This is a genomic window from Nocardioides sp. NPDC058538 (genome assembly GCF_042719275.1).
Taxonomy (GTDB): domain Bacteria; phylum Actinomycetota; class Actinomycetes; order Propionibacteriales; family Nocardioidaceae; genus Nocardioides.
The window spans coordinates 57,300-145,166 of the sequence record NZ_JBHXNY010000013.1 but is presented as its reverse complement, the minus strand read 5'-3'; the positions used below and the strand labels follow the sequence as shown (position 1 = coordinate 145,166).

Annotated in this window: 84 protein-coding genes, 1 tRNA gene, 1 other RNA gene and 1 pseudogene (1 of these 87 cut by a window edge); 31 read left to right on the top strand and 56 right to left on the bottom strand. The window is 68.1% G+C overall.

Annotation, left to right across the window (positions count from 1 at the left end; genetic code table 11):
• Positions 1–89: 89 nt before the first annotated feature.
• The 7 genes and pseudogenes from ACFWQC_RS14465 to ACFWQC_RS14435 all read right to left on the bottom strand — a co-directional run bounded on the left by ACFWQC_RS14465 (position 90) and on the right by ACFWQC_RS14435 (position 6,804).
• Positions 90–1,133, bottom strand: a complete 1,044-nt coding sequence (locus ACFWQC_RS14465; protein ID WP_378678838.1) for an aspartate-semialdehyde dehydrogenase — start codon at positions 1,131–1,133, stop codon at positions 90–92.
• Positions 1,130–1,687 (bottom strand): ACT domain-containing protein, encoded by a 558-nt coding sequence (locus ACFWQC_RS14460; RefSeq protein WP_378678850.1) that lies wholly within the window; start codon positions 1,685–1,687, stop codon positions 1,130–1,132. Before ACFWQC_RS14460 ends, ACFWQC_RS14465 begins: the two co-directional genes overlap by 4 nt.
• A pseudogene (locus ACFWQC_RS14455) lies at positions 1,664–2,965 on the bottom strand (aspartate kinase); the annotation flags it as partial. The pseudogene ACFWQC_RS14455 and the gene ACFWQC_RS14460, both read right to left, overlap by 24 nt.
• 11 nt (positions 2,966–2,976) lie before the next feature.
• The gene (locus tag ACFWQC_RS14450; protein ID WP_378678836.1) at positions 2,977–3,564 is read right to left on the bottom strand and encodes a DUF5063 domain-containing protein; all 588 of its coding nucleotides are present in this window, start codon (positions 3,562–3,564) and stop codon (positions 2,977–2,979) included.
• 101 nt (positions 3,565–3,665) lie between these two features.
• Entirely contained in the window at positions 3,666–4,262 is a 597-nt protein-coding gene (gene recR, locus ACFWQC_RS14445) for a recombination mediator RecR (protein ID WP_008356228.1), read from the bottom strand.
• Between the two features lie 48 nt (positions 4,263–4,310).
• Positions 4,311–4,694, bottom strand: coding sequence for a YbaB/EbfC family nucleoid-associated protein (locus ACFWQC_RS14440; protein WP_378678832.1), 384 nt, complete (start codon positions 4,692–4,694; stop codon positions 4,311–4,313).
• 10 nt (positions 4,695–4,704) lie between these two features.
• Positions 4,705–6,804, bottom strand: a complete 2,100-nt coding sequence (locus tag ACFWQC_RS14435; RefSeq protein ID WP_378678830.1) for a DNA polymerase III subunit gamma and tau — start codon at positions 6,802–6,804, stop codon at positions 4,705–4,707.
• Between the two features lie 243 nt (positions 6,805–7,047).
• On the opposite strand from ACFWQC_RS14435, the gene ACFWQC_RS14430 reads away from it, so the two are divergent.
• A complete protein-coding gene (locus ACFWQC_RS14430) occupies positions 7,048–7,767 on the top strand; it encodes a DUF4328 domain-containing protein (RefSeq protein ID WP_378678828.1) in 720 nt (239 codons plus the stop codon).
• Between the two features lie 14 nt (positions 7,768–7,781).
• On the opposite strand, the gene ffs is transcribed toward ACFWQC_RS14430, so the two are convergent.
• Positions 7,782–7,872, bottom strand: an RNA gene (gene ffs / locus ACFWQC_RS14425) — signal recognition particle sRNA small type.
• 100 nt (positions 7,873–7,972) lie between these two features.
• Here ffs and ACFWQC_RS14420 point away from each other — a divergent pair.
• Positions 7,973–8,060: transfer RNA gene (locus ACFWQC_RS14420), tRNA-Ser, on the top strand.
• 83 nt (positions 8,061–8,143) lie between these two features.
• On the opposite strand, the gene ACFWQC_RS14415 is transcribed toward ACFWQC_RS14420, so the two are convergent.
• Complete coding sequence (locus ACFWQC_RS14415) at positions 8,144–8,554, bottom strand: RidA family protein (RefSeq protein WP_378678825.1); 411 nt, start codon at positions 8,552–8,554, stop codon at positions 8,144–8,146.
• Between the two features lie 77 nt (positions 8,555–8,631).
• Between ACFWQC_RS14415 and ACFWQC_RS14410 the strand changes: the two genes are divergently transcribed.
• Positions 8,632–8,997, top strand: coding sequence for a winged helix-turn-helix transcriptional regulator (locus tag ACFWQC_RS14410; RefSeq protein ID WP_378678822.1), 366 nt, complete (start codon positions 8,632–8,634; stop codon positions 8,995–8,997).
• 4 nt (positions 8,998–9,001) lie between these two features.
• On the opposite strand, the gene ACFWQC_RS14405 is transcribed toward ACFWQC_RS14410, so the two are convergent.
• From ACFWQC_RS14405 to ACFWQC_RS14380, 6 genes are all read right to left on the bottom strand, one after another.
• Positions 9,002–10,147, bottom strand: coding sequence for a S8/S53 family peptidase (locus ACFWQC_RS14405; protein WP_378678820.1), 1,146 nt, complete (start codon positions 10,145–10,147; stop codon positions 9,002–9,004).
• Positions 10,129–11,544, bottom strand: coding sequence for a type VII secretion protein EccB (locus ACFWQC_RS14400; protein ID WP_378678817.1), 1,416 nt, complete (start codon positions 11,542–11,544; stop codon positions 10,129–10,131). Before ACFWQC_RS14400 ends, ACFWQC_RS14405 begins: the two co-directional genes overlap by 19 nt.
• Positions 11,544–12,908 carry a type VII secretion integral membrane protein EccD gene (gene eccD / locus ACFWQC_RS14395; RefSeq protein ID WP_378678814.1) on the bottom strand — a complete coding sequence of 455 codons (1,365 nt, stop codon included), beginning with the start codon at positions 12,906–12,908 and terminating at the stop codon, positions 11,544–11,546. Before eccD ends, ACFWQC_RS14400 begins: the two co-directional genes overlap by 1 nt.
• 183 nt (positions 12,909–13,091) lie before the next feature.
• Entirely contained in the window at positions 13,092–13,385 is a 294-nt protein-coding gene (locus ACFWQC_RS14390) for a WXG100 family type VII secretion target (RefSeq protein ID WP_355020545.1), read from the bottom strand.
• Between the two features lie 47 nt (positions 13,386–13,432).
• On the bottom strand, positions 13,433–13,768 hold the full coding sequence (locus ACFWQC_RS14385) for a WXG100 family type VII secretion target (RefSeq protein WP_355020546.1): 336 nt from the start codon (positions 13,766–13,768) through the stop codon (positions 13,433–13,435).
• Between the two features lie 154 nt (positions 13,769–13,922).
• Positions 13,923–15,296, bottom strand: coding sequence for a hypothetical protein (locus ACFWQC_RS14380; RefSeq protein ID WP_378678809.1), 1,374 nt, complete (start codon positions 15,294–15,296; stop codon positions 13,923–13,925).
• 174 nt (positions 15,297–15,470) lie between these two features.
• Here ACFWQC_RS14380 and eccCa point away from each other — a divergent pair, with 174 nt between their 5' ends.
• Entirely contained in the window at positions 15,471–19,502 is a 4,032-nt protein-coding gene (gene eccCa / locus ACFWQC_RS14375; RefSeq protein ID WP_378678806.1) for a type VII secretion protein EccCa, read from the top strand.
• Between the two features lie 72 nt (positions 19,503–19,574).
• Here eccCa and ACFWQC_RS14370 read toward each other — a convergent pair whose 3' ends face one another.
• The 6 genes from ACFWQC_RS14370 to ACFWQC_RS14345 form a co-directional block, all read right to left on the bottom strand.
• Positions 19,575–21,638, bottom strand: coding sequence for a protein kinase (locus ACFWQC_RS14370; RefSeq protein WP_378678803.1), 2,064 nt, complete (start codon positions 21,636–21,638; stop codon positions 19,575–19,577).
• 266 nt (positions 21,639–21,904) lie between these two features.
• The gene (locus tag ACFWQC_RS14365) at positions 21,905–24,115 is read right to left on the bottom strand and encodes a protein kinase (RefSeq protein WP_378678801.1); all 2,211 of its coding nucleotides are present in this window, start codon (positions 24,113–24,115) and stop codon (positions 21,905–21,907) included.
• 57 nt (positions 24,116–24,172) lie between these two features.
• Complete coding sequence (locus ACFWQC_RS14360) at positions 24,173–25,891, bottom strand: ABC transporter substrate-binding protein (protein ID WP_378678848.1); 1,719 nt, start codon at positions 25,889–25,891, stop codon at positions 24,173–24,175.
• Between the two features lie 104 nt (positions 25,892–25,995).
• Positions 25,996–26,631 (bottom strand): transcriptional regulator, encoded by a 636-nt coding sequence (locus ACFWQC_RS14355; protein WP_378678798.1) that lies wholly within the window; start codon positions 26,629–26,631, stop codon positions 25,996–25,998.
• 197 nt (positions 26,632–26,828) lie between these two features.
• Positions 26,829–27,224 (bottom strand): DUF3592 domain-containing protein, encoded by a 396-nt coding sequence (locus ACFWQC_RS14350; protein WP_378678795.1) that lies wholly within the window; start codon positions 27,222–27,224, stop codon positions 26,829–26,831.
• A 21-nt stretch (positions 27,225–27,245) separates the two neighbouring features.
• Positions 27,246–28,445 carry a hypothetical protein gene (locus tag ACFWQC_RS14345; protein ID WP_378678793.1) on the bottom strand — a complete coding sequence of 400 codons (1,200 nt, stop codon included), beginning with the start codon at positions 28,443–28,445 and terminating at the stop codon, positions 27,246–27,248.
• Between the two features lie 44 nt (positions 28,446–28,489).
• Here ACFWQC_RS14345 and ACFWQC_RS14340 point away from each other — a divergent pair, with 44 nt between their 5' ends.
• Complete coding sequence (locus ACFWQC_RS14340) at positions 28,490–29,068, top strand: DUF3592 domain-containing protein (protein WP_378678790.1); 579 nt, start codon at positions 28,490–28,492, stop codon at positions 29,066–29,068.
• 197 nt (positions 29,069–29,265) lie between these two features.
• Here the strand turns inward: ACFWQC_RS14340 and ACFWQC_RS14335 are convergent, their stop codons facing one another.
• From ACFWQC_RS14335 to ACFWQC_RS14250, 18 genes are all read right to left on the bottom strand, one after another.
• Positions 29,266–29,823, bottom strand: coding sequence for a hypothetical protein (locus ACFWQC_RS14335; protein WP_378678787.1), 558 nt, complete (start codon positions 29,821–29,823; stop codon positions 29,266–29,268).
• Between the two features lie 36 nt (positions 29,824–29,859).
• Positions 29,860–30,489 carry a protein TPRXL gene (locus ACFWQC_RS14330; protein WP_378678845.1) on the bottom strand — a complete coding sequence of 210 codons (630 nt, stop codon included), beginning with the start codon at positions 30,487–30,489 and terminating at the stop codon, positions 29,860–29,862.
• 24 nt (positions 30,490–30,513) lie between these two features.
• Positions 30,514–31,212 (bottom strand): hypothetical protein, encoded by a 699-nt coding sequence (locus tag ACFWQC_RS14325; protein ID WP_378678784.1) that lies wholly within the window; start codon positions 31,210–31,212, stop codon positions 30,514–30,516.
• The gene (locus tag ACFWQC_RS14320; RefSeq protein ID WP_378678781.1) at positions 31,205–31,867 is read right to left on the bottom strand and encodes a hypothetical protein; all 663 of its coding nucleotides are present in this window, start codon (positions 31,865–31,867) and stop codon (positions 31,205–31,207) included. Before ACFWQC_RS14320 ends, ACFWQC_RS14325 begins: the two co-directional genes overlap by 8 nt.
• 30 nt (positions 31,868–31,897) lie before the next feature.
• On the bottom strand, positions 31,898–32,998 hold the full coding sequence (locus ACFWQC_RS14315; RefSeq protein ID WP_378678779.1) for a hypothetical protein: 1,101 nt from the start codon (positions 32,996–32,998) through the stop codon (positions 31,898–31,900).
• A 48-nt stretch (positions 32,999–33,046) separates the two neighbouring features.
• A complete protein-coding gene (locus ACFWQC_RS14310) occupies positions 33,047–33,403 on the bottom strand; it encodes a flagellar protein FlgN (RefSeq protein WP_378678777.1) in 357 nt (118 codons plus the stop codon).
• Between the two features lie 101 nt (positions 33,404–33,504).
• Positions 33,505–33,792, bottom strand: a complete 288-nt coding sequence (locus tag ACFWQC_RS14305) for a WXG100 family type VII secretion target (RefSeq protein ID WP_008356172.1) — start codon at positions 33,790–33,792, stop codon at positions 33,505–33,507.
• Between the two features lie 333 nt (positions 33,793–34,125).
• Positions 34,126–34,413 (bottom strand): WXG100 family type VII secretion target, encoded by a 288-nt coding sequence (locus ACFWQC_RS14300; protein ID WP_008356172.1) that lies wholly within the window; start codon positions 34,411–34,413, stop codon positions 34,126–34,128.
• A gap of 320 nt (positions 34,414–34,733) precedes the next feature.
• Entirely contained in the window at positions 34,734–35,159 is a 426-nt protein-coding gene (locus tag ACFWQC_RS14295) for a hypothetical protein (protein ID WP_378678774.1), read from the bottom strand.
• Positions 35,160–35,198: 39 nt separating this feature from the next.
• Positions 35,199–35,903, bottom strand: coding sequence for a hypothetical protein (locus ACFWQC_RS14290; RefSeq protein ID WP_378678771.1), 705 nt, complete (start codon positions 35,901–35,903; stop codon positions 35,199–35,201).
• 39 nt (positions 35,904–35,942) lie between these two features.
• Positions 35,943–36,530 carry a protein TPRXL gene (locus tag ACFWQC_RS14285; RefSeq protein WP_378678768.1) on the bottom strand — a complete coding sequence of 196 codons (588 nt, stop codon included), beginning with the start codon at positions 36,528–36,530 and terminating at the stop codon, positions 35,943–35,945.
• Positions 36,531–36,550: 20 nt separating this feature from the next.
• On the bottom strand, positions 36,551–37,081 hold the full coding sequence (locus ACFWQC_RS14280; RefSeq protein ID WP_378678766.1) for a hypothetical protein: 531 nt from the start codon (positions 37,079–37,081) through the stop codon (positions 36,551–36,553).
• A 150-nt stretch (positions 37,082–37,231) separates the two neighbouring features.
• Positions 37,232–38,464 (bottom strand): hypothetical protein, encoded by a 1,233-nt coding sequence (locus tag ACFWQC_RS14275; protein ID WP_378678763.1) that lies wholly within the window; start codon positions 38,462–38,464, stop codon positions 37,232–37,234.
• Positions 38,465–38,521: 57 nt separating this feature from the next.
• Positions 38,522–38,824 (bottom strand): flagellar protein FlgN, encoded by a 303-nt coding sequence (locus ACFWQC_RS14270; RefSeq protein WP_091043302.1) that lies wholly within the window; start codon positions 38,822–38,824, stop codon positions 38,522–38,524.
• A gap of 127 nt (positions 38,825–38,951) precedes the next feature.
• A complete protein-coding gene (locus tag ACFWQC_RS14265; RefSeq protein WP_141791345.1) occupies positions 38,952–39,239 on the bottom strand; it encodes a WXG100 family type VII secretion target in 288 nt (95 codons plus the stop codon).
• A 334-nt stretch (positions 39,240–39,573) separates the two neighbouring features.
• Positions 39,574–39,861, bottom strand: a complete 288-nt coding sequence (locus tag ACFWQC_RS14260; RefSeq protein ID WP_008356172.1) for a WXG100 family type VII secretion target — start codon at positions 39,859–39,861, stop codon at positions 39,574–39,576.
• Positions 39,862–39,975: 114 nt separating this feature from the next.
• Positions 39,976–44,433 carry an FtsK/SpoIIIE domain-containing protein gene (locus ACFWQC_RS14255; protein ID WP_378678758.1) on the bottom strand — a complete coding sequence of 1,486 codons (4,458 nt, stop codon included), beginning with the start codon at positions 44,431–44,433 and terminating at the stop codon, positions 39,976–39,978.
• Positions 44,434–44,545: 112 nt separating this feature from the next.
• On the bottom strand, positions 44,546–45,886 hold the full coding sequence (locus ACFWQC_RS14250) for an RDD family protein (protein ID WP_378678756.1): 1,341 nt from the start codon (positions 45,884–45,886) through the stop codon (positions 44,546–44,548).
• Between the two features lie 126 nt (positions 45,887–46,012).
• On the opposite strand from ACFWQC_RS14250, the gene ACFWQC_RS14245 reads away from it, so the two are divergent.
• Both ACFWQC_RS14245 and ACFWQC_RS14240 read left to right on the top strand, forming a co-directional pair.
• Complete coding sequence (locus ACFWQC_RS14245; RefSeq protein ID WP_378678753.1) at positions 46,013–46,900, top strand: spermidine synthase; 888 nt, start codon at positions 46,013–46,015, stop codon at positions 46,898–46,900.
• Between the two features lie 193 nt (positions 46,901–47,093).
• Positions 47,094–47,264, top strand: a complete 171-nt coding sequence (locus tag ACFWQC_RS14240) for a hypothetical protein (RefSeq protein ID WP_168381080.1) — start codon at positions 47,094–47,096, stop codon at positions 47,262–47,264.
• A 68-nt stretch (positions 47,265–47,332) separates the two neighbouring features.
• On the opposite strand, the gene ACFWQC_RS14235 is transcribed toward ACFWQC_RS14240, so the two are convergent.
• Entirely contained in the window at positions 47,333–48,823 is a 1,491-nt protein-coding gene (locus tag ACFWQC_RS14235) for an amidohydrolase (protein WP_378678749.1), read from the bottom strand.
• Between the two features lie 54 nt (positions 48,824–48,877).
• Complete coding sequence (locus tag ACFWQC_RS14230) at positions 48,878–50,428, bottom strand: helicase HerA-like domain-containing protein (RefSeq protein WP_378678746.1); 1,551 nt, start codon at positions 50,426–50,428, stop codon at positions 48,878–48,880.
• Positions 50,429–50,477: 49 nt separating this feature from the next.
• On the opposite strand from ACFWQC_RS14230, the gene ACFWQC_RS14225 reads away from it, so the two are divergent.
• Positions 50,478–50,771: a type II toxin-antitoxin system VapB family antitoxin gene (locus ACFWQC_RS14225; RefSeq protein ID WP_045551249.1), complete on the top strand. Its 294-nt coding sequence runs from the start codon at positions 50,478–50,480 to the stop codon at positions 50,769–50,771.
• Positions 50,772–50,961: 190 nt separating this feature from the next.
• A complete protein-coding gene (locus tag ACFWQC_RS14220) occupies positions 50,962–51,477 on the top strand; it encodes a LytR C-terminal domain-containing protein (protein WP_378678743.1) in 516 nt (171 codons plus the stop codon).
• 14 nt (positions 51,478–51,491) lie between these two features.
• On the opposite strand, the gene ACFWQC_RS14215 is transcribed toward ACFWQC_RS14220, so the two are convergent.
• Positions 51,492–52,982: a potassium/proton antiporter gene (locus ACFWQC_RS14215; RefSeq protein WP_378678741.1), complete on the bottom strand. Its 1,491-nt coding sequence runs from the start codon at positions 52,980–52,982 to the stop codon at positions 51,492–51,494.
• A gap of 52 nt (positions 52,983–53,034) precedes the next feature.
• On the opposite strand from ACFWQC_RS14215, the gene ACFWQC_RS14210 reads away from it, so the two are divergent.
• The 5 genes from ACFWQC_RS14210 (at position 53,035) to ACFWQC_RS14190 (ending at position 58,109) form a co-directional block, all read left to right on the top strand.
• A complete protein-coding gene (locus ACFWQC_RS14210) occupies positions 53,035–54,210 on the top strand; it encodes a pyridoxal phosphate-dependent aminotransferase (RefSeq protein ID WP_378678739.1) in 1,176 nt (391 codons plus the stop codon).
• Between the two features lie 94 nt (positions 54,211–54,304).
• Positions 54,305–54,667: a hypothetical protein gene (locus ACFWQC_RS14205; protein WP_378678736.1), complete on the top strand. Its 363-nt coding sequence runs from the start codon at positions 54,305–54,307 to the stop codon at positions 54,665–54,667.
• A complete protein-coding gene (locus tag ACFWQC_RS14200; RefSeq protein WP_378678733.1) occupies positions 54,664–55,545 on the top strand; it encodes a hypothetical protein in 882 nt (293 codons plus the stop codon). Before ACFWQC_RS14205 ends, ACFWQC_RS14200 begins: the two co-directional genes overlap by 4 nt.
• Positions 55,542–56,870 carry a hypothetical protein gene (locus ACFWQC_RS14195; RefSeq protein WP_378678730.1) on the top strand — a complete coding sequence of 443 codons (1,329 nt, stop codon included), beginning with the start codon at positions 55,542–55,544 and terminating at the stop codon, positions 56,868–56,870. Before ACFWQC_RS14200 ends, ACFWQC_RS14195 begins: the two co-directional genes overlap by 4 nt.
• A gap of 132 nt (positions 56,871–57,002) precedes the next feature.
• Positions 57,003–58,109 (top strand): hypothetical protein, encoded by a 1,107-nt coding sequence (locus tag ACFWQC_RS14190; protein WP_378678727.1) that lies wholly within the window; start codon positions 57,003–57,005, stop codon positions 58,107–58,109.
• Between the two features lie 30 nt (positions 58,110–58,139).
• Here the strand turns inward: ACFWQC_RS14190 and ACFWQC_RS14185 are convergent, their stop codons facing one another.
• Positions 58,140–59,135, bottom strand: coding sequence for a MerR family transcriptional regulator (locus tag ACFWQC_RS14185; RefSeq protein WP_378678724.1), 996 nt, complete (start codon positions 59,133–59,135; stop codon positions 58,140–58,142).
• A gap of 91 nt (positions 59,136–59,226) precedes the next feature.
• The gene (locus ACFWQC_RS14180) at positions 59,227–59,715 is read right to left on the bottom strand and encodes a MarR family winged helix-turn-helix transcriptional regulator (protein ID WP_378678722.1); all 489 of its coding nucleotides are present in this window, start codon (positions 59,713–59,715) and stop codon (positions 59,227–59,229) included.
• Positions 59,716–59,756: 41 nt separating this feature from the next.
• On the opposite strand from ACFWQC_RS14180, the gene ACFWQC_RS14175 reads away from it, so the two are divergent.
• The 3 genes from ACFWQC_RS14175 to ACFWQC_RS14165 all read left to right on the top strand — a co-directional run bounded on the left by ACFWQC_RS14175 (position 59,757) and on the right by ACFWQC_RS14165 (position 63,524).
• Positions 59,757–60,668 carry a DMT family transporter gene (locus ACFWQC_RS14175; protein WP_378678719.1) on the top strand — a complete coding sequence of 304 codons (912 nt, stop codon included), beginning with the start codon at positions 59,757–59,759 and terminating at the stop codon, positions 60,666–60,668.
• A 9-nt stretch (positions 60,669–60,677) separates the two neighbouring features.
• Positions 60,678–62,186 (top strand): spermidine synthase, encoded by a 1,509-nt coding sequence (locus tag ACFWQC_RS14170; RefSeq protein ID WP_378678717.1) that lies wholly within the window; start codon positions 60,678–60,680, stop codon positions 62,184–62,186.
• Between the two features lie 558 nt (positions 62,187–62,744).
• On the top strand, positions 62,745–63,524 hold the full coding sequence (locus tag ACFWQC_RS14165; protein WP_378678714.1) for a GntR family transcriptional regulator: 780 nt from the start codon (positions 62,745–62,747) through the stop codon (positions 63,522–63,524).
• A gap of 75 nt (positions 63,525–63,599) precedes the next feature.
• Here ACFWQC_RS14165 and ACFWQC_RS14160 read toward each other — a convergent pair whose 3' ends face one another.
• Positions 63,600–64,961: a VWA domain-containing protein gene (locus ACFWQC_RS14160; RefSeq protein WP_378678711.1), complete on the bottom strand. Its 1,362-nt coding sequence runs from the start codon at positions 64,959–64,961 to the stop codon at positions 63,600–63,602.
• Positions 64,958–65,836 (bottom strand): MoxR family ATPase, encoded by an 879-nt coding sequence (locus ACFWQC_RS14155; RefSeq protein ID WP_355230888.1) that lies wholly within the window; start codon positions 65,834–65,836, stop codon positions 64,958–64,960. The genes ACFWQC_RS14160 and ACFWQC_RS14155 overlap by 4 nt, the downstream gene beginning before the upstream one ends.
• Before the next feature lie 112 nt (positions 65,837–65,948).
• Between ACFWQC_RS14155 and ACFWQC_RS14150 the strand changes: the two genes are divergently transcribed.
• A complete protein-coding gene (locus ACFWQC_RS14150) occupies positions 65,949–66,281 on the top strand; it encodes a hypothetical protein (RefSeq protein ID WP_378678708.1) in 333 nt (110 codons plus the stop codon).
• Positions 66,282–66,284: 3 nt separating this feature from the next.
• Here ACFWQC_RS14150 and ACFWQC_RS14145 read toward each other — a convergent pair whose 3' ends face one another.
• From ACFWQC_RS14145 to ACFWQC_RS14135, 3 genes are all read right to left on the bottom strand, one after another.
• The gene (locus ACFWQC_RS14145; RefSeq protein WP_378678705.1) at positions 66,285–66,989 is read right to left on the bottom strand and encodes a winged helix-turn-helix transcriptional regulator; all 705 of its coding nucleotides are present in this window, start codon (positions 66,987–66,989) and stop codon (positions 66,285–66,287) included.
• Positions 66,990–67,056: 67 nt separating this feature from the next.
• Complete coding sequence (locus ACFWQC_RS14140; RefSeq protein ID WP_378678702.1) at positions 67,057–67,758, bottom strand: winged helix-turn-helix transcriptional regulator; 702 nt, start codon at positions 67,756–67,758, stop codon at positions 67,057–67,059.
• Between the two features lie 115 nt (positions 67,759–67,873).
• On the bottom strand, positions 67,874–68,548 hold the full coding sequence (locus tag ACFWQC_RS14135) for a winged helix-turn-helix transcriptional regulator (RefSeq protein ID WP_378678700.1): 675 nt from the start codon (positions 68,546–68,548) through the stop codon (positions 67,874–67,876).
• Between the two features lie 53 nt (positions 68,549–68,601).
• Here ACFWQC_RS14135 and ACFWQC_RS14130 point away from each other — a divergent pair, with 53 nt between their 5' ends.
• From ACFWQC_RS14130 to ACFWQC_RS14095, 8 genes are all read left to right on the top strand, one after another.
• The gene (locus tag ACFWQC_RS14130; protein WP_378678697.1) at positions 68,602–69,393 is read left to right on the top strand and encodes a DUF899 family protein; all 792 of its coding nucleotides are present in this window, start codon (positions 68,602–68,604) and stop codon (positions 69,391–69,393) included.
• 10 nt (positions 69,394–69,403) lie between these two features.
• On the top strand, positions 69,404–69,820 hold the full coding sequence (locus ACFWQC_RS14125) for a VOC family protein (RefSeq protein WP_378678694.1): 417 nt from the start codon (positions 69,404–69,406) through the stop codon (positions 69,818–69,820).
• Between the two features lie 31 nt (positions 69,821–69,851).
• The gene (locus tag ACFWQC_RS14120) at positions 69,852–70,493 is read left to right on the top strand and encodes a PadR family transcriptional regulator (RefSeq protein WP_378678691.1); all 642 of its coding nucleotides are present in this window, start codon (positions 69,852–69,854) and stop codon (positions 70,491–70,493) included.
• A gap of 150 nt (positions 70,494–70,643) precedes the next feature.
• Positions 70,644–71,657: an ATP-binding cassette domain-containing protein gene (locus tag ACFWQC_RS14115; protein WP_378678688.1), complete on the top strand. Its 1,014-nt coding sequence runs from the start codon at positions 70,644–70,646 to the stop codon at positions 71,655–71,657.
• 76 nt (positions 71,658–71,733) lie between these two features.
• A complete protein-coding gene (locus ACFWQC_RS14110) occupies positions 71,734–72,516 on the top strand; it encodes an ABC transporter permease (RefSeq protein ID WP_355230901.1) in 783 nt (260 codons plus the stop codon).
• Positions 72,517–72,632: 116 nt separating this feature from the next.
• The gene (locus ACFWQC_RS14105) at positions 72,633–73,307 is read left to right on the top strand and encodes a response regulator transcription factor (protein WP_378678843.1); all 675 of its coding nucleotides are present in this window, start codon (positions 72,633–72,635) and stop codon (positions 73,305–73,307) included.
• Positions 73,304–74,725: a sensor histidine kinase gene (locus ACFWQC_RS14100; protein ID WP_378678685.1), complete on the top strand. Its 1,422-nt coding sequence runs from the start codon at positions 73,304–73,306 to the stop codon at positions 74,723–74,725. Before ACFWQC_RS14105 ends, ACFWQC_RS14100 begins: the two co-directional genes overlap by 4 nt.
• An 11-nt stretch (positions 74,726–74,736) precedes the next feature.
• Entirely contained in the window at positions 74,737–75,273 is a 537-nt protein-coding gene (locus ACFWQC_RS14095) for a hypothetical protein (RefSeq protein WP_378678682.1), read from the top strand.
• A 133-nt stretch (positions 75,274–75,406) separates the two neighbouring features.
• On the opposite strand, the gene zwf is transcribed toward ACFWQC_RS14095, so the two are convergent.
• The 4 genes from zwf to ACFWQC_RS14075 all read right to left on the bottom strand — a co-directional run bounded on the left by zwf (position 75,407) and on the right by ACFWQC_RS14075 (position 80,703).
• The gene (gene zwf / locus ACFWQC_RS14090) at positions 75,407–76,864 is read right to left on the bottom strand and encodes a glucose-6-phosphate dehydrogenase (protein ID WP_378678680.1); all 1,458 of its coding nucleotides are present in this window, start codon (positions 76,862–76,864) and stop codon (positions 75,407–75,409) included.
• Between the two features lie 88 nt (positions 76,865–76,952).
• Entirely contained in the window at positions 76,953–78,197 is a 1,245-nt protein-coding gene (locus ACFWQC_RS14085; RefSeq protein WP_378678677.1) for an anthranilate synthase component I family protein, read from the bottom strand.
• Entirely contained in the window at positions 78,194–78,763 is a 570-nt protein-coding gene (locus ACFWQC_RS14080; RefSeq protein WP_378678674.1) for an anthranilate synthase component II, read from the bottom strand. The genes ACFWQC_RS14085 and ACFWQC_RS14080 overlap by 4 nt, the downstream gene beginning before the upstream one ends.
• Positions 78,763–80,703 (bottom strand): anthranilate synthase family protein, encoded by a 1,941-nt coding sequence (locus ACFWQC_RS14075; protein WP_378678671.1) that lies wholly within the window; start codon positions 80,701–80,703, stop codon positions 78,763–78,765. Before ACFWQC_RS14075 ends, ACFWQC_RS14080 begins: the two co-directional genes overlap by 1 nt.
• A 102-nt stretch (positions 80,704–80,805) precedes the next feature.
• On the opposite strand from ACFWQC_RS14075, the gene ACFWQC_RS14070 reads away from it, so the two are divergent.
• From ACFWQC_RS14070 to ACFWQC_RS14060, 3 genes are all read left to right on the top strand, one after another.
• Positions 80,806–81,306: a SigE family RNA polymerase sigma factor gene (locus ACFWQC_RS14070; RefSeq protein WP_378678668.1), complete on the top strand. Its 501-nt coding sequence runs from the start codon at positions 80,806–80,808 to the stop codon at positions 81,304–81,306.
• Positions 81,303–81,917, top strand: coding sequence for a hypothetical protein (locus ACFWQC_RS14065; protein ID WP_378678666.1), 615 nt, complete (start codon positions 81,303–81,305; stop codon positions 81,915–81,917). Before ACFWQC_RS14070 ends, ACFWQC_RS14065 begins: the two co-directional genes overlap by 4 nt.
• A gap of 113 nt (positions 81,918–82,030) precedes the next feature.
• Entirely contained in the window at positions 82,031–82,675 is a 645-nt protein-coding gene (locus tag ACFWQC_RS14060; protein WP_378678663.1) for a nucleotidyltransferase domain-containing protein, read from the top strand.
• A gap of 87 nt (positions 82,676–82,762) precedes the next feature.
• Here the strand turns inward: ACFWQC_RS14060 and ACFWQC_RS14055 are convergent, their stop codons facing one another.
• Entirely contained in the window at positions 82,763–84,952 is a 2,190-nt protein-coding gene (locus tag ACFWQC_RS14055) for a HelD family protein (RefSeq protein ID WP_378678660.1), read from the bottom strand.
• Between the two features lie 115 nt (positions 84,953–85,067).
• Entirely contained in the window at positions 85,068–85,835 is a 768-nt protein-coding gene (locus ACFWQC_RS14050; protein WP_378678657.1) for an enoyl-CoA hydratase family protein, read from the bottom strand.
• A gap of 19 nt (positions 85,836–85,854) precedes the next feature.
• Between ACFWQC_RS14050 and ACFWQC_RS14045 the strand changes: the two genes are divergently transcribed.
• Positions 85,855–86,436: a protein-L-isoaspartate O-methyltransferase gene (locus ACFWQC_RS14045; protein ID WP_378678654.1), complete on the top strand. Its 582-nt coding sequence runs from the start codon at positions 85,855–85,857 to the stop codon at positions 86,434–86,436.
• On the opposite strand, the gene ACFWQC_RS14040 is transcribed toward ACFWQC_RS14045, so the two are convergent.
• Positions 86,433–87,569 (bottom strand): YihY/virulence factor BrkB family protein, encoded by a 1,137-nt coding sequence (locus tag ACFWQC_RS14040; RefSeq protein ID WP_378678651.1) that lies wholly within the window; start codon positions 87,567–87,569, stop codon positions 86,433–86,435. The two genes, ACFWQC_RS14045 and ACFWQC_RS14040, sit on opposite strands and share 4 nt — an antisense overlap.
• A 96-nt stretch (positions 87,570–87,665) precedes the next feature.
• On the opposite strand from ACFWQC_RS14040, the gene ACFWQC_RS14035 reads away from it, so the two are divergent.
• On the top strand, positions 87,666–87,867 hold the 5' portion of the coding sequence (locus ACFWQC_RS14035) for an RDD family protein (RefSeq protein ID WP_378678649.1). The gene runs 365 nt beyond the window's last position; the window shows 202 of its 567 coding nt (coding positions 1–202); the start codon lies at positions 87,666–87,668; the stop codon falls past the right edge of the window.

Below are 87,867 nucleotides of genomic sequence, written 5' to 3'. Positions count from 1 at the left end.
CGAAGCGTCACCCCCGTCGGCCGAGTTGGCACCACGGTGACGTCTCGGCCGACGGGATTGACGTCTCGACCGACGTCGCTGACGTCTCGTCAGAGGGCAGCGGCGACCAGCTCGGCGAGCTGGACGGTGTTCAGCGCGGCGCCCTTACGGAGGTTGTCGTTGGAGATGAACAGGGCGAGGCCGCGGTTGTCGGGCACGCCCTCGTCCTGGCGGATGCGGCCCACGTAGGAGGGGTCCTTGCCGGCGGCGTACAGAGGCGTGGGTACGTCGCGGAGCTCGACGCCCGGGGCGTCCGAGAGGATCTCGGTGGCGCGCTCGGGGGTCAGCGACGAGGAGAACTCGGCGTTGACCGCGAGCGAGTGACCGGTGACGACCGGGACGCGGACGCAGATGCCGGAGACACGCAGGTCGGGCAGGTCGAGGATCTTGCGGGACTCGTTGCGGAGCTTCTGCTCCTCGTCGGTCTCGTTGAGCCCGTCCTCGACCAGCGAACCGGCGTAGGGAAGGACATTGTAGGCGATCGTCTCGACGTACTTGTCCGGCTCCGGGAACGTGATGGCGGACCCGTCGTAGGCCAGCTCACGGGCCTTGTCGCCGGCAGCCGCAACCTCGCTGACCAGCTCCTCGACGCCGGCGACGCCGGAGCCCGAGACCGCCTGGTAGGTCGATACGACGAGCCGCTCGAGTCCGGCTTCGTCGTGGAGCGCCTTGAGGACCGGCATCGCGGCCATCGTGGTGCAGTTGGGGTTGGCGATGATGCCCTGGCGGGCCTCGATGACTCCGTCCATCGCCGAGGGGTTGACCTCGGAGACGACCAGCGGGATCGACGGGTCCTTGCGCCAGGCCGAGGAGTTGTCGATGACGATCACGCCGGCCTCGGCGAACTTCGGCGCCAGCGCCTTCGACGTGGCGCCACCGGCGGAGAAGATCGCGATGTCGAGGCCCGACGGGTCAGCGGTGGCGGCGTCCTCGACGACGACCGAACGGCCACCGAACTCGATGGTCTTGCCCGCCGATCGCGCCGAGGCGAAGAAACGGACCTCGCCGAGCGGGAAGCCGCGCTCGAGCAGGATCTGGCGTACGGCGACGCCCACCTGTCCGGTCGCTCCCACGATTCCCAGGTTGACGCTCATCGGCCGGTCCCTCCATAGACGATGGCCTCTACGTCGCTGTCGAGGCCGAATGCTTTGTGTGTGGCGCGCACGGCGCGGTCGAGGTCGTCGGCGCTGACGAGCACCGAGACCCTGATCTCCGAGGTCGACACCATCCGGATGAAGACTCCCTCAGCGGCCAGCGCGGCGAAGAATCGCGAGGTGATCCCCGGATGCGTACGCATCCCCGCGCCGACGATGGAGAGCTTGCCGATCTGCTCGTCGGCGATCGGGTCGGCGAAGCCGATCTCGCTCTGGATGTCGCCGAGAGCCGCGCGCGCGAGCTTGACGTCGCTGCGCGGGAGTGTGAACGAGATGTCCGTACGCCGCGTCTCCTCGGCCGACACGTTCTGGACGATCATGTCGATGTTGATGCCGGCATCGGCGAGGGTGTCGAAGACGCGGGCAGCCTCGCCCGGCTCGTCGGTGACCCCGACCAGAGTGATCTTGGCTTCGCTGCGGTCGTGAGCGATCCCGACGATCTCGGGGACGTCCCCGTTGGGCTCGGCACCGTAGGAGACCTTCTCGACCTCCACGTCGCTGAACTTCTCCGCCGCGGCCTCCACGGCCCGGTCGACCTCGTCGTCGGCGACGACGACCGAGACCCGCACCTCGGAGGTGGAGATCATCTGGATGTTGACCCCGGCCTGTGCGATCGCGGAGAAGAAGTCGGCGATCTTCTTCGGCTGTGTGCGCAGCCCGGCACCGATCAACGAGACCTTGCCCATCAGCGGCTCGCTGCTGACTCGCTCGAAGCCGAGCTCGGCCTGCGCCGGCTCCAGCGCCTTCACGGCACGCTCGACGTCGTCGCGGGGCAGGGTGAAGGTGATGTCCGTGCGCTCCGTCCCCGACGGTGACGCGTCCTGCACCACCATGTCGACGTTGATCCCGACGCCGGCGATGATCTCGAAGACCTTCGCGGCCGCGCCGATCTTGTCGGGCGCGTTGACGACGGTGATCTTGGCCTGGCTGCGGTCGGAGGCGATGGCGGCGACGATCGGCGCCTCCATGCCGACGCCCTCACCAGGCTCGTCGACCGTCGGCGAGACCGGGTCGATGCTGCCCTTGACCACGGTGCCGGTGAGGGTGGAGAAGGAGGAGCGTACGTGGATCGGGAGGCTGTGACGCCGGGCGAACTCCACCGAGCGCAGGTGGAGCACCTTCGCCCCGGAGGCCGCCAGCTCGAGCATCTCCTCGAAGGCGACCGAGCTCAGCTTGCGGGCGGTCGGCACGATCCGCGGGTCGGCGGTGAAGACGCCGTCGACGTCGGTGTAGATCTCGCAGACGTCGGCGTCCAGCGCCACCGCCAGCGCGACCGCGGTGGTGTCGGTGCCGCCACGGCCCAGCGTGGTGATGTCCTTGGTGTCCCTGGAGACGCCCTGGAACCCGGCCACGATCGCGATCGCACCGTCGCCGAGCGCTGCCTGGATCCGCTCCGGGGTGATACTGAGGATCTTGGCGCGCCCATGCTGCGCGTCGGTGATCAGGCCGGCCTGCGACCCGGTGAAGGACCGAGCCTCGTACGCCAGCCCGCGCTCGTTCGCGACATCGTTGATCGCCATCGCGAGCAGCGCCATCGACTGCCGCTCGCCGGAGGTGAGGAGCATGTCGAACTCACGCGCGTGCGCGGTCGCGTCGGGCGAGACCTTGTTGGCCAGGTCGATCAGCTCATCGGTGGTGTCGCCCATGGCAGAGACGGCCACGACCACGTCGTGGCCCTGCTCTTTGGTCGCGACCACTCGCTGAGCGACGCGCTTGATGCCTGCAGCGTCCGCGACCGAGCTGCCACCGTACTTCTGAACGACGATTCCCACGCCGGGAGAGTCTACGTTGCCGGTGCGGCCGTCTTCTCCAGCATCTCATCAGCGGCAGCCAGGTCCTCGTCCTCACCGGTGAACGGCTCGGAGTCGAGGCGGTCGTGAGCGACCACGGTGAGCAGTGCGTTGAGCACGGCACCGGCCAGGTTGCCCCAGTTGTTGACGTAGCTGAACTGCCACCACCACAGCGCCTCGTCGACGTCGCCGAGACGGTAGTGACGCAAGCCGTACTCCAGGTCGGTCACGAGGCTGGCGACGTCGTCGGAGATCTGGCTGTCGACCACATCCGGGCTGTACGGATCGAAGACGAAGCTGTAGGTGTCGATGTCCCCGAACATCTCGGCGAGCCCCATCCGGAGCTCGTCGACGTCGGCTTCCATGCCGACGTCGGGCTGGAACTCCTCACGAGGCTCGAAGTCCTGCTGGGCGCCCAGTCGCGCGCCCGCCAGCAGGATCTGGCTCACCTCCAGCAGCAGCATCGGGACAGCGCTGCCACCATCGCCGTCCGCAGCGATCGCACGCACCGAGAGCAGAAAGCTCTCCACCGAGTCGGCGATGCTGGTGGCGAAGTCCTTGCCGGTCAAGTCGTTCGTCATGACGGCCCCCTTCCCGAGGTCCCTTGAATCGTCAGGCTACCGCCGAAGTGGCGGCCTGACGAGGGTGAAAAGTTGGCTCTTAGGGATCGCACAGGTAACGGCTACTCAGCCGCGCGGCGTCCGGCGAAGGCTCGACCGAGGGTGACCTCGTCGGCGTACTCCAGATCGCCACCGACCGGGAGACCGCTGGCCAGACGGGTGACCTTCAGCCCGAGCGGGCTCAGCTGACGGGTCAGATAGGTCGCCGTCGCCTCGCCCTCGAGGTTGGGGTCCGTGGCGAGGATCACCTCGGTGATCCCGGGGTCGTTGAGCCGCTGGACGAGCTCACGGATGCGCAGCTGGTCGGGACCGATCCCGTCGATCGGGCTGATCGCGCCACCGAGCACGTGATAGCGGCCGCGGAACTCGCGGGTGCGCTCGATCGCGACGACGTCCTTGTACTCCTCGACCACGCACAGCACCGACTGCTCGCGACGCGGGTCGCGACAGATCCGGCAGGTCTCCTCCTCGGAGACGTTGAAGCAGACCGAGCAGAACTTCACCTTGGCCTTGACCTCGTTGAGGATCGAGGCCAGCCGATGTACGTCGGCGGGATCAGCCTGGAGCAGATGGAACGCGATCCGCTGGGCGCTCTTCGGACCTACGCCCGGCAGCCGTCCCAGCTCGTCGATGAGGTCTTGGACCACACCCTCGTACAACTTGGTTATCGCCTGTCTCTAGCTGTGCTGGTTTCAACTGTGTCTGTTTCAGAAGCCGAGCTTGAACGGCGGCTCGCCGCCGCCGGGGGCACCACCGAGGCCGCCCGCGAGCGGGCCCATCGCCTCACCGGCGAGAGCGTCGGCCTTGCCCTTGGCCTCGCGGTAGGCGGCGACGATCACGGCGCCGAGGTCCTCGAGGTCGTCGGGGTTGCTGCCGTCGAACTCGCCCTGCTTGATCTCCACGCCGACCAGTTCGCCGGCGCCGGTGAGCTTGACCGTCACCGCACCGCCCGCGACGGTGCCGTCGACGATCGTCTCGGCGAGCTTCTCCTGGGCGTCGACGATCTGGCTCTGCAGCGCCTGGGCCTGCTGCATGATCGCGTTGAGGTCGAAGCCGCCCTCGCCGCCGAGGCCTTCGAGTGGGTTCGTCATCTGTGCCGTCCTAGTTGTGAGGAATCTCTTCGATCATCGTTGCACCCAGCTCCTGAGCGAGCAGCGCCTCGGCCCCCATCGCGGCCGGCCCGTCGTAGGCCTGGTCATCAGGGTTGACCGCGGCATCCGCCTCCGCCAGGCGAGCCACGGTGTCGTCGACAGGGGGCTCGTAGTCGGCCGCACGCGTCGGACGGATCGCCTCCCGCGCCAGCGCGATGGATCCCGGGTCGGTCTGCTGCGTCCCGGGCGGCTCCGGCGGGGGCGGCGGCTGGTCGGCGGGCGGCGGCTCGGCGGCCCAGTCGGGCGGTGGCGCCTGCTCGTTCCAGGATGCCTCCGGCTGCTGGTGCGGCTGGGCGGGCTCCTGGGGCTGGCTCGGCTGCGGCGTCGGCGGCGCCTGCCGCTGCGGGGCACCTTGCCCACCGCCGGCGACGATCGCCTCGATCTTCGGCTGGATACCGATCACGTTGACCAGCGCCTGCCCGAGGATCGGTTCGTGCCCGCCGGTCGCGAACCGGTCACGGAGCCCCGGTGAGGCGAACCCGAGGGTGAGCACGCCGTCGCGGAAGTCGACCACCTGCGCGTTCTGGCCCACCAGCGACCAGGTCGCCCGGCGCAGGCCCTTGGTCTGGGCGATCACGTCGTCCCACAGACGTCGGACGTCCACGTTGCCCATCCCGCCCGGCGACTGCGCCTGAGGCTGGGTCGGAGGCTGGGTCTGGCTCGGCGGCTCGGGAGCGGCCGGCGCCTGCTGGAGAGGTGCCTCCGCGGCCGGAGCGGGCTCACGGTCCGGCTCGGGGGTCGAGGCGTACGTCTGGACAGGCTCGGGCTGCGGCATCGCGGGCGCGACCGCCTCGTGTCCCGGCGCACCGACGGACGGCTTGAGCACCGGCCGGTCCTGGGCGGGGGCAGCCGCCGCCGGAGGAGCGGTCACGGTCGGCGTACCGCTGATCTCGATCCGCCTCTCCAGACGGTCCAGCCGGGCCGCGAGACCGTCGGCACCGTCGGCCGCGGGCAGCAGCACCCGGGCACAGATCAGCTCGAGCAGAAGTCGGGGGGCGGTGGCGCCGCGCATCTCGGTCAGACCGGTCGCGACCGCATCGGCAGCTCGCGAAAGATCATGTGGCCCGAAGCGTCCGGCCTGGGCGACGAGCCGCTCGCCGCCGTCCTCGGAGACGTCGATGAGCCCGCTCGCGGGCGCGTCCGGGACCGCCTTGACGATGACCAGGTCACGCAGCCGACGCAGCAGGTCCTCGGTGAACCGCCGCGGGTCCTGGCCGGTCTCGATGATCTTGTCGATGACACCGAAGACGGCGGCGCCGTCATGGGCGGCGAAGGCGTCGACGACCTCGTCCAGCAGCGCGTCCGGGGTGTAGCCGAGCAGCCCGGCGGCCAGCTCGTACGTCACGCCCTCAGGCCCTGCGCCACCGAGCAGCTGGTCCATGACCGAGAGGCTGTCGCGCATCGACCCGGCGCCCGCGCGCGCGACGAGCGGCAGCGCGGCCCCCTCGACGCTGATGCCTTCCTTCTCGCACAGCGTCGAGATGTAGTCGGCGACCAGCTTCGGCGGGAAGAGGCGGAACGGATAGTGATGGGTGCGCGACCGGATCGTCGGGATGACCTTCTCCGGCTCGGTCGTCGCGAAGATGAACCGCAGATGCTCCGGCGGCTCCTCGACGAGCTTGAGCAGCGCGTTGAAGCCCTGCGTCGAGACCATGTGGGCCTCGTCGATGATGTAGACCTTGTAGCGGCTCTTCACCGGCGCGAAGAACGCCTTCTCCCGCAGGTCACGGGCATCATCGACACCACCGTGCGACGCCGCGTCGATCTCGATCACGTCGATGCTGCCGGGCCCGCCGCGCGCCAGGTCCCGGCACGAATCGCACTCCCCGCACGGATCCGCGATCGGCGCCTTCTCGCAGTTCAGCGCCCGCGCCAGGATCCGCGCCGAGGTCGTCTTGCCGCAGCCACGTGGCCCGGAGAAGAGGTACGCATGGTTGACCCGGTTGCCCGCCAGCGCATTGCGCAGCGGGCCGGTGACGTGATCTTGGCCGATGACCTCGGCAAACGTCTCCGGCCGGTAGCGGCGGTAGAGAGCTAGCGGTGCGTCCACCCCATGAACCCTAACGATCGCCACCGACAGTCGGTAGCCGCCGGGCGGCCGGGGGTCGGACGAACCAGGCAAAGTGGACACTTTGGGCCCTTCTCGATGTGCCACCTCGGCCCAGATCGACCACTTCTCGTTCAGCCCGCGGGTGTCCGCTCCGATCGTGACGCGTTCGTGATCGCTTCCAACGCATGTCGCCATGAACGGATCTACGTTTCCTCAGCCATCCCAAAGCAGAGAGGACGATTGATGAGCAATCCGTACGGCGCTCCACCGCCGTTCCCCAACCAGCCGTTGCCCGACGTCTACCAGCAGCACGCGCCAGGCATGCCGCAACAGCCCGCCCCGCAACTCCCCGCCACGCCGCGGACACTGGCAACCGCGGCGATCTGGCTGGCAGTGGCACTCACCGTTGCGGAGGTAGCCACCGCTGTCGTGTCCTATCCATCCGGGCAGGCGTCCAACGATGTCGCCACCTCGTCCGTGATCGACGACTCGACGATGCTCTGGCTGATCGCAGGGATGATCGTCTCGCTCGGGACAGTGATCCTGATGATCCCGGTCTACGTCATCGGGTGCCTATGGCTGCAGCACAGCTACGAGTTCGCGCTCGCCCTCCGCCCGACGTACCGGATGAGGCGCAGCGTGGTCTGGGTATGGCTTGGCTGGTGGGTGCCGATCGTCAGCCTCTGGTTTCCGCTTCAGGTCGTCGACGACGTACGCAAGGCAACCGCCCGGGACGAGCCCCGACCCAGCCTCGCGATGTGGTGGCTCGCTTGGCTGGTCGCGCTGTGGGCCGGCCAGATCTCGGGACGTGTGTTCGCGAGCGAGGAGGTCCTGTCCCACGATGCGCTCGTAGTCGTCGCGATACTGGACGCGCTCGTCGCTGTCGCGACGGTGTTCGGCTGCATCAAGTGGATCTCGATCATCCGCGGGATCACCCGCGATCAGGACACCGCTCGCGGGTGACGTCAGGAAATAGAAAAGGCCCCCCACGTACCCAACAGAGCTCGCTTATCCTTGCTGCCTTCCGGCCCTGGGGAGGTTCGACAAGATGTCGCCACATGGGGGGTTGCGGAAGAGTCTAGACGAGTCCGCTCGCCGATCCCAAAGCACACCCGCCTGCCCTCCGCCGATTTCCCCGATGCTCACGGAGCCGCGTAAGATGCCTCACGGATCTGTCGCCTAGTGGCCTATGGCGCACGGCTGGAATCCGTGTTGGGTTAACGCCCTCGGGGGTTCGAATCCCCCCAGATCCGCCAGCAGGAAACCTTGGTTGACCTGCAAGAACGCCGATCCGGACAGCGCAAGCTCCGGATCGGCGTTCTGCATTTTCCCGAGCGGGTCAGTCCAAGATGGCGTACGCCTCGACCTCGACGAGCACGTCGGGCTCGAAGAGGTAGTCCACGCCGATGGCGGACAACGGCGGCAGGGGCTTCGGGATGCCGAGCTCGTCGACGACGCTCTCGAGCCCGGCGACGAACGCGTCGTACTTGTCCGGGGACCAGTCCGTGACGAAGAACCGGAGGCGTACCACGTCGGCGAACGTGGCGCCGGCGCCGGCCAGACCACGGGCGGTGCCGCGGAGGGCGTGGGCGAGCTGGCCGGCGAGGTCGTCCGGGGCGACGCCATGTCCGAGCTCGTCCCGGGCGATCTGTCCGGCGACATGGACGTGGCGGGTGCCGGTGGCCACTGAGACGTGGTGGTAGGGAACGGGCTGGAACATGCCTTCGGGGGTGAGCAGATCGACGGACACGATGAGATTCCTTCCAAGAGTTAAGGTTTCTCATGTGTACTTGGTATCCAGCGGACACTTCAACGAGACTAAGTGTCATGCCGGATACCACTCCTGAACCGCTGCGGCTCACCCAGGAGCATCGCGAGCTCCTCGATCAGCTCCTCGACAAGTGGTCGCTCCAGGTGCTCGACACGTTGTGCGAGCGGCCGCGCCGCTTCAACGAGCTGCGCCAGGCGATCCCGGCGGTCACCCAGAAGTCACTCACCACCGCGCTCCGCCGCCTGGAGCGCAACGGCATGGTCCAGCGCGTGGTGCTGAGCACCCGCCCGGTCGCGGTGGAGTACCGCATCACCGCGCTGGGCAGCACCCTGCAGGACCTCATCGACCGGCTCTACCACTGGACGGCCACGACACTGCCCGAGGTCGAAGCAGCACGCGAGGCCTTCGACCGCTCGGTCTGACTCGCTACAGCGAGCTCTTGCGCCGCGAGAACAGCGGCCTCAGGACCAGCCCGAGACCGAGTGCGCCGCCGCCGGCGATGCCCCACCAGATCGCGTTGTCGCGGACGGTCGCGAGGGGGTCGACCTTGTCTCGGGCCATCGGGGCCTGTTCGACCTCCGGCGCTGCCGCGGCCTCCTCGACCGGCGGCCGGGTGAGCGCGTCGTACGCATTCACGACACCCGCACCCCAGAAGCGGCCGCCCTGGCCCTCACGGCCGGACGTGGTGCTGTAGAGACGGTCGATGACCTGGTCGGCGCTCCAGCTCCGGTTGGTCGACCAGATCAGCGCGAGCACCGCCGAGACCTCGGCGGAGGCGAAGGAGGTCGAGATCGAGTCGACCCAGCACGGCTGGCCGAAGAGGGTCTTCGACGGCGCCCCGTACGTCGGAGCGGCGACGTCAGTGTTGGAGTTCGGCAACACCGTGAAGTCTGGGTCGGAGGCCCAGGTGCCGGAGGCACTGACCGTCACCACGGAGTCGTTGGCGTTCGGGAAGACCTTGGGACCCATGTCCCGGTCGGTGCCGCTGGCGACGCCGGACCAGTCCGCGGCCATCACCACGATGGCCCCCTTCTTGATGAGCGTGTCGACCGCTGTTTCCAGACCCGACGCGCCCTCTGTCGCGGGCAGGCCGATGTCGACGATCAGCCCCTTCGCGTTGCCCTTGGCCAGCGAGTTGAGCTCGGCGACCATCCGCTTGGCGTCGATCGTCGACTTCTCCTGGCCGACCTTGAGGACCGGGTGGTCGCTGAGCGTCACCTTGGGCGCGATGCCGGTGATCAGACCAGATGCGACGGTGCCGCGATAATCCTGCGCCTTGGCGCTGTAACCGGAGTCGACCACCGCGACACGGATCCCCTGACCCTGTTTGCTCACCTTCTGCGCTTCACCGATCCGCATGATCGCGAACGGAGCCACCGTCTCCGGCACCGGCGCCGTCTGGGTCTCCGCCTTCTGCGGGGCGCCGCCTCCGAGGTTCTTCTCGTACGCCTTGCAGAGCGCCCGCTCCTCCGCTGCGTACGCGGGGCTCGGACTGCCGAGCAACGTCAGTCCGCCGACGACCGCCGCGAGCGCGATGCCGCTGCGAACCAGCGTCACTCGGTCGCCACGCACTTGCTCTCCTGGACATCTCCGGTGTTGGGCGGGCACAGCGCAAGCTCCGACGAGAGGGCAGCACCGGCCGGGAGCAGCCGTAGCCAGGTGCCGGGGACGATCGGGCCGGAGTCGGCCGACAGGCCGAGCCGCTCGACCGTGAGCTTGCCGTCGAGGGTGTTGGCGGTGCCGCGAGCATCGATCAGGTACGGCGTCGCACTCTGCTTATCGAGCTTTTCGCCGTTGGCGGCGAAGACGAAAGCCCCCTTGCCGGGGTCGACCCGGGCCGAGGTGAAATCACCGGCAGCAGGAGGTTCCGACGCCGGCCAAGCGTCGTTGCCAGGATCGATGCCGAGACGCACCGTCGTACCGTCCTTCGTGTCCAGCTTCGCGCAAGCACTTGTGACACCAGGCTCGAGCTTGGTTCTGGGCCAGAAGGTCTCCAACGTCTCGCCGTCGATCGTGGGGCCGCTGTCCAGAGACACCGTGTTGACCGACTTACCGGCGGCCTGGAGCGCCGTGTCGTAGATCTCCGCCGCGAACTCGCTGATTGGGGTCCAGCCACTCTCCGTCAGCAGGTAGCTCCTGCTGTCGAAAATGCCCTTGGTGCCGATCGGATGGTCCTCGCCCTCTACCGCCTGGCCGAACTTCGAGTAAGCGGTCCCGAAGGCCTCGGCGCCCAGTGGCGAACCATCGGGGAACAGGTTGACCCATGCCTGTGGAACCTTGGGCGTCGGAGGAGTCGAGATGAAGACGCGGTCGGCGTACGTCTCCTGGTCGCCCTCGATCTTGTAGCTGTATGCCTGGGCGAAGCCCTCGGGGCTGGCGTATTCGGCGATCAGGTAGGTGCCGTCTTCGGTCTGCACCATGAATCCGGTGTCCGCCGCCGACTGCACGTCGGGCTTCGCGGAGATGTTCAGGTACGTCCCGGCGCCGTTGGCGGTGCACGCGGTCCAGCCGGTGTTGATGAAGTCGGACTTGAGCGGCAACTCCTCGGGGACGAGAGGACCGGAGAGGCCGATCGTCCCCTTGGGGAACTCCTTGTCGATCTCCTCCTGGTCGATGACCTTGGACTTCGTCTCCAGGTCGAGACCGAGGATGAGCTGCGCGCTCGCCAGGTTGACGACCGGGTGCAGCTCCTTGGCCTTGTCGGGGCCGGTGACGACGTATCGCGCACCGCCCTTGGTGACGATCAGGCCGTCCACGTCGGCCCAGCCCGTCGCGGGCCGGGGAGCGAGGAAGTGGGCGACCGCGCCGCCGGCGATGAGCAGCACCGCGAGCACGAGGCCGCCGAAGACGGAGCGGCCGGGGCGAGCGGGCTCGACCTCGCGCCCACCCGGGGCACCGGAGAGGAACGCGGAGACCAGTCGGCGACGGCTGAAGGCATGCGCCTCTACGAGGTCCTTCTTGCTCGCCATCAGAAACCAGCCACCGCGGCGCCGAAGAGGCCCGAGGCGAGCACCATCAGCGGCAGCATCGCGAGCAGGCACGCGGTCTCGGCGACATCGGCCAGCCGACCACGCCGGATCGACCCGACATCGGGGACCAGCGTCAGGACCAGGAGTACGCCACCTGCAGCCGCCAGCACGACGGCGGTCGTCGGCCGCCAGGACTCGTGGTAGACCAGCAGCGCGGCGCCGATCGCGAGCAGGCCGGCGATCCCGGAGACCAGCCCGACGAGCACCTCCGAGCCCGTCCGGTACTGCCGGGTGCGCAGCATCAGCACGACGCACGCGGCGAGAGCAAGCAGCGTGCCGAAGAGCCCGAGCCGCACCACGAACGGCGAGGTCAGCACGACCAGGACGCCGACCGAGAGCGCGATCGCGACCAGGATCTCGTGGGCGACCTTCGCGTCGACCCTGACCTGGTCGGCCCGGATCTCGTCCGGGTCGAGGTTGATGTCCTCGTCGGAGTAGAGCTGAGGGACGTCGGTCTTGGTCGTGCTCAGCGCGAGCCACGGGAAGAAGCTGCCGGCCAGCACCACGACGACCAGCACGATCCCGAGCACCACACCGGCCTTCCAGCCGGTCATGCTCAGCAACATGCCGGCCACCAGGAAGACGCCACCGACGAGCGCGCCCGGCATCGCCAGCATCCGGGCCTCGCCCAGACCGAGGAAGCCGATCGCGGCGGCGAGCATCGCGCCCGCGCCGGCGAAGGCCAGCGGCATCCCGACGCCACCATCGAGGGAGGCAGCGCCGATCAGGAAGCCGGCGACCGCGCCGTAGACCTCACCGATCCACACCGCGGCGATCGCGGCGTCGTTCTCGGCCTCGAGCCGGGAGAGCACGATCGCGCCTCCGGCGAGGACCAGGCCGATCACCCCGGCAGCGACGCCGGCGAGCATCGACGGAGCCTGCGTCCACAGCGCACCGGCACCGAGGAGCAGCAGCAGCGCGGCGGCCAGCAGTGACGTACGCCGTCCTGCTTCCGGCTTCCAGGGGGCCATCTCGCTCTCGACGACGTCGGTCATCGCCTCGACCACGTCGTCGTAGACCCGCGGCGGCTTGTCGTCGATCCCGGCGCTCACCGTGAGCACGCCGCCGTCCTCGACGCCCTGCGGGATCAGACCGAGGTCACCGGTGAGCTTGCGGCCGTCGGCGAGCACGACGCGGTAGCCGGCGTACGCCGTCTGCGGGTCGAGCAACCCGACGCTTCGCGCAAGCTCCGGCACGAGCTCCGCCACCGGCACCGAGCCCGGCAGCACCAGATCCATCCGACGTGTGCCGGAGGCGACTGTGACCCGGACCAGCCCAGTGGGCGCCACCTGCGCCTGCGTCATTTCACGAACTCCTCGCGTCGTGCCTGTGCCCGGGACGAACCGACCGAATGTCCCGAGAGTTAGACCTACCTCGCGCCCGCTGAGTCAGACAGCGAACATCAGCGCTGACTTTGCCATAAAACCAGCGACGAGGGGACCGGTGCCCCGCACCGGTCCCCTCGTGTTGCCTGTGTGCTGAAGAACTCAGCCGCCGAAGCCGCCGGCACCGCGACGGTCCGCGTCGTGCATGCTGGCGTTGGCCTCGTTGACGAACTTGCTGCCGCGGTCCAGAGCCATGCCGAGCTCGCGGATGCTCTGGTTCCACTTGGCCTGCGCCCGGTTGTAGGCGTCAGCCGCCTCACCGGTGAAGTTCTCCTGGAGGCCGAGGATGTGACGCTCGAGCTCGTCGAGCTCGCGGTCCATGTCCGCAACGCCCTTGAGCAGGACGTCGGTGATGGAGCCCATCTTCCCGTGGTTTACGACAATCTCTTCACCCATGTCAGTTCCTTCCAGTCCTGTGCTTGAAATGCGGCCTGACCGGGTGGTCAGCCACCCATCTTGTAGGAGATGCTGTCCATGCTGGAGGTGACGGAGCTGGACTGCCCGGCAACATCCTCGTCGGCCTGGCTACCGACCTTGCGGGCGTTCTCGAGACCCGCGGTGAGCTCGTCGAGCGCGTTGGTGATCTCGCGCGACTTCTCGTTGTAGGTGTTCATCAGCTGCTGGAACGAGGTGCCGCCGGAACCCTTCCAGCCCGATGCGCCCTCCGCCTGGGCCTCCGAGACGGTGCGGCTGTTGACGCTCTGCAGCTTGGCCTTGGTCTCGTTGATGAAGTTGACGGCGGTGTTGATCGCCTGGCCTTGCTTGATCTCACTGCTCATGGTGCTGTCCTTCCACCGGCGGAACCGGTTTTCCTAGGTTAGATACCTGTTGGAGCCCGGCTCCCGATGGGCTCCCCCGAGGTCCGGACAATGTGTTCATACCCCGTCCCCGGAGTTCTAAACACAAATCTCTGAACTTTTTCAGCCCTGCTGCCTAGCCATTGAAACCCGATTCCCACAGGTGTCGGAAGAACCCCGAGGAAACCACGAACGAAGCGATGACGGCGGCGCCGCACAGCGACTCGGACCAGTCGGCCCGAGCCGCCCACTTCGCCGAGCGCCAGCCCCGGCCCGTCGCGATCGCCGCGATGATGACGGCGAACCCGATCACCACGACTCCCAGACCGAACCAGGAGACCAGCTCCGGGTCGACCCAGCCTACGAAGGCATGGACACCGACCACCAGCGCAATAACCCCGGCGACCCGGAGTACGCCACGCGGCAGCCAGTAGCGATAGCTGCGCGCCGAGAGCAGGATGACGAACGCACCGGCCAACGTGATCAGCCAGCCACCGATCCGGTCCACGTCGTCCGTCGCGGTCGCCACCAGCGCCGGTCCGCTCACCGCGACCACGGCGAGAACCGCCCAGGAGGCCGCCGCCAGCGTGCGAGCGCCACGCTCGGCCACCTCGGTGACCTCGTCGACCGGGACCGTCGCCTTGCCGGAGGTGGTCTTGGCTCGTGCCGACCAGGCGGTCACCGACAGCTTGGAGACATCGAGGAGATAGGAGTCCGGGACGTCGACGGCGTACGACGGGACGATCCGCGCCGCCAGCGCGGCAGCAGCGAACAGGATCGACCACGGCACCTGCGGCGAGGTGCCGAGCAGGGCGCACAGCGCGGTCACCACGAAGACGACGACGCCCGTCGCGGTCCAGATCTTCAGGGCGGCATCGACGGTGTCGACGAGGGACCGCGAGACGGTTGCGACGACCGCGGCACTCAACCCGGCCACACCGACCGCCATCGGCAGCGTCTCGGGCGCCGGGTCGACGGTGATGACGAAGGCAGCGGCGGCGGCGAAGGCCGGGGCGGCGATCGCCCGGCGTGCTGCGTACGGCCCCGCGGGGATGATGCCGATCAACGCGCCGAGCGCGAGCAGAGCGGCGATGGCCAGTCGCTGCCAGCCGTCTGCCTGGGCGCCGAACCCGGCCGCGGCGACCGCAAGAAGAGTGGCCAGACCGACCCAATAGAACGAGAAGCTGCCCGCCTGGACCGGGGCGGCCGTCTCGACGACCTCACGCCGCGCGTAGGCCTGCGTGGGTGGCGAGTCGGCGGCGAGCAGGGCGCCCGAGGTGATGCCGCGCGAGGCGAGCGATGCGTCCGGCTGGATCACCTCTCCACGGCGGTCCCGAAGCACCGGAGCCGCGGGCAGGCCGACGGCGGTGGCGTACTCCCGAGCCAGGTCCGAGGCGTGCGCATCGGACGGAACGACGATGTCGACCACTCCGGCGGTGCCGTGGACCGTGACCGCCAGGCCGCCTGCTGCGAGCGCCGGCTCAACGGCATCGGCCGTCTGAGTGGGCATGACACCTCCCGGATGCGTGATGACCCTGTGACAGAGTTCCACATCGGAAGCTCCACCGCCCGTTTTACCCGACCGGCACGGTTAAGGGTAGTAGCCGGGTGGCGGGCACTCTAAGATCCTGACCACCTGCGGCATCCGGGACCGTGGGGCACTGAACCAGTCTCAGGGGGACACGTGACCATCGCTGCGACAGCCGGCGGTACCCGCACCGAGGAGCCGGAGGTCCCCGAGGGGGAGCTGGCTCTGAATGCTCCGCCGGCTATCGAAGAGGGCGAGGGCGTCGGGGGCATCCTGATGAACGCCATCCCCATGCTCGGTGGCCTCGGATCGATCGTGCTCATCGCGACCATGCAGTCGGGTGCGGGCGGTTCCCCGCCGATCCAGCGCTACATCGCCGCCGGCATGTTCCTCTTCGCGACCCTCGGCTTCATCTTCGTGCAGATCGATCGTCAGCGGAAGCAGAAGCAGAAGCAGGTCGGCGGGCAGCGCACCGACTACCTGCGCTACCTGGCCGGCGCTCGGCAGTCGGCCCGCAAGGCCGGCGAGCAGCAGCGCAAGGCGCTGACCTGGCACTATCCCGCGCCTTCCTCGCTGCCGGCGATCGCCGAGGAGCGCAGCCGGCTGTGGGAGCGCGCGAACACCCACAAGCGCTATCTCGACGTCCGCTACGGCGTCGCACACCAGCCCTTGGCCCTGACCCTCGTGCCGCCCCAGCAGACCCCGATCGACCAGGTCGACCCGGCGTCGGCGAGCGCTCTGCACCGGCTGCTGACGGTTCACCGGGTCCAGCCCGACCTACCGGCGGCGACCAACCTGCGCGGCTTCGACAAGATGGAGATCTGCGGCAACGAGGACCAGGCCCGGGCCCTCGCCCGCGCTCTGATCTGCGGGATGACGGCCTTCCACTCGCCGGAGCAGCTGATCGTCGCCGTGCTCACCTCCGAGCGCAACCTGGCCGAGTGGGACTGGGTCAAGTGGCTCCCGCACGCGCAGAGCGGCCGCGAGGTCGACGCCGTCGGACCGCGCCGCATGGTGGTCACCAACATCAACGACCTCGGCGCCCTTCTCCCGACCGAGGTCGGCGAGCGTGCCCGCTGGGGCACCGACGACCGGATCCCCTCGCCCCAGGTCGTGGTCATCGTCGACGGCGGCTCCGTCCCGCCGGGCAACCACGTGCTCCCGGACGACGGCATCCAGGGCGTCACCGTCATCGACCTGCCGACCCACTGGGACGAGCTGTTCGACTCCAGCCGGGTGCGGTTCCTCATCGATGACGAGGAGCCCGACGAGAACAACACCGTTTCCGGCTACCAGGTGCGCGTACGCATGGACCCGGTCCGTCTGCGCGTGGACCAGATGAGCATGGCCGACGCCGAGGCCTACGCCCGGCGCCTGACCGCGCTCTACACGGTGGCTCCGGAGGGTTCCGACGCGGCCGCCGAGACCCCTCAGGACACCGAGATCGCGGCGCCGAAGGACTACATGGCGCTGCTCGGTCTGGGCGACGTACGCTCCTTCGATCCGGACGTCGCCTGGCGCCCCCGCGCCAACCGCGACCGGCTGCGCGTGCCGGTCGGCGTCGGTGATGCCGGCCAGCAGATCTACATGGACATCAAGGAGTCGGCCCAGCAGGGCATGGGGCCGCACGGCCTCGTCATCGGCGCGACCGGTTCGGGTAAGTCGGAGTTCCTCCGCACCCTCGTCCTCGGTCTGGTGCTCACCCACCCGCCGGAGGTCCTCAACCTGGTGCTGGTCGACTTCAAGGGTGGTGCGACCTTCGCCGGGATGGCGGGCATGCCGCACGTCTCCGCGGTGATCACCAACCTCGAGGGCGAGCTCACCCTGGTCGACCGTATGCAGGACGCGCTCTCCGGTGAGATGACCCGCCGCCAGGAGCTCCTGCGCGAGGCCGGCAACTTCTCCTCGCTGAAGGACTACGAGAAGGCCCGTACGCAGGACCCCTCGATGGATCCGCTGCCGTCGCTGTTCATCGTGGTCGACGAGTTCTCCGAGATGCTTTCGGCCAAGCCCGAGTTCATCGACCTGTTCGTCGCGATCGGTCGTCTGGGCCGATCCCTCGGCATCCACCTGCTGCTCGCCTCGCAGCGTCTCGAGGAGGGCCGCCTACGCGGTCTCGACTCCCACCTCTCCTACCGCGTCGGTCTGCGTACGTTCTCCGCGCAGGAGTCGCGGACCGTGCTCGGTGTGCCGGACGCCTACGAGCTCCCGGCGATCCCCGGCCTCGGTTACCTGAAGCCCGACCCGACCAACATGCAGCGGTTCCGGGCTGCGTACGTCTCCGGGCCGCCGGCCGCGGGATCACGGGTCCGCCGCGACGAGGGCGGCAAGCTGCAGGGCATCTACCCGTTCTCGATCGCCGAGGTGAAGCAGCTGGCGATGCCGGTGGAGGAGGACGAGCGTCCGGCGACCCCGGTCGTGGGCGCGGACGGCGTCGAGAAGTCGATGCTCGACATCGCCGTAGACCGGATGACCGGCCACGGCACCCCGGCCCACCAGGTCTGGCTGCCGCCGCTCGACATCCCCGACACGCTCGACACGCTGATGCCCGACCTGACCACCTCGCCCGAGCTCGGCCTGCACTCGCCGGCCTGGAAGCGGCTCGGTGGACTGGTCGTGCCGCTCGGCATCGTCGACAAGCCGCGTGAGCAGCTGCGCGACACGCTCACGGTCGACCTGCGCGGGGCCGCCGGTCACGTCGCGGTCATCGGTGCGCCCCGCACCGGTAAGTCGACCACGCTCCGCACCATCGTCACCTCGATGTCACTGACCATGACGCCGCAGGAGGTGCAGTTCTTCGTCCTCGACTTCGGTGGCGGCACGTTCGCACCATTGGCCAAGCTCCCGCACGTCTCCGGTGTCGGCACCCGATCCGAGCCCGACGTCGTACGCCGCGTCCTGGCCGAGATCTCCGGCATCATCGACCGCCGCGAGGCGTACTTCCGGGCGCAGGGCATCGACTCGATCGAGACCTACCGCACCCGTCGTGCTCGCGGCCAGGCCGACGACGGCTGGGGCGACGTCTTCCTCGTCATCGACGGGTGGGGCACGCTGCGCGCCGACTTCGACGACCTCGAGTACGCCATCCAGGAGATCGCTCCGCGCGGCCTGACCTTCGGCGTCCACATCGTCGCGGCGGCCGGTCGCTGGGCCGAGTTCCGCTCCTCGATGCGCGACGTCTTCGGCACCAAGCTCGAGCTCCGTCTGGGTGACCCGATGGACTCCGAGCTCGACCGCAAGCTCGCCGCCCTGGTGCCGACCGGGCGCCCGGGTCGAGGCATCGTGAAGGAGAAGCTCCACTTCCTCAGCGCCCTGCCCCGCATGGACGGCGACGGCTCGGCGGCGACACTGGGCGACGGCGTCGACGACCTGATCTCCCGGGTCTCCGCGGGCTGGCAGGGTCCTGCCGGACCGAAGCTGCGCCTGCTGCCGGAGCGGATCACGATCGAGCGGATCCGCGAGCAGGCCGGGGTCACCACGGAGAAGCCTGGCAAGCGACTGCTTCTGGGCATCAACGAGAAGGAGCTGGCCCCGGTCGGCCTCAACCCCGACACCGAGCCCCACCTGCTCGTCTTCGGCGACGGCCAGTCCGGCAAGTCCTCGATGCTGCGCAGCATCGCCCGCGAGATCATGCGTACGCACACGCCCAAGGAGGCGCAGATCGCGGTGGTCGACTACCGGCGGTCGCTGCTCGGCGAGATCCCGGAGGACTACCTGGTCGGCTACCTCACCTCGGCGACGCAGGCGAACCCGACGCTGAACGACCTGGCGGCGTACCTGACCAAGCGGATCCCGGGCCCGGACGTCACGCCCGAGGAGCTGCGCAGCCGGTCGTGGTGGTCCGGCGCGGAGCTGTTCGTGCTCGTCGACGACTACGACCTCGTCTCGACGCAGCAGGGCTCGCCCCTGGCTCCGTTGCAGCCGCTGATGGCCCAGGCCGGCGACGTCGGTCTGCACGTCATCCTCGCCCGCCGCTCGGGTGGTGCCTCGCGTTCCCTCTACGAGTCGGTCATCCAGTCGATGCGCGACCTGGCGATGCCGGGCCTGCTGCTCTCCGGCAACCCGGACGAGGGCCCGCTCATCGGCAACCTGAAGCCGGTCCCGACCCTCCCGGGTCGTGGGCGCCTCGTCACCCGCGACCGCGGTATCGAGGTCATCCAGCTCGCCTGGAGCGAGTCGACGGTGTAGTCCTCGAGCTCTGAGTGACGAACGGCCCGCGACCTGATCCAGGTCGCGGGCCGTTTCGTCGTTCGTCGGTGATCAGAGCGTCCCAGTGCCGTTGTTGTTGGAGGCCTTGCGCAGCGGCGGGTGGGTCTCGAACTGGTCGGCGCCAGGCATCTCCCACGTCTCGGCAGTGAACCCGTCCTTGCCGGAGATCAGGACCGACGCCTTGTTGAGGTACTCGTAGTCCCCGTCGCCGGCACGCAACGGGTTGACCAGGTCGTCCCGACCGTCACCGTTGACGTCGGCGACCGCGGGGATCTGAGACCCGCTGACGGCGTCGTCGTTCTTGACCGGGTCGTCGATGTCCCACGACGGCTCCGGGACGAACTTCTTGCCCTCGGGGTCGTAGGAGTAGACGCGAATGGCCCACTTCTGGTCCACGATCTCCTGGGTGATGAGCTCGTCCTTGCCGTCGCCATCGACGTCGGCGAAATTGGACGACCCGGCGACCCGATCACCGTCGGGTCCGGGCACCTCGAGGTCGGTCTTGGTGAGCTTCGAGCCCTGGCTCATCAGCAGGACCACCGCGGCCGGCGAGGCCTCCCTGGCGCCCATGATGACGTCGGCTCGCTTGTCGCCGTCGAAGTCGCCGACGTCGAAGTTGACGTCGAACGTGGCGCCCTGCCAGGGGCCGGTGTACCAGTCGGTGCTCTTGCCCCAGGTGTTGTCGGCCATGCTCGGCATGACCGTCACCTGGAACTCGAGGTCCTTGAGCTTTGCCAGGTCGGCGTCCTCCTCGGGCAGCTTGGTCCCGTTGCCGACCGAGATCATGCCGATGTCGTCGCGTCCGTCGCCGTTGAAGTCGGCGCAGAACATCGCCAGGCGCTTGCCGGACGCCGGCACCTGGATGGCGCCGTCGGGTTGGTTCTTGGCGTTGGAGTCGACGTTGAACGAGGATCCGATGCCGGAGACCTGCACCACGTCGACCCGTCCGTCCCCGTCCACGTCGCCGAGCAGATTGCCGAACTTGAGGCCCTTGGTGGTGCCGGCCTCGAAACCCTTACCGGTGGAGGCGAAGAGAGTCGCGGCGTTGCCGTCCCAGTTGTAGTTGACGTCACCGAACGGCGCACCGAGCACCAGGTCGCCCAGCCGGTCCCCGTCGATGTCTCCGCTCACCGCCGGTTTGGGCTTCGCGGGAGTGTTCTCCGTGGTCGCGAGGGTGACACCCACCGCGGTGCCGCCCGCAACGACGACCGCGAGTGCCGCCGCGCCGGCGATCCACCACGTGGCCTTGGCACGTTTGAGCGTGACGGTGGCTCCGGACGCGAAGCCCATCTGTCGCCCCGCCATCGCGGCGAAGCGGTCCCGAACCCGGACCGCCTCGTTCGTACGCTGGGCCGGATCCTTGGTGAGGAGACCACGTTCACCGGAGAGCAGGTCATTGGCCTGCAGGGTGAAGTCATCGCGGCCCGGCAGCGTCGGGATCGGCTGTGATCCGTGGGCCATCGCGGTCTCGACGTCGTTCGCCCCGGTGAAGGGAACGGTCCCGGTGACGAGCTCGTAGAACAGACAGCCCAGCGAGTAGAGGTCGCTCGCCGGAGTGGCCGGCGCGCCCATCGCGCGCTCGGGGGCCAGATAGTTCCACGCACCGGAGTGGATCCCGGGCCGGGCGGTCGCGGAGTCGTCGGCGCGCGCCGCCGCGAAGTCGGCGAGGTAGGCGTACGGCGGGGTGTTGCCGTCGCGCAGCAGGATGTTCGACGGTTTCACGTCGCCGTGCACGACGCCGACCTCGGGCGAGTGGATCGCCGCCAGACCATCGGCGACCTGGGCACAGATGTCGGCGGCGAGCGGGCCGGGGAGACGGCCACGGGCCTTCAGCAGCGAGCCGAGGTCGCCGCCGTCGGCGAACTGGGAGACCAGGTAGGGGGCGCCGTCGTTGGTCCGGCCGTTGGTGTAGACGCCCATGATGTGGGGCGAGTCCAGCTTGGCCATCAGCGTGGCCTGCTTGTCGAACCGGGACACGAACTCGGGGTCCCGGGCACTGTGCCCGAGGAGCACCTTGAGGGCGACCGCTCGGTTGAGGCGGGTGTCGGTGGCACGGTAGACGACCGCCATCTCGTTGGACGCCACCTGCTGCTCGAGCCGGTATGGCCCGATCATGCCCGGCGCATCGGCTCCTAGCACGGTCTCCGGCAAAGGTGCCTGCGCAGGGGGCGGCGGGGGCGGCGGGGCCTGGGTCGGCGGCAGGGTCGTAGGAGGCGGTGGTGGTGTCGGGGCAGGAGGCGGCGGCTGCGGCGTACTGGAAGGTCCGCTGGGCCGAGCGACCCGAGGCCTGATCGTGGTCTTGTCGGGGTCGTCGACCGGAAGACGCTCGAACGACGGCTGCGGGCCGCGTGGGGCGTTGTCAGGGGTTCCGGTGGAATCGCTCATCCGAGGGTTCCTCCCATCAGGTTGTAGCGGCGTACGTCGTCGGGCGACTTCTTCCACGTCGCCATCATGTGACCGGGGAACGTGCCGGTCTTCGAGGCCAGCGCCACGTAGAAGGCGTACGGGCTTTCGCTGGTGTCCTGCGTAGCCGCGACGATGTCGGTCCGTCCGTCGCCGTTGACGTCGGCAACGGTCACGGGATACCTGCTGGTGGTCTTGAGGGTGTTGCGCGGCTTGGGAAGCTTCCCGCGGTTGGCGATCGAGAACTGGGTCAGGTCGTCGCTGAACGTGCCGACGGTGATCGACTGTCCCTCACCACGACCGGATTCCGCGGCGATGACATCGTCACGACCGTCGCCGTCGACGTCACCGGCGACGAACGAGCTGATCGATTGATGCTTGAACGAGAACGGCTTCGCAGCAGCGACAGACGTCCCCTCTCCCTGGTAGAGGTCCAGGTCCGACGTGCCAGACGTGAGGGTCATGTCCTCCGGACTGCGTTCGACCCTATTCAGGACCACCAGATCGGCCTTCTCGTCCCCGGTGAACTCGCCCACCGCCACCTGCTCCACCGGTACGGCCGGATAGGACGCGAAGAGTGTCGGCTCCTCGAACCCTGACCCAGTGCCTCGGTAGACCCAGATCGTGCCGTCCCCGGCCCTTCTCCCCTGCGTGTCGAGATCGGGGTTCGGGTTGCCGAAGTGCGCGCTCATGAACAGATCGGCGACACCGTCACCGTCGAAGTCGTCGGTGCCGAGGTCGTAGTAGAAGTTCGACCCCGTCATCTTCTTGCCCTGCTCGACGACCCCCGCGGGAGCCTTGATGGATCCCTCCAGATCACCGTGGAACTCGAAGCCCTTCTCGCTTCGTACGAAGGTGACGAGCGTGTTCTTACCGTCGCCCGTGAAGTCGCCGCTGAGCGGAAATACCTCACCCCCGTCGTTGTCGGCCGGAAGCGCGGGGTCGTCGTACGTGACGGGTTTCGACGGGGTCAACGTGCGGCCGTCCGACTTCCACGTGACGACATCCACCCCCTCACCGTCGGGGTTCTGGACGTTGGTGATCACGTCGCCGAACTTGTCCCCGTTCACATCCGCGTACGCAGCTCCCTTGACGGTCGGCACGATGGGCTCGGGCCCGTGCTCGACCCAGGGCTGCGTGATCGCCAAGGCCCCACCGACCCCTAGGGCGGCGACACCGACCATCGCGGCACCGACCCGGAGCGGAGTGATCTTGGACGGCCGCTGCGCCTCCTCGATCAGGATGGCTTCGCTCTCGGAGGGCGCCCGGACGGCCGCGACCGGGATGGGCGCCGGGTTCGGGTCGGTCATCGACGGCGCGGGCACGAGCTGAGCGGGCGCGGTGATCTCGCGCAGCTTCAGCAGGTCGTCCTTGAAGACCGCCGCGCTCTGGTAGCGACTCCGTCGGTCCTTCGCCATCGAGAGCTGCAGGATCCGGTTGGCCGCCTTGGTCCAGTCGTCGGAGCCGACGAACTGCGGGATCGGCGCGCTCTGGTGGGCCATCGCCACCTGCACGGCCGCACCCGAGTAGGGGATCTTGCCGGTCAACGTGAACCACAGCATGCAGCCGGCCGCGTAGATGTCTCGTGACGGCTCCGGCGAGATCGGCCGGCCCTGCGCGTCACGCTCGTCGCGGATGTATTCGGGCGCCAGGTAGTTCCAGGTGCCGGTGATCCCGCCGACAGGCGAGTCGGTGGACGAGGTCGCGATCCCGAAGTCGCACAGGTACGCGAACGGGTCGAGGGGGCTCGCCGGGTTGCGTACGAGCACGTTCGACGGCTTGACGTCCTGGTGGATGATCCCCGCCTGGTGGGCGTCGTGAAGCGCCCCCGCCACCTGGGCGTTCACCAGGCAGGCGAGGTGCGGCGCCAACGGTCCGTTGCTGCGTACGAGTCCGGTCACATCACCGCCCTTGATGAACTGGGTGACGATGAACGGGCTGCCCTGCTGCTCGCCGATGTCGTAGATCGCGATGATGTGGGGCGACCTGATCTGCGCCAGGGTCTGCCCCTCGCGGATGAACATGTCGATGAACTGTCGGTCGGCGAGGTGGGCATGCACCATCTTGAGGGCAACTTGCCGTTCGAGCTTGGTGTCGAAGGCGTCATAGACCACGCCCATTCCACCCTCACCAAGAATGCGATCCAGGCGGTAGTGGCCGAACACTGCCCCGGGATGAAGCGTCGTCATGCCCGCACCCTATTCAAGGGTGGAGCAACCCAACCACTCCAATGCGCTAAAAGTCGCCTACTTCTTGGTCGGCGACCATTCGACGATGGTCGAGACCAACGGCGCGACCTGCCCGGAGCGGGGACGTACGCTGTCGACCTTCTTGTCGATCACCGTCACCGTCGGGTTCATCACGATCGGCACGACGATCGAATCCCGGACCAGTGTCTTCTCGATCTGGACGCGTACGTCGCGAGCTTCGTAGGGATCGGCGGTGCGGGCCAGCTCGCTGATGAGGCGGTCGCGCTCACGGTCGCCGCCACCCGTCGCGTTCTGGCTGCCCTTGCCACCCCACTGCGCCGAGATCTCCTCCGGCGTCTGCGGGACCGGGATCCGGACGAGCGCAGCGTCCCACTTGCTGCCGGAGAGCACCTTGTCGGCCGAGGCCACACCACAGTCGGTGGTGCCCCAGCCCTCGTCGTCCACGACGTTCGAGATGGTGTCGTAGGCGCCTGAGGCGAACGCACTCGACTTGTCGTAGGAGATGCACACCTTGGCGCCGCGCGGGGCCGCCGCGTCCTCGGAGGCCTTGAACTTCGTGGAGAACCCGGAGTCCTCGGTCGCGATCTGGTAGCCCTCGCCACCCGGCGGGAAGAGCACGACATCGGTCGCTTCGTACGCCTCGGCCCACTCGCCCGCGCCGCCCTCGGCGATGTCGCCGCGGGGCACCGCCCGCAGATAGGCCGTGCGGGTGTCCTTGCGCTTGAACAGGCCCCGGTCGGTGCGGAGGATCAGTGCCCACATGGTGCCGTCGTTGGCGTTCGCGACGCCGTAGTCGCGGCGCTCGAGGTCACGCACCTGCTTCCGGTTGGCCTTGGTCGGGGTGACCTGGACGACGTCGACCTTCTCCCCCAGGCTGTCCAGCGCGTCGGCGCTGGCCGGGGTGAGGCGTACCTGCTCGTAGGTCGGCCTGGCCTCGCCCGCGTATTCCGGGTTGGCCTCCAGGTCGACCTCCTGGCCGCTCTCGCCGGCCGAGATCTTCGAGACCCGGTAGGGGCCGCTGGAGAGCAGCGCCTCCTCGGATGCCTTGCCGTTCTCGGCGACCACGAAGGACGAGGTCCAGGCCTCAGCGATCTTGGTGAGCTTCGCGGTGTCGGACTCCTCGATCGCGGTCTCGACGACCTCCTTGGCCTCGATCGGGTCCTCGATCTTCAGCGCCTTCTGGCCGACGACGTGCGCCGGCACGGCGACGTCCAGGGCCGTACGCCAGTCGACCACCGGCACCACCAGCGGGACCTCGATGGCGCGGGCGCCCTCGTCGACCTCGGGGATGTAAGCGCTCTTGGTCAGACCGGTCGGCACCGCGCCGAAGTCGACCGTGCCGTCGCTGCCTTCCTGGGCGGTGCCGAAGTAACCCGAGGTCGCGGCCCAGGCGAGCATGAGGTCGGCGGTGTCGATCGGCACCCCGTCGGACCAGGTCGGCTCGGCCAGGTCGTAGCGCACCCTGGCCTGCTTGTCGCCCTCCATCGTGACCTTGCCGAAGGTCTCGTCCATCTCGACGGTGTCGTTGACCAGGGTGCCGAAGGCTCCGCGGGTCAGCGAGGCGATGTCGAGGTTCCCGTCGGTCACGCTCGCCGCGCTCGCCGGGTTGGTGCTCGTCAAGGACTCCGTCCACGCGACGGCGACCTCAGACCCCTCCTCGACCGAGGCGGGAAGATCACCCGAGCAGGCGGTGGCGACCAGCGCCAGACTGGCAACGGAAACGAGTCCCGCGCGACGACGTGCCCCAGGATGCACCTTCAAGTCCCCTCTCCGAGACAACGGACGCCCAGATCCTAACGAGCCTCGGCTGAGACCGGCCACCGACGTAGCCGGTCTCGGCCGAGCAGCTTGTCGAGACCTCAGCCGGCGGGGATCTCCACCTGCTCCGTGAACTCGGCGATCGTCTTGTCCGAGCCGATCACCTTGGCGCCGTCGCGTGTGTACTCGATGAGGTACGTGTCCGCCTTCTCGTCGACCTGGAAGGCGATCCACCCGGTGTGCTCGCCGCCGTCACGCCGCTGCACGTCTTCGAGGGGCGTACGCTTCGCGGCGGTCATCTCCTCGGTCATCAGGCGGGTGTCAGAGCTCTCGAAGTCGGCGCCCTTGTCCCAGGAGATCTCGAAGTTCCCCTCCGAGATCCGGCCGCCGTACTCCTTGCCGGGCTTGATCTTCACCTGGACCAGCACCACCTCGCCACCTTCGGCGATGAGCTCGGCCTCCTCCGCCGACGGGAAGTCACGGACCGCGGAGACGACCTCGATCTTGTCGCCCATCTCGGGGTCCTCGAGGGTCTTGCCGACCTTCACCTCGGCCTCGTCGCCGACAGGAGCCGCGGACGCGGACTCGGAGGCCGGGGCGCTGGACTCGACGTCGACCGCAGCGTCGGCGTCAGCCTTAGTGTCATCGGAGCCACACCCGCTCAACGTCAGCGCGAGGCCGAGGCTGAGGCCGACGGCGGCCGATCGACAGGTCCGGACGGTGGTGCGAGTACGCATGAGGAATCCCTTTCAACAGTGAACGTTCCCGAAAAACGAAAGGTGGGGGCAGGAATGCCTGCCCAAGTGGCGAGGCACCTACTCCCGCGGGCAGCCTACCTGAGGAGAATCGAAGTGCTCGGGTCGAGTGCTCGGTGGATTTTCCTGTCGTTACAGTCCGATTCGTACCGCGATCCCTGCCGCCTGTGCGCCGAGGATCAGGTGCGGAACCCGGCCACGATCAGCCCCGCACCGACGCCGAAGAGAACCATCGAGAAGACCAGCAGAAGGTACAACCACACCATGGACGACGTCTCGCTGACGTCCGGCCTCTCCGGGTCGTACATCACCGCGACGCGCGACTTCCGTTTCGGTTCTCGGAACCAGGGCGTGTCGGTCCCCGATCGTTTCTGGCCCGACGAGTCGACGAACTGATAGCGCACGGTGGTCGTTGTCTCACCATTGTTCTGTCGCTTTGTCTTCACCGACGTGACCGTGGCGTCGACGCGCGTCCACGTACGCCGACGCATCCACGTGCGGACCGTCATGATGAATACGACCGGAAGGATGAGCGCCAGGAGTACACCGGTCCCGATCAGGCTCAACGAATCCATTGCGATACCCGCTCCCTTTGCCTACTCGCTCTGGTCGGCCAGCCACTCTGGGTTGATCGCAAGCGCCGTGACCGAGACGTTCTTGGTTGGGAAATCGACGTCATCGACGTCGAACTCCAGCGCCGCCGACTCTTTCCCAGTGGCCAAGTCCGTGCGCAGCAGCGTCAGCCCGGTCAGCTCTGTCCACACGTCGGAGTCGTACTTGGAGTGTCGCTCACGGAGGTCCGATTCATTGGTGACCGAGTAGGCGGCCTTCGACGAGTACGTCAGTGCCTCCGCGTCGAGCCCGATGTAGCCGCCCACTCGGCCGATCTCGCGAGCCTGTACTTCCCCAGCCGTATGCGAGGGGCGAGACGCACTCCAGATCGTGTTCTCCACGACCCAGACGAGCCGACCATCCTTGACTGCGACCGCCGACGGCCCGCCGATCTGTCCTGCGGCGTCTCCCGGGTAGACGATCTCGTGGTCGATGGCGGCCTCCGCTGCCGACGTCCCCTTGGCCGTGTTCCAGGTGCGCACGATGTGCTGGTCGGCGTCGTTGTTCTCCCACGCCTCGTAGACGATCCCGTCGACGCAGGGCAGCTCACCCATCGGCAGCGACGAAGGCTCCAGCGTGCTCTTCACATCGACCCCGTCACGTGGGTAGATCGAGACCAGCGCAGCGCGATCCCACTCGGCCTCCGGGACCGAATCACTGTCATCTTCAAAGGCCTTGGTGCCGGTCCCTCTCCCCGGCGCGAACACGTGGTCGTCACACACCGCGGCGGCCGTCTTCGGCGCGTACGACTCGACCTCCGTCGTGGCTTTGCTTGTAGCGCCGTCGATGTAGGTGAAGATGCTGTCACTCGATCCGTCGGCACCGCTGAATCCCGCCAACGTCCCTTTCCCGACCTGCACACGGAACCACTCGCCGGTCTGCTCGACTGACTCACCGTCACTCGTCCGTTCCTGCCCCGAGAGACCCTTTCCGTCGATCACATAGTCGTGATCCCGATCAGAGGTCGTGACTCCGTGCTTCGTCCAGGACACCCGATCGTCTTCGTCACCATCGAGCTCGATCGCCCGGCTTCGCCCATCCGCCGAGAACAGCACCAGGTAGCTGGAGTCCTCGCCGCCCTCCTGGACCCGCATCGCCACCACCGCGTCCTCGGTCGCGAAGTCCTTCGGAGGTGGGCCGACCTGGCCACACCCGGAGAGCAGAGCCGCCGAAGCGACCGCCATCGCCGCCAACCGTCGAGTCAACGCACACATCCCGTCGTCAGTAGATGAGTCAGGAGGCGCCACAGCGGAGTCCCCCGAGATTCCGAGCGGGGATACGGTACGCGCACTGCCCCCGCCGCACCCCACCGCCCCGGCCTGGGCTCGGCCTAGCGATCAAGAACGGACGACTCGCAGATGAACGATCTCCTCGGAGCACTCGCCGTGGCACTGATCGGCGCCGTGATCTGTGCCTCGGGCTATCTGAACTTCCGTGGTGCCAAGAAACGAGCACAGGCAGTCGTCGCTGGTCTCGAACCAGTGCCCGCGTCACCAAGGCGTGGAGACAGGATGTCAGCGGCGCCGCGAGCGACATGACGTACCACGTCAACTACACGTTCACGGCGCCCGAGACCGGCGGCAGCTACTACGGCCACAGCGAGCACGGCCCCCAGGGCGTCGAGACGGGTGACGACATCGAGGTGATGTACGACCCCGAGGCTCCCTACAACAACGAACTACCCATGGGCCGTTTCGCGCCGTCGTTCTTCCCGCTGGCGTTCGGATTCCTCGCGGTCTTCGGAGCGGTCCTCTCAATCAGCTGCCTCGCCGCGGCGATCGTGATCATCGCCGACCTGATCGGTTAGCGCACCTGCTTGTCGCTCTCATCGAACTCGCGCCAACCCACGTGGCGATGCTCGAGCACCTTCGTGGATGTAGACCAGACGGCGATGGATGAGGACGTCGAGCAGACGATCCCGCGCGACGCCCACCCGGTGTCGCTTGTCCGATCTTCGCGGCCCACGCCGCGGCGGGTTCCGGCTTTTTGTCCGGCCCTCAGGCCTCACACCGACTCCAGGACCAGATCGGCTAACCCCAAGGCCCCAGCGCAGATGACCAAGATCGACAGCCGCGGCATCGTGGGCAGATCCAAGACCAGCAGCAACACGTACGTCGCCGTTGACGCGATCGCGGTGACCGCGGCCAAGGCAATGCCGACCACGCTGCGCCGTCGCGTCTGCCACCACACGGACAGCCCTGCGCCCGCTACGAGAATCGCAGCGCAGAAGGCGATCCGCGCCAGCCACAACAGTTCCTCCGCGCCCGTCTCCTGACCGCTGGCGAGTGCAACCAGGACCAACCCCACGACGGACGAACCGAGAAGCGGAAGAGCGATGAGCGCGAGCAGCCCCGTGGCCAGCAAGCCGACGGCGTTCAGCAGGAACCGGCCCGGAAGCGGTGGGTAGCTCCGCTCCAACACCGCGGCCTCGGCCTCGCCCCAGCTGAACGGCTGCAAGAACCGCTCCGTACGTGCCCAGCCGTCAACCGCCTCGCGAGCCCACTCCTCGCGGGCTTCATCAGTCCTGCGAGCCCACTCCATCAATGCCTTCGGAGGGGCCATCAGTACTCCAACCCGAGATCGGTCAACGCTTCGCGACTAAGCCGCCGGCGGCGCCCAGCGAAGCGTCGAGACACAGAGATCAAAGGCAGTCTTCCAACCGACGAACTTCGGGTCCTCAGCGGACATCTCCACCGGACGAGCGATTGACGCCGTCAGTTGGAGGCCGCGGCGCCTGTTCGAACCTGGGATCGGCGTGACATAGACGATCGAGGTCATCACGATCGAACCGCCCTCGAACGCCTTCGTCGACTCGCGTTCGAAGCGAATGAAGCGCTTGTCACCGTACAGTGGCATTGCGCCGTACTCGCTGATCGCTTGAGTCACGTACCCATCGAGGGTCTCACCGTTCGGCGTCCGCCGAACGGTCGCGAACATCGTCCCAGGAATGTAAGCCTTGCTCGCCATCTCATTTGTGGCAGAAAAATAGGCGATGACGCTCTGCTGTTTCATCAGGGCAAAGGCCTGATCCATCTGGGCCCGCAGCATCGCATGTAGATCTGGCCTATTGGCGGCAATGAAACGCCGCTTCAGCTCGGCATCGATCGCGTCCCGGCGTGCATCATCCGGGATATGCCTCTCCCACCCGTCCAGCAGCTTCAGATAAAACTCTGGATCCTTCCTAACGCCAAGCATGTCACGCAGCGAACCACCGTCGCTTCCGACCATGTCAGACACCTCGATCCAATCGGGTCATAGTGGACTCTTGTCGAAGTCAGTGAACTCCCCGTAGCCAACGAGCCCCTGCGTCCGGAAGATCCTCAGCGCCTGCCGACGGCTGGCGCGCAAGACTTCGATGTCCTCGTCAGACAGGCCATCGATCGCGACCTCGGGGGGTTTCACATTCGAGTGCAGGCGATAGTCGCCAATCACGGCAGCGATCGCCAAGACGAACGTGATCCAGACGGGGAAAACCATCGGAAAACGCGGATAGACGTCCGCATTGCTCGTGTAGATGAGGACTAGCAGAATCGCCGTCGTCACGGCGACTGCAACCGACATCGCGGCGAGTGTCCCGCTCCATTGCCGATGTGACGCCCTGAGCCAGGGCACAAGGAAGTAAAGGACAGCAACGCTTCCTAGAATGGACCCGATATAGATGCACTGGACCTCGAAGCCTGCAGAAAAGTCTTCAGAGAACTTTCGATATCCGCCACCGCTCACGAACACGCCGGCAGCAAACAGCGGCCCAGCCGTTCCCAGCGCAGCGACCCAGAACATCAACGCTGCGCCAATTCGCATCAAGGGATTCCCACGACGCCGACGGGCCGCCTCCAAGTCGATGTAGGCATGATCCATCACAACCCGGTTCAGCTCGTCAAGGTCGAACGGCTCGTGCCGATCCCTACGATTCGCCCATTCAGCTGGCCGAGGCGCCGCAGCCTTAGGCATCAGTTGCCTTCTCCCACTCGTCCATCGCGTTTCGTGTCATACCCTTCACATCGGAGGCGAAGAATCGCACACCGCCCGGAAGATACAACGTGAGTGTCGACAAGATAGCTGGCATCTTCGCCAACGTGAGATCGAACACCTCACGTGTTCCCGACTCCACGGTGACCATCACGCCACCGTCCTGATTCGCGAATACGTATGCTGCGGTAGAAAGATGCAGGGCGACGCCGTCGATCACCTCCTCGCGCGCGGCGATGCACTTCAGACCGGGACCAAGTGCCGAGCCGCTCCACTCGTCGACGTCAAACCCTGCATCCTGCCATGCCTGGACCGTAACGGGAGATCCAGACGCGAGCTCAACACGAATCCGGCTCGGGAGCGGCAATGGCAGCGGCCAATGCAACATGGCGATCAGGGTCCCTGGCACGTGAGCGGCGTTGTACGCATCCCTCAGCGCCGCACCATTCAAGTCGTTGGCGGCCTCGTCCTGGGCCCATGCCTCGCCCCACCAGTTGCGTAGACGCTTCTCTTCCGTCTCGACCCATTGGTTGATGTCGGTCTCGAGGCCACACGCCGCATAAGTCCGCCCGTCTTCCGGATAAACTCCTTCGATGCGCCAATTCTCGTCCACCGTTACACTCTTTTCGTTGTTCAAGCCACTCATTCGACAGAGTTCGTGACGACATCAATTGACGACGTCGACGAACGAACCCTCAAACATCCCCGTGACAGTCTGGACACTGCTGTAGAAGGAGTTGCCGTACTTTGCCAGCGCACCCTGAACTTCGCCGCCAGCTGCCCACAAATTGGGATTGCTTGCAATTCGCTCGAAGTCTTTGATGTCGAGACCGGTGTGGAGTGCCGTCATCATGTCCGGGAAGGCCTTACGCCCCGCCCATGCCATATCTCCGAATCCCGACCCAGCCTTGAAAGCAGCCGAGAACTTCGCAAACTTTGTAGCATTCGCACCCAGATCGGTCATCGCGTCCGCCATGGCCCCGAATTTTCCGAATGGAACAACATCAAGGGCGGCCAGCCCAAGTTCTAGAAGGGAACACTCACCGGCGCAGTACTGGACCGCGCGCATGGCGAAAACCGCGGCGGAAATTGCGAATGCGATCGCGGCGAACGGACCAGTGAGGAAGATTCCCAGAACAAGGACGACGAGCGCCACGATCTCCAGCACGGCGATGATGTCATCGAGAACTTCCCAGAAGCCGTCCTCGATCTTGCCCGACATCTCGTTGCCGATCCCGCTGACCGCAGCGTCGTACGCGTCTTCCCAGGAGTCGTAGTAGCCGTCCCAGGTCTCGGCGGCGTTCTCCCAGTCCTTGCGGGCCTGGTCCTTCGCCTCCTCGGCGTCCTCCTCCTGCTGCGCCTCCGGGCTGCCCTCCTCCGGACCGGCGCCCGGAAGATGGGTCGGCGCACCTTCCATGCTGTCGAACTTGGCCCACAGGTCCTCGCAGGTGTCGACCTGCGACCGGATCAGAGGCTGCCACTGCTGGAGCTCTTCGCCGTAGGTTGCGATGATCGGACCCACCGGCTTGTACAACTGCGCGGCCTCGCGGAGGGTCTCCCACGAGTCGCCGATCTTGTCCTGAAGCTTCTCGACCGCCTTGCCGTCCATCTCGCCGCTCGCGAGGTCGTGCGTGGCGATCGTCTGCAGCTCCTGGGCGCAGTCCTCCATCATCCCGCCCAGGGTTTCGATCCAGTTGCCGCGCGAGATGACAGCAGAGGGGTCACCCTCGACCGTTCTGATTTCCCTACCCTTGGGAGACGAGTCCATCGCAGATGCGTTCCTTCGTTCGAGACTTGAGTCTGGGGATGCGTGCGCTCAAACCGCGGCGGGTGAGCTCGGGGCCGTCCCGCCTGGGGCGCCCGGTGCCTGCACGGAGGAGTTCGACTGGAACTGGAGAGCGGTCTCGCTGTCCCAGTTCTCGAAGCCTTCGACTACGCCCTTGACGTGGTCATGCAACTCTTTCAGGCCCTCTTTGAGCTCGTCCCGCTTGTCGTCCCAGCGTTCTTCGAAGTCCTGCGCCTTGTCGCGTAGCTCACCGCGGCTGTAGGGGTTGCCGATCGCTGCTTCGAGCGCCTCAGAATTGCCCGTCGCATTCTCGAACTCGTCGACGATCGCGTTTAGCTGCGTCTGGATTCTGGAGAGTGTCTCGATCTTGATCTTGACGTCCGCCATCGCCCGTTTCCCTTCGAACTTCCGTCAAATTGCCCGGTCAAAGTGCCGAATTATCGCCGCGGACAGGGCGAATTTCTTTCCCCCGCCCCGACCGCGAATAATCAGCCGCCGGCGAGCTGCGAGTCCAGGTCCTGAATCGCGGTCGCCATGTCACGCAGAGCCTGAGCCATGTCCTCGACGCCGGCAATGGCGTCCTTGAGGCCGGTGGTCATCTCCGTGTAGCCGTCCTGGAACTTGCCCGACGCCTTCTCCGTCTTGAACCCGTCCTGAACAAGCTCATCAACGTAACCCTGGCACTCGTCCAGCGCCGACTCGATCGTGTCCTTGCCCTGATCGAGCTTGTCGGCAGTGCCGGTCATCTCGTCGTAAGTTGCCCCGAAGTCACTCATCGATCATTACCTTCCCGCGATTTCCATTGCACGACACCCGTTGCGGGGCCGCTCGTCACCATAAGTCGCGCGTCACACGGTCGTGAAGCGCAAACCCGACGAGCCGATGCCGTCATCGCGGACGCGGTCCGAGATCAGGGCGATCGACGTAGTCACGGTAGTCCTACCCGCTACGCCGAGTTCTAAACATCTTCGAAAGTAAAGTTCTGCTTGCCCCCGTAGCAGTGCACTGCACCAGCGGGAGTCGACACACCGCTGCACCTGACCGACGCTCGAGGTGGATAGGTGATGGGCCCGCAGACGCTGACCCACCACCTTGACCAACGCTGTGACTCAGCCGCCGGCGAGCTGCGAGTCCAGGTCCTGGATCGCCGTGGCCATGTCACGCAGAGCCTGAGCCATGTCCTCGACGCCGGCGATGGCGTCCTTGAGGCCCGTGGTCATCTCCGTGTAGCCGTCCTGGAACTTACCGGACGCCTTCTCCGTCTTGAACCCGTCCTGAACAAGCTCATCAACGTAACCCTGGCACTCGTCCAGCGCGGACTCGATCGTGTCCTTGCCCTGGTCGAGCTTGTCGGCGGTGCCGGTCATCTCGTCGTAGGTTGCCCCGAAGTCACTCATCGATCATTGCCTTTCCCGCGATTTCATTACACGGTGCCCCATTGGGCAGCCGCTGGTCACCGTAGGCCACGCTTCACGAATTTGTGAAGCGCAATAACGGATTCGTTGTCATCTTCATACACAGTTCTCGCTCCCGCCCGCCAGCGGCATCCGTCGGGTCCCCGACGAGACCGTCGCGACCCGACCGAGACATCCCGTAAGGCACCCAAGAACACGGGATAAGGGCGACCAGAACCAGCCGCTCACCCTACCCACGCAACCGCACACCGATCGCGCGACAGGCCAATGCATCGCGTCCCGAATCACGGAGTTGGGTGCCCTCAGAACTCGGGGAGTTCGTCCGGGTCACCCCACGGAAGCTCGGAGCCGTCGTCACGGACGTAGTGGGAGGCCACGGGGGTCGCCGGAGCGGTGACGGTTCCGTCCAACGTGCCCTGTATGCCGCCGAGGTACTTCTCAGCGATCTTTCCGTTGAAGACACCGTCGAGCAGGGCAGTCGGTCCGCCCGGGATGTTCTGGACCAAGACGTTGACCGACGACCCCGACCCCTTCTGGTGGACTCGAAGCATGATGACCTTCGGCCACGACAGGGCCTTGGTCTTCTGCCTGATGATCAGGGCCTGGCCCTCATTGTGCACGGCCCGGATCTCGTACTTCTTCTCGTGCTGCGCAACGCCTAGAGCAGCCTGGAAGGCCGCCTCTGGGGTGACGTCGAGGTCAGCACTTCTCGCTCGTTCCGATCCCACGTGAACCCTTTGCTACATAGATGGATGAAAGCCGTGAAGTCAGACGCGTCCCTGAGCGTCGAACTTGTGCCACGTTCCGACGCGCATTCGCTGCATCCGGTGACGCTGGTCCGCGGTCAGTTCGACCAGCCCGCGCTCGCTGAGCACGTCGAGAACTTCCTCGCGCGCGGCACTGTAGCGCCGCTGCGCGCGATCGCTCTTCGGCACGCCCGCACGATGCTCCGACTGCGACACGAACTGGAGGATCGTCAGGGCGAGACCGAGTACACCGGCGACCAATGCCGACCACTCGAGCCAGTCCCCGGGGAGATCGCCGTCGTAGGACTTCCCGACGACGAAGGTGACCACGACCGACACGGTCGCCACAAGGCCGGAGACGATCGCGATCACGGACCGGGAACGCGTCTGCCACCACATGCTGAGCCAGGTCGCCGAGACGACGATCGAGATGACGAACAGGAAGGTCGCGATCAGCGTCAGATCACCTTGGGTGGAAGCGTTCTCCGTCGTGGTTGCCCATGCGACCAGACCGGCCGCGAGCGCCGGCGCCAATAGGAACACACCGAGCGTCATCATCATCGGAACCATGATTACGCCGAGGCTCCAGTTCGGCCCACCGTCTCCGCTCGGGGTCAGCCGCTCCGAGATGATCTGCTTCTCGAGGTCACCCCACTTGATCGGGGTGGCGACGTTGGCGGACCGTGCCCACTCATGTGCCGACGGGCCCTTGTCAAAGGACAGCAAGTTCAGGCCTTCCACAATCGATTAGGAATCAGTCCCGGTTCACGCGCTACCGCGGTTCCACCGAAGCGTAGCGACGCATGCGTCGAGGAGCGCGCGGGTCGCGACCAGCGCGGGTGCGTCAGGTCCTACGTCCGGCGTACGCCCGAAGGCTGCCACCAGCTGCAGCGCCCTACGCCGTTGGGTGCCGGGGATCGGGGTGAAGTAGATCAGGGAGTGGTTGATGATCGGCTCGCCATCGAGGTCGATCGTCCGCTCCCGCTCGAACCGCAGGGTGCGCGGGTCGCCGAACAACGGCTTCGCGCCGTACTTCTGGATGGCGTTGCGGGCCATCTTGTCCAATGACTGACCGGGCTCGCCCGTGCGGATCGAAGCGTTGATCGAGGCCGGCAGGACGACGGCGTCGTCCGGCTGCTCGCCTGCCGGCGCGAAGAATGCGAAGACGTCGTTCTTCCGCATCCCGTCGAACGCCTTGTCGAACATGGCCTTCGCCTCCACGAACAGGTCGGGGCGGTGAGCCTCCATGAACCGCTTCTTCATCCCGCTGAGGAGCTCATCGTGTCCACCATCGATGTCGAAACGAGCCCACCCCCGCGGAAGGTCGATCTCGAAGTCCACGGTCTTACGCACGCCAAGTTGCTCACGTAGGTTCACAGCGTCGCCCCATCCGTCGCGATCGGCCAAGACTCGTCCACCGGCACACCGGGCAGAGGCACCGACTGGAACACCTTCCCGTCCTCGCGGACCATCCGAAGTATGTCCTTGAGCGCCACCAGTCCTCGGACGACCGAGGTCGTCAGCTGCGGAATGCACTCGTCCACGCCGACCAGCAGGAGAGCCTCGCCATCGCTGAACACGAAGTTCACCGACTCGATGATGACCGACCCACCCTCGAAGTTCAGCTCCTTGCGCGAAGACAGCTGGGCGCCGGGCCCGATGTGATCGGCCTCGGCCGAGTGCACGACGCCGTCCCATTGAGACATGTCCGGAACCGACTCGCTCTCCACCACATGCAGGTGGCACATCACCGCAGCAGCCGACATGACCGGCCACACCTGGAACGAGGCGTACGCCTCAGAGGTCTCACACTCGTCGAGGGCCATCTGCAGCAGCCCGCGGATGTCTTCGATCGTCGTCGCCTCACCATCCCAACGCGGCGTACCGACCAGTTCATCAAGCATGCTCGAGGTCTCGTCGACCCACCGTTCACGCTCCGCGGGCGTCAACCCTTCAGGAACAGGGAGCCACCCCGGAACATCCAGGTCGTCAACCAGCTCTACTGCCCACTTCGCCACTCTGCACCTCAGACGTTTGTTGCGTTTGAACCGAACCTAGAAACCAAGCCAGGCAGGCATGCCCGGGACCTTGATCTCAGGGATGTCGATCGGGATGGGGTCGAAGTGATCCGTCCCCTGCGTGAGCTTCCCGGCATTGCCGAGGGTGCCGAGCGTCGCGCCGAAGCGGGCAACCCCGAACTCGATCTTCGTCATGCCTCGGAACGCTCCCAGACCACCCTTGAGGGCGTCGAGGTTGCCCATGTACATCTTCAGGTTGTCGGTCCGGAAGGCCTTGAAGGGCTTACCGATCAAGCCCTCGAGAACCTCGGCGCCGCTCTTCACCTTGAAGGCGTCCTTGAGTCGAGCTGCCTGGGTCAGGTCACCGATCGGACCCTTGCTCATGGCCTTCCAGGTCCTGGACAGTGCGGTCACCTTGCTGCCCTTCGCCATGTTGGCCAGATGGCCGAGCTTGGACAGGTTCGACAGCTTCCCGATCGGAATGATGGCCAAGGCATCTAGGGCCAACTGCCCCAGACTTTGCTGCCCGCAGGCGAACTTGATAGCGGAGACCGCAAAGGCAGCGAGCGCGAGGATGGCTGCCAGCGCACCGAAACCGGTGCAGAAGATCGCGACCACAGCGATGATCAGAGCGGCCCAGGTCAGGACCTCGTAGACCGCGTCGATGAAGTCTCCGTAGTTGTCCCAGAAGCCGTCCTCGATGGATCCGGAAAGGCCGTCGGAGATCCCGCTGACGGCTGCGTCGAAGCCGTCCTCCCATACGTTGTACCAGGTGTCGAAGACTTCGGCTTCGGTCTCCCAGTTCTCGTAGGCTTCCTTCTTGGCCTTGTTGTCGGCGGCCTCTTCCTTGTCGGTGTCGCCGATGCCGAGGAAGCCGCCGTCGTCCTCGGTCGTGCTGTCGTCCTTGTCACCGGGTAGGGCGTCGTAGATGTCCCAGAGGTCACTGCACGAGGCCGCGGTGCGGTCGATCAGCGGCTTGTAGGTCTCCAGCATCTCGCCGTAGGTGACGAGCACCGGACCAACAGGCTTGTAGAGGTCGGCCGCTTCTTCGAGGACCTTGTAGGAGTCTCCGATGGTCTCCTGAAGCTTCTCGATGGCCTTACCCTGCTGCTCTCCACCAGCGAAGGTGTTCTCCTTGATGTCGCGCAGCGTGTCAGCGGAGGCATCCATCATCTTGCCGAGCCGCTCGATAGCGGACCCTCGAGCGATGATCCCCGAGGGCGAACCCTCGACCGACTTGATCTCGCGCCCCTTCGGGGAATCCTGCATGCCACCGAACATGTGGGGGTTGTCCTTTCCGTCAGGAGCGTTTAAAGGCTTGGGGTTCTACTTCTTCTTGGGCTCGAACTGGAGGGCGGTCTCGCTGTCCCACTGCTCGATCCCGTCGATAACGCCCTTGATGTGCTCACTGACCTTCTTCAAGCTGTCTTTGAGGTCGTTGCGCTTGTCGTCCCAGCGCTCCTCGAAGTCACAGGCCTTGTCGCGCAGGTCGCTCATGTCGAACGGATCGCCGATGTCAGACTCGAGATCCTCGGAGCTGTCAGTGGCGTTCTCGAACTCGTCGACGATCGAGTCCAATGACGTCTTGACCTTTTCGAGCTCAGAGATCTTGATCAAGATATCCGCCATGACCGTGCACCTTTCGCGTGGTTACTGAGCACGCCGTCGAGTGTGGTCATCGCAGCGCGTGATCGAGAGAAAATGGAGAGATGGTGGGCCAGCAGACGCCAGCCCACCATCTGGCAAGGGTTGTTGCTCAGCCGCCGGCGAGCTGCGAGTCCAGGTCCTGGATCGCCGTGGCCATGTCACGCAGAGCCTGAGCCATGTCCTCGACACCAGCAATGGCGTCCTTCAGACCCGTGGTCATCTCCGAGTAGCCGTCCTGGAACTTGCCCGACGCCTTCTCCGTCTTGAACCCGTCCTGAACCAGCTCGTCCACGTAACCCTGGCACTCGTCCAGCGCGGACTCGATCGTGTCCTTGCCCTGATCGAGCTTGTCGGCGGTGCCGGTCATCTCGTCGTAGGTTGCCCCGAAGTCACTCATCGATCATCGCCTTTCCCGCGATTTCCATTACCCGACACCAATTGCGGCGCCGTTCGTCAGCGTCGCTCACGCGTCGCATGTCCATGAAGCGTGAACCCGACGAGCCGACACCGTTATCCCGGGCGTGGCCCGAGATCCAGGCGATCAACGTCGTCGCGGTAGTTCTACCCGCTACGTCCGGTTCTAAACATCTCCGAAGGTAAAGGTTTCTCCTCACCTCGGTTAGGGGGTCGCAACAGCGCGCCAGCGGGCGTCGACACCGCGGCAGCTCTGGCCGAGACAGGTGATGGTGGGCCCACTGAAGCAAGCCCACCATCGTGACCAACGTTGACGCTCAGCCGCCGGCGAGCTGCGAGTCCAGGTCCTGAATGGCGGTCGCCATGTCACGCAGAGCCTGAGCCATGTCCTCGACGCCGGCAATGGCGTCCTTGAGGCCCGTGGTCATCTCCGTGTAGCCGTCCTGGAACTTACCCGACGCCTTCTCCGTCTTGAACCCGTCCTGAACAAGCTCATCCACGTAACCCTGGCACTCGTCCAGCGCCGACTCGATCGTGTCCTTGCCCTGATCGAGCTTGTCGGCGGTGCCGGTCATCTCGTCGTATGTTGCGCCGAAGTCACTCATCGATTGTTGCCTTTCCCGGGATCTTCATGAGGTGACGCCCGTACGAACGCCGCTGGCCACCGTAGGCCACCCTTCACGAGGCTGTGAAGGGTAAAAACGGATTCGTTGTCAGATTCACGCAGAGTTCTCGGAGTCGCTGGCCAAGGGCATCTGCATGGTCACCATGCGCCCGGCCTGGACGAAGATTCCGCGGCCCACCGGGAAGTCGGTGCGCTTCAGCTTGCCGAACGGAACCTTGAACAGCGTGTCGCCGTCGTAGGTGTCCGGCTTGAGCACGAGTCCCTGGCGGGCGGCTTTCCACTCACCCATGACGCCCGAGCCGCCGCCGGCTCGAGTGATGTCGGCGTCGCCGACGAAGAGGTGGTCGGAGTTGTTGATCGCCTGCAGCAGGGAACGCATCGGTCGGTCGGCGGGACCGTCGGCCAGGTGGGTCATGTCCTCGGCGACGATCATGATGCGGCCGGGGAAGGACTCGTCGGCGACGATCTCGGCGAGCTCGGTGACGAGCGCCTTCTCGTCGTCGGGGCGGGTGGCGCTGCGTACCCATGGCCGGAAGTCGCCGAGCATGGCGCGACGGCTGCCGAGGTGGAACAGCTTCACCTCGGGGTCGAAGCGCTCGACGGACTCGATGAGCGCCTTGAGGGCGTTCGTCTTACCGGACTGCGGCGGGCCGGTGATGATGAACGAGCCGATCGGGTCGAAGCCACGCGCGGACAGGGTGTCGTCGGCGATACCGAAGACGGGCTGCCCGTTGGCCTGCGCCGGCATGGCCCTGCTGGAGATCTTCGTCGGCAGGGCGCCGATCTCGCCGACCTCGGGAACACCCAGGGCACGCAGCTGGGAGACCAGCTCGTCGAGCGCCTTGGTCTGCTCGGCGACGTTGGTCGTACCGCCCAGAACGGCGAGCTGCACCTCGGCCTTGTCGACGACGGCGCGACCGGGCACCGACTGCTCGTTGAGTACGTCCTTGGGGGCTCCGACCAGCACGTACTGACTCGGGTCGGAGAGCCGCATGACGACACGACGCGGGATGTTCGCGAAGACCGCGGTCGGCACCGAGCCGCTGCGGTCGGCGGTGATCACCGCGTGGATGCCGAGCGGACGGCCCTCACCGAGGACCCGCATGAAGGACTGGTAGAACGGCGCGCGACCGGCCGCGATCTCCCACTCCTTCTTGAACTCGGGGTAGTTGTCGATGAGGAGCAGGATGCGCGGCATCGACTGGTCGGCGATCTCACGGTATTCGGTGAGGTTCGCGGCCGCGGCCTTGGAGAACAGCTCAGAGCGGCGGTCCATCTCCCGCTCGAGCGTGCGCATCAGCCGCTGCAGACGCTCGGCGTCGTCGCCGTCGATGATCGAGCCGACGTGCGGGAGACGCTCGATCGCACCCAGCGCGCCGGAGGCGAAGTCGAGGCCGTAGACCTGGACTCGACCGAGCTCCGGGCGGGCGCCGGCGGCGGTCGCGATCGTCTTCAGCATGGTCGACTTGCCCGAACCGGAGGAACCGAAGATGAGCAGGGATCCGTCGCGGTCGGGAGCGAAGTAGATCGCGTTCTGCTGCTGACGCTCCGGGATGTCGGCAAGGCCCAGCAGGATCTGTCCGTCACCCTCCAGCGGCAGGTCGCGCATGTCGACCACGGACGCCAGGTCATCGAGCCACGGTCGCCGCGGGGTCATCAGACCAGCGGTGGCGGAGGCCTTGATCAGGTTGGCCACGATCCGCTTCTGGTCGTTGGGGCCGAGGTCCTCGTCGTGCGAGTCGCTCTCCGGCGGACGCTCCGGCTCCCACTCCGTGATCGAACCGAACTTCAGCTCGGCCACCTTCACGTCAGCGGTGACGACCTCGTCATCACGCGTCCATCCACCGGCGTACGCGGACTGGAACGGAGTCAGGCGACCCGGTCCCGTCTTCGCGATGCCGCGGCCAGGCAGGGACGGCGGGAAGGTCCCGGCGATCGGGTCGTCGACGACGTCCTTGGAGTCGGTCTCGTCTGCCATCCGCAGCGCGACGCGGAGGTTGGTGTTGGCCCGCAGGTTGTCCTTGATGACACCGGCCGGGCGCTGGGTCGCCATGATCAGGTGGATGCCGAGCGAACGGCCTCGCTGGGCGATGTCGACGACGCCGTCGACGAACTCCGGCACCTCGCCGGCCAATGCGGCGAACTCGTCGATGACCAGCACCAGCGCGGGCGGGCACTCCGGGTCCTGTCGCTTCTCCAGCTCGAGGAGGTCCTTGGCCTTCTTCCGGTTGAACAGGTGCTCGCGGTGGTGCAGCTCGGCCTTGAGGCTGGTCAGCGCACGGCGTACGAGGTGCGGGCTCAGGTCGGTCACCAGACCGACGCAGTGCGGCAGCTCGATGCAGTCGGCGAAGGCCGAGCCGCCCTTGTAGTCGACGAAGAGGAACGTCACCCGGTCGGGCGAGTGGGCCGAGGCGATGCCGAGCACCCACGCCTGCAGGAACTCGGACTTACCGGCACCGGTGGTGCCGCCGACGAGGGCGTGCGGGCCCTGCGTACGCAGATCCAGCGTCATCGCGTCGGAGGCTCCCTGACCGATGATGGCGCGCAGGTTGCCCGCCTTCTTAAGCCGCGGCCGCGGCCGGTCGGAGCGGTCGATGACCGAGTTGTTCTGCCGCCAGCGCTCCACCACGGAGTGCGGGTCCTCGGCGACCTCGTTGCCGACCAACGACAGGAAGCCGACCGAGTTGGGGAGGTCGGAGGAGTCGTGGACGACGGTGCTGGCGTCCACCACCGGCGCGAGCCGCTTGGCGAACATGTCCATGTAGGCGTTGGAGACGCCCTCGACAATGACACCCTCGTAGAGGTCGCCGTTGCGGACGAGCCCGACGGTGGCACGCTCCAGGCCGTCGCTCACGTCCAGGAAGCTGCGGCACACCGCCGGCAACGCCTCGACGGTGGAGGACATGAAGACCGCGTGTACGCCGACATCGGCGCCGCGCTCGAGCACCTGGACCAGCCGGGCCCGGTCGACCGGAGCATCGTTGGTGACGAAGACGACGATCGAGACCTGCACCCGGGCGTTGGTCTCCTCCCCGGCCCGGGCGACGTCGGTGCCGTACTGCATCGGGTTCCACTTCTCGGCGAACGGGCCGCGGTGCTCCGCGGTCCGGCCGGCGCGCATGATGTATTCCTCGAGCGCGCTGAGCAGGGCGTTGGCCGTCGGTGCGGAGTCGGCCAGCGGCATGTCCTTGAACCGGTTGGTCTCCGAGGTGGTGTGCGGCAGCCACTTGAGCCACTCGAACTCCTCGACCCAGTCCGGGTCGGCGAAGGCGACGGTGACGACCTCGTTGGGCGCGTGCAGACCGAAGAGCTGCACCGCGAGCCCACGCATCGCATCGGCGGCCGGGCCGGCCGGGCCGGCGACACCCACGGAACCCACCGCGGGGAGCGACTCCAGCAGCGGTACGTCGTCGACGTACTTGTAGCGCTCCTTGAGGCGGTCGATCCGCTCGATGAACTCGGGCAGGCCGTTCTGGGTGTCACGCTCCGCGATCGAGTTGCGCGACAGGGAACGGGTGGTGCCGAGGCGTACGGCCAGGAAGTTCCAGTGCTCGGGACGCCGGGTCCACAGCCGCGGACCGAGCTGCATCGCCTGCTCGAAGACCTCGGCGACCGCCGGGACTTCCTCGTTGCGAGCGAGCTCCTCCTCGGGCTTGCTGCGGTAGAAGACCTCTTCCAGCTTCTCGAACTGCCGCTCGAAGAGCTCGATCTCGTGGTCCTGCTTCGCGCCGGCCTGGCGGTGCTGGTTGATGTAGTTGCCGACCGCCATCATCGGGGTCATCACGACCAGCAGCAGCGCGCGGGCGCGGCCGGTCATCGCGTAGATCGAGAGCGCCATGATGATCGGCGCGATCAGCACGAACCACGGGAACAGCTTCTTCTGCATCTCCGTGGGCATCCACGGCGGCGGGTGCTCGGTGCCGGGGTAGCGGACGTCGACCCGCGGGCTGCGGTTGAAGAGCAGGCCGCCACCGCGCTCGAGCACCGGGTCCTCGACGGCGGAGAGGAAGTCGGCCGAGAGCTGCATGACCAGCGTGGTGCTGCCGATCACGACGGGTGTGTCCGGCGCCAGACGTACGCGGGAGACCTGGGTGCCGTCGACGACGACGCCGTTGGCCGAGTTGAGGTCGACGAGCTCGACCGAGCGGTCCACCTCGATGCGGGCGTGACGCTTGGAGACCATCGGGTCGGCGAGCACGATCTCGTTCTCGGGACCGCGGCCGATCGAGGCGTGGCCGGTCGTCAGCGGGAACGCCTGTCCCCGCACCGGACCGTCGATCGCCCGCAGCACACCGACGCTCTTGCGCCGCGAGCCGGTCGTCTCGTTGTCCGGGCCCATGTTGACGACCGCGGCCGCGAACCCGGAGCCGATCGGCGCGTCACCGATGGGTACGTCGGGCTCGAGCGGCTCCATCCGGTCGGCGGTCGGCGGGGCGACGGCCAGGGTCAAGATGTCGTGCTCACCCGCGATGATCGACCGCGCCGGGTCCGCGTCGGCGATATGCCGAGCGACGTCACCCGCCGTGGCCGTGGAGTCAGCTGTGACGATCACATCCGCAGGCGCGACACCCGGCCTGTGCAGAGTGAGCTTGACCTTCATCCTTCGTTCCCCTCGTCAACGTGTCTGAAAGACCATGCAGAAAGATCGTGCGGTCGGGCCGCCGTCACCCGCGGCGCACCAGGGCCGAGCGGTCACCGAACCGGATCATCGCGCCAACCGGCGCCAGCACCGGCTCCCAGGCGTTCAGCCGTCGGGTGGCACCCTCGTGGATCACCACGGTGCCGTTGGTCGAGCCGCGGTCGGTGACCTCGACGCCGTCACCGCTGGGGCGCAGCGAGAGGTGGGTCTTCGAGACCGACACGTCGATGATCGAGACCGTACGCGCGCCCAGCGTGTTCTCCGTCAGCGCCGGGTCACGGCCGACCAGTACCAGGCCGGTCACCGGGATCCGCTCGCCGGAGTCGACCTTGAGCATGATGCCCCGTTCGCGCGGCTGCGCCGGAGGCTGCTGGCCGCCGGACGTGGGCAGCGGCGTGGGAGCCGGCGTCGGTGTGGGGGCCGGGCGCGGAGTCGGGTGCGGGGTCGGTGTCGGGTAAGGCGCGGGCGTCGGGGTCGGAGGCGGCGGCACCGTCTGGCCCTGGTTGGGGGTCGTCGCGCGCGAGGGCGGGATCGCCGGGGTCACCGGCTTCGGGGCCACCGGGCCAGACGGCGGGGTCGCGAGCGCGCCACCAGGAGAGGCGCCCGGCTCGTCGTGTCTCGCCTTCGGACGGGAGACGCCGAGTACGCCGGCGCTGACCCGCCCCGAGGGCCGGTAGCTGCCGGCGTCGTGATCGTTGGGGGTGGTGAGCGAGGGCAGCGACTTCCGCTGTGCGACGGGCGCGGCCGCGACCGTCTTCCGGGCGATGCGCATCCGCTTCTCGTCATAAGGGTCGAGGCCCTCGCGGACGTCGACCATCCAGATCTCGGCCACCTTGTCGTGCCAGCCGCGGCTCCGCTTCTCCTTGTCGAACAGCGGCGAAGCGAGGAACGCGATCGGCGCGATCGGGATGATCCCGGAGCCCCAGAGCACCAGCGCGCGGAGGAAGGCGCGGCCGACGCCCGGCCGCTCGAGCGTCTTGACGTTGATCGAGCGGATTCCGACGACGGACTTGCCCAGCGTGACCCCGCGGCGGCCGTGGAAGACGATCTGAACGATGACGAAGATCAGGCTCAGCAGCACGGTGGCGCCGCCCGCGATCGCCGCCAGCATGAAGTCGGGGTGGCTCAGGAACCGGGCGACGCCGAACTTGCCCTGGGCAAGCTTCAGCAGCAGCGGGAGCGTGAAGACCAGGTAGGGCACCTGCAGGAGCAGGTAGCAGACGATGTCGACGGCGGCCGCGGCCGCACGACGGCCCAGCGGCGCGTCCTTCAGACCGAGCGAGGCGGCGTAGGCCGGGTCCGGCTTTCCGTCGGCGGTGAGACCCTCGATCCGGTCGTCATTCTCGGCGACCTCCCATATCTCCACCGCAAGAACTCCCTCACGCCCGATGTCCGAGTCCCGATGTCCGAGTACTGCGGCGCTGACCAACGACGCCAGCAGGTTACCGGAATGTCCCGGCTCGGGCGCGATGGTGTCTGGCAGGATCGAGGTATGTCAACACCCTCCGGGCCATCAGGGAGCCTCGAGCGCATCGTCTTCTCGGACGGCAGCACCGCCGATCTCGTACGCAAGGAGGACGGCTGGGCGATTCAGATCGACGGCGTCGCGCAGTCCCACCTCGGGGAGGACCCGGCGCAGCCGCCGAAGCTCGCCTCGATCCGGTGGATGCTGGCTGCGCTCGGGGACCAGGCGCCCCGCAGCGCCGCCCACCTGGGTGGCGCGCTGCTCGCGCTCCCCCGTGCGGTCGCCCACCGATGGCCGGCGACCACGCAGACGGTCGTGGAGATCGAGCCCGCGCTGGTGGAGCTGACCAGGTCACGGTTCCCGCTTCCTCCGGGGATCACCATGGAGACCGCCGAGGCACGCTCGTGGCTCGAGGCGCACCCGGGTACGGAGCACGATGCCATCGTCATCGACGTCTTCGTCGGCAACCGGATCCCGCCGGCGTTCACCTCGCTGGAGTGCATGACCGCGGCGCGCGGCGCACTGCGCGAGGAGGGTCGGCTCGTGCTGAACTCCGTCGCCGGCCCCGAGCTGCTCTTCACCCGTCGTGAGCTCGCGACATTGCGTACGGTCTTCGGGCATGTCGCGATGATCGTGCAGGGGTCCGCGCTCGCGGGGGCGAGGTTCGGCAACGCCACCCTGATCGCCTCGGCGTCCCCGATCGACGGCGACGTGATCCGCTCCTCGCTCGCCGGCGACCCGTCGAAGGGCGCGCTGGTGACCGACCTCGACCCGATCATCGACGGCGCCGACCCGATCAGCGAGGCCGACCAGCTCTGGTCCCCGGAGCCGAACCTTCCCGACGCGAGCGCGGCGCTGCGGCTCCTCGAGCAGGCCCGCCAGGCCGTCGACACGCTCAGATCCGGTGCGAACTGAGGCTCCATCGCCTTTGTCTAGCGAGATTCGGCCCTATCGCTCGGCAGATACCGCAACAGGCATCGACAGCCATTTCTTTTACCGAAACCGGCTTGTAACGTTCAAACAACCTGCTTGCGACTTGCGGGCGGGATGCTTGATGCGCAGGACAAACCACGATGCACACCATCTATCCGTTGTAGGGGGGACCTCGATGGAAACACTCACCGCCACCCAGCCTGAGGCCAACAGTGCCGCGAAGCAGCACAGCCTCAAGTTCCGTCACGCCAGTGCCCTGACGAAGCTCATGGATGAGCGCCAGGACCTGCGCGGTGTTCACGTGTTCGCCGACTTCGTCGACGACTCGGTGCGCTGGTCCGCCTGACCAGCAGCTCAATGGGGGGATCCACGATCCCATGGCGCAAGGCCCGGCCGGTGAAGGCCGGGCCTTCGCTACGCCCGGTGGACGATCCGGCCGCCGACGGCGGTGAGCACGACCCCGCCATGGGCGATCGCGGCGAGATCCCCGACCGAGGCCCGGAGCGGGTCGATGTCGAGCACGGCCAGGTCGCCGCGTGATCCGGGAGCGACCGTGGGTTGAGCGTCGACCGACGCCGCCAACGCCTCCTGGACGGTGAGTGCCTGCTCCGGGTGCCACGGCTCCTTGCCGTCCCGCGAGCGACCGACGGCGGCCGCGATGGCCAGCCACGGGTCGAGCGGCGCGACCGGAGCATCCGACCCGAGCGCGACCCGCACTCCCTCCTCGAGCATCCAGCGGGTCGCGAAGCAGCGGTCCTCCCGCCCCGGCCAGACATCTTCGGTCATCTCGCGGTCGTCGAGGATGTGCGCCGGCTGCACGGATGCGGTGATCCCGAGCCGAGCCATCAGCGGCAGATCCTCGCGACGTACGAGCTGGGCGTGCTCGATGCTTCCGCGCGCCCCCGTCATCGCGTACGCCGCCAGCGCCTCCGACACCGCCCGGTCGCCGATCGCGTGCGTGGCCACCTCGAGGCCGGCCGAGCGCGCCCTCCCCAGGAGCCCGTGCAGCTCGTCGGGTGACTGGTTCGGCGCGCCGCAGCTGTCCGGGTCGTCGGCGTACGGGTCGCAGCACCACGCCGTCCGCGTGCCCAGCGAGCCGTCGCTGATGATCTTGAGCGGTCCCATGGTCAGCCGGTCCTCGCCCGGGAGCAGCCGGTCCCCCGTACGCAGCCCCTCGGCGATCGCCTCGTCGAGCTGGTCGGCGTACGTCGCGACCCGGATGCGGACCAGGTCGCAGCCGGCCGCCCACCGCGATCGCCAGTCGTCGAGCCGGACGCCGACCTCGAAGTCGGTCACCCCGACCACCCCGAGCGCTGCGGTCCGGGCAAGCATCCGACGGTAGGCCGCCGGCGTGCTCCCGTTGGACTCGAAGAGCTCCGCGACCCGCGGGTACGTCTCGTACCACTCGGTCTCCTGCACCATGTCCTCCCGCCGCGGCAGGTCCACGGCGTCGAGCGCGGCGGTGTTCAGCCAGGCGTGGTGGAAGTCGTGGTTGACCAGGATCGCGGGGATGCCACCGGTGACCGAGTCGAGCTCGGAGACCGTGCCCCAGCGGTCCCAGGTGCCCGCCGAGTGACCCATCCCCACGATCGCCTCACCCGGTCCGACCTCGCGTGCGGCCGCGGCGACCCGCGCCAGCGCCTCGGCGGGCGAACGGGTGCCGTGCAGGTCCAGCCTGCTGGCCCGCAGCGTCCACTGGCCGAGGTGGGTGTGGGCGTCCCACAGACCCGGCACGAGCCAGCGGCCACCGGCGTCGTACGCCTCGACACCATCCGGTCGGGACAGGCCTTCTCCGACCGCCGACACGACACCGTCGGCGACGAGAACGTCAACCACCCCGGCAGGCACGGTCGCCCGGGGTGAGAGCGGAACGATGCGTACGTTCCGGAGGAGAAGGTCGGGCATGAGCAGACGATAAGGAGTCTGCCCATGCTCGAGCCAATCAGATACCGAGGAGCCTCAGCGGCGCTTGAAGATTCCCCTGACGAGCTCCCTCGCGGCGGTGCGCGCGGCCTGCTTGAAGGCGGTCGACTTCACCACCGTCTCGATCATCGAGTCGTCGTCGTCACGCGACCGGGATCGCGACCCGGAGGACTTCTTCGGAGCGGCCTTCTTGGCCGCCTTCTCCTCCGCCTCGGCCGTGCGGGCGGCCTCCGCGGCCTCCGTCTTCGCCTTGAGCTGGTCGACGGCTGACTCGACCTCGACGGACGCGGTGTACTTCGCCGCCAGCGGCGACGCCGCCACGGCGGCTTCCATCGCCGCGGCGTCCGCCGGACCCATCAGCGACTCGGGCGCGCGCAGCCGCGTCCAGGCGACCGGCGTGGGTGCGCCGCGCTCGTTCATGACGGTCACGATGGCCTCGCCGATCCCGAGCGTCTGGATGACCGCGCCGAGGTCGTCGTAGGAGGAGGTCGGGTAGGTGTTGACGCTGGACTTGAGAGCCTTGGCGTCGTTGGGCGTGGCGACCCGCAGCTGGTGCTGGATGCGCGAGCCGAGCTGGCCGAGCACGTCGTCGGGGACGTCGGTCGGCTTCTGGGTGACGAAGAAGACGCCGACACCCTTGGAGCGGATCAGCCGGACCGTGTTGGTGATCTGGTCGAGGAACGCGTCGGAGGCGTCGTTGAAGAGCAGGTGCGCCTCGTCGAAGAAGAAGACCAGCTTGGGCTTGTCGACGTCACCGACCTCGGGCAGCGCCCGGAAGAGCTCAGCGAGCAGCCACATCAGGAAGGTCGAGAAGATCGCCGGCCGGTCCTGCAGGTTGGGCAGCTCGAGCAGCGAGATGATCCCGGCGTCCCCGTCGTTGCGTACGAAATCCGTGACGGCGAAGGCCGGCTCACCGAAGAACTCGTCCGCTCCCTGGTCGGCGAAGGCGATGAGCGTACGCAGGATCACCCCTGTCGTCGCGGACGAGAGGCCGCCCAGGCCCTTGAGATCGGCCTTGCCCTCGTCGGAGACCAGCCACTGCAGCACCGCCCGGAGGTCGTCGAGGCGGACCAGCTCGAGGCCGGCCTTCTCGGCGTAGTGGAAGACGAGACCGAGCGAGGACTCCTGGGTGTCGTTGAGGTCCAGGACCTTGGAGAGGAGCGTAGGTCCGAAGGTGTCGACCGTGACCCGGACCGGGATGCCGGTGCCCTCGCCACCGAGCGCGAAGAACTCGACCGGGAACCCGCGCGCCTGCCAGGCCTGCCCGACGGAGGCCGCCCGTGCGGTCAGCTTCTCGCTCGACTCGCCCGGCGCGGACAGACCGGAGAGGTCGCCCTTGATGTCGGCTGCGAACACCGGGACACCGGCTGCGGAGAGCTGTTCGGCGAGCAACTGCAGGGTCTTCGTCTTTCCCGTGCCGGTCGCGCCGGCGACCAGCCCATGCCGGTTCAACATCCCCAAGGGAATGCGAATCGGCGTCTCCAACAACGTCTCAGCGTCCGCCATCAGGCCCCCGAGCTCGAGGGCGGAACCCTCGAATTGGTAGCCGGGCCCGACCGCTTCTGAGAGAGCAGCAGCATCCGTCATGCGCCGACTCTATGTTGGGTTTTGCCCCGAGGGCGATACAGTCACGAGGGTGATCTTCAAGCGTGTCGGCGACTCTCGCCCCTACCCTGACCATGGTCTGACGACCAAGGGGTGGGCCGCGCTGCCTCCTCGGACGGTCCGCCTCGACGAGCTGGTGACCACGAAGGACACCCTCCAGCTGGTGGCTCTGCTCAACGAGGACTCGACGTTCTTCGGCGACCTCTTCGCCCATGTCGTGGAGTGGAACGGCGAGCTCTACCTCGAGGACGGGCTGCACCGGGCGCTCCGCGCGGCGCTCCAGCAGCGCAACGTGCTGCACGCCCGCGTGCACAGCCTCGGTTAGGGCATGTCTGGTGAAGACACGGCGGCCGCGAGCGGCGTTTCGGGCCGATCTGGCAAGGCGTCCGCTGCGAAGGCATCCTGGTGGCTGTCGAGCGGCGGCAACGCAGCCAGATCGGATGCGAAACGTCGCGTAGCGGGCGTGGATTTGCCAGACATGCCCTAAGGCCTTCCGAGCCGTTAGGCTCGGCGTCATGCTCGATTCGGCCCTCACGGGACTTCGTACGTTCATCCTCCTCGCCGTCCTCGCGGCAGCGGTCGCTCTGGCCGGTGCCTGGGGATGGAAGGCGATGACCGCACCCTTCCCGCAGAAGGTCGATGTCGGTCCGTGTGTGGACGCGCCGGTCAAGAAGGGCTCCGAGGTCTACCCGTCGCAGGTGGTCGTGACCGTGCTCAACGCGAGCACGCGCTCCGGGCTCGCCACCCGGGCGATGACGGACCTCGTCGACGCGGGCTTCGTCAAGGGGTCCACCGGCAACGCCCCCAGCGGCACGAAGCTGAAGACCGTCGAGGTGTGGACGCCCGACAAGAACGCGCCCTCAGCCGCCCTCGTCGCGAGCTGGCTCGGTGACGCGAAGATCATGGAGACCAAGTCCGACATCCCGGGCATCGTGGTCGTCACCGGCGAGAACTTCCCCGAGGTCACCGGCGGCGCCAAGACCGTCACCGCCAAGGCGGACGCCACGATCTGCAGTCCTCCGGTCGAATAAGGCTACGCCGCCGCTCAGCGCAACCAGCCGGCCAGGCGTCCCTTCCGGCTGACCATCTCGAGGCGCCGTTCCGCGAGCTCACGCTGGTGGCGGGGTACAACGACCAGGACGACGTCACGGGCGCGGAGGACGGTCGTGTCCTCCGGAACCATGGTCCGCCCGTCGCGGATCAGCAGCGACACCGACGACCCCATGGGCAACCGGAGCTCGCTGACCTCGACGCCGTGCAGGCGCGACTCGGACGGGATCCGGAGCTGGATCAGGTCAGCCGCGATCTGCTCCAGCGGCGCGACGTCGAGGTCGAGCGAGCGCGGGTCGTTGGGGCGAGCGACCTCGAGCACGCGGGCGACCCACGGCAGCGTCGGGCCGGTCAGCAGCGTATAGACGACGACCATCACGAAAACCAGGTCGAAGAGGTCCTCGGCGCCGTCGACACCCTCGGCCAGCGGGATGGTGGTGAGTACGATCGGGACCGCGCCACGCAACCCTGCCCAGGAGACGAACACGGTCTCGCGCCACGTCATCCGGGAGACCACCGTGCTGACCAGCACGGATGCGGGCCGGGCGATGAAGGTCAGGATCAGACCGGCGGCGAGCGCGAACCCGATCGTCTGGAGGTCGATACGCCCGGGGGACAGCAGCAGCCCGAGCATCACGAAGAGCCCGATCTGGGCCAGCCAGGCGACCCCCTCGGCGAAGGACCTGGTGGCGCCGCGGTGGGGCAGCTCGGAGTTGCCGAGCACGAGCGCGGCCACGTAGATCGCCGCGAACCCGGACCCGTGCAGCCACGCCGCTCCGCCGTACGCCAGGAAGGCCAGCGTCATCACCGCCAGCGGATAGAGACCGGCGGACGGCAGCGCGGCCCGGCGCATCAGCCAGGCACCCCCGTAGCCCACGACCAGACCGACCACGATGCCCAGCAGCAGCTCGCCGACCACGATCCCGGCCACGACGACCGGATGGTGCTCAGCGATCGCCCCGCTGGCGATCAGCGTCACGATCACCACGGTCGGGGCGTCGTTGAGCCCCGACTCCGCCTCGAGGACACCGGTCAGCCTCTTGGGCAGCGGCACCACCCGCAGCACCGAGAACACCGCCGCCGCGTCGGTCGGTGAGGTCACCGCCCCCAACAGGAACGCCAGCTGCCACGGAAGGCCCAGCAGGTAGTGGGCACCCACCGCGACGATCCCGATCGAGACGACGACCCCGACCGTGGCCAGCATCAGCCCGAGACCGAAGGAGGGACGTACGTCCTTCCACGACGTCGTCAGACCACCTTCGGCCAGGATCAGCGCCAGCGCCCCGAAGCCGACCGCATGCGCGAGCGCGGCGTCGTCGAACCGGATCCCGAGCACCGACTCGCCGAGCAGGACCCCCATCAGGAGGTAGATCAGCAGCGATGGGAGCCCGGCCTTCGTCGACATCCGCACGGCGAGGATCGCCAGGAGCGTGACCAGGGAGCCGATCAGCACGAACAGGTCGAACTGATGGACGTCGAAACTCATGTACGCCAGGCCCCCCTCCGACCTATGGACCTGCATCTTAGTGTTTGCTCCCATGGACCGCCTGACTGTCGCGCAACGCGCGAACGTGCCTCCCTTTCACGTGATGGACATGCTCGAGCGGGCGGCGCAGCGGCAGCGGACGTACGCCGATCTCATCTCGCTCACCTCGGGGCAGCCCTCCACGGGGGCACCGCAGGCGGTCAGCGCCGAGGCGGTACGGCTGCTGCAGAGCGGTGACCCGCTGGGCTATACGCCGGCGACCGGGATCCTGGAGCTGCGCCAGGCGATCGCGGGGCACCACCGGGCGTGGCACGGGATCGACGTCTCCCCCGAGGACGTCGTCGTGACCACGGGCGCCAGCGGCGGCTTCCTGGCGACGTTCCTGGCGGCGTTCGACACCGGGGACCGGGTGGCGATGGCCCGGCCGTCCTATCCCTGCTACCGCAACGTACTCGCGGCCCTCGGGTGCGAGGTCGTGGAGATCCCGACCGGTGCGACCGAGCGCTTCCAGCCGACCGTGGAGCAGGTGCGGGAGCTGCACGAGCGCGTCGGGCTGAAGGGGCTCGTGGTGGCCAGTCCGGCCAACCCGACCGGCACGATGCTGCTGCCCGAGGAGCTGGCCGCGCTGGCTCGCTACTGCGAGGAGGCCGGGATCCAGCTGATCTCGGACGAGATCTACCACGGGCTGACCCACGCCGGGGACGGTAGCCGTGGCCGCAGCGCCTGGGAGACCTCGCGCGACGCCGTCGTGTTCGGCTCGTTCTCGAAGTACTTCTCGATGACCGGCTGGCGCATCGGCTGGCTGCTCGCACCCGCCCACCTGCGACGCGCGATCGACGTCCTGGTCGGCAACTTCACCATCTGCCCGCCGACCCTCGCCCAGCATGCCGCCGTGGCGGCATTCACCCCGGACGCGTACGCCGAGCTCGACGGTCACGTGACCCGCTACGCGACCAACCGCGGGGTGCTCCTCGACGGCCTCCGCTCGCTCGGCGTCACCGAGATGGCTCCGGCCGACGGCGCCTTCTACGTCTACGCCGACGTCAGCCGCTGGACCGACGACACCATGGCCTGGTGCCACCAGATCCTCGACCGTACGGGCGTCGCGATGGCTCCCGGGATCGACTTCGACCCGGTCGACGGACACCGCTTCGTACGTCTCTCCTTCGCCGGCTCCGCCGCCGAGATCGAGCAGGGCCTCGACCGCCTCTCCACCGTCTTGCGGTAGGGCGTTCTGGGCGAATTTGAGAAAGTTCACGATTTTACGTTTAGAACCGCTCCAGCGGGGTAGGAGCATCTCAGAGACCTGTCCAAGGAGGGATATGTACGGCGACAGCGACGTGATCCGTCGTCGGGTGAGCCGTCTGCGAGAGCAGGCTGGCGACATCCGCGCGAGTGCCGACAAGCTGGTGGTGCAGGCCGAGGCCGTGCCATGGCACGGTCGGGCCGCCGAGTCCCTCCGTGGGCGGATGAAGGAGCGTGCCACCGCGCTGCGGAGCTCGGCCGAGAAGCATGACCGCGCGGCCGACGCCCTGGCCAAGCACCTCCATCAGGTCGACCTGTTCAAGGAGCAGATCGCCGAGGCCGAGGCACGCGCCGAGGCGCTGATCGCCGAGGACGAGCTCGACGGATTCGAGGCCCCTGAGCCGGGCCACAAGGACTGGCTGGAGGTCACCTTCCGATGACCACGATCGACCTGGGCCCCGCTCCGGCGGCGCCGACAGAGCCGTGGGCGGGTGTGCCCCGCCGCGTCGGCCTGACCCTGCCCGAGCTGACCCATGCCTGCGAGACCATCGGGGCGCCGCTCCCGTTCGAGGTCGCGACGCACCGTGATGACGGGCTCGACGCCCGCTTGGGGCAGACCCGCTCGGCAGCCGAGGCCGAGGCCCTGGCCCGCGCCGTCGCCGGCTTCGGCGAGGGCAGCACCTCGCTGCGGCGCCGCGACCTCCTCGACGCCGACGGGACCCTCGACGCCGGGATCGCCGGCGCGCTGGGCCTGCTGGCTACCCCGGAGGTGGTCATCGACCTCGACGTCGTCGTCGACGGCCTCCGTGGCCGCGCCTGGCACCGGCAGAAGGGTGAGGCGGCCGCCTCGCTGGCCACCGTGGACGGGCTCGTCTTCGAGCTCTCCTGGTATCCCTCGGCGGCCTGGTCGGCCGAGCTCGGCCGCACCGCGACGCTGCCGGGTGACACCGCCCGGCTGGCCTCGGCAGTGCCCGAGCAGCTCGAGGTCCCGTTCGCGACCGCTGACGCCGTCTTCGAGGCGCTGCGCACCGGGCGCGGCGACCTGGTGCCGGTGCTGACCGAGGGCGACGTGGTCGTCTCGAGGGCCCTCGAGGCGCTGTCCACCGAGACCCACGGCCGGCTGCGTGCCGTCGTCGCGACCACCGCCGATCCGGAGAACCCGCTGATCGGCACGGTCTCCTGGACGCTGGTCAACGACGGCTGGCGTTCGATGCGTACGGTGTCGCTCGATGGAGAGCTGACACTGCTGATCACCAGCGTGGAGCCGTCCGAGCTCGCCGCAGACCTTGCCCCTGTTCTCGCGGAGGTGGCCCGATGAGCTCTTCGTCCAACGATCCGATCAACCGCCTGGGACCGCTCCCGAGTGGCGCACCCGACACGGTGCCGCCGCCCGCGGGCCCGGAGGACAAGTACGAGCAGATCCTCGGCCTGGCCGGCTCCATCGGCGACGCCGGCGCGCAGCTGCGCGAGTGGGCCGAGCTCGGTGCCGAGATCCTGGCTGACGACGACGTCACCTCCTCCGCGGAGCTCTCCGCGAAGACCTGGGAGCCGGCCGAGGACGAGATCCGGGCCGCGACCTCCGAGAAGGGTGGCGTCCTCGGGCTCAGCCAGGCGCTCGAGGCCGATGCGCTCTCGGTGCGGGCGACCGTGCAGACCTACCGCTGGATCGACGAGCTCCAGACCGCTGCCCGCAGCACGCTGGGCGCCATCGCGGCCAACGCGCTCGACTACCTCGCCCCCGAGGTCGAGCTCGGCGGGTCACTGCTGTCCGCCGGTCTGATCGAGACCGACGCGCTCGACCGTGAGGGCGTCACCGCCTATCTCGGCGAGCTCGCCCAGGGTCATCCCGAGCTGATGGACCACATCGCCACCGGCGGCGGGCTGCTCGAGTCGCTCGAGCTGCGCTCGCTGCTCACCGCCGGCTTCCCGCGTGGGGACGACGCCGGGGCAGCCACCGCGGGCGCGCTGCGCGCCGCCGGGATCGACTCCTTCGCGACCGACGCCGGGCACGCACTGCGCGACATCGGCGGGGCATTGGCCTCCACCGAGGAGGACACCGCGGCCGGCGACGTCACCGCCGCTACCCCGGCCACCATCGAGGAGCTCATCCGCACTCTCGAGGCGACCAAGACCGGTGTCGCGCTCCAGAAGACGGCGCCCGGCCGCTACATCGCCTATCTGCCGGGCCCGTACGCCGGCAGCCGGCGCCTGCGGCTCGTCTCCGGTGACCTCTCCGACTACATCGCCACAGCTTCGAGGACCATCGAGGAGTCGGTCGAGGCCGGCTCCCACGTGATGCTCGTCGGCGCCGCGGCCGGGGGCACCGCGGCGGCCGTGATCGCGGCGGCAGCCGGGGGTGCGTACGTCGTGGACCAGGTGGTCACCGTGGGTGCTCCTGGCGCGGCAGCGCCGCGCGTTCCCGAGACCACGCGAGTGCTGTCGCTGGAGGACCGCTCCGACCCGGTGGCGCTCCTCGGCGGGCTCATCAACGTAGGTGTCGGACACCGGTTCACGGTCGTCTACGACGGCACCACGGCGAAGGAGAGCCACTACGTCGCCGGCGGGCGGGCTGCGGACAACGCCGCCCACGACGAGCTCCGTGACGAGATCGGCCGGATCCGCAGTCTGGGATACCTCGGCTGAGTTGCGGGCTTGCCTCGATGACGTGAGTCGATACGGTGTAGGTCGCCCTCGGCACCATCCCCGACCTCGCCTGTCCTCGGACACCGGGCAGTCGATCGCGGAGGGCACTCTGACGCCTACTGATCGGTCCCTGTGAAGTCCATCGTCGTCCACGCCGGCCTCCCCAAGACGGGCACCTCCGCGGTCCAGGCGTTCTTCCATGCCAACACGCAGACGCTCGCGAAGGCCGGCATCTTCTACCCTCAGCACAGCGTCGACAAGAACGGCATCAGCGCCGGCAACGCCGGCTCGCTCATGGAGCGCTCGGGCCACCTCTTCGTGGCCTCACCCCACGAGGTCTCCAGGACGCTCGAGGAGTTCGAGGCCAGCGGATGCCACACGCTGCTGCTCTCCTCCGAGGCGTTCCTCCCTGAGCTGCCCGGGATCGCCGAGCTGCTGCCCCCGCAGGCCCGGTTCGTCCTGTACGTCCGTGATCCCCTCGCGTTCCTGGAATCCGACTACAACCAGCGGGTCAAACGGCTCGGGCACGTCGAGCCGTTCGTGGCGTCGCCTGATGCGTACGGCGGATGGCTGGGTCACCAGCATCTCTACAACGCTCTCGACTCCGAGGCGGTGCGCGCCCAGCTCGTCCTCCGGCCCTACCTTCCCGAGCTCTTCGTCGGCGGCAGCCTGCTCACCGACCTGCTCGACACCGCCGCCATCGACACCACCGAGCTCGGCGACCTGTCCTTGAGACAGGTCAACCTCTCCTACTCGCTGCATGCGCTCGAGATCAAGCGCGCGCTCAACGTCCTCCCGATCGGACCGCAGCTGCAGGAGCGCCTCGACGTCCACCTCCAGTCCTGCCCCCTCGGGCCGACGACCTACACCCTGATGCCTCCCGCCGACCACGAGCGGCTCCGGAAGATCGCCGACGACGAGCTGCACGCTCTGGCGCTGCGGTACGACATCGACTCCCTCGAGCCCATGCGGGACCTGCTGCGGGAGAAGCCGCAGAAGCCCTTCCACCCGCAACAGCTCACCGACGACGAGGTCGACGCCGTCGTACGGCACATCGCCAGTGTCGGCAAGCGCCTCACCCGCCGGATCGCCCAGACGCTCCGCGAGCACCCCGAGATCGAGCTCGTCTACCCCTCCCTGCGCGACTCGTTCGCCGCCGCTGCCGCGGAGCTGGGTGAGGAACCCACTGCGCCGAAGCGGCGCTGGCGGTCCCGCTGGTTGAGCCGCCGGAGCCGCTAGGCGGAGGCGCCCTCAACCAGCGGGCGACGGCTAGGAGAGGTCGACGACCACGATGGTGTGATTGTCCGGCTCCCCGGCGGCGACGACAGCAGCCGCGACCGCGGCGGCGACCGACTGCGGGCCGGCCTCGGCGATGATCAGCGGATTCAGGTCGGACACGTAGGAGTGGACGCCGTCGGTGGTCAGCACCATCCGGTCACCGGGCAGCAGCTCGAGCGACATCTCGTCGGCGACGACCCCGGGGACCAGGGCGCGGTTGAGCAGGGCCCGGTGCTCATGGGAGCGAGCCTCGTCGGCCGTCAGCTGGCCGGCCTCGACCATGGCGGCGACGACGGTGTGGTCGTGCGTGACCTGGCGTACGTCTCCGTCCCGCACCAGGAAGACCCTGGCGTCGCCGATGTGGGTGATCCGCGCGGTCGAGCCGTGCAGATCGACGGCGGTCAGGGTGGTGCCGGACTTCGGCACCTCCGCGAACACCTCCTGGATGGCCGACCGCAGCCCGCCGGCGGCGTACGCCGTCAGGGCCGCCCCGGCAAGATCGTCGCGCTCACCGAATCCGTCGGCGACGGCGATCAGCTCCGGGGTGACCAGGACGGCGTCCTGTTGGCTGGATCGGCCACCTGTCTCGTGGCTGAAGCCGAACTCGACGTGCAGGGTCTCGGTTGAAGTAGTCATCTGATGTGCCTCGCTCCTCAATCGGTGGACGAGGACGGAGACCATCTTGCGACGGGTGGCCGTGTCGGCCTCGACCTGGCGCCAGTAGGTCTCGACCTCGACCGCCGCGAGTGCGGCGGGCATGTCGACGACCTCCCGGATCCGGGCCAGTGGCATCCCGACCAAGCGCAGTGAGGCGACCAGGCGTGCGCGTTCCACCTGGTCAGGCCCATAGCGGCGATAGCCGGAGACCGCGTCCACCTCGGCAGGAAGCAGCAGACCGAGGTCGTCGTACAACCTCAGTGCCTTCGGCGTCAGCCCGGTCTCCCGGGCGAAGTCGCCGATGTTCACAAGCCCCTCCAGGCGGCTCATGCGATCGCTCGCTGACGCTCGCTCATGGTCACCATCCTCCCCGGTGAAGGTCACCGGTGGAAGCAGATTGGTGCTTCCCCTTGGGGCAACCTCAAGCCCCGGTCTGCTCGGCCCACTTCTCGAGCAGCCGGGCGAGCGACCGCCGCTCGGCCGCGGTGAAGACGGCGAGCAGGCGGTGCTCGTTGGCGATGTGGTCGGTGAAAGCCGCGTCGATCAGCTCGCGCCCACGCTCGGTGAGCGCGACCCGGCGTCCGCGACCGTCCTCGTCCCGGCGGTCCCGGCTGACCCAGCCCTGAGCCAGGCAGCGGTCGACCCGCTTGGTGACCGCCCCCGAGGAGACCATCGTCTGCTCACCGAGCTCCTTCGGAGTCAGGGCGTACGGAGCGCCTTGCCGTCGCAGCGTCGCCAGGACGTCGAACTCGCCCTCGCCCAGCCCGTGTTCGGCATAGACGCTGACCAGCTCGTCAGTGAGACGCAGCGCGAGACGGTGCAGCCGGGCGATGACGGCCTGCGGGGTGACGTCGAGGTCGGGACGCTCCCGCTCCCACTGCTCCATCACGGTCGAGACGTGGTCTGCCATGACAACGGAATATATCGCACGCGGAAGGTATTATGCCTTCCATGGAAAGTAGATTCGTGACCCTCGCGCTGACCGCGATCGCCCCGGTGGCATGGGGGTCGGGCTACTTCGTCACCGCGACGTTCCTGCCGCCGGACCGGCCACTGTTCGGCGCCGTGGTCCGGGCGCTGCCCTTCGGCCTGCTGCTCCTGGCGCTCCGGCCGGGCCTGCTCCACGGCTCCTGGTGGTGGCGCACAGCAGCGCTCGGGCTGCTCAACTTCGGGGCGTTCTTCGCCCTCGTCTTCGTCGCCGCCTACCGCCTCCCCGGCGGGCTCGCCGCCACCCTGACCGCGGTCTCGCCGATCGTGGTGATGCTGCTGGCCTGGGCCGTCGCCGGCGAGCGGCCACGGGCCGGATCGCTCGCGGCCGGCGTCGTCGGCGCCATCGGCGTCGCCCTGCTGGTGCTCCGTGGCGGCGCGAGCCTCGACCTGATCGGGGTCCTGGCCGCCTTCGCCTCGGTCGCCGTCTTCTCCACAGGCTTCATCCTCGTCAAGGTCTGGCAGCCGCCGGTCGGACTGCTCACCTTCACCGCCTGGCAGCTCGTCCTGGGCGGCCTCATCCTCGCCCCGGTGGCTCTCCTCGTCGAAGGCCCGCCGCCCGCTCTCGACCTGCCGGCGATCGGGGGCTACCTCTACATCGGCATCGCCGGCACCGTCGTCGCCTACGCGGTCTGGTTCCGTGGCGCGCGGCGCCTTCCCGCCGCAGCGGTGTCGCTGGTCGGCCTGCTCAACCCGGTCGCCGGGATCCTCATCGGCGTCGCCTTCGCGGGCGAGCATCTCACTCCGACCAGCGGGCTCGGGATGGCGTTGGTCCTCGGTGGCGTACTCCTCGGACAGCCTGCGGTGCTCGACCGGATCAAGGCCGGACGTCGGCCAGAACCAGCCTCGCGTGCCGACGTTGGAGCAGCCGGATAGGTTCACCCCATGAAACTGCGTGCGCGTGCGCTTGAGCTTCTCGTCTTCACCGTCGGTGCCGGCACCTTGGGGTCAGAGATGGCCGCGGCTCGGCTGCTCGCTCCGTGGTTCGGCGACTCGACCATCGTGTGGGCCAACACGATCGCGACGGTGCTGGTGGCACTGGCGATCGGCTACGCCGTCGGCGGCAGGATCGCCGACCGGAACCCCCACCCCTCCGGCCTGGCCAAGATCGTGCTCGCCGCCGCCGCCCTCCTGGCCGCGGTGCCGTTCATCGCCGACCCGTTCCTCCCGCTCGCGGTCAAGGCAGTCGACCAGCTCAGCATCGCCACCTTCGCCGGCTCGCTGGTCGGGGTCGGCGTGCTGCTCGCGATCCCGCTGTTCCTGCTCGGCATCGTCAGCCCCTACGCCGTCCGGCTGAGCGTCGAAGCCGTCGAGGACGCCGGCCACGCGGCCGGGCGCCTCTACGCGATCTCGACGGTCGGCTCCCTGGTCGGCACCTTCGCCGCCTCGCTGTTCCTCATCCCGGTCGTCGGGACGCGGCGTACGTTCCTGATCTTCGCTCTCCTCATGGCGATCTGCGCGATCCCGCACCTGGTCAAGGGCCGGCTGCCGGCCGCGGTCGTACCGGCGGTGATCCTTGCCCTGATCGCCCTGCCGACCGGGTCGATCAAGACGCTGACCAACAACGGCGGCGAGGTGATCTGGGAGAAGGAGACCGAATACCAGTACGCCCGTGTGGTCGAGTACGACGACGGCAGCCGCTACCTCGAGCTGAACGAGGGCCACGCCGTGCACTCGGTCTACACCGAGGGCGAGTGGCTCACCGGCGCCTATTGGGACGAGATGCTCTCGCTGTCGTACGCCGGCGCGGAGGCGCCGAAGTCGGTGGCGATCCTGGGCTCGGCCGCCGGGACGACCGCGCGCCAGTTCGGACACTTCGCCCCCGAGACCCGGGTGGACGCCGTCGAGATCGACGAGGACGTCACCGAGGTCGGCCAGAAGCTCTTCGACCTCAAGGACCAGCCGAACCTCCACCTCCACACCGCCGACGCCCGCCCGTGGCTGCAGAAGCAGACCCGGAAGTACGACGCGATCATGGTCGACGCCTACCACCAGCCCTACATCCCGTTCTATCTGACCACGAAGGAGTTCTTCGCACTCGCGAAGGACCACCTGAACCCGGGCGGGGTGCTCGTCGTGAACTCAGCCCACCCGGAGGGCTCGACAGCGCTGGAGAAGGTCCTCACCGCAACGCTGCGGACCTCGTTCGGCGAGGCCGTGTGGCGGTCGGACTCCGGCCCGACCAACACCCACCTGATCGCGACCGTCGACCCGGAGGCGGATCCCGCGGCCGACCTCATCGCCACCGCGAAGTCGCAGCCCGCCGACCTGGCCGGCACCCTCACCGACTCCGCCGCCCGGCTCGAGCCAGGCATTCGGGGCGGGACGGTCTACACCGACGACGTCGCGCCGGTCGAGTGGCTCACGGACCTCAGCCTGCTCGAGGTCGCCTGACAGTCGGCAGCGAGCTTGCGAGCTGCCGGCGTCGTCAGGTGAGATCGAGCGAGCGCGCGGCTGAGCTTGCGAAGCCGCGTCCGCGTGTCGAGATCCACTGGGAGGAGAGATGACCTCCCCGATGGGCGTCTTGCGCAGGCACCCGACGCAGACCTGATTGGGCGCGACCTTGCTGAGCCTGCGCGGCGGCAGCACATGCCACGTCCCCAACCGGCGGCCGCACACGGTCATGACGTACCCGTTGCTCCTCTTGCCCGAGCGAAGGTGCCAGAAGCTCCCTCGGTCGGTGCGGTAGACCAGCGGGTCCTTGGCCAGGACCGGCGGCCTCTCGCTGGACCCGACGCTGAGTCTGTCGTCTACGAACACGAATTCCCCCCAAGGAATGTCGATGGTTCTCGTCGTTGAGTGCCCCGAGACGCCGGTGCCACAGCTGGGCCATGCCGCCCAACGCCCCGAGACACGTTCGACCATAAGTCCACTCATTGCAACGGGTCAAGGCGGAAAGGGTGGGGCTATGCGGCTATTCGGGATCTGTACGCCTCAGTAACGTGTTCTCCCATGAGTAACCCCCGTCCGCGCGGCCTACCGAAATACCTTCACGTGGCCGACTATCTGCGGGCCCAGATCGACGACGGCACCTATCTGCCCGGCGAGCGTCTACCGACCGAACCCGAGCTGATGGACACCTTCCCCTACGACCGCGCCACGATCCGGCGAGGCCTGGCGGTGCTGCGCAACGAAGGCCTGATCACCAGCGAGCAGGGCCGTGGTGTCTTCGTACGCGACGCCACCAAGACCCGCTACGACCTGATGAGCATGCTGATCACCGACCGCAGTCACCCGGCGAAGCCGGACGCGGCTTACAACCAGCCCCCGCGCGGCCCGGACGACGGTCTCTCGGTCGAGCACACCTACGAGGTGATCCCCGCCGGCGAGAAGCTGGGGGCGGCCTTCGAGATCGACCCGCGCAGCGAGCTGCTCAGCACCACCTTCACCTTCTACATCAGCGGCGACGACACCGCCGAATACCGCACCACGGCCTACATCCCGTATCCGCTGGTCGTCGACACCCCGCTGGCCACGCCGACCGCCGACTGGCCGCAGCCGCCGATCAAGGACCTGCTGGCCACCGTCGGCGTCAAGGTCACCACGGTCGCCATGGACATCGAGTCCCGGATGCCTACACCGCAGGAGACATACGACCTGCAGATCCCCGACGGCACCCCGGTCCTCTCCGACCGACGCCGCTTCCTCGCCGACGACCGGGTCGTGTGCGTCACCGACTCCGTCGGGGTCGCCGACCGGATCGTCTACGGGCTGGACCTGAAGCTGCAGTGACGCCCCGCTGGTCGAAGGCCACTTCGTTCAGACCTCGGAGCCTCTAGGCGTAGGCGTGTCGACCAGCGGGTGCGATCAGGCCAGATCGTGGACGAACTCGGAGAGCTGGGTGAGGTTGCGGCACTCCCGCATCTCGATGATCGAGCCGTAGCGCGTCGCCTCGGAGTCGCCGGTGTCCCACTGCGTACGGACCTCGGGGTTGAGCCAGTGGGCGTGCCTGCTCGCCTCGGCCATCGCCCGCAGCGAGTCGACGGCGAGGTCGGAGTAGTTGGACCGGGCGTCGCCGAGGATCAGCAGCGACGACTTCGGGCCGAGGGCGTCGGCGTGGCGCTCCTGGAAGAGGGAGAAGGCGCGGCCGTAGTTGGTGCGCCCCATCCGGGCCGCGTGCTCGGTCGCCTTCGTCAGCTCGGTCATCGTGTCGACCAGGTCGGCGCCGGGCTTGAAGTAGGACGTGACCTCGTGGATCTCGTCGACGAAGGTGAACGCGCGCACCTTGCCGAACTGCTCGCGCAGAGCGAAGACGAGCATCAGCGTGAAGGTCGCGAAGTTGGACACCGAGCCCGACACGTCGCACAGGATCACCAGCTCGGTGCGGTGCGGCCGCTTCGGCCTGAAACGCAGGTCGACAGGGACGCCGCCGGTGGACATCGAGGACCGGAGCGTACGCCGCAGGTCCACCGCGCCTCGCCGGCGCGCGTGGTGCTCCTGGGTGAGCCGGGTCGCCAGGCGGCGCGCCAACGGGTAGATCTCGCGCCGCAGCGCCTCCAGGTCGGCCCGCCGCGCGTGCAGGAAGTCGAGCTTCTCGATGGTGGGGCGTACGGCGATCTTGGCGATCTGCTCGGGGCCCTTCTCCTCCGCGATCCGGCGGCGGGCGTCGGCCTCGACGAGACCGCTGAACCGACCCACGCGGCGGTTCCCGACCCGCACCGCCTCCTCCTCGGTCCAGCCGCCCTGCTGGAGCCCCTCGATGAGCCGCGAGGTGAGCTCGTCGGTCGAGAGCCGGCGTAGCGCGGTATAGGACGACCACGAGCTCAACCCCGGGCCGCGACCGGGCATCGCGCCGAAGCGCGCCACCGCCTCGGCGGCCAGCTGACGGAGCATCTCGACGTCGTCGGCCTCGAGCGCCTCGCTCAGTCGCGCGGTGAACTCGGAGAGCGCCTCGGGCCCGTCCTTCGCCACCCCGGCGGCCTCGGCATCGGCGTCCGCGCCCGAGCCGACCATCCGCGGGAAGTAGAGCTCGAAGAGCCCGTCGAAGGTGGCCCGTTGGTTGGCCCGCTTGACCAGGGTCGCGGCGTACGCCTCCTTGACCTGGGTGCGGTCGTTCCAGCCGATCAGGCCGAGGGCGGTCACCGCGTCGAGGCCTTCGGATAGCGACACCGGCAGCCCGGCTCCCCGAAGCGCTTCGAGGAACTCGATGTGCCGGTCGAGGAGAGTCACCTCTTCAACCGCAGCTCTCGGACCGCGCGGTCGACGTCGGAGGAGTGCTTGAGAACGACGCCGAGGGTGTCGGCGACGGCCTTGTCGGAGAGGTCGGTGATCTCCAGCGCGATCAGGGTGCGCGCCCAGTCGACCGACTCGGCGATCGAGGGCGACTTCTTGAGCTCCAGCTCACGCAGCCGGCCGACCACGGAGACGAGCTGACGCGCCACCTTGCCGTCGAGGCCGGGCACCTGGGAAAGCACGATCTCGCGCTCCCGGTCGGCGTCGGGGTAGTCGAGGTGGAGGTAGAGGCAGCGTCGCTTGAGCGCCTCGGAGAGCTCGCGGGTGGCGTTGGAGGTGAGCACGACGAGCGGACGGCGGGTCGAGGTCATCGTGCCGAGCTCGGGGATGGTCACCTGGAAGTCGGAGAGGACCTCGAGCAGCAGCCCCTCGACCTCGACGTCGGTCTTGTCGACCTCATCGATGAGCAGCACCGTCGGCTCCTCACGGCGGATCGCGGTCAGCAGCGGCCTGGTCAGCAGGAACTCTTCGGAGAAGATGTCGTCGTGGGTCTCCTCCCACGCCTGGCCGTCGTTGGCGGCCTGGATGCGGAGCAGCTGCTTCTTGTAGTTCCACTCGTACAGCGCCCGGGCCTCGTCGAGGCCCTCGTAGCACTGCAGCCTGACCAGCTCGGCCCCGGTCGCGCGGGTGATCGCCTTGGCCAGCTCGGTCTTGCCCACACCGGCCGGTCCTTCGACGAGCACCGGCTTCTCCAACGCCCCCGCGAGGTAGGTCGTCAGCGCGGTCGAGTCGTCCGCGAGGTAGCCGACGTCTCCCATACGGGTGACGGCCTCGGCGGGCGAGGAGAACCAGGAAGACGTACGCGAAGGCATGACGCGACACTAGCGAGTCTGCTCCTGGTCTGCTCCCGGTGTCCGGGTAGGACGTTCGTCATAATGACGATCGGAGCCGTTACCGTCGGGCCCATCCGTCGTTGTGGTAGACGTGCACTCGGACACTCCGCGACATCTGACGCTGGTCGTCGTCGCCATGAAGGTATGCGCGCTGACCGCGCTGGCGGCCTTCTGTCTGGTTGCTCTCACCACGCCGTCCGAGCCTCGGTCGCTGGCGAAGCGGGAGCAGCCCGAGCTCGCCGCGATGCTCGAGCAGCACCACTGCGTGGCTCCTCCGACGATCGCGCCCTGGCGCCGTCAGAGCGCCATCATCCGCTCCCCGCTCGGCGAGCTGAAGCACGTCTCGCTCGACGTCGGCCAGCTGATCGAGCAGGGCAAGGCCCGCGGCGAGCTGATCGCCTTCTGCGCCGACCCTGCCTCCTAGACCTCAGCCCACCGCGGCCATCGCGTCGGCGAAGACCCGGAGTACGCGCGCGAGCACCGCTTGGTCGCCCTCGACGCGGAGATCGCCCATCGCCAGTGCCTCGTCCAGGGACTGCCCGAGGAGCGCGACGCCCGCCCAGGCCGTCGAGTCGCCGGTGACCGCGACGTCGACTCGGGGAAGGTCGCCGACGTCCAGGTCGAAGCCGTACTCGTTCCAGTCGAGACGGAACTCCTGGGCCTCCACGTCGGGACACCTGGCGTCGGTCAGCTTCCAGCTGGCCCGGATCGGGGCCTGGGTGGGCAGGCTCTGGGGCGGGACCATCGTGCGCATCGCCACCATCACCCCGCTGGGCGTCATCCCGGTCGACGGGACCGGGAAGTGCGCCGACCCTTCCAAAGCCCACAGAGACAAGGCACTGAGGACCTTCTCCAGCTCCCTGCCCCAGTCGGTCAGGGCGTACGCCGTCGTCTTGGTGAGGTAGCCGAGCTCGGTCTCGACCACGACGCCCGCGCGCTCCAGGAACTGCAGCCGGTCGTTGAGCTCCTCGGTGCTGATCCCGATCAGGGACGATCTCAGATCAGGAGACGTACGCGGTCCGAACATCAGCTCGCGCACGACGATCAGACTCCACCGATCGCCGATCAGGTCCAGTGCGTGTGCCGCCGCGCACGCATCTCCCAGGCGCCCGTAGGACAGGTTCAGGGTCACGTCGATCCTCTCCGAGCAACTGGATCCGGTCGCGTCCAGTGAACCACGTCGGGCCGAGCGGAGAGCCTCAGCTGGCCTCTGCGAGCGTGTCCGCGAACAGTCCGAGCACGCGATCCAGCGCGGCGCGGTCACCCTCGACCTTCAGCCCGGCCTCGGCGATCGCGGCATCCACGGGGAAGCCCATGAACACGACACCGGTCCAGGCCGTCGAGTCGCCCGCGATGGTCACGTCGACGTCCTCGAGCGTGCCTTCGGCGAGGTCGAACTGGTTGCCCTTCCACACGAGCCGGAACTGCTGCGGGTCGACGTCCGGACGGCGGGCGTCGGTCAGCTCCCAGGCGACGCTGATCGGCTCGGGGGTCGTCGCGCTGCCGGCGGGCACCATCGTGCGCATCGCCACCATCACGCCGCTGGGTGTCATCCCGGCGGACATGATCGGGAAGCGGGTCGAGCCGTGGGCCCAGCGACCGAGCGCTCCGAGGATCGTCTCGAGCTCGCGGCCCCACGGGGTGAGGGCGTAGGCCGTCGTCTTGGTGATGTAGCCGAGCTCTGTCTCGACCACGACGCCGGCGTGCTCGAGGAACTGCAGCCGGTCCTTGAGCTCATCGGTGCTGACCCCGATCACGGAGGATTCCAGGTCACGCGCCGTACGCGGCCCGAACATCAGCTCACGCACCACGATCAGGCTCCACCGGTCGCCGATCAGGTCCAGGGCGTGCGCGGCAGCGCACGCGTCTCCCAGGTCCCCGTAAGTCAGGTTCAGGGTCACGTCGATCCTCTCCGAGTCATTCGATCCCATCGAGCGTAGTGAGCCCGAACTACGGGTCGTCAGTGCCAGAGGTCCCGGCGTGCCGGTGAATTGCGGCGTCTTGTCGAAGGCGGCCTCACGCGATCGCGGCGTACGCGGCAGCCACCCGCTCCACGGCCCGCTGGTCGCCCTCGACGGCCATCGAGCCGATCGGGCTCCCGGCGAAGACGACGTCCGCCCAGGCCGACGAGTCGCCGGAGACGGTCGCCGCGGGCGCTTCGTCCGCACCCTCGCTCAGCTCGAAACGGTCCTCGTCCCAGTACAGCCGGTAGCGGCGTACGCCTGCGGCGGGACGCCGCTCGTCGTGCAGCTCGATCGCGATCCGGACCGGGCCGTCGCCCCAGTCGGCCATCGTGGCGTAGGGGGCCATGGTGCGCATCGCGACGATTGCGCCGTCGGGGGTCATGCTCCCGTCCACCGGGAAGCCGGGCGAGCGCTGCGCCCAGTGACCGAGCGACCGCATCACGTCCTCCAGGCCCTGCCCCCACTCGGTGAGCCGGTAGACACGGGTCCGCCCGAGGTCGTCGAGCTGGACCTGCTCGACGACGCCGCTGTCCCGCAGCGCCTTCAGCCTGGAGGTGAGCACAGCGGGCGTGATCCCGACGACGGCCGAGGCCAGGTCGGCGAACCGGCGCGGCCCGAGCAGAAGCTCGCGCGCGATCACCATGCTCCACCGGTCACCGATGACGTCCATGGCGTGCGCGGTCGCGCAGGCATCACCCAGGTCGGCGTACGTCTGCTTCTTCGGCATCGATCCTCCAAACTCTCTTCACAAGAGTATCAACTATGTTTAACGTAGTCGGTATGACCACGACCTCATTCCCGCCCGTCGTCGACCGGACGACGTATCTGCACGAGCGCGACGCGCTCCTCGACCGCGAGAAGGAGCACACCCGCGCGGGTGACGCTCTCGCCGCGGCCCGCCGAAGGCTCCCGATGACCGAGGTCGACGCGGCCGCGCCGCTCCTCGGCGGCGCCGGGCGGGTCAGCCTGCTGGATGCCTTCGAAGGGCGCACGCAGCTCTTCGCGAGCTACCACATGTGGCACACCGGCCATGCCGCCGCCGACCAGTGCGAGGGGTGCACGTTCTTCAGCGGCGGCGTGAGCGAGCTCGGCTACCTGCACTCGCGCGGGGTGACGTACGCCGTCTTCTGCCAGGGGCCCTACCCGGAGAGCTCCCGCTACCGGGACTTCATGGGGTGGGAGATGCCGTGGTACTCCGTGCCCGAGGAGTCGTGGGACGTCCTCGACGCCCGAGGGTTCTTCGGCGGCAAGGTCTGCTACGTGCGCGACGGCGACCGGGTCTTCGAGACCTACCGCACCACCGGACGTGGCGTGGAGCCGATGTCGGCGTCGTACGGGATCCTGGACATGACCGTCTACGGACGGCAGGAGACCTGGGAGGACTCACCTGAGGACTGGCCGCGGCGCACAGGCATCGACGGCAGCCAGTTCCGCAGCGAGGAGGCGTCGACGACCAACCACCGCCCCGGCGTGAGCGGCCGCCCGACAGCGCAGTGGTCGCGGCTCGCCGCCGGACGCGACGACGATCTCGGATCAGAAATCGCCCCCACCGCCGACCACTGCTGCCACTGAGGAGGTCCGGATGCGTACGACGATCGCCCTGCCCACCCGGGACCGCACCCGGTCCCATGTCTTCCTCCGTGACGGCCTCGGCCTCGAGACCCCCGGCGACCTCGCCGACGACGGAGTCCCTGAACCGCTTCGTGCGACCCTGTCGGACTCCTGCGAGGTGATGATGATCCCCACCGGCGGGTTCAAGTGGGTCACCGGCCAGCTCGCGGACGAGCCGATGGACGCGGCGACCCTGCCCCCGCCGGAGGGCCCGAAGCAGTGCCTGGTCACCATCGATCTCGGCTCGCGCGACGATGTCGACGCGCGCTATGCGGCCGCCATGGCTCTCGGCCGGGGCATGATCGAGCCGGAGTCGGCGCCGTGGGGTGAATACCGCGCGGTCGTCGCCGACCCCGACGGACACCTGTGGCAGCTGACGTCCCGCTGAGGCCCGGTCGTGCCGCCCCTAGAATCTCCCTATGGCCGGAGACGACACACGGATGCTGCTGCTGGGAGCAGTGGCGCTGTTCGAGCCCGTCAACGGCTACCAGATCCGGCGCGAACTGATGTCGTGGCAGGTCGACCAGTGGGCCAACATCAACCCGGGCTCGATCTACCACGCGCTGACCTCGCTGACCGAGAAGGGCCATCTGACCAGGCACGATCTGGTCGACAACGGGCGTACGGTCGCGGTCTACGAGATCAGCGCCGGCGGCCGGGCAGAGCTCGAACGCCTCGTCACCCGCTCACTGCAGGCCGTCGACGTCTACAACGGCGTCTCCTTCTACGCCGCGTTCTCGCTGGTGCCGCTGCTGGAGCGGCCGGCCGTGATCCAGCACCTGAGCGTCCGGCTGAAGACCCTGGAGCGCACAATCAAGGAGCTCGACGCCGCGGTCCGCGTGAACGCCCGCATGGTGCCGCCCCATACCGTCGCCGCGCTCCACCTCCAGCTCGACAAGCTCCGCTCCGAGCGGGCATGGCTGGTGGAGGTCCTGGACGACGTACGCAGCGGCAAGCTCTTCTTCGCCGGCGACGCTCCCGGCTGGGCGCCTGCCGAGGACGACCCGGGCTGGCAGATGGACGCCGACCGGAAGCGCTACCGGGAGATGCTGCGCGGCTGAGCCGACTCGGGTCACGCTCGAACTGGTTTGACAACTCGGGATCAAAATTGAACACTCACGGTATTCAAGTTTGAACATCTGGGTAAAATCGGGTGATTGTTGTCGGTGGTCCGTGCTTGTCTGGGACTTGCACGCACAAGGGAGTGACACATGATTCACGCACGCGGCTTGAGGCACACCTTCGCCTCTGGCCATGGCAAGCAGCGGAAAGAAGTCGTCGCGGTCGACGGAGTCGACCTCGACGTCGAAGAGGGCGAGGTGGTCGGCTTCCTGGGCCCGAACGGCGCCGGCAAGACCACCACCCTGCGCATCCTCACCACCCTCCTCAAGCCCACGGCAGGCACCGCCACGGTGGCGGGCTTCGACGTGGCCAAGCAGTCCGTCGAGGTCCGACGGAGCATCGGCTACTGCTCCCAGGTCGGATCGACCTTCTCGGGCGCCTACGCGGGCGATGAGGTCGTCGACCACGGAATGCTCTACGGGATGTCCAAGAAGGACGCGGTCGCCCACGGACAGGCGCTCTTCGAGAGGCTTCAGCTCGAGGGGCTGTGGCGCCGCAAGCCCCGCAACATGTCCGGCGGGCAGAAGCGCCGCCTCGACATCGCGATGGCGTTGATCCACGCCCCCAAGCTGGTCTTCCTGGACGAGCCGACCACCGGCCTCGACCCGCAGGCGCGGGCCAACCTGTGGGACCACATCGCCTCGCTGCGTACCGATCACGGGGCGACGGTCTTCCTGACCACCCACTACCTCGACGAGGCCGACACCCTCGCCGACCGGGTGATGGTCATCGACCAGGGCCGCATCGTCGCCAACGACACCCCGGAGAACCTCAAGGCCGCCGTCTCCGGCGACCTCGTCTCCCTGGAGGTCGCCACCGACGAGCAGGTCGCGATCGCGCGCGACAAGCTCGGCTCGATCTCGGAGAGCGTCGAGGTCGACGAGCGACTGGTCAGCGGCCGGGTGCCGCGGGCAGGGAAGGCAGTCCCCGGCCTGCTGCGCGACCTGGAGTCCAACGGTGTCTCGCTGGAGTCGATCGAGGTCGCCCGCCCCACGCTGGACGACGTCTTCCTGACGCTGACCGGACGTTCGCTACGCGATGCCGACTCAGGCACTCCTGAGGCCGACGAGGCCACCGAGCAGACCCAGGAGGCCCGGTCATGAGCGAGCGCAAGCGAGCGACAATGAGCGTCAGGCCGCCGCGTCCGTATTCTTCGCACTGCCCTACGGAGGTGGCGGCATGACCGAGTTCCAGCAGCCCGTCCTCAAGTCCGGCTTCTTCCGCGAGTCGATGGTCGTCTTCAACCGCCAGCTGCGGATGAACCTCCGCAACCCGGCCTGGGTGCTGATCGGCGTGATGCAGCCGATCCTCTACCTGCTGCTCTTCGGCCCGCTGCTCGAGCCTCTCATCGAAGAGCTCGGTGGGAACGCCTACAACTGGTTCGTCCCCGGCATGCTCGTCCAGCTCGGCATCTTCGGCGCGATGTTCGCCGGCTTCTCGCTGATCGGCGAGTGGCGCGAGGGCGTCATCGAGGCGGAACGGGTCACCCCGGCCTCGCGCGGCGCTCTGCTCTTCGGGCGTCTCTACCGCGACCTGCTGCAGATCCTGGTACAGGCAATCATCCTGGTCGCCCTCGGCCTCGTGATGGGCATGGACTTCAAGCCGGTGGGGATCCTCGTCGGGATCGCGATCACGGTGATGATCGGTGGTGCCGGTGCCGCCGCCTCCAACGCGTTCGCGCTGCTCGTGAAGAGCGAGGACGTGATGGCGCCGGTGACCAACATGCTGCTGATGCCGATCCTGCTGCTGTCGGGCATCTTCCTGCCGATGAGCTTCGGCGCCGGGTGGCTCGAGGCGCTGGCCGACGTCATCCCGACCAAGCACATCGTCGACGCGGTGCGAGCCTCGTTCTTCGGTGACCTCGGGGTGGCCGATATCGGCTGGGGAGTCGGCTGGACCCTCGGCCTGTTCGCACTCGCGGTCTGGTGGGGCATCTCCACGTTCCGCAAGGAGAACGCTTAGCAAAACACCGGGGCCGTTCTCAGTAGCGACTCAGCGAGGGGTGGCAAGGTAGGGGTGTGAACAGCCCTGCCACCCCCCGTGATGGGTCCGGCGACAGCACCGGCGACAAGCCGCACGTGCTGGTCGTCGACGACGACAAGGCCGTGCGTGAGTCGCTGCGCCGGTCGTTGGAGTTCAACGGCTACGTGGTCGCCCTGGCCGGCGACGGCGCCGAGGCGCTTGCCGGCATCGCCAACCACGACCCCGATGTGGTCGTGATGGACGTGATGATGCCCCGCCTCGACGGCATCGAGGCAACCAAGGCGCTCCGCGCCGCCGGCAACGACGTACCGATCCTGGTGCTGACCGCCCGCGACGCCGTCGGCGACCGGGTCGACGGTCTGGACGCCGGGGCCGACGACTACCTCACCAAGCCGTTCGCGCTCGAGGAGCTGCTGGCCCGCCTGCGCGCGCTGCTGCGCCGGGCGGCTCCGGTCGGCGAGGACGACGAGGAGACGCTGCACTTCGCCGACCTGTCCATGAACACCACCACCCGCGAGGTGACCCGGGGCGAGCGCGCCATCGAGCTCACCCGCACCGAGTTCACGCTTTTGGAGATGTTCCTGCGCCGGCCCCGCCGCGTACTCGATCGGTCCTTCATCCTCGAAGAGGTCTGGGGCTACGACTTCCCGACGACCGCCAACTCGCTCGAGGTCTACGTCGGCTACCTGCGCCGCAAGACCGAGGCCGAGGGCGAGACCCGGCTGATCCACACCGTACGCGGCATCGGCTACGTCCTGAAGGAGTCGTGAGCAGCGCCGTGACCACGCCGGCAGCCAGCTCGCGCTACCGCGGCTCTCTGGCGGGCCGGGTCACCCTGCTGACGACCCTTGCGGTCGCCGGCTCGATCACGCTGATCGCGATCGGGCTCTACTTCGTCGTACGCATCCAGCTGCAGGCCAACATGGACGAGTCGCTGCTCAAGCGGGCCACCTCCGCTGCGGCCAACACCGCGTCGATCCAGGACGCACGAACAGGCGCGGCCTTCCCGACCTGGGTGCTCAACGCCGGCGACATCCAGGTCGCCGAGGTCGACGACTCGCACAACTACTGGTCACCGACGCTCGGCACGTTTCCACGGCCCGGCATTCCGGAAGAAGCGGTGGCCAAGCGCGAGGCCAAGCAGTCGGTCCGTACGGTCTCCACCAAGGCGGGCGTCTTCCGGGTCGTCACCGTCCCGATCCCCGACAGCAACTCGGCGCTGATGCTGGCGCAGTCGCTGGGGCCACAGCAGGAGATGTACAAACGGCTCGGGCTCGTCGTGCTCTTCTTCGGTGCGGCCGGGGTCGTCGCCGCGGCGTTCGCCGGATGGGTCGTCGCAGCGGGCGGGCTGCGGCCGGTGAGGCGGCTGACCGCCTCGGTCGACCGGATCGCGACCACCGAGGACCTCACCCCGCTCCCGGTCGAGGGCGACGACGAGATCGCCCGGCTGGCCACGTCGTTCAACCGGATGCTGTCCGCCGTCTCCGCCTCCCGGGACCGGCAGCGACAGCTGGTGGCCGACGCCTCGCACGAACTGCGTACGCCGCTGACATCGCTCCGCACCAACGTCGAGCTCCTCACCCAGGCCGACGCCTCGATCTCCGGCGAGCAGCGGGCCGAGCTCCTCGGAGACATCCGCGCCCAGATCGAGGAGCTCACCAACCTGATCGGCGACCTCGTCGAGCTGGCCCGCGATGCGCCGGCCGAGCCGACGCTGGAGACGGTGGACATGTCCGAGGTGGTGGACCGGGCACTCTCCCGGGTGCGTCTGCGTGCCCCGTCGGTGACCTTCACCGAGGAGACGGCCCCGTGGTGGGTCATGGGCGACGCCAGCTCACTGGAACGTGCGGTCACCAATCTCCTCGACAACGCCGCCAAGTGGTCGCCGGAGTCGGGCACGGTCCACGTCTCGCTCCGCGACGGCGTGCTCAACGTCGACGACGAGGGTCCGGGCATCGCCGAGGACGACATCCCCTACGTCTTCGACCGGTTCTACCGATCCACCGAGGCCCGCTCGATGCCTGGGTCGGGGCTCGGCCTCGCTATCGTCCGGCAGGTCGCCGAGCGCACCGGCGGATCGGTCTCCGCGGCCCGATCCCCGCACGGTGGCGCACGGATGACCATGCACCTGCCCGGCTCGACCTCACCCCGGCCGACCGAACCGCCCACCGCGGTGTTGAACAATTGAGGGTTGAAGCATTGAGATACGCCGTACTGGCGCCCGCTGTGGTGGCGCTGCTCTCCGTCGCTGCCTGTGGAGCCGAGGAGCCCGCCGATTCGTCGGCGTCCGCCTCCGCATCATCCCCGGAGCATGCCTCCAAGGAGACGTTCAACCCGTGTGACGGGCTCGACATCTCCCCCGTGGAGAAGGCCCTCGGCACCCAGCTCCGCATCGAGAAGGGCACCTCGGCGGCACCCCGCTGCGCATTGCTTCCCGAGGAGTCGGGTGGGACTGCGTACGAACTGAACTACCTGCCCTTCAAGGGCACCCTCGCGGACGCGTGGAAGACCATGGACGTGAAGTCCGGGGATGTCAGCGAGCCCGGGATCGAGGGTGCTGAGGACGCCCGGCTCGTCAAGCAACAGGGCGTGAACTCGTACGCCGTCACCGGCTTCGTCCAGAACGGCACCCTGATCCAGAGCTTCAACTCCGTCGACCTGGAGCCCTACGACGGCGACGCCATGGACCGTGCCGCCCAGGCCCTCCTCGAGCAGCTGAGCGCCAACGCGCCGTAGCCGAGACGTCACGCGCGTCGGTCGAGACGTCACGCGCGTCGGTCGAGACGTCACGCGCGTCGGTCGAGATGGCGTACGCATGCCAACTCGGCCGACCGGAGCGACGCTTCGGCCGACGCTGGCGACTTCTCGGCTAGTGCTTCTTCGTCTCGCGCCAGGAGCGCTCGAAGGGGAGGCGCCAGGCGTGGGGGGCGATCAGCTGGTGGATCGAGTTGGGACCCCAGGAGCCGGGGGCGTAGAGGCGCACGGGCGGAGGGTTGTCGATGAGCGGCTGGGAGATCTCCCAGAGCGTCTCGATGCCCTCTGCGGTGGTGAAGAGCGTGTGGTCGCCACGCATGGCGTCGTGGATGAGGCGTTCGTACGCCTCGAGGACGCCGGTCGAGGAGCTCGTCTCCTGGGTGGCGAACTGCATGGAGAGCTTCTCCAGCTTCATGCCCGGCCCGGGGCGCTTGCCGTAGAACGACAGCGACATCTTCGACTGGTCGGCGAGGTCGAAGGTGAGGTGGTCGGGACCTTGGGTGCCGGCACCGGAGTTGGCCGGGAACATCGTCAGCGGCGGCTCCTTGAACGCGATCGAGATGATCCGCGCACCCTCGGCCAGCTTCTTGCCGGTGCGCAGGAAGAACGGCACACCCGCCCATCGCCAGTTGTCGATGATCACCTTCATCGCGATGAAGGTCTCGGTGTCGGAGTCGTCGGCGACCTCGTTCTTGCCGCGGTAGCCGGAGTATTGACCACGCACCACGTTGCGCGGGTCCAGCGGCTGGATCGACCGGAAGACCTTGTTCTTCTCCTCGCCGATCGGGTCGGGGGCAAGCGAGGTCGGCGGCTCCATCGCCATGAACGCCAGCACCTGCATCAGGTGGGTCACGACCATGTCGCGGTAGGCGCCGGTGCTCTCGTAGAACGCGGTGCGTCCCTCCAGACCCAGCGTCTCGGGGATGTCGATCTGGACGTGGTCGATGAAGTTGCGGTTCCAGATCGGCTCGAAGAGTCCGTTGGCGAAGCGGAAGGCCAGGATGTTCTGCGCGGCCTCCTTGCCGAGGAAGTGGTCGATCCGGAAGATCTGCTCCTCGGAGAAGACCTCGTGGATCTTCGCGTTGAGATCCTTGGCCGACTCGAGGTCGGTGCCGAAGGGCTTCTCCATGATGATCCGGGCGCGCTCGACGAGGTCGGCCTCCTCGAGCTGGCGGATCACGTCCTGCGCGGCCTTGGGCGGGACGCTGAGGTAGTGGAGGCGGCGTACGTCGCTGCCGAGCCCCTGGAGCTTCTTCTCGGCGAGCTTGACCGCGTCGGCGAGCGCGTGCGGGCCCTCCTTGGTCGAGACGTAGGAGAGCATCCCTCCGAACGCCTCCCAGCGCTCGTCGGTGATGTCGCCCTTGCCGAACTCCTCGCACGCCTCGCGAGCGAACTCGGTGAACTGCTCGTCGGACATGTCCTCCAGTGACGTACCGACGATCTGGGCGTCCGTCATCAGCCCGGCCTCGTTGAGTCTGAGCAGGCCAGGAAGGAGTTTGCGGCGCGCCAGATCACCCGTCGCACCGAAGAGCACGATCACATGTGGCAGGGCTTTGTCATCGATGGTGGCCATGATGAGTCCACGGTAGTCCTCGTTTTATGAACGATCCAATAGACAACGGCCGCCGTCTCAACGTGTCGCCGTCTTTTCACCCGTTTGATCATCTGCCGAGGGAGGCACGCACCCGATCGGCCTTCAGACGTGCCTCGGCAGCCTCCTCGGCGACATCGGATCTGACCGTGATCCCGCCACCCGTGCCGATCCGCCAGGTGTGGGTGTCGTGGGTCGTCAGGGTCCGGATGATGACGCCCAGATCGGCCCGCCCGTCGCCGGAGATCCAGCCGAAAGCACCGGCGTACGCCGCCCTCGGCCCGCCCAGATCACGCTCGGCCCGCTCGATGACCTCCATCGTGCGCAGCTTGGGCGCGCCGGTCATCGACCCGGCTGGGAAGAGCCTGCGGAGCGCCTCGATCGTGGTGATCTCGTCCCGCAGGCGGCCTCTGACCGTACTGACCAGCTGATGCACGCTCGGATAGGACTCGACTCGCATCAGGTGGGGCACCTCCACCGTCCCGGGCTCGCAGACCATCGCCAGGTCGTTGCGGAGCAGGTCGGTGATCATCAGGTTCTCGCTGCGGAGCTTGGGATTGGTACGCAGCAGGTCGGCGTTGGCCGCGTCCTCCGCGGCGTCTGCGCCGCGCGGGGTCGTGCCCTTGATCGGTCTCGTCTCGATCACTCGGTCGGCGTCGATCAGGGCGTACCTCTCCGGGCTCGAGCTCAGCAGCCACGCCGCGTGGCCGGCCACGTCGTGCTGGAGGAACCCTGCGTACGGGGCGGGGTTGATGCTCCTCAGCCGCAGGTAGGTCTCCACCGGGTCGGCCTCGACCTCGTCCGTGGTGCGGTAGGTCAGGTTGGCCTCGTAGGTGTCGCCGGCCCGAAGAGCTTCCTGAACCTGGTCGAAGGCGGCGCGGTAGGCGGATAGTCGGGGATCAAACGGTCGGTTACCCGCGGGTAGAGCGACCGTTCGATCCCCGACTACCCCGAGCGGATGTTCAAAGAGACGGACGTGGGACGGGCGCATCCACACCGCGTCCGGGATGTCCACCGAGGGGGCGGCGGGGAGATCAGTACGGCAGGCGTAGCCGAGGTAGCCGAACCACTGCTCCCCGGGCCCGATCTCACCTTCCAGGACCTGCCAGATGTCGTCGCCGACCACCTCGGAGCGACCGCCGGCATGACGCAGCACCTCGCGACGAGCAGCGGAGTAGGTCAGCGAGACGTCGTCGTCCTCCAGCCAGCCGATCAGCGACCGCGTGCCGGACCACTCGCGCGCGCCGCCGCCGTCCAGCCAGACGCAGCGCGGGTGTGCGGCGGCGACCTCGGCGAAGAGGTCCTCGACGCTCATCGTGCCCCCGGCCGGCCCAAGAAGTTCGCGACCATCGCCGCACCGTGCTCCGAAAGCACCGACTCCGGGTGGAACTGGACGCCCTCCAGCGGCAGCAGCCGATGACGTACGCCCATCACGACCCCGTCCTCGGAACGGGCAGTCACCTCCAGGACATCGGGGATCGAGACGGCCGCCAGGGAGTGGTAGCGGACGGCCTCGAGCGGTGACGGGATGCCTGCGAAGACCCCGCGACCGTCATGAGCCACCTGAGCCACCTCACCGTGCGCAGGCTCGATCCGGTCGACGACGCCACCGTAGGCGGTCACCAGCCCCTGCATCCCCAGGCAGACGCCGAGGACTGGCCGCCCCGCGTCCAGGAGTACGTTCCGCCCGACCGCGAAGTCCGCCGGATCGGCCGGGTGGCCGGGCCCGGGCGAGAGGACCACATGGCTGTAGCCGGAGAGGTCCCCGAGCTTCACCTCGTCGTGCTCCACGACATCCGGAAGGGCCCCGGTGACCTGCGCAATCATGTGGACGAGGCTCCACACGTAGGAGTCGTGGTGGTCGACCACGACGATCTTCATCACTGGGCCAAAAGATCGCTGATGACGTCGTGGATGAGGTCGTAGCCGCGCTCGGTGAGGACCGACTCCGCGTGGAACTGGATGCCGGCGTAGTGCGGACCGGAGATGGCGTGGATGTCACCCGACTCGGGATCGGCATCCACCGACACCCCCGCGGGCAGCTCCGTGGAGCCCACTCGCCCGACGAAGGTGTTGTAGAAGCCGACCCGCTCACGACGTGGCCGCCCGCCGAACCCAAGACCCACGCGGGTCTGGGTGCCCTGGAAGACGATGTCCTTGTAGTGCAGCCCGATCCCGAGCTGGTGGCACAGCGCCTGGTGGCCGAGGCAGACCGCCAGGAACGGCTGCTCGGTCTCGAGCAGCGACGCGACCGCGGCGCGCAGCTTGGCCATCTTCGGATCAGTTCCGTCGCGCGGGTCGCCCGGTCCGGGCCCGACGATGACGAGATCAGCACCCGCGAAGGCGCCGTCCTCGTAGTCCTCGTGCCGCACGACCGACGAGGTCATGCCGAGCACCCGGAGGACGTGGCGCAGCATGCGTACGAAGTCGTCCTCGCCATCGAGGATCACCGCGTGCTTGCCGGCGAGGTGGGCCGAGGGTTCCTCGTCGCCCTGGTCGGTGAGCCAGAACGATGACAGCCGGCGGTTGCGGGCGGCCAGGGTCAGCAGCAGGTCCTCGTCGTTGACCAGCTCGGAGACGTCCTGGGCGAGCGCGGGCGCGGCCGGCACCAGTCCGAAGGCCGACAGGATCCCGCCGGCCTTGGCGTGCGTCTCGGCGACCTCGTACGTGGGATCGGAGTCGCGCACCAATGTCGCGCCGGCGCTCACCTTCAGGCGGCCGTCGACAGACACGTCCGCCGTGCGGATCACGATCGGCGAATCGACCGTCGGCGCACCGGACTCGTCACGGCCGAGCAGCGCGAGGGCGGCGCCGTAGTAGCCACGGCCCTCCGGCTCGTACTTCTTGATCAGCCTGCACGCGTTCTCCACCGGCGAGCCGGTGACGGTGGCGGCGTACATCGTGTCGCGCAGAATCTCGCGCGGGTCGCGGGCCGAGCGGCCGGCGAGGAGATACTCGGTGTGGATCAGCCGCGACATCGGCTTCAGGAACGGCCCGAGCACCTGGCCGCCCTGGTCGCAGATGTCGCACATCATCTTGAGCTCCTCGTCGACCACCATGAAGAGCTCGTAGACCTCCTTCTGATCGGTCAGGAAGTCGGTCAGCTGCCCCTTGAGATCGTGCGCGATCTTCTCCGGCGTTCCCTCGAGATCGCGCGGCAGCCGGAACGTGCCGGAGATCGGGTTCATCCGGACGTCGCCGCCGTGGACGCTCACGTGCCGCTCCGGCGAGGCGCCGATGAGGTAGCGGTCGCCGGTGAAGAAGCAGTAGGTCCAGTACGCCCCGCGCTCGCGCTCCAGAAGACGACGCAGCACGGTGAGCGCGCGGTCGTGGTTCCAGTCGTCGAGCTGGGCACGATAGTGGCGGCCGATCACGAAGTTGGCGCCCTCGCCCTGGCCGATCTCGTCCTCGATGACGGTCTTGACCAGGTCGGCGTAGGTGTCGTCGTCCACGTCGAACCCGCCGCGGTCCACGAACTCCACGGGGACGTCGGGAAGCGCCTCGATCACCTCGGCGACGGAGAACTCCCACTCGCGCTCCACGTCGACGACCACCAGCGGGGTGCCGTCGTCGTGGGCCTCGAAGCCCCGTTCGCTCACCTGTCGGAACGGCACCGCGAGCAGTCGGTCGGCCACCTTTCCCGGCTCCGGGGCGCCCTCCTCGAGAGGTACGTCGAGCAGCGACTCGACCACGGACCGCGTGCCCGCCAGCATGCCGACCGTGTCGCGGTCACCCGCTCGCGACGAGCGCCGGATGATCGCCCACGCCTCGTGCCCCGTGATCTCCTCGATCGCGGTCTTGGCAGGCGTCTGGGTCGTCATGGGATGAGCCTAATCCGCACGCTCGCGCCTGACCCATTCGATTCGGATGGTGAAAGCGAGTCCCCATGCAACCCCGCGCCACCCCTGAGCCGTTGACAGTGCGTGAGACGTTCCCAAGACGCCGAATTCGAGGCCTTCGTACGCCGCCACCGAGCACCGCTCGTCGGCACTGCCCGGCTGCTGACCGCCGGCGACGCCCACCTGGCCGAGGACCTGGTCCAGACGACCTTGGTCAAGGTCTATCTGGCCTGGGGACGGGCGTCGCAGCACCCCGCTGCGTACGCTCGCCGGACCCTGGTCAACTGCCTGATCGACCACCGCAGGCGCCCGTTCTTCCGGCGGGAGCAGGGGGCGGTCTCGCTGCCCGAGGCGCCGGTCGAGGATCCGGCGATGGTCGATCCCGAGCTGGTCTCGGCGCTGGCCCAGATCCCACCCCGGCAGCGCGCGGCCGTCGTGCTCCGGCACGTCCACGACCTCTCGGTCGAGGAGGTCGCCGATGCGCTCAGCTGCTCGACCGGAACCGTGAAGTCCCAGACCGCACGCGGCCTGGACAAGCTCCGGGCGCTGCTCACCCCCACCCAACTGACAGGAGACTCCCGATGAACGACGTGATCGACCGCCTCGCCCGCCTGACCCCGCCCTCGGCGACCACGGGGGATGCCGCCCCCGACCTCCGCCGTGGCCAGAGGGCGCTCTCCCGGCGCCGGATCAAGCGCGCCGTCCTCGGCGGCGCCGCCCTGACCCTCGCGGTCGGCGGCGCCTTCGGCGGCATCGCGCTGACCTCCGACAACGGGGGCGCGCCGACGGTCCAGGCCGCCGACAACGTACGCCTCGTCGACTACAACGGGACCCAGATGCCTGGCTACACCGTGGCGAAGGTACCCGAGGGGTTCGTGCTGCAGGGATCCGACCAGTTCGTCCTCGCCGTCGCCCGCCCCGACGACAAGTCCTCCATCAGCGACTTCCAAGAGAAGATCGTGGTCACCCTCGAGGCGAGCACGTCCGGCGCCGACGACTCGGCGAACACCACCGTAAACGGCTGGCCCGCCACCCTCATCACGACGCCCGACGGCGCCACGATGCTCAAGTACGCCTACCGCGACTTCACCGTCGTCATCCAGATGTGGAACACCATCCACCTCACCGACGAGCAGCTCGTCGAGTTCGCGGAGGGCGTCGAGGTCACCCCCGACGCCAGGCCCTCCGTCGGCTGACCACTGCCGCGGCCCGCTACGTCAGTTGACGGCACCTTGTGAACGATTCACAAGGTGCCGTCAACTGGTGTAGCAAACGACGTACGGCCCGGGCCCGTCGCTAGGCTCCGCACGTGGGTGTCAACGATCTGAGCAACGACGACTTCGAGCGGCTCTATGGCCCGTGGGCAAGCCGCACCCCGGCCGACGTCGCTGCGCTCTTCGCGGGTTATCCAGGCACCTGGTGGATCGCGGGCGGTTGGGCGATCGAGGCATTCACCGGCGTGCGTCGTGACCACGAGGACATCGACACCTGTGTGCTCCGCAGCGAGCTCGCCGTGCTGCGCAAGCAGCTGGCGGGGCGCTTCGACGTATGGGCGGCCGGCACCACGGCGCTGCGTCCGCTACTCCCGGACGACGATCCCGACGGCGCTGCGGACGATGTCCTCTGGGAGACCGAGGGCCAGATCTGGACGCGGCGGAGCGCTCAGGATCCATGGGAGCACGACCTGCTGCTCAACCCGGGCACGGCCGATGCGTGGGTCTATCGGCGTGAGGATTCGATCCGGATGCCGATGTCCGAGGCGGTCTGGGAGCGCGACGGGATCCGTTATCTCCAGCCCGAGATCCAGCTCCTCTACAAGGCCCCAGGGCTTCGCGCCAAGGACCAGCTCGACTTCGACAACACCGTGCCGCTGCTCGACGACCGGCGACGCCGCTGGCTGCGGCGCGCGCTCGAGCAGACCTTGCCCGACCACCCCTGGATCACAGCCCTCTAGCCCCGCCAGCCATCGCCGAGTCGGCGATGGCTGACGCGCCGACTCGACCTTCGATCGGTCAGTTTGCGCCGACTCGGCGATCGGTCGTCAGGAGACGGTGGTCAGCAGCTGGGTCGCTCGGGTCAGGACGACGTAGAGCGTGGCGCGGCCGGTCGCCGACTCGCGTTCGATCTCGTCGGGGCTGACCACGACGATGCCGTCGAACTCGAGGCCCTTGGTGTCCAGGCCGGTGAGGACGACGATGCGGTCCTCGCCGGAGGGCACCGAGGTCGGATCGGCGGCAGCGGCAGCAGCCGAAGGAGCGCCGTCCGCGAACTCCGACCAGGACGCGAGCCACGAGTTGACCTCGGAGCGGCGCGCGACCGGGACCACGACGCCGACGGTGCCGCTGACCTGCGACGCGATCTCGCCGACCGCCTCCCGGGTGGCCTTCTCCAGGTCGACCGCGTGCTCGATGACCCGCGGCTCGACGCCGGTCGAGCGGACCGCGGTGGGCAGGTCGGCGTTGAGCCCGACCCGCTCGGCATAGGCGGCCGCGAAGTCGTAGATCTCGGCCGAGTTGCGGTAGTTCGTGGACAGGTGGAACGCGTGGACGGGCTTGCCCTCGAGCGCCTTGGCCCGGGCGGCCTCGGCCTCCTCCGCCACCGGCCACGAGGACTGGGCGGGGTCGCCGACGATGGTCCACGAGGCCGTACGTCCCCGGCGACCGACCATCCGCCACTGCATCGGCGTCAGGTCCTGGGCCTCGTCGATGAGGATGTGGGCGAACGGGTCGTCGTCGATCCGGTACGTCGGCGGGCGCCAGCCACGACCCGAGGAGAACTCGCGGTCGGAGGCGGTCATCAGCTCGGCGATGTCGATGCCGCTCTGGTCGGCGTCGCGCTCGTCGGCGACCTGCTCGGGGATGTCGCCGATCGCGTAGCGGAGCTCATCGAGCAGCGGAATGTCCTCGATGGCCAGGTCGGCGTCGGTCAGGCCGCGGCCGGCCCACGACTTGAGGAGCAGCTGCTGCTCGTCGTGAGTCAGGACACCCTCGGAGACGCGGGCGAGGAACTCCGGCTCGCGGAGCCAGCCGAGCACCTCGCGCGCCTCCAGCGCCGGCCACCAGGCAGCGGCGAACTCGAGGAAGGCGGGGTTGTCGAGCATCTCGTCGTTGAAGACCTCGCGACCGCGCTCGCGGCCGCGCTCACCGCGTACCTGCCGCCAGAGGATGTCGAGAAGCATCTGAGGTACGCGACGCAGCTGCTGGTTGCGCCGGCCCTGGCTCATCAGCTGACGCCGCAGCTCACCGAGCCGCTTGCCATCCAGGCGCAGCGAGTCGTCGCGGTAGAAGACCTTGAACTCGCGCGGGGATCCCGGCGCCTGCTGGCGCGACGCGCGACGCAGCACCTCGGCCATCCGGACCGAGCCCTTCACGTCGGCGACCGCGGGGTCGTTGTGCCAGGTCGCGCGTACGCCGTCCACGACCTCACCCAGCGAACGCAGCGCCACCGCGGTCTCGCCGAGGCTCGGCAGGACACGCTCGATGTAGCGCATGAAGACGCCCGACGGGCCGACGATCAGCACGCCGCCGGACTCGTAGCGGCGACGCTCGGTGTAGAGCAGGTAGGCGGCGCGGTGGAGTGCCACCACGGTCTTGCCGACGCCGGGACCACCGGAGATCGTCGTGACGCCCTTGCCCGGCGCACGGATGGCCTTGTCCTGCTCGGCCTGGATGGTCGCGACGATGGAGTGCATCGTGCGGTCGCGGGCACGGCTGAGCTGGGCGATCAGCGCGCCCTCGCCGACGATCGGCAGGTCGGCACCGGAGCGCTCCAGAGCCTCGGCGTCGAGCAGCTCGTCCTCGACACCGATGACGCTCTGCCCCTCGGACCGGAGCACCCGCCGGCGGATCACCGACCGCGGCTCCACAGCCGTGGCCTGGTAGAACACCGCGGCCGCCGGCGCCCGCCAGTCGATCAGCAGCGAGTCACGCTGCGCGTCGCGCAGACCGATGCGGCCGACGTAGCGCGGCTCGGTGTCGACCGACGGGTCGAGGTCGAGGCGGCCGAAGACCAGCCCCTCGTGAGCGGCATCGAGCTGTGCGATGCGGCGCGCCGCCTGGAAGGCGAACGCGTCGCGCTCGACCAGACCGCCCTCATGCCCCAGGGCCCCACGTTCGCGGCCCTCGTTGGCCAGCTCGTGCGCAGCGCGCGCCGACTCTCCCAGCTGGAGGTAGACACGATCTACGAACCCCTGCTCCTGAGCGATCTCGCGCTCAGCCAGCTTGTCGTTCAACTGGATGTTCCCCCGTCACAAAGATCCACACCCGCCGTGCGCCCCCCATGGCGCACGGCAAGGAGGTAACTCTACCCCGACGTGGTGTTATGCGAGCACGGGTGCCACCAATCGGCTACCGCTTGCGGGACAGGAACGCGGTCATCGCCTCGCGGGCCTCGTCGGAGCCGAAGAGGCGGGCGGAGAGGGCGGCCATCTCCTCGCCGCCGGCGTCGATGTGCTCGACCAGGCCGCGGACCATGAGGCGCTTGGTCTCGCGCAGGCCCTGGGGGGAGCCCTCGAGCAGGGAGGACGTGATAGCGGCGACCTCGTCGTCGAGCGAGGCGGCGGGGACGGCTGCGGTCAGGATGCCGATCCGGGCCGCCTCGGCGGCGTCGAACTTGTCGCCGGTGAGGAAGTAGCGGGAGGCGGCGCGGGCGTCGATCCGGGGCAGGATCGAGAGGGAGATCGCGGCAGGGGCCAGGCCGAGCCGGACCTCGGTGAGCGCGAACGAGACGGTGTCGGCGGCGATCGCGATGTCGGCGGCGGCGACGAGCCCGAGACCGCCTGCGCGCACCGGTCCCTGGACCTTCGCCACGACGGGCTTGGTCAGGGCGACGATGGTGCGCTGGAGACGTACGATCCCGCGGGTGCCCTCCTCCATCGGCACCGTCGCGGCCTCGGAGAGGTCGGCGCCGGAGCAGAAGACGGTGCCCGTGGCCTGGAGCACGACGGCCTTGACGGAGGTGTCCTTGTCGGCGGCGTGCAGCGCCTCGAACAGCTCGGTGACCAGCTGGCGGGAGAGCGCGTTGCGGTTGGCCGGCGAGTCGAGGGTGATGGTGGCGACACCCTCGGCGACGTCGAGGTGGACGAGTTCAGCAGTGGTTTCAGGCGACTCAGTCATGGGCTAGACATTACGGTGCTTGACTGGAGGGGTGGACGCGGTCCTCGATGCGTTTTCCGCCATCCCCCGGGAGGGCTTCCTTCCTCCCGAGGAGCGCGGCTTCGCGACGTTCGACGAGCCGCTTCCGATCGGCCACGGGCAGACCAACTCGCAGCCGCGGACGGTGGCCGACATGCTCCATCTTCTCGAGGTCGCGCCGGGCGACAAGGTGCTCGACGTCGGCTCCGGGTCGGGCTGGACCACCGCGCTGCTCGCCCATCTGACGGGTCCCGAGGGCAGCGTCATCGGCGTCGAGCTGGAACCGTCCCTGGTCAGGTTCGGTCGCCGCAACCTGGCAGCGACCGACCAGCCGTGGGCCCGCATCGAGAAGGCGAAGCCCGGGGTCCTCGGGTGGCCCCGGGAGGCTGCGTACGATCGCATCCTCGTCTCCGCAGAGGCCGAGGCCCTGCCGCGCGAACTGATGGACCAGCTCGCCTCGCCCGGGCGGATGGTGGTCCCGGTCGCCGGCCTGATGATGCTGGTGGAGCGGAACGAGACGGGCACGGCGCGACTCAGCGGCCACGGCTGGTATCGCTTCGTGCCGTTGCGGACGAAGCCCTAAGAGCTCGTACGCCGCTCCGGCTGATCCTCGTCGGGATGCGGCACCGCGCGCAGCTGACCGGGCGGCACCGGGGGCGGTGGCTTGGTCGGCGGCAGCGGCCGGCTGAACTCGTCGTGGCGACGGATCCGCCTCGCGGTCTTGCGGAGCCAGGAGGGGTCCATGACGATCTCGTGAGTGTCACCGTCCGGACCGTCGAACGTGACCGCGACCGTCTCGAAGCCCTTGTGACGCTGCATGAGGGCATAGCTCGCGTAGGCGCGGCGGTCGGCCTCGGTCAGCTCGACCTCGTCGGTGAAGAGGGTGAGCAACGCTCGCGGCCACAGGTGACGCGCGTAGACGACATTGACCTCGATCGAGATCACCACCATCAGCGCCGCGATGTAGAGGAAGGCGACCAGACCGAGGACCAGCGCGAAGGTCTGGTTCATGCCACGGGTGGCGGCGAGCACATGCTGGACGAACTCCGCGCCGAAGTACTGCAGCACCTGCCACAGCAGCGCGAACGTGAGCGCTCCCGGAAGGGCGTGGCCGAGGGCGTGATCGCGCGTGGTGGCCATCCGGAAGACGACGCAGAGCATGCCCGTGACGATCACGACCGTGCCGAGGATCACCAGCCAGTAGCCGACGTCGACCGCCTTGAACCCGAGGAAGTCGGTGCGGCTCAGCACCAGCGACAGCGCGGTCACCGAGAGGATGGCCAGTCCACCGGCGGCGAGCATGAGCAGCGCCCGCACCCTCAGCAGGATCGGGTTGGGACGGCTGTTGCGCGGCACGGACCAGGCGGTGTTCACCGCGTTCTGCAACGAGAGGCCCAGGCCGAGCGCACCGTAGAGGGCGGTGAGACCACCGATGATGATCGCGCCGGACGAGCCGGTGAGCTCCTTGCGGCCGAGCTGGTCGCCGATGATCGGGAACTGCGCCAGCGCCGTGTCGAGGACCGCCTCCTGCAGGCTCGGGTTGCCCTCCAGCACGAAACCGAGGATCGAGGAGGCGAGCAGCAGGAGCGGGAAGACCGCCACGAAGGCGTAGTAGGTGATGATCGCGGCGAGGTTGTTGCCCTGGTCGTCCCAGAACTTGTAGAGGACAGCCAGCGGGAACGCGACCGGCGGAAACCGGCGCTGAGCCCGATCCATTGCCGTCGCCGCTCCAGCCATAAGGGTCAGGCTAACCCCTGTGCGACCCGATAGATTGAACGTCGGTCAGGTCAGCAGGCCAGCACACTCGAGGAGATGACCCACCAGATGTCGAACTTCGGCCCGCCACCCGGGCCGCCGCCAGGCGCACCGCAGGACCCCGCTCGTGGACCCGGGGAGCAGCCCCAGGCCCCGCCGTGGGCACAGCAGTCGTACGTCCCCACCGGCCCACCGCTGGCGACCTGGGGTCGCCGAGCCGGGGGTGCGCTGATCGACGCAGCGCTGCTGGTGCCGTTCT

What these genes read in the sequence shown, in the direction of transcription:
- ACFWQC_RS14355 (WP_378678798.1), bottom strand. Translation starts at nt 26,631, where the DNA reads ATGCGTACTCGCACCACCGTCCGGACCTGTCGATCGGCCGCCGTCGGC.
- ACFWQC_RS14120 (WP_378678691.1), top strand. Translation starts at nt 69,852, where the DNA reads ATGGCCGGAGACGACACACGGATGCTGCTGCTGGGAGCAGTGGCGCTG.
- ACFWQC_RS14050 (WP_378678657.1), bottom strand. Translation starts at nt 85,835, where the DNA reads ATGACTGAGTCGCCTGAAACCACTGCTGAACTCGTCCACCTCGACGTC.
- ACFWQC_RS14155 (WP_355230888.1), bottom strand. Translation starts at nt 65,836, where the DNA reads ATGCCTTCGCGTACGTCTTCCTGGTTCTCCTCGCCCGCCGAGGCCGTC.
- ACFWQC_RS14085 (WP_378678677.1), bottom strand. Translation starts at nt 78,197, where the DNA reads ATGAGCGTCGAGGACCTCTTCGCCGAGGTCGCCGCCGCACACCCGCGC.
- ACFWQC_RS14170 (WP_378678717.1), top strand. Translation starts at nt 60,678, where the DNA reads ATGAAACTGCGTGCGCGTGCGCTTGAGCTTCTCGTCTTCACCGTCGGT.
- ACFWQC_RS14220 (WP_378678743.1), top strand. Translation starts at nt 50,962, where the DNA reads ATGCTCGATTCGGCCCTCACGGGACTTCGTACGTTCATCCTCCTCGCC.
- ACFWQC_RS14240 (WP_168381080.1), top strand. Translation starts at nt 47,094, where the DNA reads ATGGAAACACTCACCGCCACCCAGCCTGAGGCCAACAGTGCCGCGAAG.
- ACFWQC_RS14325 (WP_378678784.1), bottom strand. Translation starts at nt 31,212, where the DNA reads ATGCCTAAGGCTGCGGCGCCTCGGCCAGCTGAATGGGCGAATCGTAGG.
- ACFWQC_RS14365 (WP_378678801.1), bottom strand. Translation starts at nt 24,115, where the DNA reads ATGACGACGCTTCATCCCGGGGCAGTGTTCGGCCACTACCGCCTGGAT.
- ACFWQC_RS14350 (WP_378678795.1), bottom strand. Translation starts at nt 27,224, where the DNA reads ATGGATTCGTTGAGCCTGATCGGGACCGGTGTACTCCTGGCGCTCATC.
- ACFWQC_RS14230 (WP_378678746.1), bottom strand. Translation starts at nt 50,428, where the DNA reads ATGACGGATGCTGCTGCTCTCTCAGAAGCGGTCGGGCCCGGCTACCAA.
- ACFWQC_RS14370 (WP_378678803.1), bottom strand. Translation starts at nt 21,638, where the DNA reads ATGATCGGGCCATACCGGCTCGAGCAGCAGGTGGCGTCCAACGAGATG.
- eccD (WP_378678814.1), bottom strand. Translation starts at nt 12,908, where the DNA reads ATGACGCAGGCGCAGGTGGCGCCCACTGGGCTGGTCCGGGTCACAGTC.
- ACFWQC_RS14065 (WP_378678666.1), top strand. Translation starts at nt 81,303, where the DNA reads ATGAACGACGTGATCGACCGCCTCGCCCGCCTGACCCCGCCCTCGGCG.
- ACFWQC_RS14390 (WP_355020545.1), bottom strand. Translation starts at nt 13,385, where the DNA reads ATGGGTGAAGAGATTGTCGTAAACCACGGGAAGATGGGCTCCATCACC.
- ACFWQC_RS14410 (WP_378678822.1), top strand. Translation starts at nt 8,632, where the DNA reads ATGCCGGATACCACTCCTGAACCGCTGCGGCTCACCCAGGAGCATCGC.
- ACFWQC_RS14400 (WP_378678817.1), bottom strand. Translation starts at nt 11,544, where the DNA reads ATGGCGAGCAAGAAGGACCTCGTAGAGGCGCATGCCTTCAGCCGTCGC.
- ACFWQC_RS14440 (WP_378678832.1), bottom strand. Translation starts at nt 4,694, where the DNA reads ATGACGAACCCACTCGAAGGCCTCGGCGGCGAGGGCGGCTTCGACCTC.
- ACFWQC_RS14245 (WP_378678753.1), top strand. Translation starts at nt 46,013, where the DNA reads ATGTCAACACCCTCCGGGCCATCAGGGAGCCTCGAGCGCATCGTCTTC.
- ACFWQC_RS14075 (WP_378678671.1), bottom strand. Translation starts at nt 80,703, where the DNA reads ATGACGACCCAGACGCCTGCCAAGACCGCGATCGAGGAGATCACGGGG.
- ACFWQC_RS14265 (WP_141791345.1), bottom strand. Translation starts at nt 39,239, where the DNA reads ATGAGTGACTTCGGGGCAACCTACGACGAGATGACCGGCACCGCCGAC.
- ACFWQC_RS14380 (WP_378678809.1), bottom strand. Translation starts at nt 15,296, where the DNA reads ATGCCCACTCAGACGGCCGATGCCGTTGAGCCGGCGCTCGCAGCAGGC.
- zwf (WP_378678680.1), bottom strand. Translation starts at nt 76,864, where the DNA reads ATGGCCACCATCGATGACAAAGCCCTGCCACATGTGATCGTGCTCTTC.
- ACFWQC_RS14195 (WP_378678730.1), top strand. Translation starts at nt 55,542, where the DNA reads ATGAGCTCTTCGTCCAACGATCCGATCAACCGCCTGGGACCGCTCCCG.
- ACFWQC_RS14185 (WP_378678724.1), bottom strand. Translation starts at nt 59,135, where the DNA reads ATGAGCCGCCTGGAGGGGCTTGTGAACATCGGCGACTTCGCCCGGGAG.
- ACFWQC_RS14465 (WP_378678838.1), bottom strand. Translation starts at nt 1,133, where the DNA reads ATGAGCGTCAACCTGGGAATCGTGGGAGCGACCGGACAGGTGGGCGTC.
- ACFWQC_RS14080 (WP_378678674.1), bottom strand. Translation starts at nt 78,763, where the DNA reads ATGAAGATCGTCGTGGTCGACCACCACGACTCCTACGTGTGGAGCCTC.
- ACFWQC_RS14165 (WP_378678714.1), top strand. Translation starts at nt 62,745, where the DNA reads ATGAGTAACCCCCGTCCGCGCGGCCTACCGAAATACCTTCACGTGGCC.
- ACFWQC_RS14335 (WP_378678787.1), bottom strand. Translation starts at nt 29,823, where the DNA reads ATGGCCCCTCCGAAGGCATTGATGGAGTGGGCTCGCAGGACTGATGAA.
- ACFWQC_RS14180 (WP_378678722.1), bottom strand. Translation starts at nt 59,715, where the DNA reads ATGGCAGACCACGTCTCGACCGTGATGGAGCAGTGGGAGCGGGAGCGT.
- ACFWQC_RS14040 (WP_378678651.1), bottom strand. Translation starts at nt 87,569, where the DNA reads ATGGATCGGGCTCAGCGCCGGTTTCCGCCGGTCGCGTTCCCGCTGGCT.
- ACFWQC_RS14270 (WP_091043302.1), bottom strand. Translation starts at nt 38,824, where the DNA reads ATGGCGGATATCTTGATCAAGATCTCTGAGCTCGAAAAGGTCAAGACG.
- ACFWQC_RS14300 (WP_008356172.1), bottom strand. Translation starts at nt 34,413, where the DNA reads ATGAGTGACTTCGGGGCAACCTACGACGAGATGACCGGCACCGCCGAC.
- ACFWQC_RS14275 (WP_378678763.1), bottom strand. Translation starts at nt 38,464, where the DNA reads ATGCAGGATTCCCCGAAGGGGCGCGAGATCAAGTCGGTCGAGGGTTCG.
- ACFWQC_RS14175 (WP_378678719.1), top strand. Translation starts at nt 59,757, where the DNA reads ATGGAAAGTAGATTCGTGACCCTCGCGCTGACCGCGATCGCCCCGGTG.
- ACFWQC_RS14115 (WP_378678688.1), top strand. Translation starts at nt 70,644, where the DNA reads ATGATTCACGCACGCGGCTTGAGGCACACCTTCGCCTCTGGCCATGGC.
- ACFWQC_RS14280 (WP_378678766.1), bottom strand. Translation starts at nt 37,081, where the DNA reads ATGCTTGATGAACTGGTCGGTACGCCGCGTTGGGATGGTGAGGCGACG.
- ACFWQC_RS14110 (WP_355230901.1), top strand. Translation starts at nt 71,734, where the DNA reads ATGACCGAGTTCCAGCAGCCCGTCCTCAAGTCCGGCTTCTTCCGCGAG.
- ACFWQC_RS14345 (WP_378678793.1), bottom strand. Translation starts at nt 28,445, where the DNA reads ATGGCGGTCGCTTCGGCGGCTCTGCTCTCCGGGTGTGGCCAGGTCGGC.
- ACFWQC_RS14130 (WP_378678697.1), top strand. Translation starts at nt 68,602, where the DNA reads ATGACCACGACCTCATTCCCGCCCGTCGTCGACCGGACGACGTATCTG.
- ACFWQC_RS14135 (WP_378678700.1), bottom strand. Translation starts at nt 68,548, where the DNA reads ATGCCGAAGAAGCAGACGTACGCCGACCTGGGTGATGCCTGCGCGACC.
- ACFWQC_RS14305 (WP_008356172.1), bottom strand. Translation starts at nt 33,792, where the DNA reads ATGAGTGACTTCGGGGCAACTTACGACGAGATGACCGGCACTGCCGAC.
- ACFWQC_RS14315 (WP_378678779.1), bottom strand. Translation starts at nt 32,998, where the DNA reads ATGGACTCGTCTCCCAAGGGTAGGGAAATCAGAACGGTCGAGGGTGAC.
- ACFWQC_RS14450 (WP_378678836.1), bottom strand. Translation starts at nt 3,564, where the DNA reads ATGACGAACGACTTGACCGGCAAGGACTTCGCCACCAGCATCGCCGAC.
- ACFWQC_RS14385 (WP_355020546.1), bottom strand. Translation starts at nt 13,768, where the DNA reads ATGAGCAGTGAGATCAAGCAAGGCCAGGCGATCAACACCGCCGTCAAC.
- ACFWQC_RS14260 (WP_008356172.1), bottom strand. Translation starts at nt 39,861, where the DNA reads ATGAGTGACTTCGGCGCAACATACGACGAGATGACCGGCACCGCCGAC.
- ACFWQC_RS14340 (WP_378678790.1), top strand. Translation starts at nt 28,490, where the DNA reads ATGAGTCAGGAGGCGCCACAGCGGAGTCCCCCGAGATTCCGAGCGGGG.
- ACFWQC_RS14210 (WP_378678739.1), top strand. Translation starts at nt 53,035, where the DNA reads ATGGACCGCCTGACTGTCGCGCAACGCGCGAACGTGCCTCCCTTTCAC.
- ACFWQC_RS14330 (WP_378678845.1), bottom strand. Translation starts at nt 30,489, where the DNA reads ATGGTCGGAAGCGACGGTGGTTCGCTGCGTGACATGCTTGGCGTTAGG.
- ACFWQC_RS14205 (WP_378678736.1), top strand. Translation starts at nt 54,305, where the DNA reads ATGTACGGCGACAGCGACGTGATCCGTCGTCGGGTGAGCCGTCTGCGA.
- ACFWQC_RS14310 (WP_378678777.1), bottom strand. Translation starts at nt 33,403, where the DNA reads ATGGCGGACGTCAAGATCAAGATCGAGACACTCTCCAGAATCCAGACG.
- ACFWQC_RS14430 (WP_378678828.1), top strand. Translation starts at nt 7,048, where the DNA reads ATGAGCAATCCGTACGGCGCTCCACCGCCGTTCCCCAACCAGCCGTTG.
- ACFWQC_RS14125 (WP_378678694.1), top strand. Translation starts at nt 69,404, where the DNA reads ATGCGTACGACGATCGCCCTGCCCACCCGGGACCGCACCCGGTCCCAT.
- ACFWQC_RS14215 (WP_378678741.1), bottom strand. Translation starts at nt 52,982, where the DNA reads ATGAGTTTCGACGTCCATCAGTTCGACCTGTTCGTGCTGATCGGCTCC.
- ACFWQC_RS14235 (WP_378678749.1), bottom strand. Translation starts at nt 48,823, where the DNA reads ATGCCCGACCTTCTCCTCCGGAACGTACGCATCGTTCCGCTCTCACCC.
- ACFWQC_RS14200 (WP_378678733.1), top strand. Translation starts at nt 54,664, where the DNA reads ATGACCACGATCGACCTGGGCCCCGCTCCGGCGGCGCCGACAGAGCCG.